This is a genomic window from Glycomyces tritici, from assembly GCF_030403505.1.
Genome location: NZ_JAUEMJ010000002.1, coordinates 764731 through 878410 on the forward strand (window position 1 = coordinate 764731; position 113680 = coordinate 878410).

At 70.1% G+C, this 113680-nt stretch carries 107 protein-coding genes and 1 pseudogene (2 of these 108 running past the window's edge); 39 read left to right on the top strand and 69 right to left on the bottom strand.

Annotated features, from left to right (window positions below; all coding sequences use genetic code 11):
* Positions 1-242 carry the 5' portion of a D-aminoacyl-tRNA deacylase gene (gene dtd / locus QWI33_RS08750; protein WP_289956857.1) on the bottom strand. 181 nt of this gene lie to the left of the window's left edge, so the window shows 242 of its 423 coding nt (coding positions 1-242); the start codon lies at positions 240-242; the stop codon falls past the left edge of the window.
* 41 nt (positions 243-283) lie between these two features.
* Here dtd and QWI33_RS08755 point away from each other — a divergent pair, with 41 nt between their 5' ends.
* The 5 genes from QWI33_RS08755 (at position 284) to QWI33_RS08775 (ending at position 3667) form a co-directional block, all read left to right on the top strand.
* Positions 284-607: a DUF3099 domain-containing protein gene (locus tag QWI33_RS08755; protein WP_289956859.1), complete on the top strand. Its 324-nt coding sequence runs from the start codon at positions 284-286 to the stop codon at positions 605-607.
* A gap of 91 nt (positions 608-698) precedes the next feature.
* Positions 699-980, top strand: a complete 282-nt coding sequence (locus tag QWI33_RS08760; protein ID WP_289956860.1) for a DUF3039 domain-containing protein — start codon at positions 699-701, stop codon at positions 978-980.
* 70 nt (positions 981-1050) lie between these two features.
* A complete protein-coding gene (locus QWI33_RS08765; RefSeq protein ID WP_289956862.1) occupies positions 1051-1683 on the top strand; it encodes a trimeric intracellular cation channel family protein in 633 nt (210 codons plus the stop codon).
* Between the two features lie 148 nt (positions 1684-1831).
* Positions 1832-2800 (top strand): sigma-70 family RNA polymerase sigma factor, encoded by a 969-nt coding sequence (locus QWI33_RS08770; protein ID WP_289956865.1) that lies wholly within the window; start codon positions 1832-1834, stop codon positions 2798-2800.
* A 180-nt stretch (positions 2801-2980) separates the two neighbouring features.
* Complete coding sequence (locus QWI33_RS08775) at positions 2981-3667, top strand: metal-dependent transcriptional regulator (RefSeq protein ID WP_289956866.1); 687 nt, start codon at positions 2981-2983, stop codon at positions 3665-3667.
* Positions 3668-3934: 267 nt separating this feature from the next.
* Here QWI33_RS08775 and QWI33_RS08780 read toward each other — a convergent pair whose 3' ends face one another.
* From QWI33_RS08780 to QWI33_RS08790, 3 genes are read right to left on the bottom strand one after another with little or no spacing between them, the layout of a single operon-like run.
* Complete coding sequence (locus QWI33_RS08780) at positions 3935-4549, bottom strand: hypothetical protein (RefSeq protein WP_289956867.1); 615 nt, start codon at positions 4547-4549, stop codon at positions 3935-3937.
* Positions 4546-5373: a sulfurtransferase gene (locus tag QWI33_RS08785; protein ID WP_289956869.1), complete on the bottom strand. Its 828-nt coding sequence runs from the start codon at positions 5371-5373 to the stop codon at positions 4546-4548. Before QWI33_RS08785 ends, QWI33_RS08780 begins: the two co-directional genes overlap by 4 nt.
* Positions 5374-5382: 9 nt before the next feature.
* Positions 5383-5838: a deaminase gene (locus QWI33_RS08790; RefSeq protein WP_289956871.1), complete on the bottom strand. Its 456-nt coding sequence runs from the start codon at positions 5836-5838 to the stop codon at positions 5383-5385.
* 250 nt (positions 5839-6088) lie between these two features.
* Here QWI33_RS08790 and QWI33_RS08795 point away from each other — a divergent pair, with 250 nt between their 5' ends.
* Genes QWI33_RS08795 through QWI33_RS08815 form a run of 5 tightly spaced genes read left to right on the top strand, consistent with a single transcriptional unit; the run spans position 6089 to position 13034 of the window.
* On the top strand, positions 6089-7357 hold the full coding sequence (locus tag QWI33_RS08795) for a GlnX family signal transduction membrane protein (protein WP_289956873.1): 1269 nt from the start codon (positions 6089-6091) through the stop codon (positions 7355-7357).
* The gene (locus tag QWI33_RS08800) at positions 7354-8310 is read left to right on the top strand and encodes a glutamate ABC transporter substrate-binding protein (protein WP_289956875.1); all 957 of its coding nucleotides are present in this window, start codon (positions 7354-7356) and stop codon (positions 8308-8310) included. The genes QWI33_RS08795 and QWI33_RS08800 overlap by 4 nt, the downstream gene beginning before the upstream one ends.
* 9 nt (positions 8311-8319) lie before the next feature.
* The gene (locus QWI33_RS08805) at positions 8320-10755 is read left to right on the top strand and encodes a tetratricopeptide repeat protein (protein ID WP_289956877.1); all 2436 of its coding nucleotides are present in this window, start codon (positions 8320-8322) and stop codon (positions 10753-10755) included.
* A gap of 12 nt (positions 10756-10767) precedes the next feature.
* Complete coding sequence (locus QWI33_RS08810) at positions 10768-11835, top strand: PP2C family protein-serine/threonine phosphatase (RefSeq protein WP_289956879.1); 1068 nt, start codon at positions 10768-10770, stop codon at positions 11833-11835.
* Positions 11832-13034: an FHA domain-containing protein gene (locus QWI33_RS08815; protein WP_289956881.1), complete on the top strand. Its 1203-nt coding sequence runs from the start codon at positions 11832-11834 to the stop codon at positions 13032-13034. The genes QWI33_RS08810 and QWI33_RS08815 overlap by 4 nt, the downstream gene beginning before the upstream one ends.
* A gap of 50 nt (positions 13035-13084) precedes the next feature.
* Here the strand turns inward: QWI33_RS08815 and QWI33_RS08820 are convergent, their stop codons facing one another.
* From QWI33_RS08820 to nrdR, 5 genes are all read right to left on the bottom strand, one after another.
* On the bottom strand, positions 13085-13927 hold the full coding sequence (locus tag QWI33_RS08820; protein ID WP_289956883.1) for an alpha/beta fold hydrolase: 843 nt from the start codon (positions 13925-13927) through the stop codon (positions 13085-13087).
* Positions 13928-14010: 83 nt separating this feature from the next.
* On the bottom strand, positions 14011-14592 hold the full coding sequence (locus tag QWI33_RS08825; protein ID WP_289956885.1) for a TetR/AcrR family transcriptional regulator: 582 nt from the start codon (positions 14590-14592) through the stop codon (positions 14011-14013).
* An 88-nt stretch (positions 14593-14680) separates the two neighbouring features.
* Positions 14681-15937: an Hsp70 family protein gene (locus tag QWI33_RS08830; RefSeq protein WP_289956888.1), complete on the bottom strand. Its 1257-nt coding sequence runs from the start codon at positions 15935-15937 to the stop codon at positions 14681-14683.
* Positions 15938-16117: 180 nt separating this feature from the next.
* Positions 16118-18937, bottom strand: coding sequence for a vitamin B12-dependent ribonucleotide reductase (locus QWI33_RS08835; RefSeq protein WP_289956890.1), 2820 nt, complete (start codon positions 18935-18937; stop codon positions 16118-16120).
* A gap of 73 nt (positions 18938-19010) precedes the next feature.
* Positions 19011-19478, bottom strand: a complete 468-nt coding sequence (gene nrdR, locus QWI33_RS08840; protein WP_289956893.1) for a transcriptional regulator NrdR — start codon at positions 19476-19478, stop codon at positions 19011-19013.
* Positions 19479-19921: 443 nt separating this feature from the next.
* Between nrdR and lexA the strand changes: the two genes are divergently transcribed.
* Entirely contained in the window at positions 19922-20578 is a 657-nt protein-coding gene (gene lexA / locus QWI33_RS08845; protein WP_270110793.1) for a transcriptional repressor LexA, read from the top strand.
* Between the two features lie 82 nt (positions 20579-20660).
* Here the strand turns inward: lexA and QWI33_RS08850 are convergent, their stop codons facing one another.
* Positions 20661-22391, bottom strand: a complete 1731-nt coding sequence (locus QWI33_RS08850; RefSeq protein ID WP_289956897.1) for a hypothetical protein — start codon at positions 22389-22391, stop codon at positions 20661-20663.
* A gap of 71 nt (positions 22392-22462) precedes the next feature.
* The gene (gene hflX / locus QWI33_RS08855) at positions 22463-23863 is read right to left on the bottom strand and encodes a GTPase HflX (RefSeq protein WP_289956898.1); all 1401 of its coding nucleotides are present in this window, start codon (positions 23861-23863) and stop codon (positions 22463-22465) included.
* 297 nt (positions 23864-24160) lie between these two features.
* Here hflX and QWI33_RS08860 point away from each other — a divergent pair, with 297 nt between their 5' ends.
* Positions 24161-25549 (top strand): NAD-dependent malic enzyme, encoded by a 1389-nt coding sequence (locus QWI33_RS08860; protein ID WP_289956899.1) that lies wholly within the window; start codon positions 24161-24163, stop codon positions 25547-25549.
* Positions 25550-25884: 335 nt separating this feature from the next.
* On the opposite strand, the gene dapF is transcribed toward QWI33_RS08860, so the two are convergent.
* On the bottom strand, positions 25885-26667 hold the full coding sequence (gene dapF, locus QWI33_RS08865; protein WP_353895436.1) for a diaminopimelate epimerase: 783 nt from the start codon (positions 26665-26667) through the stop codon (positions 25885-25887).
* A 50-nt stretch (positions 26668-26717) separates the two neighbouring features.
* Here dapF and QWI33_RS08870 point away from each other — a divergent pair, with 50 nt between their 5' ends.
* Complete coding sequence (locus tag QWI33_RS08870) at positions 26718-27878, top strand: nicotinate-nucleotide--dimethylbenzimidazole phosphoribosyltransferase (protein ID WP_289956901.1); 1161 nt, start codon at positions 26718-26720, stop codon at positions 27876-27878.
* A gap of 202 nt (positions 27879-28080) precedes the next feature.
* The gene (locus QWI33_RS08875) at positions 28081-30795 is read left to right on the top strand and encodes a DEAD/DEAH box helicase (RefSeq protein WP_289956902.1); all 2715 of its coding nucleotides are present in this window, start codon (positions 28081-28083) and stop codon (positions 30793-30795) included.
* Here the strand turns inward: QWI33_RS08875 and QWI33_RS08880 are convergent.
* Positions 30789-31049: a hypothetical protein gene (locus QWI33_RS08880; RefSeq protein WP_289956903.1), complete on the bottom strand. Its 261-nt coding sequence runs from the start codon at positions 31047-31049 to the stop codon at positions 30789-30791. The two genes, QWI33_RS08875 and QWI33_RS08880, sit on opposite strands and share 7 nt — an antisense overlap.
* Positions 31036-31704: an HAD family hydrolase gene (locus QWI33_RS08885; protein WP_289956904.1), complete on the bottom strand. Its 669-nt coding sequence runs from the start codon at positions 31702-31704 to the stop codon at positions 31036-31038. The genes QWI33_RS08880 and QWI33_RS08885 overlap by 14 nt, the downstream gene beginning before the upstream one ends.
* A 108-nt stretch (positions 31705-31812) precedes the next feature.
* Here QWI33_RS08885 and QWI33_RS08890 point away from each other — a divergent pair, with 108 nt between their 5' ends.
* Positions 31813-32295, top strand: coding sequence for an NUDIX domain-containing protein (locus tag QWI33_RS08890; protein ID WP_289956905.1), 483 nt, complete (start codon positions 31813-31815; stop codon positions 32293-32295).
* Between the two features lie 47 nt (positions 32296-32342).
* Here the strand turns inward: QWI33_RS08890 and QWI33_RS08895 are convergent, their stop codons facing one another.
* The gene (locus tag QWI33_RS08895; protein WP_289956906.1) at positions 32343-34787 is read right to left on the bottom strand and encodes a glycoside hydrolase family 2 protein; all 2445 of its coding nucleotides are present in this window, start codon (positions 34785-34787) and stop codon (positions 32343-32345) included.
* Between the two features lie 315 nt (positions 34788-35102).
* Here QWI33_RS08895 and QWI33_RS08900 point away from each other — a divergent pair, with 315 nt between their 5' ends.
* Both QWI33_RS08900 and QWI33_RS08905 read left to right on the top strand, forming a co-directional pair.
* Positions 35103-36152, top strand: coding sequence for a LacI family DNA-binding transcriptional regulator (locus tag QWI33_RS08900; RefSeq protein ID WP_289956907.1), 1050 nt, complete (start codon positions 35103-35105; stop codon positions 36150-36152).
* A 147-nt stretch (positions 36153-36299) separates the two neighbouring features.
* Positions 36300-37718 (top strand): cellulase family glycosylhydrolase, encoded by a 1419-nt coding sequence (locus tag QWI33_RS08905; protein WP_289956908.1) that lies wholly within the window; start codon positions 36300-36302, stop codon positions 37716-37718.
* A 75-nt stretch (positions 37719-37793) separates the two neighbouring features.
* Here QWI33_RS08905 and QWI33_RS08910 read toward each other — a convergent pair whose 3' ends face one another.
* A complete protein-coding gene (locus QWI33_RS08910; RefSeq protein ID WP_289956909.1) occupies positions 37794-38012 on the bottom strand; it encodes a hypothetical protein in 219 nt (72 codons plus the stop codon).
* Between the two features lie 215 nt (positions 38013-38227).
* Between QWI33_RS08910 and QWI33_RS08915 the strand changes: the two genes are divergently transcribed.
* Positions 38228-39517 carry a transglutaminase-like domain-containing protein gene (locus QWI33_RS08915; protein ID WP_289956910.1) on the top strand — a complete coding sequence of 430 codons (1290 nt, stop codon included), beginning with the start codon at positions 38228-38230 and terminating at the stop codon, positions 39515-39517.
* Between the two features lie 335 nt (positions 39518-39852).
* On the top strand, positions 39853-41127 hold the full coding sequence (locus QWI33_RS08920) for a vanadium-dependent haloperoxidase (protein WP_289956911.1): 1275 nt from the start codon (positions 39853-39855) through the stop codon (positions 41125-41127).
* Positions 41128-41448: 321 nt separating this feature from the next.
* Here the strand turns inward: QWI33_RS08920 and QWI33_RS08925 are convergent, their stop codons facing one another.
* From QWI33_RS08925 to QWI33_RS08940, 4 genes are all read right to left on the bottom strand, one after another.
* Positions 41449-42237 carry a phosphotransferase enzyme family protein gene (locus tag QWI33_RS08925; RefSeq protein ID WP_289956912.1) on the bottom strand — a complete coding sequence of 263 codons (789 nt, stop codon included), beginning with the start codon at positions 42235-42237 and terminating at the stop codon, positions 41449-41451.
* A gap of 37 nt (positions 42238-42274) precedes the next feature.
* Positions 42275-43411, bottom strand: a complete 1137-nt coding sequence (ftsY, locus tag QWI33_RS08930) for a signal recognition particle-docking protein FtsY (RefSeq protein ID WP_289956913.1) — start codon at positions 43409-43411, stop codon at positions 42275-42277.
* A gap of 81 nt (positions 43412-43492) precedes the next feature.
* Complete coding sequence (gene smc, locus QWI33_RS08935; RefSeq protein WP_289956914.1) at positions 43493-47038, bottom strand: chromosome segregation protein SMC; 3546 nt, start codon at positions 47036-47038, stop codon at positions 43493-43495.
* A gap of 216 nt (positions 47039-47254) precedes the next feature.
* Positions 47255-47443: a hypothetical protein gene (locus QWI33_RS08940; protein WP_270115615.1), complete on the bottom strand. Its 189-nt coding sequence runs from the start codon at positions 47441-47443 to the stop codon at positions 47255-47257.
* Between the two features lie 348 nt (positions 47444-47791).
* On the opposite strand from QWI33_RS08940, the gene QWI33_RS08945 reads away from it, so the two are divergent.
* From QWI33_RS08945 to mutM, 3 genes are all read left to right on the top strand, one after another.
* Positions 47792-48532, top strand: a complete 741-nt coding sequence (locus QWI33_RS08945) for a CAP domain-containing protein (protein WP_289956915.1) — start codon at positions 47792-47794, stop codon at positions 48530-48532.
* A 197-nt stretch (positions 48533-48729) separates the two neighbouring features.
* Positions 48730-49353, top strand: coding sequence for a helix-turn-helix transcriptional regulator (locus QWI33_RS08950; protein WP_289957205.1), 624 nt, complete (start codon positions 48730-48732; stop codon positions 49351-49353).
* A 41-nt stretch (positions 49354-49394) separates the two neighbouring features.
* Entirely contained in the window at positions 49395-50225 is an 831-nt protein-coding gene (mutM, locus tag QWI33_RS08955; protein WP_289956916.1) for a bifunctional DNA-formamidopyrimidine glycosylase/DNA-(apurinic or apyrimidinic site) lyase, read from the top strand.
* 53 nt (positions 50226-50278) lie between these two features.
* Here the strand turns inward: mutM and rnc are convergent, their stop codons facing one another.
* The 9 genes from rnc to QWI33_RS09000 all read right to left on the bottom strand — a co-directional run bounded on the left by rnc (position 50279) and on the right by QWI33_RS09000 (position 58969).
* Positions 50279-50995, bottom strand: coding sequence for a ribonuclease III (rnc, locus tag QWI33_RS08960; protein WP_353895410.1), 717 nt, complete (start codon positions 50993-50995; stop codon positions 50279-50281).
* Positions 50996-51007: 12 nt separating this feature from the next.
* Positions 51008-51181 carry a 50S ribosomal protein L32 gene (gene rpmF / locus QWI33_RS08965; RefSeq protein ID WP_289956918.1) on the bottom strand — a complete coding sequence of 58 codons (174 nt, stop codon included), beginning with the start codon at positions 51179-51181 and terminating at the stop codon, positions 51008-51010.
* A 33-nt stretch (positions 51182-51214) separates the two neighbouring features.
* On the bottom strand, positions 51215-51784 hold the full coding sequence (locus QWI33_RS08970; protein ID WP_289956919.1) for a YceD family protein: 570 nt from the start codon (positions 51782-51784) through the stop codon (positions 51215-51217).
* Positions 51785-52006: 222 nt separating this feature from the next.
* A complete protein-coding gene (locus tag QWI33_RS08975) occupies positions 52007-52519 on the bottom strand; it encodes a hypothetical protein (protein WP_344471293.1) in 513 nt (170 codons plus the stop codon).
* A 63-nt stretch (positions 52520-52582) separates the two neighbouring features.
* A complete protein-coding gene (coaD, locus tag QWI33_RS08980; protein WP_270115622.1) occupies positions 52583-53074 on the bottom strand; it encodes a pantetheine-phosphate adenylyltransferase in 492 nt (163 codons plus the stop codon).
* Positions 53071-53628, bottom strand: coding sequence for a 16S rRNA (guanine(966)-N(2))-methyltransferase RsmD (gene rsmD, locus QWI33_RS08985; protein ID WP_289956920.1), 558 nt, complete (start codon positions 53626-53628; stop codon positions 53071-53073). Before rsmD ends, coaD begins: the two co-directional genes overlap by 4 nt.
* 214 nt (positions 53629-53842) lie before the next feature.
* The gene (gene recG / locus QWI33_RS08990) at positions 53843-56032 is read right to left on the bottom strand and encodes an ATP-dependent DNA helicase RecG (protein WP_289956921.1); all 2190 of its coding nucleotides are present in this window, start codon (positions 56030-56032) and stop codon (positions 53843-53845) included.
* A complete protein-coding gene (locus QWI33_RS08995; protein WP_289956922.1) occupies positions 56029-57654 on the bottom strand; it encodes a DAK2 domain-containing protein in 1626 nt (541 codons plus the stop codon). Before QWI33_RS08995 ends, recG begins: the two co-directional genes overlap by 4 nt.
* A gap of 106 nt (positions 57655-57760) precedes the next feature.
* Positions 57761-58969 carry a hypothetical protein gene (locus QWI33_RS09000; RefSeq protein ID WP_289956923.1) on the bottom strand — a complete coding sequence of 403 codons (1209 nt, stop codon included), beginning with the start codon at positions 58967-58969 and terminating at the stop codon, positions 57761-57763.
* 399 nt (positions 58970-59368) lie between these two features.
* On the opposite strand from QWI33_RS09000, the gene rpmB reads away from it, so the two are divergent.
* Positions 59369-59560, top strand: a complete 192-nt coding sequence (gene rpmB, locus QWI33_RS09005) for a 50S ribosomal protein L28 (RefSeq protein WP_030157716.1) — start codon at positions 59369-59371, stop codon at positions 59558-59560.
* A gap of 369 nt (positions 59561-59929) precedes the next feature.
* Here rpmB and QWI33_RS09010 read toward each other — a convergent pair whose 3' ends face one another.
* A complete protein-coding gene (locus QWI33_RS09010; RefSeq protein WP_289956924.1) occupies positions 59930-60880 on the bottom strand; it encodes a thiamine-phosphate kinase in 951 nt (316 codons plus the stop codon).
* Positions 60881-61025: 145 nt separating this feature from the next.
* Between QWI33_RS09010 and QWI33_RS09015 the strand changes: the two genes are divergently transcribed.
* From QWI33_RS09015 to QWI33_RS09025, 3 genes are read left to right on the top strand one after another with little or no spacing between them, the layout of a single operon-like run.
* The gene (locus QWI33_RS09015) at positions 61026-61259 is read left to right on the top strand and encodes an Lrp/AsnC ligand binding domain-containing protein (protein WP_289956925.1); all 234 of its coding nucleotides are present in this window, start codon (positions 61026-61028) and stop codon (positions 61257-61259) included.
* Positions 61260-61273: 14 nt separating this feature from the next.
* Positions 61274-61813: a DUF3515 family protein gene (locus tag QWI33_RS09020; RefSeq protein WP_289956926.1), complete on the top strand. Its 540-nt coding sequence runs from the start codon at positions 61274-61276 to the stop codon at positions 61811-61813.
* Positions 61804-62403, top strand: a complete 600-nt coding sequence (locus QWI33_RS09025; protein WP_353895411.1) for a DNA-3-methyladenine glycosylase — start codon at positions 61804-61806, stop codon at positions 62401-62403. Before QWI33_RS09020 ends, QWI33_RS09025 begins: the two co-directional genes overlap by 10 nt.
* Before the next feature lie 161 nt (positions 62404-62564).
* Here QWI33_RS09025 and QWI33_RS09030 read toward each other — a convergent pair whose 3' ends face one another.
* Positions 62565-64442 carry a glycosyl hydrolase gene (locus QWI33_RS09030; protein ID WP_289956928.1) on the bottom strand — a complete coding sequence of 626 codons (1878 nt, stop codon included), beginning with the start codon at positions 64440-64442 and terminating at the stop codon, positions 62565-62567.
* 204 nt (positions 64443-64646) lie between these two features.
* Here QWI33_RS09030 and QWI33_RS09035 point away from each other — a divergent pair, with 204 nt between their 5' ends.
* The 6 genes from QWI33_RS09035 to QWI33_RS09060 are packed head-to-tail and all read left to right on the top strand — an operon-like array spanning position 64647 to position 72020.
* The gene (locus QWI33_RS09035) at positions 64647-66311 is read left to right on the top strand and encodes a Wzz/FepE/Etk N-terminal domain-containing protein (protein WP_289956929.1); all 1665 of its coding nucleotides are present in this window, start codon (positions 64647-64649) and stop codon (positions 66309-66311) included.
* Entirely contained in the window at positions 66308-67696 is a 1389-nt protein-coding gene (locus QWI33_RS09040; RefSeq protein ID WP_289956930.1) for a hypothetical protein, read from the top strand. Before QWI33_RS09035 ends, QWI33_RS09040 begins: the two co-directional genes overlap by 4 nt.
* On the top strand, positions 67693-68928 hold the full coding sequence (locus QWI33_RS09045; protein WP_289956931.1) for a hypothetical protein: 1236 nt from the start codon (positions 67693-67695) through the stop codon (positions 68926-68928). The genes QWI33_RS09040 and QWI33_RS09045 overlap by 4 nt, the downstream gene beginning before the upstream one ends.
* Entirely contained in the window at positions 68925-69809 is an 885-nt protein-coding gene (locus tag QWI33_RS09050) for a sulfotransferase family protein (RefSeq protein ID WP_289956932.1), read from the top strand. Before QWI33_RS09045 ends, QWI33_RS09050 begins: the two co-directional genes overlap by 4 nt.
* Positions 69797-71272 (top strand): oligosaccharide flippase family protein, encoded by a 1476-nt coding sequence (locus QWI33_RS09055; RefSeq protein WP_289956933.1) that lies wholly within the window; start codon positions 69797-69799, stop codon positions 71270-71272. Before QWI33_RS09050 ends, QWI33_RS09055 begins: the two co-directional genes overlap by 13 nt.
* Before the next feature lie 16 nt (positions 71273-71288).
* Positions 71289-72020 carry a class I SAM-dependent methyltransferase gene (locus QWI33_RS09060; protein ID WP_289956934.1) on the top strand — a complete coding sequence of 244 codons (732 nt, stop codon included), beginning with the start codon at positions 71289-71291 and terminating at the stop codon, positions 72018-72020.
* Here QWI33_RS09060 and QWI33_RS09065 read toward each other — a convergent pair.
* Positions 72017-72787 carry a WecB/TagA/CpsF family glycosyltransferase gene (locus QWI33_RS09065; RefSeq protein ID WP_289956935.1) on the bottom strand — a complete coding sequence of 257 codons (771 nt, stop codon included), beginning with the start codon at positions 72785-72787 and terminating at the stop codon, positions 72017-72019. The two genes, QWI33_RS09060 and QWI33_RS09065, sit on opposite strands and share 4 nt — an antisense overlap.
* A 245-nt stretch (positions 72788-73032) precedes the next feature.
* On the opposite strand from QWI33_RS09065, the gene QWI33_RS09070 reads away from it, so the two are divergent.
* Positions 73033-74097, top strand: coding sequence for a sulfotransferase (locus tag QWI33_RS09070; RefSeq protein ID WP_289956936.1), 1065 nt, complete (start codon positions 73033-73035; stop codon positions 74095-74097).
* Positions 74094-74999: a glycosyltransferase family 2 protein gene (locus QWI33_RS09075; protein WP_289956937.1), complete on the top strand. Its 906-nt coding sequence runs from the start codon at positions 74094-74096 to the stop codon at positions 74997-74999. The genes QWI33_RS09070 and QWI33_RS09075 overlap by 4 nt, the downstream gene beginning before the upstream one ends.
* A gap of 70 nt (positions 75000-75069) precedes the next feature.
* Here the strand turns inward: QWI33_RS09075 and atpD are convergent, their stop codons facing one another.
* The 20 genes and pseudogenes from atpD to argS all read right to left on the bottom strand — a co-directional run bounded on the left by atpD (position 75070) and on the right by argS (position 95192).
* Positions 75070-76497: a F0F1 ATP synthase subunit beta gene (gene atpD, locus QWI33_RS09080; RefSeq protein ID WP_289956938.1), complete on the bottom strand. Its 1428-nt coding sequence runs from the start codon at positions 76495-76497 to the stop codon at positions 75070-75072.
* Between the two features lie 2 nt (positions 76498-76499).
* Positions 76500-77438, bottom strand: coding sequence for a F0F1 ATP synthase subunit gamma (locus tag QWI33_RS09085; RefSeq protein WP_289956939.1), 939 nt, complete (start codon positions 77436-77438; stop codon positions 76500-76502).
* Between the two features lie 2 nt (positions 77439-77440).
* Positions 77441-79075 carry a F0F1 ATP synthase subunit alpha gene (gene atpA / locus QWI33_RS09090; RefSeq protein ID WP_289956940.1) on the bottom strand — a complete coding sequence of 545 codons (1635 nt, stop codon included), beginning with the start codon at positions 79073-79075 and terminating at the stop codon, positions 77441-77443.
* 34 nt (positions 79076-79109) lie between these two features.
* A complete protein-coding gene (locus tag QWI33_RS09095; RefSeq protein ID WP_289956941.1) occupies positions 79110-79931 on the bottom strand; it encodes a F0F1 ATP synthase subunit delta in 822 nt (273 codons plus the stop codon).
* Positions 79931-80476: a F0F1 ATP synthase subunit B gene (locus tag QWI33_RS09100; RefSeq protein WP_353895437.1), complete on the bottom strand. Its 546-nt coding sequence runs from the start codon at positions 80474-80476 to the stop codon at positions 79931-79933. Before QWI33_RS09100 ends, QWI33_RS09095 begins: the two co-directional genes overlap by 1 nt.
* 15 nt (positions 80477-80491) lie before the next feature.
* Complete coding sequence (locus QWI33_RS09105; protein ID WP_091030826.1) at positions 80492-80698, bottom strand: ATP synthase subunit c family protein; 207 nt, start codon at positions 80696-80698, stop codon at positions 80492-80494.
* Positions 80699-80793: 95 nt separating this feature from the next.
* Positions 80794-81606 (bottom strand): F0F1 ATP synthase subunit A, encoded by an 813-nt coding sequence (atpB, locus tag QWI33_RS09110; RefSeq protein ID WP_289956943.1) that lies wholly within the window; start codon positions 81604-81606, stop codon positions 80794-80796.
* A 34-nt stretch (positions 81607-81640) separates the two neighbouring features.
* Positions 81641-81859 carry an AtpZ/AtpI family protein gene (locus QWI33_RS09115; protein ID WP_289956944.1) on the bottom strand — a complete coding sequence of 73 codons (219 nt, stop codon included), beginning with the start codon at positions 81857-81859 and terminating at the stop codon, positions 81641-81643.
* A 126-nt stretch (positions 81860-81985) separates the two neighbouring features.
* On the bottom strand, positions 81986-82387 hold the full coding sequence (locus QWI33_RS09120) for a Cg1360 family ATP-synthase-associated protein (protein ID WP_289956945.1): 402 nt from the start codon (positions 82385-82387) through the stop codon (positions 81986-81988).
* Positions 82384-82935, bottom strand: coding sequence for an arsenate reductase/protein-tyrosine-phosphatase family protein (locus QWI33_RS09125; protein ID WP_289956946.1), 552 nt, complete (start codon positions 82933-82935; stop codon positions 82384-82386). The genes QWI33_RS09120 and QWI33_RS09125 overlap by 4 nt, the downstream gene beginning before the upstream one ends.
* Positions 82936-83054: 119 nt before the next feature.
* Positions 83055-83690: pseudogene (locus QWI33_RS09130) on the bottom strand (L-threonylcarbamoyladenylate synthase); the annotation flags it as partial.
* 5 nt (positions 83691-83695) lie between these two features.
* Positions 83696-84547 (bottom strand): peptide chain release factor N(5)-glutamine methyltransferase, encoded by an 852-nt coding sequence (gene prmC, locus QWI33_RS09135; protein WP_289956948.1) that lies wholly within the window; start codon positions 84545-84547, stop codon positions 83696-83698.
* Entirely contained in the window at positions 84547-85635 is a 1089-nt protein-coding gene (prfA, locus tag QWI33_RS09140) for a peptide chain release factor 1 (protein ID WP_289956949.1), read from the bottom strand. The genes prmC and prfA overlap by 1 nt, the downstream gene beginning before the upstream one ends.
* A gap of 90 nt (positions 85636-85725) precedes the next feature.
* Positions 85726-85956 carry a 50S ribosomal protein L31 gene (gene rpmE / locus QWI33_RS09145; protein ID WP_205325217.1) on the bottom strand — a complete coding sequence of 77 codons (231 nt, stop codon included), beginning with the start codon at positions 85954-85956 and terminating at the stop codon, positions 85726-85728.
* A 220-nt stretch (positions 85957-86176) separates the two neighbouring features.
* Complete coding sequence (rho, locus tag QWI33_RS09150; protein ID WP_435367563.1) at positions 86177-88198, bottom strand: transcription termination factor Rho; 2022 nt, start codon at positions 88196-88198, stop codon at positions 86177-86179.
* A 573-nt stretch (positions 88199-88771) separates the two neighbouring features.
* Positions 88772-89674 (bottom strand): homoserine kinase, encoded by a 903-nt coding sequence (thrB, locus tag QWI33_RS09155; RefSeq protein ID WP_289956951.1) that lies wholly within the window; start codon positions 89672-89674, stop codon positions 88772-88774.
* Between the two features lie 56 nt (positions 89675-89730).
* The gene (gene thrC / locus QWI33_RS09160) at positions 89731-90786 is read right to left on the bottom strand and encodes a threonine synthase (RefSeq protein WP_353895439.1); all 1056 of its coding nucleotides are present in this window, start codon (positions 90784-90786) and stop codon (positions 89731-89733) included.
* A 36-nt stretch (positions 90787-90822) separates the two neighbouring features.
* The gene (locus QWI33_RS09165) at positions 90823-92100 is read right to left on the bottom strand and encodes a homoserine dehydrogenase (protein ID WP_289956953.1); all 1278 of its coding nucleotides are present in this window, start codon (positions 92098-92100) and stop codon (positions 90823-90825) included.
* Positions 92101-92139: 39 nt separating this feature from the next.
* Positions 92140-93543 carry a diaminopimelate decarboxylase gene (lysA, locus tag QWI33_RS09170; RefSeq protein WP_289956954.1) on the bottom strand — a complete coding sequence of 468 codons (1404 nt, stop codon included), beginning with the start codon at positions 93541-93543 and terminating at the stop codon, positions 92140-92142.
* Positions 93543-95192, bottom strand: coding sequence for an arginine--tRNA ligase (argS, locus tag QWI33_RS09175; protein ID WP_289956955.1), 1650 nt, complete (start codon positions 95190-95192; stop codon positions 93543-93545). The genes lysA and argS overlap by 1 nt, the downstream gene beginning before the upstream one ends.
* A 77-nt stretch (positions 95193-95269) precedes the next feature.
* On the opposite strand from argS, the gene QWI33_RS09180 reads away from it, so the two are divergent.
* From QWI33_RS09180 to QWI33_RS09200, 5 genes are all read left to right on the top strand, one after another.
* Entirely contained in the window at positions 95270-95989 is a 720-nt protein-coding gene (locus QWI33_RS09180; RefSeq protein WP_289956956.1) for a thioredoxin-like domain-containing protein, read from the top strand.
* Positions 95990-96141: 152 nt separating this feature from the next.
* A complete protein-coding gene (locus tag QWI33_RS09185) occupies positions 96142-96987 on the top strand; it encodes a thioredoxin-like domain-containing protein (RefSeq protein WP_289956957.1) in 846 nt (281 codons plus the stop codon).
* A 90-nt stretch (positions 96988-97077) separates the two neighbouring features.
* A complete protein-coding gene (locus QWI33_RS09190) occupies positions 97078-97698 on the top strand; it encodes a DUF305 domain-containing protein (protein WP_289956958.1) in 621 nt (206 codons plus the stop codon).
* Positions 97699-97708: 10 nt separating this feature from the next.
* On the top strand, positions 97709-98467 hold the full coding sequence (locus tag QWI33_RS09195; protein ID WP_289956959.1) for a hypothetical protein: 759 nt from the start codon (positions 97709-97711) through the stop codon (positions 98465-98467).
* A gap of 101 nt (positions 98468-98568) precedes the next feature.
* Positions 98569-98913 carry an MmcQ/YjbR family DNA-binding protein gene (locus QWI33_RS09200; RefSeq protein WP_289956960.1) on the top strand — a complete coding sequence of 115 codons (345 nt, stop codon included), beginning with the start codon at positions 98569-98571 and terminating at the stop codon, positions 98911-98913.
* Positions 98914-98965: 52 nt separating this feature from the next.
* Here QWI33_RS09200 and QWI33_RS09205 read toward each other — a convergent pair whose 3' ends face one another.
* The 17 genes from QWI33_RS09205 to glmU all read right to left on the bottom strand — a co-directional run.
* Positions 98966-99832: a hypothetical protein gene (locus QWI33_RS09205; RefSeq protein ID WP_289956961.1), complete on the bottom strand. Its 867-nt coding sequence runs from the start codon at positions 99830-99832 to the stop codon at positions 98966-98968.
* Positions 99833-99978: 146 nt separating this feature from the next.
* Positions 99979-101277, bottom strand: coding sequence for a sulfate adenylyltransferase subunit 1 (locus QWI33_RS09210; RefSeq protein ID WP_289956962.1), 1299 nt, complete (start codon positions 101275-101277; stop codon positions 99979-99981).
* Positions 101277-102179 (bottom strand): sulfate adenylyltransferase subunit CysD, encoded by a 903-nt coding sequence (cysD, locus tag QWI33_RS09215; RefSeq protein WP_289956963.1) that lies wholly within the window; start codon positions 102177-102179, stop codon positions 101277-101279. Before cysD ends, QWI33_RS09210 begins: the two co-directional genes overlap by 1 nt.
* 75 nt (positions 102180-102254) lie before the next feature.
* On the bottom strand, positions 102255-103079 hold the full coding sequence (locus QWI33_RS09220; RefSeq protein WP_289956964.1) for a 3'(2'),5'-bisphosphate nucleotidase CysQ: 825 nt from the start codon (positions 103077-103079) through the stop codon (positions 102255-102257).
* 88 nt (positions 103080-103167) lie between these two features.
* Positions 103168-103668 (bottom strand): hypothetical protein, encoded by a 501-nt coding sequence (locus tag QWI33_RS09225; protein ID WP_289956965.1) that lies wholly within the window; start codon positions 103666-103668, stop codon positions 103168-103170.
* The gene (locus QWI33_RS09230) at positions 103662-104432 is read right to left on the bottom strand and encodes a hypothetical protein (RefSeq protein WP_289956966.1); all 771 of its coding nucleotides are present in this window, start codon (positions 104430-104432) and stop codon (positions 103662-103664) included. The genes QWI33_RS09225 and QWI33_RS09230 overlap by 7 nt, the downstream gene beginning before the upstream one ends.
* A gap of 17 nt (positions 104433-104449) precedes the next feature.
* A complete protein-coding gene (locus tag QWI33_RS09235; RefSeq protein WP_289956967.1) occupies positions 104450-104818 on the bottom strand; it encodes a hypothetical protein in 369 nt (122 codons plus the stop codon).
* Positions 104819-104820: 2 nt separating this feature from the next.
* Positions 104821-105135, bottom strand: a complete 315-nt coding sequence (locus tag QWI33_RS09240) for a hypothetical protein (protein ID WP_289956968.1) — start codon at positions 105133-105135, stop codon at positions 104821-104823.
* Positions 105125-105472: a hypothetical protein gene (locus QWI33_RS09245; protein WP_289956969.1), complete on the bottom strand. Its 348-nt coding sequence runs from the start codon at positions 105470-105472 to the stop codon at positions 105125-105127. Before QWI33_RS09245 ends, QWI33_RS09240 begins: the two co-directional genes overlap by 11 nt.
* A 260-nt stretch (positions 105473-105732) precedes the next feature.
* Complete coding sequence (locus tag QWI33_RS09250; RefSeq protein ID WP_289956970.1) at positions 105733-107463, bottom strand: cell envelope integrity TolA family protein; 1731 nt, start codon at positions 107461-107463, stop codon at positions 105733-105735.
* Between the two features lie 2 nt (positions 107464-107465).
* A complete protein-coding gene (locus tag QWI33_RS09255) occupies positions 107466-108173 on the bottom strand; it encodes a hypothetical protein (RefSeq protein WP_289956971.1) in 708 nt (235 codons plus the stop codon).
* On the bottom strand, positions 108170-108493 hold the full coding sequence (locus tag QWI33_RS09260; protein WP_289956972.1) for a hypothetical protein: 324 nt from the start codon (positions 108491-108493) through the stop codon (positions 108170-108172). Before QWI33_RS09260 ends, QWI33_RS09255 begins: the two co-directional genes overlap by 4 nt.
* 207 nt (positions 108494-108700) lie before the next feature.
* Positions 108701-110170: a sugar transferase gene (locus QWI33_RS09265; RefSeq protein ID WP_289956973.1), complete on the bottom strand. Its 1470-nt coding sequence runs from the start codon at positions 110168-110170 to the stop codon at positions 108701-108703.
* A gap of 189 nt (positions 110171-110359) precedes the next feature.
* Positions 110360-110950: an aminoacyl-tRNA hydrolase gene (pth, locus tag QWI33_RS09270; RefSeq protein ID WP_289956974.1), complete on the bottom strand. Its 591-nt coding sequence runs from the start codon at positions 110948-110950 to the stop codon at positions 110360-110362.
* A 14-nt stretch (positions 110951-110964) separates the two neighbouring features.
* On the bottom strand, positions 110965-111573 hold the full coding sequence (locus tag QWI33_RS09275) for a 50S ribosomal protein L25/general stress protein Ctc (RefSeq protein WP_289956975.1): 609 nt from the start codon (positions 111571-111573) through the stop codon (positions 110965-110967).
* A 202-nt stretch (positions 111574-111775) separates the two neighbouring features.
* Entirely contained in the window at positions 111776-112759 is a 984-nt protein-coding gene (locus QWI33_RS09280) for a ribose-phosphate diphosphokinase (protein WP_270115694.1), read from the bottom strand.
* A 102-nt stretch (positions 112760-112861) separates the two neighbouring features.
* Positions 112862-113680 carry the 3' portion of a bifunctional UDP-N-acetylglucosamine diphosphorylase/glucosamine-1-phosphate N-acetyltransferase GlmU gene (gene glmU / locus QWI33_RS09285; protein WP_289956976.1) on the bottom strand. The gene runs 621 nt beyond the window's last position, so 819 of the gene's 1440 nt are visible here — the last part of the coding sequence; the start codon falls outside the window, past its right edge; it ends in the stop codon at positions 112862-112864.

Sequence of the window (113680 nt, forward strand, 5' to 3'; positions counted from 1 at the left end):
CGCGTGTCGGCGTAGAGGGTGAACTGGCTGACCAGCAGGATCGGCGCGTCCAGATCGGACGCCGAGAGCTCGTCCCTCATGATCCGCAGGCTCCAGATCTTCTCGGCGATCCACGCGACCTCCGCGGGACCATCCGTGTGGGTGACGCCGACGAGGACGAGGAGGCCCTCGCCGATCGCGCCGACGCTCTCGCCGTCGACGGTGACTTCCGCTTCGCTGACGGTCTGCACGACTGCTTTCATGCCCCAGATCCTGCCGCACCGCCCAGGCGTAGGCTCGAAGGGTGGCAAGGCGTGAGAAGGCGACCAGCATCACCGATGCGGCGATGTCCCTCGAAGAGGAGCGGCGGTACCGGACGATCCGGTACGTCGTGATGATGTCGATCCGGGCGGTGCTGGTGATCGTGCTCGGCATCCTCGTGATGGCCGAAGCGCCGCTGCTGTGGCTCTGGCTGGCGATCGGCGTGGCCGGGATGGCGCTGCTGCCCTGGCTGGCGGTCCTGCTGGCGAACGACCGCCTGGTGCGCAAGCCGGGCATGTTCACGAAGCACCAGCGGCGCGCCGAGACCCTCGAACCGCCCGAGCACCGCATGATCGATTCGGAATAATCGCCCCGGACACCCTCTGCCGAGTTTGCGGGTCGTCGATTCGTAGAGCAAGATTGACGGGATCTTGCGCGCTAATGAGGAGTGAGTTGCAGTGAGCGAACTTCCCACCACCGGTGGCTCCGACGGAGGAGTCGGCGGCTCCGGCTCGACCCTTCTGGAAGAGCAGACGAAGACCAACCCGAACTACGTGTTCGAGGACGGCGACGACGAGCGCTTCTCGCACTACGTGCCGAAGGACAAGCTCATGGCCGCGATGGTCGACGGCATCCCGGTGAAGGCGCTGTGCGGGAAGATGTGGGTGCCCACCCGCGACCCCGACCGCTTCCCGGTCTGCCAGAACTGCAAGGACATCTACGCCAAGATGAAGGGCTGAGGCTGCAGCGCGGCTCTCACCTTTGCGAAGAACCGCGGTGTGACCGGGCCCTGCCTGCTATAACGCACGGGTGGAGCCTAGTGAATTCGACCCGACCGCGCTGATGCTGGTGGCCGAGCTCGTCGGCACCGCGGTCTTCGCCGCCTCCGGCGCGAGCGCCGCGGTCGGCAAGCGGCTGGACCTGTTCGGCGTGGTCGTCATCGGCGTCCTCTGCGCCCTCGGCGGCGGCGCGCTCCGCGACGTGCTCATCGACGCGAAGCCGCTGCTGCTCACCGACTGGCGCTACCCGCTCGTGGCGCTCGTCGCGTCCCTGTTCGTGTTCTGGTTCCACCCGGCGCTCTCGCGCATGCGCACCACGATGCTCGTGCTCGACGCCGCCGGGCTGGCGCTGTTCACCGTGGTCGGGACCCAGAAGGGGCTCGATTTCGGTTTCGCCGTCTACGCGGCTTGCATCGTGGGAGTACTCTCCGGAATCGGCGGGGGCATCCTGCGGGACGTCCTGAGCCAGGAGATCCCGGCGGTGCTCCGCGAGGACTTCTACGCGATGGCCGCGGCGATCGGCGCGGTGATCGTGGCGGTCGGGGCCCGGTGGGAGTCCATGATCGGGCACTGGACGCTCGCGCTGACGGCCATCGCGGTCATCTTCGTTGTACGCCTCGTGGCCATCAGGTATCGCTGGGAAGCACCGAAACCGAAAATCTGATCGTGTCTCCCGGGTTCGTGCCACCCTTCTCCCCGGGGGATCTGAATCGTCGAAATCCGCTGCAAGCTGGTACTCCGAAGCCCGGTGCCCACCGGGTATGGCGCGGATCAACCCACGCGCCGAGGGTCTGCAGCGAAAGGCGAATTCGATGGCACCTGTCGACAGCATCCGCCAGCGTCCGGCGAGGCGACCGGCGCAGCGCGCGACCGAATACTCCGGCGACCCCGTTCGCGCCTATCTGAACGGCATCGGCAAGCACCGGCTGCTCACCGCCTCCGAAGAGGTCGAGTGCGCCAAGGCGATCGAGGCCGGCCTCATGGCCGAGTGCCGCATCAGCGAGGTCACCGACCCCGACTACCGCTCGGACCTTGCCCGCATCGCGGCCGAGGGCCGCGCGGCCAAGCAGCGCATGCTCGAGTCGAACCTGCGCCTCGTGGTCTCCGTCGCCAAGCGCTACTCCGGCGCCGGGCTGAGCCTGCTCGACCTCATCCAGGAGGGCAACCTCGGCCTCATCCGCGCCGTCGAGAAGTTCGACTACCAGAAGGGCTACAAGTTCTCCACGTACGCCACCTGGTGGATCCGGCAGGCGATCAACCGGGCCGTCACCGACCAGTCCCGCACGATCCGCGTCCCCGCGCACACCGTGGACCAGATCAAGCGGATGAACCGGGTCCGCCAGGACCTCATGGTCGAGCTGGGCCGCGAGCCCCGCTACGAGGAGATCGCCGCGGAGCTGGAGGTCACCCCGGGCAAGGTCCTCGAGCTCATGTCCTACGACCGCGAGCCGGTCAGCCTCGACCAGACCGTGGGCGAGGACGACTCGACCGCGCTGGGCGACCTCGTGGCGCACCTGCCCCGCGAGCGCGGCAGCGACGACGCCGTGTCCTACGCGCTCCTGCGCCGCCACATCGCGAACGTGCTGGCCTCGCTGCCCGAGCGGGAACAAACCGTGCTGCGGCTGCGTTTCGGCATTGACGACGGCCGTCAGCGCACCCTCGAAGAGGTCTCCGCGGACTTCGGACTCTCGCGCGAGCGGGTCCGCCAGATCGAGAAGAACGCGCTGCACCGCCTGCGCCAGCCCGACTACGCCGGGCGCCTCGCCGAGTATGTGGCGTGATCGACCTTCACGGCCCGGATCTCCGTGCCGCTTTGGGGTGTGAGCGCCCTGTACGTCCGGATGGCTGATGGGCGGAGCGTCCTTCACGACGTATACCATTGGTGGTGACAGGGGGTCTGGCGGCTACTCGACCCACCCCGCTCGGTGCCCTGCGGGCGGACAAAGTGAAGGAACGAAGCTGTGACCACGGACCTCGTCGACACCACTGAGATGTACCTGCGCACGATCCTCGAACTCGAGGAGGAAGGCGTCCCGGCCCTGCGCGCCCGGATCGCCGAGCGCCTGGAGCAGAGCGGCCCGACGGTCTCGCAGACCGTGGGCCGGATGCAGCGCCACGGCCTGCTCAACGTCAAGAGCGACCGGCACCTGGAGCTCACCGAGGAAGGCCGCCGGCAGGCGGTCGCGGTGATGCGCAAGCACCGGCTCGCCGAGCGCCTCCTGGTCGACGTCATCGGCATGTCCTACGTGGAGGCCCACGACGAGGCCTGCAAGTGGGAGCACGTCATGAGCGACTCGGTGGAGAAGCGCGTGTACGAGCTGCTCGAGCACCCCACCCGCTCGCCGTACGGCAACATGATCCCCGGGCTCAGCGAGCTCGACGCCTCGGCCGTGGCCGAAGGCCGCGAGGTCGACGAGCGCCCGCTGAGCGTCGTGTCCCCCGGTTCCAAGGTGCGCGTGACGCGCCTGTGCGAATCGGCCCAGACCCACCCCGAGCTGCTCGCGTCCCTGCACGAGGCGGGCGTGGACCCCGGCGCCGAGGTCGCGATCGACCGCCTCGACGGCGAGGTCGCGGTGACCTCCGGCACGGACACGATCCGGCTCTCGACCGACGACGCGGCGAAGATCTTCGCCACCCCCGCCGAGTAGTTCACCACCGAGGCGCTTGCGCGCCTTGGAAGTCCACGCTTCCGTGTCTTGACCCCGGTACCTACCGGGGAGTAAGCTCAGCAAAGCGTTGCAAACGTTTCCAATTCATCCCACATCAGGGCTGACCACTGGGGACGCCTGCACCCGAGGACTGCACTCCGCACCTGAGCGCCCTCCTTGCTCCCCCGGCGAGGAGGGCGCTCACTAAGCGGCGCAAAGCGAAGGCCGCCCGGAACACTCCGGGCGGCCTTCGCTGCGTCTGCGGCGCTAGCCGGCTTCGGCGTGCGCGGCGGCGATGCCCTTGGCCAGTTCGGTGAAGCCGCCGACGAGCTCGTTCACGACGGCCGGGTCGGTCTCCACCGGTGTCGTGTAGCGCATCTCGAAGATCGTGCCGCCCTCGTACCAGCCCATCTCCAGGGCCGGGCCCGCGCCCGTGTCCTCGGTGTGGACGATCCAGTAGGCGGCCTCGCCGAGCCCGTCGACCTCCTCGGTGCCGTCGGCGAGCTCCTCCTCGTAGACCTCGACCTTCGCCTCGGTGCCGATGACGAACAGCGTCAGGTCCGGGTAGGCGGCCTCGCCGGTCTGGACGGCGCAGGTGAGCTGGGCCGGCGCCTCCTCGCCCTCGGCGAGCTCGCCGGGCCCGCCCGAGGCGAAGCGGAAGTCCTCGCCGGTCACGGAGTTCAGGGTCGCGGAGTCGATGAGCGGGCAGGCGCCCGCGGCGTCGGCCAGGTCCAGCTCGACCGGCTCGGTCGGGGCTGCGGCCTCGCTCGAGGAGTTCGCGGCGGAACCCTCGGGCTCCTCGCCCGAGGGCGAGCCGTCGTCACTGCAGGCGGCCAGCGCCAAGAGGAACGCGGCGGGGATCGCGATCAGCGCGCGCTTCATCGGGCCTCCTCCTTCGACTCGGCTTGCGAGCCGCCGGTCGGCACCGTTGCGACGGCGCCGCCGCGCGAGACCCAGTCGCTCCAGGAACCGATGTACACCGGGGGCGTGGGCAGGCCCGCGGCGGTGACGGCGAGCGCGGTGCGGGCCGCACCGACGCCGGAGCCGCAGTAGTAGGCCGCTTCCGGGTGGGACGCATAGCGTTCGCGCAGCCGCTCGGTGTCGGCCAGGTCGTCTTCGCCGAGGAAGAGGTTGATCGCGCCGGGCACGTGGCCGGCGACGGGGTCGACCGGTTCCATCTCACCGCGGTAGCGCTCGGGGGCGCGCACGTCGACCAGTTCGCGGGTCTCGGCCCACTCGGCGGCGGCCTCGGCGTCGAGCACCGGGAGGTGCCCGGGGCGGACCGTCACGGTGCCGGGCTTGGGGTCTGCGGTTCGGGTCTCGAGCGGGAGTCCGGCGCCGGTCCAGGCCTTGATGCCGCCCTGGAGGACTTGGACGTCGTCGATCCCGGCCCAGCGGAGGGTCCACCAGGTGCGGGCGGCGGCCATGCCGTCGCCGTCGTCGTAGACGAGGACGTGCGAGTCGTCGTTGATACCGGCTGCGCGCAGGACCGCTTGCAGCGCTTCGGGTTCGGGGAGCGGGTGGCGACCGCCGAGGGTCTCGACGGGGCCGCACACGTCCCGGTCGAGGTCGAGCCGGACCGCGCCGGGCAGGTGCCCTTCGGCGTAGTCGGCGTCCCGCGAGGGTCCTCCGAGCGTCCAGCGGACGTCGAGCCGGACCGATTCGTGCAGTTCAGCGGCCGCTTCGGCGCCGATCAATGGCCTCATGGTCCCAGATTAACGGAGGTGCGCGTTGGGCCGTTCGGCCGCGTCCGCGAATTCGGGCATCACGGCGACAACCACGCCGTTCTCCCGCAAAATCGCGTCGCCGCCGGGCGCGTCGACGAAGTTGAGCGGCTCGCCGAGGGCGTACACGACGCGGGCGACACCGGCGTTGAGGAGCAGGCGGGCGCACGGGTCGGGCCGGGAGGCGCGGTGCCCGCACGGCTCCATCGAGGAATAGGCGGTCGCGCCGCGCGCGGCGTCGCCGGCGTGGCGGAGGGCGACCTCCTCGGCGTGGTCGTTCGGCTCCTCGGCGCGCGAGTAGCCCTCGCCGACGACGCGGCCGTCTGCGATGATCACCGCCCCGACGCTGAAGGCGGTACTGGAGGGCGGGCAGCGTTCGGCCAGCTCGACGGCGCGCGCCATCCAGCGCGCGTCGTCCTCTGTGGATTGCTCTCGGGTGTTCGGCACGGTTTCACCGTACCTTCGCGCGACGCGGACGAGACGCCCCGAGGCGGTAGTCACCGGTCCTTGCCGGAGGCCGATACCATGTGGGAGTCCCCCGACACTCCAGCCACGTCAGACGTGCGCGCGGGAACGATTCCAGAGGCCCGCGGGTCGCCGATCAAGTGAGGTGCAGTAGTTGTCCGTCCAGTCCCCTCCCGCTCCGGCACAGGCGCCCAGCGCACCTGCTGCAACCGGGCAGCGACGGTTCGACCGCGTGCTGGCCGCACTGCGGTTCACGCCCGGGCAGCTGCGCGGTGTGCTCACCGTGGTCGCGGCGCTCATCCTCGGCGCCGGGATCACCGGCATGACCGCGGTCATCGCGAAGTCGGCCGTCATCGAGGAGACCACCAGCCAGTCCGGGCGGCTCTCCGTGGCCGCCCTCTCGCTGTACCAGGCGCTCTCCCAGGCCGATGCGACCGCCGCGTCCTCGTACCTGACGGCGGGCACGCCCTCGGACGAGATGAACGAGACCTACCGCGAGGCGATGCGCGACGCGACCGTGGCACTCGCAACGGCCGCAGGGGAAGTGAAGACCCCCGCTGACACCGCGCTGGTCGCCGAGCTCAATGCGCGCATGCCGGTCTACACCGGGCTGGTGGAGACCGCGCGGACCTTCAACCGCCTCGGCGAGCCCGTCGGCGCGACCTACCAGGAGCAGGCCTCCACGCTCATGCGCGAGGAGATGCTCCCCAAGGCGCACGACCTGCAGGAGAACTCGCTGGGGCAGCTCAACGAGTCGCGCGCGGACGCCGCCGCGTTCCCGTGGGCCGCCGCGGTGCTGGCCGTCGCCGCGCTCGGCACGCTCGTGTGGGCCCAGATGTGGCTCTCGCGCAAGACCAACCGCGTGTTCAACCTCGGGCTCGTCGGCAGCACCGTGCTGCTCGTCGGTTTCGCGGGCTGGCTCGCGATGGCCTCGCTGGCGTCCGCGAGCCACACCAACCGGTCCCATGAGGACGGTTCGGCGCCGCTCGAGCTGCTGGCCGAAGCCGAGATCACCGCCCAGCAGGCGCGCGCCGAGGAGTCGCTCGTGCTCATCGCCCGCGGTGAGGACCAGGCCGCCGCGGACCGCTTCGAGGAGCACTTCAAGGCCCTCACCGACCCGGGCGCGCTGCTCGACCGGCTCGACGAGGCGTTCGCCGGGGACGCCGAGCTCTCCGCGAACATCGACACCGCCCGCGAGGCCGCCGAGACCTGGCGGGCCGGGCACGACGAGGTCGTCAAGCTCGCCCAGGGCGGCCAGTACACCGAGGCGGTCGCGCTCGTCGTCGGCGAGAGCGACACCAGCCTGTGGACGTCCTTCACGACCCTCAACGACGCGTTGACCGAAGCGACCGACGTCAGCGCCGAACGCTTCGCCGCGGCCACCAACGACGCCCAGCGGTCCCTCTCGGGCGCCGCGGCCGGGCTCGCGGCCCTGGCGCTCGGCGCGCTCATCAGCGCCGCGGTCGGCATCCAGCTTCGAGTGGCGGAGTACTACGCATGATTCGACACCACCTCAGGCTCGCGGCCGCCGCCGCGGCCTGCCTCGTCCTCGCCGCCTGCTCGCAGCCGGCCGACATGGGGCCGCCGCAGGTCGACGTCCCCACGCCGCTGCCCTCGGGGATCGACTTCTCCCCCGAGATCGAGACCAAGCCGGTCGACGACAGCTGCACGCCGCTCGCGTCCTACAACCCCGGGACCACCACCGTCGAGCAGGCCGTGGCCGACCTCGACAACCAGGACCAGATCACCATCGGCGTCAGCCAGTCCACGAACCTCATGGGCTACATCGAGCCCGAGACGAACACCCCGGCCGGCTTCGACATCGACATCGCCACCGCGATCGCCCACTCGATCCTCGGCCCCGACGCGACCATCCGCTGGGTCCCGATGACCTCCGGGGAGCGCGAAGAGGCCGTCAACACCGACCGGGTCGACATGGTCGTGCGGACCATGACCATGAACTGCGACCGCTGGGCCAACGTGGAGTTCTCCGCCGAGTACTTCCACGCCGGGCAGCGCCTCCTCGTGCCGACGGCCTCGGGCATCACGGGCCTCGCCGACCTCGCCGACGACCACCTCGTGTGCACCGGCGCCGGCTCGACCTCCGTGCGGACCATCGCCGAACAGTCCGCGGCCCAGGCCGTCACCGTGCCGGACTTCAACGACTGCCTGGTCCTGCTCCAGCAGGGCACCGTGGACGCCATCACCAGCGACGACACGATCCTCGCGGGCATGGCGGCCCAGGACCCGACCCTCGAGGTCGTGGGCGACGCGTTCTCGCAGGAGCCCTACGGGATCGCCTTCCAGAAGGGCAACACCGACCTCGCCCGCTACGTCAACGGCGCCCTCGCCCAGATCATCGCGAACGGCACCTGGCAGACCGCTTACAACAAGTGGCTCGAAGGACCGCTGGGCGTCCCGGGCGTCCCGCCGACCCCCCAGTACCGGGATTAAGGGAGCGCCATGAGCGACCAGCAGCCGCCTCCAGAGCACACGCAGCGGTACCTCCCGGGCGCGTACCAGCCCGAAGGCGAGGCCACCGACACCGTCAGCATCCGCAAGCGGCTCAACACGCCGCCCGCGGTGCCGCCGCAGCCGGGCTTCGCGCCCGCCCCCCTCGGCCCGCCCGGGACCAACGCGGTCCCGCCGCAGCACATGGCCGCGCCGCTCGCCCCGAGCTCGGCGCCGCCGATGCACTCCCCGGTCGCGCCCCCGGTCTCGCCGCCGCTGCCGCAGCCCGGGACGCAGGGCATCGCGCCCGCCGGCGTCGTCCAGTCGCCGCCCCCGGCCCCCTACCGGGCCCCGGCCGCGCCGCTGCCGCAGCCGATCACCGGCCCCGTCACGCGCTCCACGACCACCAGCGCCCGCCAGCGCGGCGGCCTGTCCGACATGCCGCCCGTGCCGCCCCGCGACCCCGCCGAGGCGGTCATGGAGCACCCGCAGGTGCCCGAGCACAAGCGGTTCTGCTCCTCGTGCGGCAAGCCCGTGGGCCGGCCCCAGGCCGGGCGCGCGGGCCGCGTCGAGGGCTACTGCGCGCACTGCCGCACCCGGTACTGGTTCACGCCCGCGCTCAGCCCCGGCGACGTGCTCTCCGAGCGGTACGAGGTGCTCGGCGCGATCGCCCACGGCGGGCTCGGCTGGATCTACCTCGCCAACGACAAGAACTTCGCGGACGACCTGACGCAGCGCTGGGTCGTCATCAAGGGCCTCATCAACACCTCCGACGAGGACGCGATCGAGGCCGCGATCAACGAGCGGCGCTTCCTCGTCGGCATCGACCACCCCAACGTGGTCGACATCCACGACTTCGTGACCGCCGCCGACCCGCGCTCGGGCCAGCTCCAGTCGTACATCGTCATGGAGTACCTGGCCGGGAAGTCGCTGCGGGACATCAGGGACGCGGTCGACGAGAACGGCGAGCGCAAGCCGCTCCCGCTGGAGCAGGTGCTCACCTACACCGCCGAGCTGCTGCCCGCGTTCAGCTACCTGCACGACCGGGGCCTGCTGTTCTGCGACTTCAAGCCGGACAACATGATCCACGTCGAGACCTGGCTCAAGCTCATCGACCTCGGCGCGGTGCGCCACGTCGAGGACATGGAGTCGGCGATCTACGGCACGCCCGGGTACTCGGTGCCGAACGACGAGATCCTCTCCGTGGGGCCCTCGGTGACCTCGGACCTGTACACGATCGGCCGCTCGATGGCCGTGCTCGCCTTGGATTTCAAGGGCTTCACGAGCACGTACCGCGACAAGCTGCCCCCGGCCGCCGAAGCGCCCGTGTTCAACGAGTTCGGGTCGTTCCACCGGCTGCTGCTGCGCGCCACGAACGCCGAGCCGCGCTCGCGGTTCCAGGACGCCGACGAGATGCGCACCCAGGTGCGCGGCGTGCTGCACGAGGTGCAGTCGGTGCAGAAGGGCGAGCCGCGGTTCGAGCCTTCGACGCTGTTCAGCGGCGAGCAGGCCGTGTTCGGCGAGCCCGACGTGGAGTACGACATCCACGCGGTGGGCGATCCGTTCGACGTGGCGCACGCGCTGCCCACGCCGATGGTCGACCTCGCCGACCCGATGGCCGCGTTCATGGCGACGCTCCAGGCCACCGACGCCGCGGGCATCCTCGCCGAGCTCAACGCCGCACCCGTGCAGAGCCCGGAGGTGCAGCTGCGGCGCGTGCGCACGCTCGTCAACGCCGGGGACCTGCACCAGGCCAACGCGGCGCTCGACCAGTTCGCGCAGCGCGAGGGCAACACCTGGCAGGTCACGTGGCTGCGCGGCACGATCTCGCTGCTCGCGGCCGACTTCCACACGGCCGCAGCGCATTTCGACGCCGTCTACTCGCACCTCCCCGGAGAGCTGGCCCCGCGGCTGGCGCTGGCGGCGTGCGCGGAGATGGCGGGCCGGCGGGACCTGGCCCTGCCGCACTACACGCGGATCTGGACCTGCGACCACCGGTTCGTCTCGGCCGCGTACGGCCGGGCGCGCCTGCTCGACCTCGAGGGCAACTCGACGGAGGCGATCTCGACGCTGCACCAGGTCCCGAAGACCTCGTCGCAGTACGGGATCGCGCAGACCGCGGCGATCCAGACCGCGCTGCACTCGCGCACGTCGCCGCCGTCGCTGCTGGACCTGCACCATATGGCCGGGCGGCTCGACGAGCTGAAGCTCGAGCCGCGGCGTCGGCACCTCGTGTCGACCCGCATCCTCCACCTGGCGCTGGACACGGTGCTGCGCACCGGTCCCGCGCACGAGCCGCGCGTGTTCGGCGCGCAGCCGGAGGAGCGCGAGCTGCGCCTGGCGCTGGAGCGGACGTACCGTGACCTCGCCCACGCCTGCACCCGCAGGGAGGACCAGGTGTACTACTTCGACCTGGCGAACGCCCACCGCCCCCGCACGATGCTGTAGCGAAGGAGCCCTATGCAGCCCTCACCCACTTTGGGCGCCGCGAAGCGTTGCACCGCTTGCGGTCTCCCCGCCGACATCGGTCGCTACTGCGAGGATTGCGGTGGCGACCTGGAGGAGTTCGCGGTCCCGGCCGAGGAGGTCCCCTGGCGGTCCTCCATCGCCGTCGAGGAGAACACCGACCACCCCGGCGGCTCCGACGACCACATCTCGTTCGTGCTGCCCGGGATCGGCGCCGCGACCGACGTGGGCCACCGGCACCACTACAACCAGGACTCGATCGCGATCGCGGTCGCCGACGACGGGCGCAAGATCGCGGTCGTCTGCGACGGCGTCTCGGGCGCATCGGACTCCGAGCGCGCGTCACTCGCAGGAGTGGAAGCGGCGGTGACGGAGATCCGCGCGGCCCTCGGCGAGGGCCTCACCGCGGAGGACGCGTCGCGCCGCGGCGTGGGCGCGGCCCACTCCGCGGTGGCCGCGGTCGGGAAGCAGTACCCGAACTCGCCGCCGTCCTCCACGTACGTCTCGGCCGTGGTCGAGGGGAACCAGGCGATCCTGTGCTGGGTGGGCGATTCGCGAGCGTACTGGGCCGGGGAGAAGGAGGCGAGGTGCCTCACAGTGGACGACACGATCCAGGCCCGCCTGGAGTACCAGGGGGTCGACCCGGCGGACGAGCGGTACAAGAACCCGTACGCCAAAGCCCTGCTCGCGTGGCTCGGGGCGGACGCGCCGAGCCTCAATCCGAACCTCCTCCGGGTGGATCTGGGCGGGGGCCATGTCGTAGTGTGCAGCGATGGTCTGTCGCGCTATTTCAATGACGATCACGACCTTCTGCCACTGCCGGACGGCAGCGTTGGCGACAAGGCGGTAGCGTTGACACGACAAGCGCTCGCCAACGGCGGGCACGACAACATCAGTGTCGCGGTGGTGGAACTCGAATCCCCCGGTTCGGTCCAGGCCGACGGTCATGCGCAGGAGCATGCCGGCCAGGACGCCTCGAACCAGGGCGACGGGTCCGCCGCGCCTCCTGGTGTCGTCAGCGAGGCCGAGTACACCCAAATGCTTGGAGGGGGACGACCTTGACCTACCAGCCGACCTACGGCGGTGCCCCACAGCCGGGCGGGTACCAGTGCGCCTGCGGGGCCTTCCCGCAAGCCCAGTTCTGCGAGCAGTGCGGAACGCCCAACCCGGCGTGGCAGCAAGGCCAGCCCCCGCAGTCGCCGGCCTTCGGCCAGGGCTACGCCCCGAACGACCCGTACGGCCAGCCGCAGCAGCAGGACCCTTACGGTCAGCAGCCCGGCTACGGGCAGCAGGACCCGTACGGCCAGCCGCAGCAGCAGGACCCCTACGGGCAACCCCAGCAGGGCTACGGCCAGCAGGACCCCTACGGGCAGCCCTCGCAGCCGCAGGACCCTTACGCCCAGCCGCAGCAGGGCTACGGGCAGCAGGACCCCTACGGCCAGCAGCAGCCCCAGCAGGGGTACGGCCAGGACCCGTACGGCCAGCAGTCCCAGCCGCAGCAGGACCCTTACGGGCAGCCGCAGCAGGGCTACGGGCAGCAGGACCCGTACGGCCAGCCGCAGCAGCAGGACCCCTACGGTCAGCAGCCCGGCTACGGCCAGCAGGACCCGTACGGCCAGCCCCAGCAGCAGGACCCCTACGGGCAACCGCAGCAGGGCTACGGCCAGGACCCTTACGCGCAGCAGGCGTACGGCGCCGCGCCGACCTCGGCCCCGCCCGGACCGCCTCCGGGCGTCCCGGCCGCGCCGTTCGGCGCCCCGACCTCCGCGCCGCCCGCGACGGCGACCGGCGGGTTCTCCATGCCGGACGCGCAGCCGAGCGACCTCGCCTCGAACTACGCCCCGCCCGGCCAGGCGGCCACCCGCTGGGGTGTCGCCGTCACCGCCGACCAGGGCTACTTCAACAAGGTCGCGGCCTCGGACGGGGCCTCGCAGCTGCAGTACCCGTCGTTCGCGAAGCCGCGCCGCTTCCCGCTCGACAAGCCGGACCTGACGATCGGCCGCTACAGCGCCAAGCGCGGCGTCACCCCGGACATCGACCTGTCCGGCGACGTGGCCGACCCGGGTGTGAGCGCGCAGCACGCGAAGCTGTTCTCCAAGCCCGACGGCTCCTGGACGATCATGGACGTCGGCTCCTCGAACGGCACGTTCCTCAACGGCTCCGACGAGCCGCTGGCGCCGAACGTGGAGTTCCCGGTGACCGACGGGACCTACATCAACATCGGCGCGTGGACGCGCCTGACGGTGCACTACGAGGGTTAAGACGCAACGGAGAAGGCCGGGTCCGATGGACCCGGCCTTCTTCGTGTCGCCTACTCCCCCTTGGGGCTGCGCCCCTTCAAGAAGTTCCTCACCCGGGAGCTGACCGCCGGGTTCATCAGGACCTTGCGGTGGCCCAGGCCCGTGGTCGCCATGAGCTCGGCGTTCGGCCACGCGTCCGCGAGGGCCTTGCCGTGGCGGAACGGGTTGGGCCGGTCGCCCTGGTCGTGCACGATGAGCACCGGGGCGTCGAGTTCGACGCCGCGCAGCGAGAAGTCGTCGAGCTTCACGCCCGACTTGGCCTCACCGAGCGGTACGAGCCGCTCGAAGATGCGGGGGCCGACGGGCACGATCGCGCCGATGGTGTCGTGGAAGCCCTCCTGGCCGCCGATGAACGGCGCGAGCATCGCGAACCGCACCGCGGCGGTGTCGACGCCGCTCTGGAGCAGCCCGTGCACCGAGCTGAGCGCGCCCATCGAGTGGGCCACGACGCCGTAGGGCGTGCCGAACTTCTCCAGGACCACGTTCATGGCCTCGATGAGGTGCAGGCCGTTCGCGTGCCGGTCGCCCCACGGCCCGGCCCCGGCGTTGCCGTGGCTCGGCGCGTCGAAGGCGACGACGCGGAAGCCGGAGGCCACCAGGTTCGCCGCGATGAACTTGAAGTCGCCGGTGGAGCCGCCCCAGCCGTGCGCGAGGTAGACGAGGGGGCCCTCGCCCCAGTCGTAGCCCCACAGGTTGGTGCCGAGGCATTCGAGCTCGAACACGTGCGCACCGGCGGGGGCCTCGCCGCGCAGGCGCTTCTCCGGGCCGGCGGGGAGCCGGAACCACAGCTCGCACAGGACCTTCGCGGCCCGCGCGGGAGCGACGCGCTCGGCGGCGGCGAAACCGGAGCGCACGTACCAAGGAGCACGAACGGTCGTGCTTTTCTTTTTCACCACGGGGGTCGGGGCAGTGGACGCCATGAGTCGGGCCTTCCTGGTTAACTCTGGAGACTGTCGATCAGTCGGTTGAACGCCGTCCACGCGCGGTCGGCGGCGTCAGGATAGGACAGGATGCGGCTCATCCAGTTGTAGGACAACAGGATGCCGAACACCTCCTGTGCCACCTGGAAGACGTCGGTGTCTTCGGGGAACTCGCCCTGGGCGACCGCCGTGGCGGCGATCCGGGCGAGGGACTCGAGCAGTTCGCGCTGCTCCGAGGCCATGAAGTCGTGCAGCGGCCCCGGCAGGTCGTCGAACTCCGCCGCGGCCGCCAGGAACAGGCAGCCGCCCGGATGCGAGTACCACTGCATCCAGTACTCGACGATGGCCTGCAGGCGGGTGATCCCCCGCGGCTTCGCGAGCGCGGGCCGGATCACCTCGTCGATGAACTGCTCGCCGTTGCGCTCCATACAGGCCAGCTGGAGCGCCTCCTTCGACTTGAAGTGGGCGTACAGGCCCGATTTCGACATGTCCGCCGCCGCGGCCAGCGAGCCGATGGTCAGCCCGGAGAGCCCCGAGTAGCGGGCCATCCGGACCGCTTCGTCGAGGATCGACTGCCTCGTCATCTCGCCTTTGCGCACGACCTAAAAATAGCACGATCGTGCTGGAAATTCTACGGCGAGCGCTAGGGGGTGTTCGAGCAGTCCCGGCGGGCTGCTCGAACGCTCCTTAGACGTCGCACTCGCTCGCCTCGCCGGAATACGAGAACGTCACCGCGACCTGCTCGGACAGCGCCTGCGTCGTACCGGGCTCGGGCGACTGCCCGATGATCTCGCAGTCCTCGTGCGACCAGTCGAAGACGCCGCGCTCCTCCCCCGACTGCGCCACGCCCGCGAAGCCCGCCTCCTCGACGGCCTGGGCGGCCTCGGCGGTCGACAGGCCCATCACGTCCGGCACGGAGCCGGTCGGCGCGCGCTCGGTCGTCGGCTGGGACTCCTCGGTCGGGTCCTCCTCCGCGCCCTGGCTCTGGGGATCCTGCACGGCGCCCCCTGGAGTCGGCGACTCCGACGGGCTCGGGCTGGCCTCCGCTGACGGCGTCTCGCTCGCCTCAGGGGAGGCGGTCGTACTCGACTCGGAAGTCGTTGCGGCGGCATCGCTCTCATCGGCGGCGACATCGTCTTCAGCGGTGTCGCCGTCCCCGAGCTGGGACCCGAACGCGGCGCCGGCGCCCACGACGACCAGCAGCGCGGCGGCCACCACGACCGCGCGGCCCTGGCCGCGGCGGCGCTTCGGGGGCTCCTGCTCATCGACGAACGGCAGCTCGCGGGTCGCCACGGGCGCGGCCTCGGCGGCGAGGACCTTCGCGTTCGGGGCGGCGAGCACCGGTTCGAGGCCGAGTCGGCGGCGCAGTGTCACGGCCGCGAGCGGCGTGCGGGCCGCGCCGCCCGCCATGAGCAGGCCCGCGAGCTCGGCGGGGTGCACGCCCGCCTCGGCGAGGGTCTCCTCCATGACGTCGGCGGTGGTCCCGACCAGCTCCTCGACGCGCGATTCGAACTCCTCGCGCGTCAGCGGCATCTTGATGTCCGCCGCGGGCAGCGTGATGACGGTGAAGTCCTGCTTGGACAACTGCTCGCGCGCCTGCGTGATCTTCTCCAGCAGCAGGGCGCGCAGCTGCCGGTCGGCCGGTTCGGCCGGGTCGGCGATGCGGGACCAGAGGCGGACGCCGGCGTCGGGGTGGCGGCCCGAGAGGTAGGCCAGGATCAGGCCGTCGAACTCGGCGCCGCCGATCGGCTCGGTGCGCTCGGCGACGACGACGAAACTGCTCTCGATGCGGCGGACGACGGCGGCGTGGAACGAGGAACGGCCGAGGCGGTAGACCGCGAAGGCGGCGCCGGAGGCGAGGGGTGCTCCGGTCGAACTGCTGAGACTTGCCGCGGCGGCCCCGGGGTCGATCCGGACCGATGCGGCCGGGGGGACGTTCTGCATAGCGCCGAGTCTAGGACCGTCGTATCGAACGACTTCGACCCGTCTTGATCTGTTTTGAGGCACTTACGCTGCGCAATCGAAAATATCGGCGCTCGCCCGAGCGCGCGGTCGCGCTCCGGCGGAGGACGGCGAAGCGGGGCCGGGAGTCGAACTCCCGGCCCCGCTTCGCTGCAATGACCCTTAGCTGCAGCCGCTCGTGGCGCCGCAGCCTTCGCAGGCGTAGCAGGAGCCGGCCGGGCGCATCTTCGTGCCGCAGTTCATGCACAGCGGCGCGTCGGCGCTGCGGGCCTGGGCCGAGTTGAGGATGTCCTGGCGGGACTTCTTCGTCTCGATCTGCACCCGCTCGGTGACGGCCTCTTCGATCGGCGCCGAGGCGCGCAGCTCCTCGAAGTCGACCTCGTGGACCTTGGAGGGGTCCTCGCCGTTGACCTCGGCGGTGCGCTCGGCGGTCGTCAGGATGCCGAGCGCCGCGCGGTCCTCGTACGGCAGGTAGTCCAGCGCCAGGCGCCGGAAGATGTAGTCCACCAGCGAGGAGGCCATGCGGATGTCCGGGTCGTCGGTCATGCCGGCGGGCTCGAAGCGCATGTTGGTGAACTTCTCGACGTACTTCTCGAGCGGCACGCCGTACTGCAGCGCGATCGAGATCGACACCGACAGCGCGTCCATGACGCCGGCGAGGGTCGAGCCCTGCTTCGACATCTTGAGGAAGACCTCGCCGAGGCCGTCGTCCGGGTAGGACGAGGAGGTCATGTACCCCTCGGCCCCGCCCACGCTGAACGAGATCGTCTGGGACGGGCGCTTCTTCGGCAGCTTGCGGCGGACCGGCCCGTGGGCGGCGACCGTCTCGACGACCTTCTCCACCGCTTCCTCGACGGCCTTGTCGATCTCCTTCTTCTTCGCGGAGAGCGGCTGGCCGACCTTGCAGTTGTCGCGGTAGACCGCGAGGGCCTTGAGGCCGAGCTTCCAGCCCTGGAAGTAGACCTCTTCGATGTCCTCGACGGTGGCCGTCTCGGGCAGGTTGACGGTCTTGGAGACCGACCCGCTCAGGAACGGCTGCACGGCGGCCATCATGTGGACGTGGCCCATCGGCGAGATGGACCGCTCGCCCATGGCGCAGTCGAAGACGGAGTAGTGCTCCTCGGCCAGGTGCGGGGCGTCGACCACGTAGCCGTGCTCGGCGATGTAGGCGACGATCGCCTCGCGCTGCTCCTCGGTGTAGCCGAGGTTGGCGAGCGCGCGGGGCACGGTCTGGTTGACGATCTCCATGGAGCCGCCGCCGACGAGCTTCTTGTGCTTGACGAGCGCCAGGTCGGGCTCGATGCCCGTGGTGTCGCAGTCCATCATGAACGAGATGGTGCCGGTCGGCGCGAGGACCGAGGCCTGCGCGTTGCGCCAGCCGTTGACGGCGCCGATCTCGTTGCCCTTGGCCCACTCGGCCTTCGCGGCGTCCAGGACGGTGGCGTCCACGTCGCCGAACGTGCGGACCTCGTCCGCGGCGGCGGCGTGCTTGTGCATGACCCGCTGGTGCGGCTCGGCGTTGAGCGCGTAGCCCGCGTAAGGGCCGACGACCCCGGCGAGCTCGGCGGAGCGACGGTAGGAGACGCCGGTCATCAGCGAGGTGATGGCGGCGGCGAGCGCCCGGCCGTCCTCGGAGTCGTAGGCGTGGCCCGAGGCCATGAGCAGCGCGCCAAGGTTCGAGTAGCCGATGCCGAGCTGGCGGAAGTCGCGGGTGGTCTGCCCGATCTTCTCGGTCGGGAAGTCCGCGAAGGAGATCGAGATCTCCATGGCGGTGATGACGAACTCCACGGTCTTGACGAACCGCTCGACGTCGAACGAGCCGTCCTCGCCGAGGAACTTCATGAGGTTCAGGCTCGCGAGGTTGCACGAGGAGTCGTCGAGGCTCATGTACTCCGAGCACGGGTTGGACGCGTAGATCCGGTCCGTGTTGGCGTTCGTGTGCCAGTCGTTGATGATGTCGTCGTACTGGATGCCCGGGTCGGCGCACGCCCAGGCGGCCTGGGCCATCTTGCGGAACACCTCGCGGGCGTCGCGGCGGGCGATCTCCTTGCCGTCGAGGCGGCCCTTGAGGGCGTAGTCGGTGCCCTGCTCGACGGCCTCCATGAACTCGTCCGTGACGCGGACGGAGTTGTTGGCGTTCTGGTACTGGACCGAGAACATGTCGTCGCCGCCGAGGTCCATGTCGAAGCCGGCGTCGCGCAGGGCGCGGATCTTGTCCTCTTCGCGGGACTTGGTCTCGATGAAGTCCTCGATGTCGGGGTGGTCGACGTCGAGGATGACCATCTTGGCGGCCCGGCGGGTCGCGCCGCCGGACTTGATGGTGCCGGCGGAGGCGTCGGCGCCGCGCATGAAGCTGATCGGGCCGGAGGCGTTGCCGCCGGAGGAGAGCAGCTCGGCGGAGGCGCGGATCTTGGAGAGGTTGACCCCGGCGCCGGAGCCGCCCTTGAAGATCATCCCCTCTTCCTTGTACCAGTCGAGGATCGACTCCATGGTGTCGTCGACACTGAGGATGAAGCACGCCGAGACCTGCTGCGGCGCAGCGGTGCCCACGTTGAACCAGACGGGCGAGTTGAAGCTGAAGTACTGGTGGAGCAGGAGCCAGGTGAGCTCGTCGGCGAAGATCTGGGCGTCTTCGGCGGTGGCGAAGTAGCCGTGCTTCTCGCCGGCGGCGTGGTAGGCCTGCACGACGCGGTCGATGACCTGCTTGAGGCTGCGCTCGCGCTGCGGGGTGCCGACGGCGCCGCGGAAGTACTTCGAGGTGACGATCTGGGTGGCGTTGATGCTCCAGAACTCGGGGAACTCGACGCCGCGCTGCTCGAAGTTGATCGAGCCGTCGCGCCAGTTGGTCATGACGACGTCGCGGGACTCCCACTGGACTTCGTCGTACGGGTGCACTCCCGGCGTCGTGAAGACGCGCTCGACCTTGAGTCCCTCGGTCTTCGGCTTCGTCGCGGTCGCTGTGGCTTTCGTGGTCTTCGGCATGTTCCTCGCCCCTGTCTGCTCATGCCTGGTCATGGGAATCGGATGGGTGTTCGTGCTGAGGGGTGCGGCCGCGTCAGGCGGTGGTGCCCCGGGCGGCGTGCTCTTCGCGCAGCTGCGCGATGGCGGCCTCGAAGTCCTCGAGGGATTCGAAGTCCTGGTAGACGCTGGCGAAGCGGAGGTAGGCGACCTCGTCGAGCCGGCGCAGCGGCTTGAGGATCGCCAGGCCCACTTCGTGGGCGGGCACCTCGGCCACGCCCTTCGAGCGGATCTCGTCTTCGACGGCCTGGGCCAGCTTCGCCACGTCGTCGGCGTCGACCGGCCGGCCCTGGCAGGCCTTGAGGACGCCGGAGGCGACCTTCCCGCGGCTGAACGGCTCGGTCGCGCCGCTGCGTTTGACGACGGCGAGGATGGACTCCTCGACGGTGGTGAAGCGCTTCTCGCACTGCTGGCAGACCCGGCGGCGGCGGATGATCTTCCCGTCCTCGGCCTCGCGGGAATCGACTACGCGGCTGTCGGGATGGCGACAGTACGGGCAACGCATCGCTAGTCTCCTTCTTGAGCCATCGTCTCGCCGGCCTCAGCGGCATCCGCAAGTCGTGGATCGGTACGTCCCGGCAGGCTGTCGGGGGTTCCGTCGCGCCAGTGCCGTGCCGGGTGCCGCGCTGGGAGGGACAGTCTGCCCCTCGCCGCTTCGGTAGGTGCGGAAACCCCAACACCTAGTGAGAGACGATACAACAAACCACAAGATCTTGTGTCAAGGATAGCGCAGATGCACTGCCGGACGACGGCGGAGTTCGGGGGCGGGCTCCAGTGAACCAGCGGTCGGCGGGCTATCGTTCACCCGTACGGGTGAACCTGGGCCAAAACACACTCAGAGCAGCGCGGCGACACGCCGGTGTCGCACGAATGTTTGACTTGACACAGCACCTGAGTTACATTGTCGGAATCAGACATACCGTCCCATTTGTCTAACGGGAGCCTTCTGTGGCTAGCGAGACCACAACAGCCCGACCGAAAACGCGCAAGCTCACGCGTCGGCAGCAGCAAGTCCTCGAGTACATCGAGGAGTTCATCAACAACAAGGGGTACCCGCCCAGCGTCCGCGAGATCGGCGCAGAAGTGGGGCTCGCCTCGGCCTCGTCGGTGGCCTACCAGATGAAGCAGCTCGAACGGAAGGGCTACCTCAACCGCCTGGCCGGCCGGCCGCGCGCGGTCGGGGTCCGCCAGTCCACCCCGGGCGGCGTCCAGACCTGCTCGCAGCACCCCCGGCCGCGGTACGTGCCGATGGTCGGCGAGATCGCCGCCGGGCAGCCGATCCTGGCCGAGGAGCGCGACTACGACGTCATGCCCCTGCCGGCCGAGTTCGTCGGCGAAGGCGTGCACTTTCTCCTGCGCGTCAAGGGCGACTCGATGGTCGAAGCGGCCATCACCGACGGCGACTGGGTGGTCGTGCGCCAGCAGCCCGACGCCCTGAACGGCGAGATCGTGGCCGCCATGATCGACGGCGAGGCCACGGTCAAGACTTGGAAGCGCAAGAACGGCAAGCCGTGGCTGCTCCCCGCGAACTCCCTGTACGACCCGATCGACGCCTCAGAGGCGGAGATCCTCGGCCGCGTCGTGGCCGTCCTCCGGAAGATCTAGCTCCGCGGCCTGCGGGCCGCGGCGGTACCGCTGCGCTCGGGAGCAGTGCATCACGCGCTGCTCCGGGCGCCGCAGCGCGCCCTCAGCGGCCCCGGCCGTACGTCGTGCCGCTCTCAGGCGGGCCCCAGAAGCCGTCCTCCGGCTCCGGGGTCCGTTCGTCGTTTCCGGCCCCGTAGACGCTTCCCTGCGGGGCGCCGTAGGCGTTCCCCTGTCGAGGGGGCGGTGCGGCGGGGCGGGCCCCGTACACGTTCCCTGAGGGCTCGGGACGGGCCCCGAAGCTCTGGCCCGGGCCCGCGTTGTCGTAGACGCTGCCCTGACCGCCGCGCTCGAACGCGCCGTACTGCGGCTCCTCGCGGGCGGCGGCGCCGTACACGGCGCCCTGCCCGGCGGGCGGCGTCGCGGGGCGGGCCCCGTAGACGTTCCCCGAAGGCTCCGGGCGCGAACCGCCGTAGACCGAGCCGGTCGGCTCGGGCCGGGCCGGGCTCGCCCCGTAGACGTTGTCCGACCGGGCCGGACTCGCCCCGTACACGTTCCCCGAAGGCTCCGGGCGGGCGCCGCCGTAGACGCCGCCGCGGGCGATCTGGCCGAGGTCCGGGTCGGGCTGACCGGCGTCGAGGCCGAGGTCCACCGGGTCGTCGTCGAACGCGGCGCCGCGGTCCTTGCCGAAGCCCGACTCCTCGCGGGCGAAGCCCAGCTCGGCGTCGTCGTCCTCGTCGCCGTCGTCGCCGTTCTGCTTGCGGTACTTGCGGATGATGATGATGCCGAAGACCATCGTGGCCATGCCGAGGATCGCGATGGCGGCCAGGATCTTCACGATGGTGCCCACACCGAGGTCGAGGATGCGGTCGACCATGCTCGGCCCCTCCTCCGCGCCGCCGCCCGCGGCGTTCTCGCTCGCGGCCGGCTCCTCGGCGGCCGGCGCGGCCGGCGTGAAGCGGTGGATCACCGCAGGGGACGCGTCGTCGCCGGTCTGCACGATGGTGAGGAAGTTGCCCTCGGAGTCGTACGCGATGTCGGTGCCGCCGCCGCCTTCGGCCTCGCCGAGCGGGGTCGCCCGCGGCTCGGCGGCGGTCATGGAGGCGACCGGGTCGCCGTCGGCGACGTCCCACTCGTAAGCGGTGTCGCTGGTGCGCAGCACGACCTTCGAAGCGTCGGCGTTGAGCGCCGCGCCGGTCACCGCGCCCGCGCCGTCAGGGAGCGTGACGGTGCCCGCGAGTTCCAGCGGCGTGTTCTCCTCCTGGCCGGGACCGTCCGATTTGTACAGTTCGGCCGTGCCCTCGGTGGAGGGGATGAACACCGGGGTGCGGTCGGGAAGCAGGAAGTACGCCTCGGCGTCCTTCATGCCGTCGGGGTAGACGTACCGGGTCATCGTGAAGTCGCTCGCGTCGTCGACCGCGACCTGCGTCAGCGAGATGCTCTCGCGGTCGCCCGTGTCGCCGATGTCGGCGATCCACAGGAAGCCCTTGTCGGGTTCGATCGCGATGTCCTGCGGGTCCTTCGGCAGCCACTCCACCGCGAGGCTCCCGGCCTCGGTGTCGCGCACCGCGCAGTCGGAGCCGACCCGGCGGATCGTCAGGATGTCGTCGGTCTGGCCCTCGACATCGGGCAGGACCCACCAGCCGTCGCCGTCCGAGGCCTCCACGAGACCGGTGGCTGCGGCGACGCGCGGGTCGTGGATCTCGCACACCACTTCCCCGCCGCCCTCTTCCTGGGCGTAGACGGGGGGCGCGGCCGTGACCAGGACAGCCGCTCCGGCTGCCCCGGCGACGATCCGCGCAGGCAGGGCCCCTCGGCCCACACGGCGCTCTCGCATCAGGCAAGTGTTCCAGAACACGGGGTGTACCGGCCAGGCCCCCCGAGAGACATGTTCAGGACCACTGCGATTCAGTCGGTTTCCAGGACGAACGCTCGCAATTCACCGGCCAGCGCGTCGTCCACCCGGGCCGTGATGACCGAGCCGTCGCCGCGGTGCTCGGTCGAGAGGACCTCGCCGCGCGAGCGCATGCGCGAGACGAGGTCGCCTCGCACGTACGGGATGCAGACGGTGAGGGTCGTGTGCGGCTGCGGGAGCGCCTGCTCGATGGCGGCGCGGAGCTTGTCGATGCCTTCGCCGGAGTGGGCGGAGACGAAGACCGCGTCGGGCCAGTCGGAGCGCAGCTGCAGCACGTCGTCGGGCGCGATCAGGTCGAGCTTGTTGACGACCACCAGTTCCGGGACCTCTTCGGCGCCGACCTCGGCGAGCACCACGCGGACCGCTTCGGCCTGGCCGAGCGGGTCGGGGTGCGAACCGTCGATCACGTGGACGATGAGGTCCGCCTCGGCGACCTCCTCCAAGGTGGAGCGGAACGCCTCGATGAGCTGGTGGGGCAGGTGCCGCACGAACCCGACCGTGTCGGTGACGGTGTACTCGCGGCCCTCGGCGGTGCGCGAGCGCCGCGTCGAGGTGTCGAGCGTGGCGAACAGCGCGTCCTGGACGAGGATGCCCGCGCCGGTGAGGGCGTTGAGCAGGCTCGACTTGCCCGCGTTGGTGTAGCCGGCGATGGCGACGCCGGGCACCCGGTTGCGGGTGCGGGAGTCGCGCTTGGTCTCGCGGGTGACGGTGAGCTTCGCGAGTTCGCGGCGGAGCTTGGCGACCTTGGCGCGGATGCGCCGGCGGTCGGTCTCCAGCTTCGTCTCACCGGGGCCGCGGAGGCCGACGCCGCCGTTCGAGCCGCCCTGGCGGCTCATGGCGTCGCCCCAGCCGCGCAGGCGCGGCAGGAGGTACTGGAGCTGCGCGAGCTCGACCTGGGCCTTGCCCTCGGCGCTCTTCGCGTGCTGGGCGAAGATGTCGAGGATCAGGGCGGTGCGGTCGATGACCTTGACGTTGATGGCCTTCTCGAGCGCGATCAGCTGGCCGGGGGAGAGCTCGCCGTCGGCGATCACCGTGTCGGCCCCGAGGGCTTCCACGGCTTCCTTGACCTCGCGGACCTTGCCGGAACCGATGAAGGTGCCGGCGTCCGGCTTCGACCGGCGCTGGATGAGGCCTTCGACGACCTCGGAGCCGGCGGTCTCGGCGAGCTGCGCGAGCTCCGCCAGGGAGTTCTCGGCGTCGTCGATCGTGCCTTCGGTCCACACGCCGACCAGGACGACGCGCTCGAGGCGCAGACGGCGGTATTCGGCGTCGGTGACGTCTTCGAGTTCGGTCGAGGCGAGGCCGGCGACGCGTCGCAGCGCTTGACGTGCTTCCAGGTCCAGTTCGCCCGTTGAGGGGGCGGCGCTGGACGGGAAGTCTTCTTGGGAGTTCATGTGCTCTTCGTGCATCACCACAAGCTTGACACGAGCGTGTGACAGCGGCGAGCGAATATCGCGCACAGCGTAGTCGGCGACACCAGGGACGGCCCGAAACCCGCGGGGACGGGTGCGAAGTGGCGGGCCCGATGCCGGGCGCAGGGCTGAGGCGGTCTTGCGCGCGGCAGTGGCATCATTCAAGGCATCCGCCTCTGCAGATTCTCCGCCCGCGAGCAGCCTCGACGGCGTTCGCGGGCATCGAGCGAGCATCGCCGAGGGGCGCGTCCACGACGAAGTGCACACCTAAGGAGCGGCATGACTGCAGCCCGTCTTCCCAGCGCCGGGTTCTCCATCACGGTCCGGCTGGCCCTCTCGGCCGACCCGGGCGCGGCGGGACGCCTCGCCACGGTCGTGGGGCAGGCCGGTGCGATCGTCACCGCGCTCGACGTGGTCGCCTCCGACAACAAGCGCATGACCGTCGACCTCACGTGCGACACCTCCGACGCCGCGCACGCCGAGCAGGTCACGAACATCCTCGAGGCCATGCCGGACTTCGACGTGAAGAAGGTCTCCGACCGGACCTTCCTCGTCCACCTCGGCGGCAAGATCGAGGTCACCCCCAAAGTGCCGCTGCGCAACCGCGACGACCTGTCGATGGCGTACACGCCCGGCGTCGCCCGCGTGTGCATGGCGATCGCCGAGAACCCCGACGACGCACGGCGCCTCACCATCAAGCGCAACACGGTCGCGGTCGTGACCGACGGCTCCGCGGTGCTCGGCCTGGGCAACATCGGGCCCGCCGCCGCGATGCCGGTCATGGAGGGCAAGGCGGCGCTGTTCAAGAAGTTCGGCGACGTGGACGCGTGGCCGGTGTGCCTGGACACGCAGGACACCGACGAGATCGTGAACATCGTGGCGGCGCTCGCGCCCACATACGGCGGCATCAACCTCGAGGACATCGCCGCGCCGCGCTGCTTCGAGATCGAGGCGCGGCTGCGCGAGCGGCTCGACATCCCGGTGTTCCACGACGACCAGCACGGCACCGCGATCGTGGTGCTCGCGGCGCTCACGAACGCGCTGCGCGTGGTGGGCAAGGAGTTCGCGGACGTGCGCGCGACCATCGTGGGCTGCGGCGCGGCCGGGACGGCGATCATGCGGCTGCTGGAGAAGGCCGGGATCGGCGACATCATCCCGGTCGACCGCGACGGGGCGCTGCACAGCGGCATGGAGACCGACAACGAGACCTGGAAGTGGCTGGGCACGCACTTCAACAAGGGCGACTACTCGGGCGACCTCTCGGGGGCGGTCGAGGGCTCGGACGTGTTCATCGGGGTGAGCGCGCCGAACATCCTCAAGGGCTCCGACGTGGCGAAGATGGCGAAGGACCCGATCGTGTTCGCGCTGGCGAACCCGGACCCGGAGATCAGCCCGACCGAGGCGGCGCGGTACGCGGCGATCGTGGCGACCGGGCGGTCGGACCAGCCGAACCAGATCAACAACGTGCTGGCGTTCCCGGGCGTGTTCCGGGGGCTGCTGGACGCGCAGGCGCGCGACTGGAACGACGACGCGGCGCTGGCGGCGGCGAAGGCGATCGCGGACTGCGTGGGCGCGGAGAAGGTGAACGCGACGTACATCGTGCCGAGCGTGTTCGACCCGAACGTGGCTCCGGCGGTCGCGGCGGCGGTCAAGCAGGCGATGCGCTGAGGCGCAGTGCCCCGCGCTCGTTCGGCGCCGCGAATGCGCTGCGCTGAGACACTCGCTGCTCGGCGCCGCGAATGCGCTGGCACTCGCCGCCTGGCGCTCGCTCGGCGACGTGAACGCGATGCGGTAAGGCGCGCCGCCCGCTCGTCGACGCCGAGAATGTGACGCGATTAACGCCCCGGGAACCGCTGGTTCCCGGGGTTTTCTGTCGGACCCGCGCGCGACGATGGTGCCCTCGGTCCCCTCTTGGGTGGGTGGGGGTTTGTGGATGGCCTATTGCCGACGCGCCTCACATTCACGTTCGCGGACGCGAGATCCAGAACGCGTTTCCGCAGGCGCTAGATGCGGAAGGTGCCTTCGGCGACGATCACCGCAGGGCCTGTGAGGTAGAGCGTCTCGTCGGTGACGGTGATCGTGAGCGTCCCACCGGGAACATCCACTTTGCACACACCGGTGGCCTGGCCCGCGTGGCGCAGCGCCACCGCGCCGACCGCGCACGCGCCCGTGCCGCACGAGGCCGTCTCGCCCACACCGCGCTCGTGGACGCGCATCCGCACATGCGGGGCCGTGCCGGTCACGAACTCCACGTTCACGCCCTGCGGGAACACGCCCGCGTCGTAGCGCGGCTGGTGGAAGAGCTCCAGCGCCTCGAGCTCCGAGTCGTCGCCGAGGTGGCACACCAGGTGCGGGTTCCCCATCGACACGGACTGCCCGGGCCAGGTGAACCCCTCCACGGAAGCCTGCGAAGTCGGGCCGAACTCGGCCGCGCCCATGTCGACCCGCAGCTCATCGCCTTCGACGCGCACGGTCTTGATCCCGGCCCGCGTCGCCACGGGAACCTCCGGGCCCTCCGCGAGCCCCTGCTCCAGCAGGTACCGCACGAACACGCGCACCCCGTTGCCGCACATCTCGGCGATCGAGCCGTCGGCGTTCCGGTAGTCCATGAACCACGCCGCCGCCGGGTCCTCCGAGGGCGCGACGCGCAGCAGCCCGTCGCCGCCGATCCCGAACCGGCGGTCGCACAACAGCGCCACCTGGGCGTCCTTCAGCGGCAGCGCGTCCTGGAGGTCCGGCACGATCACGAAGTCGTTCCCGGTGCCGTGTCCCTTGGCGAAGTCGATGGTGGTCACTTGGCAATTGTGCCCCACGGCTCCCGCGCTAGGCTTCTGCCGTGACTGAGACGACCGATGCAGGGCCCCTCGCCGACCTGAAAGCGAAGTTCCCCAACGGGGTGTGGACCACCCGCGCCAACGCGCGGCTCCAGGACGCCCTCATCGAAGGCGCCGGGCTCGGCCGCCTCCAGCCCGCCGTCGGGTGGGCCGCGCGCATGCAGGCCACCGAGGCGCCCGTGCCGTTCACCTCGCCCCAGATGCTCCTGTTCGCGGGCGAGTACCCGGACGGCTGGGCCGCCGGCGACTACGCGCCCGTCGAAGAGCAGGCCGAAGCCCTGGAGCAGGGCGAAGGCCCCCTCGCCGAGCAGGCCTCCCGCGCCGGGCTCCCCTTCACCGTCGTCCGCACCCCCGCGAGCGAGGGCGTCGAGGGCCCGCTCCTGGACGAGACCGAGCTGAACGAGGTCCTGCGGCTCGGCCGCGAGGCCGCCGACCGCGCGATCGACGCCGGCGCGGACATCCTCCTCATCGCCGGGCTCGGCGCGGGCGCCGCGACCGCCTCGGTCGCCGTCTGCTCCTTCATCGCCAAGGACGACATCACCACCTACCAGCCGCAGCTGCGCGCCCCCGGCGGCGCGGTCCACGACGCCGCCTGGATGGGCCGCATCGCCGCCCTGCGCGACCACCTCGCGTTCAACCGCGGCTTCAAGCGCAGCCCCGAAGCGCTCATCACCCGCCTCGGCGGCGCCCAGCTCGGCGCGATGGCCGCGGCGATCTTCACCGCCGCGACCCGCTCCACCGCGATCCTCATCGACGGACCGGCCGCCATGGCCGCCATGATGATCGCCCGCGACTTCGGCCTCGCCGCCCCCAAGTGGTGCTACGCGCCGAACCGCTCCACCCACCCGGTCGTCGTCAAACTCGCCAAGCAGGGCGGCCTCGCCGACGACCTCGGCTTCGAACTCGACCTCCCCGAGGCCGCCGCACTCCCCCTCGGCTGGGACCTCCTCCAGACGGGACTGCGGATCTCGCAGGCGCTCCCGATGCCCGCCAAGGAGGAACCCGAGCCCGAGCCGGAGCCGGAGACCGCGGCCGCTGAGCCGATCCCCGAACCCGAGGCGGCCATCGTCGAGCCGCCGGTGATCGAGGAGACCGGAGCCGCGACCGACCCGACGGAGCTGGCCGAGGCCGAAGCGGCCGAGGAGAAGCCCACCGGGGCATGACGCACGCGGCCCCTCGGGCGCTCAGCGAGGCGACCCGCCGGGCGATCGCGGCACCGCCGCGATCCGCCCTGGCCGGCTCCTATACCGCGGGCGACCTGGCGGCACTCGCCGCCACAGTCCGCCAACGGCCCGAGCCTTCGGCGACTGACATTCGACCGCGTGACCAGTGGGAATGGGTGAGCGGCCAGTAGACTCGGCCCGCATGAGCACCGCCCGGCTCCTCCTCGCCCTCGCCGACCTCGCCCCGCAGCCCACGCAAGAGCGGCTGCAGCGCGACCACCTCGGCGACCAGTGCGCCTGGGGCGACCTCGGGACCGTACGCGACGGCGCCGAACTGGCCAAGTACGACGAGCTCCACCGCGACGAGCGACTGCTGCGCCAAGGCTGGGGCATCGTCATGGGCCGCACCCAGATCGACGGCAAGACGCGCCGCGTCCAGCTCCCCCTCGTCAGCCGCCCCGTCAGGCTCCAGACCGACCCGAAGCGACCGTTCCAGCAGCTCGTGGTCCCCGCCGGCGACATCGAAGTCCACAACGGACTCGAAGGCACCGAGCTCGGCCTCAGACTCGAAGCCGTCTTCGGCCCCACCGGCGCCGAGGAACCGGAGCCCGACACCGCCTGGCTGGCCGAGGCCGCCGCCGCGGCCGGGTTCGACGCCGAAGCCGTCCAACGCGTCCCGACGCAATCCGAACGCGACCGCCTGGTCGTCGTACCGCGAGCCGTCGTCTACATCGCCCCCGAGGTCAACCCCTCATCGCTGGCGACCGGCCTGCGCGACTGGGCGAAGCGGCCGGGCATCGAGCAGACCGCATTCGCCGCGATGCACGACCCGGTCGACGCCGAACCCGAGGCCGACCCGCGCCCGCCCCAGTGCCCGCTGCCGCTCAGCGGCGAGCAGACCGCGGCCGTCGTCCAGGCCCGCACCGCCCCGGTCACCGTCATCGCGGGCGCGCCCGGCTGCGGCAAGAGCCACACCCTCGCCGCGATCGCCCTGGACGCCATCGCGAACGGGCAGTCCGTGCTCATCGCCGCCCAGTCCGTGCACGCCGCCGACGTCCTCGCCGAACTCCTCGACCGCCACCCCGGCCCGCTGCCCGTCCACTTCGGCGACTCCGAGCGCCGCGACCGGTTCCTGACCAGGCTCGGCACCGGAACCGCGAAGGGCCACAAACGCCGCGAGGTCGAACGGCAGCAGGAGGCCGCCGCCGAAGCGGCCGAGTACGCCGCCCGCGTCGAAGCGGAGATCGCGACCTGGCTCGACCTCGAATCCCGGCGCGGACGCGTGCAGGACCTGCCGCTGTTCCTCCTCGACGACTTCCCCGGGCTCCGCGACGCCGACCTCGACGAGGCCGAACGCCTCCTCGCCCGCTCCCGCCGCGACGACGGCTGGTGGCAGCGCCTGCGGGCCCGCCTCGCCGCCAAGCGCCTGCGGCGCATCGCGGGCGCCGACGGCACCACCACCGCCATCGCCCGCGCCCTCAAGGCCGCACGCGACCAGCGCGACGCCGCCCGCCTCGCCGCAGCCGGAGGGCTGCGCCTCGCACCGCTCTGGAGCAGTCTCGAAACCGCGGATGCCGAAGCGGCCCAGGCAATCGGACGTTCGCTGCACCTCGAGACCGGCTCCGCCGACCGCCGCAACGCGGCCGCGCGCAAGGCGCTGGCCGAGCTCGGCACCGCGCTGCGCAGCGGCGGCCGCCCGCAGCGCCGGGAGCGGCTCGCGAGCGTCGACGTCGCGGCCCTGCTGCGGGCCATGCCGCTGTGGATCGGCACGGTGGCCGATGTCGAGGACGTGCTCCCGGCCCGCGCCGGCATGTTCGACCTGGTGATCCTCGACGAGGCCTCCCACATCAACCAGCTCCGCGCCGCACCGGTCCTCGCGCGCGCCCGCCGCGCGGTCGTCGCGGGCGATCCCCGGCAGCTGCGGTTCGTCTCCTTCGCCAGCGCTGCGAAGACCGCTGACGTCCTTGCGAAGCACGGCATCGCCGATCGCCTGGGGCAGTTGGACATCGGCAAGGTGAGCGCCTACGACCTGGCGTGCGGGGCCGGGCCCGTGGTCGAGCTGACCGAGCACCACCGCAGCGTGCCGCACCTCATCGGGTTCTCGGCCGCGAAGTTCTACCACGGCCGGGTCGAACCGATCACCACGCATCCGCGCAACCACGAGTCGGACGCCATCTCGGTGCACCGCGTCGCGGCGCAGTCCTCTCAGGAGGGTGTGGTCGAGGCGGAGGTGTCGCGCGCGCTCGAGCTGCTCGCCGAACTCGTCGATGCGGGCGCGACCGGCCTGGCCGTGATCTCGCCGTTCCGGGCGCAGGCCGAGGCGATCGAGGCGGGGATCCTCAAGCGCTTCGACCTGGAGACGATTCGCCGCCACCGCATGCGGGCCGGCACCGTGCACGCGTTCCAGGGCAGTGAGGCGGAGACGGTGGTCGTCGCTCTCGGCGTGGCCGAAGGAGACGCGGCGGGCCGCCGCCGGTTCGCGGCCGGCCCGAACCTGTTCAACGTGATGGTCACGAGGGCGCGCGCGCACCTGCACGTGGTCACCGCGGTCGGTGATCCGGACGGCCTGATCGGCGAGTTCCTGCGGTACGCGGACCAGGCGCCGCGTTCACCGGGGAACGGTGACGCGGTCGGGAAGTGGACGGCGCGGCTCGCCGACGCGCTGGAGGGCGCGGAAGTGCCGGTGCGCCAGGCGTATCCGGTCGGACATTGGACGCTGGACCTGGTGGTGGGCGATGCCGAAGAGGCGATCGGCGTGGTCGCCGAGGTCCACCCGGAAGGGCCGAGCGCGCACGTCGCCCGGCACCGGGCGCTGCGGCGGGCGGGCTGGCGGATCGAAGAGGCCTTCCCGTCGGCGTACGGCGACGACCCGTCAATGGCCGCAATCGACCTGCTGGCCGAGCTGCGGGGTCACTGAGGAGCGGTGCCGTTGTCCTGCTTGCGGATCTGGCCCCAGGAGATCACGAGCTGCATGCCGAGCAGGTTGATGATCACCGCGACGCCGTAGATCAGCGCCGCTCCGGCGACGCCGGTGAGCGCCAGCCCGAAACCGCCGAGAACGGCGGCGAGGATGGCGGCGACCACCATGACGATGGCGAGGAGCGTCAGCCAGCCGGAGACGTTCTCGGCCCGCTTGAGCGCTTTTTCGACTTGTCCGTCAAATTCGTTCATCGGTCGAGCGTAGTGAGTTCGCGGCGTGTTCGAGGGCCTCGGCCGCGGAATCGGCGGTGTGGGTCGGGGTGTACCCGGTCTGCGACCATTCACGGCCGAGGTGCAGCCAGACGCTGCGCAGGCCCAGGAGGTGCGCGCCGAGGATGTCGGCGTCGTCGCGGTCGCCGATCATCCAGGCGCCGTTGAGGGTCGCGCCGACGGCATCGGCCGCCGCGTGAAAGATGCCCGCCTCGGGTTTTCTCGATCCCACGCCTTCGCTGACCACGGTGGCGTCGACGAGCCGGTCGAGCCCGGAGGCCTTGACCTTGCCGGTCTGCTGCGGCACGGCCCCATTGGTGACGATCACGACCTGGTGCCCGGCGGCGCGGACCGCTTGCAGCGCCGCGATAGTGGGTTCGGTGACCCGGGCGTGCTCGCGGGCCCCGCGCCGCAGGAAGTCGATGACCGCGTCCTCCTCGAGCCCGATCGGGTACCGCTCGATGATCGCCTGCGCGACAGTGGATCGCGAGGCGTACCCGGAGGCGTCGACCCCCATCACCCAGTCGACGTCCGCGGCCGGAAGCCCATGGGCGGCCAAGAACTCGGCCACCCCGAGCCGAAAGGCCCCGTCACGGTCGATGAGCGTGTTGTCCAGGTCGATCATCAGGAGCGTCATGCGCAGGATGCTACGGACCGCACCACCCCCGAGCAAACGCGTTCCCGCCACGCAGGCCGCGCCGCCTATGCGTCGCATGGCGGTCGCCGCCTCGATAGGGTCGAAGGCATGCCGCCCAGGGAACAGACGCCGCCGGACGAGTGGCTCGCGGGCCGTCCGAGGTTTCTCGCCGCCGCCGGTGCCCTGTTCACCGATGCCGAGGGCCGTGTGCTGGTGGTGAAGCCGCACTACCGCGACCACTGGCTCTTCGTCGGCGGCCAGCTCGATGAGGGCGAGACCCCTGAGCAGGCGTGCCGGCGCGAGGTCAAGGAGGAGATCGGCCTCGATGCGGCGCTCGGCGGGCTGCTGGTGGTCGACTGGACGCAGCCGACCCGCGACCGGCCGCTCCCGCTGGTCGTCTTCATCTTCGACGGCGGCACCGTCGACCCCGCCCGGATTCGCCTGGACCGCGACGAACTCGACGAGTTCCGCTTCGTCTCCGTCGCGGCGTCCCTCGGACTCCTGTCCGCGAACGGACGGCGCCGCATGCCGGTCGCGCTCGACGCCAAGCGGACCGGCACCACCCGCTACCTGTCGGCCGGCGCAGAGTGATCCCGGCGCGCGGGCGGCCGGTTCAAGCTGCCCGCGCGCCGGGGCTTTCAGTCGTTGATCGCCCGCAGGACCGGCTTGCCGGTCAGCGCCCGCTGCAGTTCGGGTGAGGCGGCGATCTTCTCGCTGCGCACGGTGAACACCACGTGCTCGCCCGGAACGAGGGTGATGAGCGCCTTGTCCACCACCGCGTCCGGGTCGAGGCGGTCGGCGAACAGGCACAGGTCCCGGAGCACGCTCTCGGCGTGCACCGTGACCGAGACGCCGCCCTCGACGGGCGCGACCTCGGTGGCGAACCGGGCCTTCGGCCAGTCCATGTCCTTGTCCTCCTTGGTGAACCAGGTCGCGCGCGGGAATTCCTCGCGGCCGGTCAGGAGGAACTCGCCGTCTCGTGGGACCGCGCCGGGTTCGAGTTCGAGCACGGCCGTGTCGCGCGGGTCGATCTCCATCTGCACGAGCGCCCGGCCGATGATGCGGCCCTCGGCGTTGCACTTCCAGAACCCGATCACGCCCTCCCAGACCTCGGCGGAATCGTTGACCACCACCATGTTCAGGCCGTCGCCGTCGGGCTGGAAGGTCACGAGGCGGTCGGCGAAGACGTCGCGCAGCGCGTACCAGAGCGGCTTGAGCCGCTCCTCGCCGTCGATCGCGGCCCACGAGGTGACGGGCCAGCAGTCGTTGAGCTGCCACACGATCGCGCCTGAGCAGTAGGGCTGGAGCGAGCGGAAGTACTCGATGCCCAGGCGCATCGCGCGGGCCTGGTTGACCTGCGTGAAGTACAGCCAGTCGTCGAAGTCGCGCACGGGCGGCAGGTGGGCGTCGAGCCCGGCTTGGAGCTTGTCCTGGCCGCCTTCGGCCTTCTGGTGCCACAGCATGGCGGGGCTGTCGGCGGTGAGCGGGTCGTCGTGGACCATGCGCCGCACGGTGGCCCACGTGGGCGGGGCCTGGTAGCCGAACTCGGCCACGAAGCGGGGCTTCCAGTCGCGGTAGTGGACGTAGTCGCGCTTGTTCCACACGTCCCAGATGTGGACGGAGGCGTGGGCCTGCTCGTTCGGGTGCAGTTCGCGCGTGCCGGAGTAGGGGCTGCCGGGCCAGTACGGCCGGGTGCCATCCACTTCGGATACGAGTTTGGGGAGCAGGTCGTGGTAGTAGCCCGCGCCCCAGGTGCGGTCGCCGAGGTCGCCCTGCCAGTCCCAGTCGTGCCAGCCCCAGAGGTTCTCGTTGTTGCCGGTCCAGGTCACCAGGCTCGGGTGCGGGGCGAGGCGGGCGAGGTTGTCGCGGGCCTCGGCCTCCACTTCGGACCAGAACGGTTCCTCTTCGGGGTAGGCGGCGCAGGCGAACAGGAAGTCCTGGCCCACGAGGAGGCCGAGCCGGTCGCAGATCCGGTAGAAGTCCTCGGACTCGTAGACCCCGCCGCCCCACACGCGGATGTAGTTGACGCCGGCTTCGACCGCCTGGCGCAGGCGGCGTTCGATGCGGGCGGGGTCGATGCGGCCGAACAGGGCCTCGTCGGGGATCCAGTTGACGCCCTTGATCCAGACGGTCTCGCCGTTGACCTCGAGGCGGTACGGGCGGCCGTCCGCGTCGGGCTCGGTGTCGAGTTCGACGGCGCGGAACCCGATCGGGCGCTCCCACTCGTCGAGCACGGTGCCCGCGGAGCGCACGGTGACCTTGGCGTCGTACAGCTCCAGGTCGCCGTGGCCGAGCGGGCGCCACAGTTCAGGGTTCTCGACCTCGAGCCGCACGGTCGCACTGCCGGCTCCGGCCGCCACCCGCACTGCGGTTTCGGCGACCACTGCACCGTCCTGGCGGGCGACGGTGCAGGCGAGGTCGATGTCCGCGCCGGCGGCCCGCTGGAGGCGGACATCGAGTTCGACGATGCCGGAACCGTCCTCAAGGGAGACCCGTGGCACGACCGCGTCGATGCGCGCGGTCTTCCAGCATTCCAGCCGCACCGGCCGCCAGATCCCGGCCCCGGCGAGGTTCGGGCCCCAGTCCCAGCCGAAGTTGCAGGCGGCCTTGCGGATGAAGTTGCCGGGCTCGGGGTAGGCGTTCGGGCGGTCGCCGAGCCGGTCGCGCTGGGCCTCGGCGTACGCGTACGGCGCGGTGAAGTGCACCTCGAGTTCGTTGGCGCCCTCGCGGATCACCTCGCGCACGTCGAAGCGGTAGCGGCGGTGCATGTTCGCGGTCTCGCCGACGACGGTGCCGTTGAGGCTGACCCGGGCGACCGTGTCGAGCCCGTCGAAGGCCAGCTCGATCCCGTCCCAGTCGCCTGCGTCATGGGTGAAGGCGGTCCGGTAGGTCCAGTCGCGGCGGCCGACCCAGGCCAGCTCGCGCTCGGCCTCGTCCACGTACGGGTCGCCGACGAGGCCGGCGGCCAGCAGGTCGGAGACCACTTCGCCGGGCACCGAGGCCGGGATCGCCTCGACGGCCACCGGGGCCCCGGGGTCGCCGGTGACGGTCCAGCCTTCGTGCAGGGTTCGCTTGGCGCTCAAAGAGACTCCTATGCCTTGGGTAGCGAGCGGTGGAGAACACCACTGTCGGCAGCGTAGCCAGCGGCGGCTCGTGCGGCGACGCGCCCGTCGGCCCGGCGGCGGCACGAGGCCCGCGCCACAGTATCGCTTAACCGGATAAGTAGCGTCAACCCCCAGCCCGAACGCCGCCTTGACCGAACCGCCGCCGAATTGAGACCATGCTTCCTGAGCCGTCCGATCCCCTCGGCTGAACCGGTTCGCTCACATCGTGCGCTACAGTCTGGAAACCGGCGCTCGACGCAAGTCCGTGCCCAGTGCCACTCGAGAGGACCACCGATGACCAGGCGAGTCACCATCGCCGACATCGCCGCCGCGGCGGGCGTGTCGAAGGGCGCGGTCTCCTACGCCCTCAACGGGAGGCCCGGCGTCTCGGAGACCACTCGCACCAAGATCCTCGCCATCGCCGCCGAGATGGGCTTCGTCCCCAACCGCGCCGCCCGCTCCCTCTCCGTCTCCTCCGCGCAGGCCGTGGGCATCGCCCTGCGCCGCTCCGCGCGCACCATCGGCATCGAGCCCTACTTCATGGAGCTCATCAGCGGCATCGAAGCCACCCTCTCGGCCGGGTCCTTCGGCCTCACCCTCCAGATCGTGGGCACGGTCGAGGAGGAGCTGGAGGTCTACCGGCGCTGGTGGGCCGAGCGCCGCGTCGACGGCGTGTTCCTGTGCGACGTCGGCACCAGCGACCAGCGGCTCGACTTCATCGCCGACCTGGGGCTGCCCGCGGTCGCCGTCGGCGGCCCGATCGAGGGCGCGCGGTTCCCCGCGGTCTGGCACGACGACGCCGAGCCCAGCCGCGACATCCTCGAGTACCTGTACGCCCTCGGACACCGGCGCGTCGCCCGCATCGCGGGCATCCCCGGCCTGCTGCACACCGCGATCCGCGACAAGGCCTACGACGACACCGCCGCCGACCTCGCCTTCGAGTCCGTCACCACCATCCACAGCGACTACACGGGCGAGCAGGGCGCGCAGATCACGCGGCGGCTGCTCTCGTCCGCCAAGCGCCCCACCGCGATCGTCTACGACAACGACGTGATGGCGGTGGCCGGCCTCGGCGTCGCCCACGAGCTCGGGCTCGAGATCCCCGAGCAGCTGTCCCTCGTGGCCTGGGACGACTCGCAGCTGTGCCGCCTCACCCACCCGGCGCTCACCTCGCTGACCCGGGACATCCCGGCCTACGGCGCCAAGTGCGCCGAGGTCCTCATGTCCCTCATCGGCGCCGCCACCGAGACCGCCCTGCAGACCACCGAGACGCGAACTTTCTCGGTTCAGTGCAAGCCCGCGCAGCTCTCCCCGCGCGGCTCCACGGGCCCGGCCCAGAACTGATCCGCCAGCGCGGCGATCACCGCAGTTCCGGCCTGTAATCAGGCCAATTCGACGGCACGTCTTGAACCCCATCGATATTTATGGTTCTCTATGTTGAGGTGAGATTAACCGATTCATCTCACGCCCGAACCTACAGATGGGATCGACATGGATACCGGCACCCCCGACGCCGTCCCCTCGCGGCGCCGCCAGTCGCGCCGCCGCATGCGCAAGTGGCTCATGGCCACTGCCACCGCCCTCGCCGTCGTCTTCGCGGGCGTCTGGCAGCTCCTCCCCGCGAGCGCGCAGCAGTCCGGCGGCTTCTCCGTCGACGGCACGCAGCTCATCGACGCCAACGGCAACCCGTTCATCATGCGCGGCACTTCGCACGCCGACGTCTGGTACCAGGGCGAGTTCGCCAGCTACGGCGAGATCAGCGATCTGGGCGCCAACACCGTCCGCGTCGTCCTCGGCTCCGGCCAGCGCGGCTGGGGCACCTCCTCGGCCTCCCGCGTCGCGGACATCATCGCCGAATGCAAGGCCCAGCAGCTCATCTGCGTGCTCGAGGTCCACGACACCACCGGTTACGGCGAGCAGTCCGGGGCGGCGACACTCGACCAGGCCGTGGACTACTGGCAGAGCATCCAGAGCGTCCTGGAGGGCGAGGAGGAGTACGTCCTCATCAACATCGGGAACGAGCCGTGGGGCAACCAGAACACCTCGGGCTGGCTGAACGCCACGAAGTCCGCGATCCAGCAGATGCGAGCCGCCGGGTTCGACCACACGCTGGTCGTGGACGCGCCGAACTGGGGTCAGGACTGGGAGAAGCGGATGCTGAACGGGGCCCCTGAGGTCGCGGCGGCGGACAGCCAGGGGAACACGGTGTTCTCGGTGCACATGTACGAGGTGTACACCTCGGCGCAGTCCGTGATCGACTACTTCGAGGCGTTCGAGCAGATGAACCTGCCGCTCATCGTCGGCGAGTTCGGCAACATCCACGGCGGGCAGAACGTCGCGTGGCAGACCATCCAGAGCGAGGCCCAGGCGCGCGGGATCGGCTGGCTCGCGTGGTCCTACTCGGGCAACGGCAGCGGCGTCGAGCACCTCGACCAGGTCACGAGCTTCAACCCGAGCCAGCTGACCGCCTGGGGCCAGGGCGTCTTCAACGGCGCGAACGGCATCGGGAACACCGCCGAGCGCGCGAGCGTCTTCGGCGACGACCCGGACCCGACCACGACCACCCCGACCTCGAGCCCGACCGAGGAGCCGACCACCGGCGGGCCGACCGAGGGCGACTGCACCGCGAAGATCACGGTGGGCAGCTCGTGGGGTTCGGGCTGGCAGGGGAATGTGAGCGTCACGGCGTCGCAGGGCGCGGTGGACGGCTGGCGGCTCACCTGGACGTGGGCCGGGGCCACCCGGATCACGAGCAGCTGGAACGCGGACCTGACGGCCTCGGGTGCGAACGTGACCGCGGAGGACGTGGGCTGGAACGCCGCGGTGGCGAGCGGCCAGACCCGCGAGGTGTTCGGCTTCATCGCGTCCAGTCCCACCGGTACGCCGACGGTGACCTGCGAAGCGATCTGATGAGGATATGAGGAACGGGCGGCGGACCCGATGGTCCGCCGCCCGTTTCGCGTGTGCGCCCGTTCCCGTCCGGTGCTAGCCGTTCTTGGTCGGGAGCTGGAACTTGCCGGGTCCGCCCTTCGGCATCTGCGAGCGGACGCCGCCCTTCTTGTTGCCGATGGGCTGGTGGCCGGTCTTCTCGGCCTTCTTGCCGCGGGCGAGCGCACGGCGCTGCTCGCGGTTCAAGGGCTCCTCGGCGGTGTCTTCGGTTGCTTCTTCTGCGGCTTCTTGGGCCTTGGGAGCTTCGGCGGTCATACGCTTCCCCTTTTCGGGTAGAGAGTGAAGAGACGTGAGCGCGAAACGGAGTCAGACTCTACGTCTCGAGAACTGGCACTCAGTCGTATTGGCGGCCTCATCGCAGGAGGCGGCCGAATCTCTTCTAAAAGATCATGCGGCCCACTCTAGCGGAGGCGCGGACGCGGCACAACAACGTTTGCGAGCGGCGTCCGGGTGACTCTACCCTCATACGCATGACCCAGCCCCGTCAGCGCAGCGCGCCGGCCGACCGCCCGTACGGCCGGCGCGGACCGCAGCCCGCGCCCAGTCCGGCGAAGCTCGCGCGCGTGCGCACCGTCGCGCAGGACGCCATGCGCGGCGCCCGCTGGTGGACGCTCCTGGACCTCGAGCGGATCCTGCGCGGCGACACCGAGTTCTGGCGCGACCTCTGGGCGCCGTCGCTCGCCATCGCCGCCCACAAGGTCGGCCTCAAGAACGCCCGGTCGCGGCTCGACGAGGCCATCGACGCGGGGTTCCACCAGACGGACCTGTTCGAGCCCGAGCTCTCGGCGGCGTTCGGCGCGGACCCGGACTGGGGGGCGGTGCTGGAGCGCGCCCGCGCGAACGTGCCCCGGCCGGCGCTGCGGCTGACGGCGTGGCCCGAGCCGGGTCCGGCCGCGCCCCTGCGCCTGGACCGCGCTGAGGCCCACCGGGAACCGCAGCTGCTGCCGCGCCTGCCGCGGCCCGGTGAGGGGGCCTGGGAGACGGCGAAGGCGCTGCTGGGGTGGACGGCGGGGCTGTGGCGGCACGCGAACGCGCGCATCAACGCCGGTGATGCGCTGGACGTGCTCGAGCAGGTCGCCAACGGCGCCCGCTACTCGTGCGTGGAGTACTCGATCGTGCTCGCGCAGGGCCTGAACGCGCTCCGCGTCCCGGCCCGCCGGGTGTGGCTGCGGCGCGGCGACTACCACGACGGCGTGGGCCAGGGGCACGCCGTGGCCGAGGCCTGGATCGACGACCTCGACCAGTGGGTGCTGCTCGACGGCCAGCACGGCGCGTACTGGGCCGACGAGAACGGGAAGCCGCTGGGCCTGCCCGAGCTCCAGGCGCGCGAGCGGGCGGCCCGGCCGGTGCACGTGGGACCGCGCGCGCCGATGAAGGACCCGGAGCTGTGGGCGGCGTACTTCGCGCACGCCTCGGTCACCGGGATCGCTTGGGAGCCCGAGGGTTTCGTGCCTGTGTTCCAGGACGGCCAGGTCCTCGCGACCGAGCGGCTCGTACGCGACAGCGCCGACGCGTACCCGCGCCTCTCCGACCTCGCGATCGGCGTGACCGCGCTCGGCGGCGCACCTGCGGTGGAGCTGAAGCCGGTGCACCCGTATGCGATCGGCGGCTCGTGGAACGGCGAGGTCATCGCTGCGCAAGGGCGGCAGCGGTTCGCGCGGGCCCTCGACCGCGAGCCGGGCGAGCACCGCGCGGCCTTGGCCGCCGTGACCCGCTACGGCCCCTTGGCGTCCCGCGAACTGCGCTGGACCGCGGCCTGACTGCCCGATCCTCGCGACCCCGGGGATCGGCCGATCTTAATCCTAGTATTCCCATGGGATTACTGCTATGATCGTTGCATGCAGTCCGCCAATGCTTTCGCACAGCGGCGCGAGGTCGACCAGATGCGCGTCGCCAGCGCCCTCTGTCGCTGACCCTCCCCGTCGCCCCGGATGCCCCGCTTGCAGCGGCACACCGGGCCGACTCCTTCCTGAGCCGCCCCGGCTTTCCCGCGCCGCCGCCAACCTCTGTAGACCGTTCCTTCGGCCCGACCGCGCCCCGCCGTCCGGCCTCCCGTTCCTCCTGCCTTCATTCACCCTGCACTGCAAGGAGCATCATGTCCTCCACCCACCGCACCTCGGTCTCACGCCGCACGATCCTCGCCGCCGCACCGGTGGCCGCCGCCGGCGCGGCCATCGGCACCGCCGCACCGGCCTCGGCCGGACACTCCCCGTCGGCGGTCGTACTGCGCTGGTTCGACACGACCAACGAAACCGTCACCGCAGCGCCCGCTCCGACCCAGGTCACCAACAGCAGGACCTGGGCGATCGCGTGGCTCGCCGCCGCCCGGGCCGTCCGGCGGGTGCCGCACGGCCTCAACGCCTCCCGCTACCGCGAGGCCGCGCTCGCCTCGGCCGTGCACCGCGCACTGGTCGCCCTCGTGCCGGCGCGGGCCACCGAGCTCGACGCGGCGCTCGCCGACGCGCTCGCCGCCGTCCCCGAGGGGAGCGCGAAGCGCCGGGGCTCCGCGGCGGGCGTCGCACAGGCCGATTCGCTCCTGGCCGATCGCGAGGGCGACGGACTCGACCCCGCGTCGGTCAACGTCGCCTGGACGCCGCCCGCCGCCGCGCCCGGGGTCTGGCAGCCGACGCCTCCGGCGCACGGCCCCGGCCTCCAGGCGGGCACGCGCCATGCGGTGCCGTTCGCGCTCGACAGCGGCGACCAGTTCCGGCTGCCCGCGCCGCCCGCACTCGGCTCGGCCGCCTACCGGGCCGACATCGAAGAGGTCTACGCGTACGGGGCCCTGAACAGCACCGTGCGCACCCAGGAGCAGACCGACACCGCGCAGTTCTGGCTCGGCAGCTCGTTCACCCTCTACAACCCCGTGCTCCGCGCCGCGCTCGAGCACCACACCGGGCCGCTGCGCGACCAGGTGGCGCTCGTGGCGCTCTTCCACGTCGCTTCCGTGGACACGCAGATCGCCACTTCGGACTCGAAGTACGCGCACCTGCTGTGGCGTCCGGTCACCGCGATCGCCGGGCCGGTCGAGGACGGCGACCCGGCCACGGTGCAGGACCCGAACTGGGCGCCGCTGCACACGACTCCGTCGCACCCGGACTATCCGAGCGGCCACAACACCTACTCCGGTTCGGCCGAGGAGGTGCTCACGCAGCTGGTGGGCGACGGCCCCGGCGCGCCCTTCACCATCCCCAGCCCGTCAGCGCCCGGCGTCACGCGGACGTACACGACCTGGCATCCCCTGACGACCGAGAACGTCGACGCCCGGGTCTGGTCGGGCATCCATTCGCGCACGGCGGACCTGGCGGGCGTCGAGTTGAGCCGCACGGTCGCAGCGCACGTGCTGAGCAGGACGGACGACCTGCTCACTTAGGACCTCGGGGTCGAGGAGGCGGGCGCTCCGGCGGCATGCGCGATGCCGCCGGGGCGCCCGCATGCCCTAGACATTGACATTTGCCTATCTATTGACAGGCAAACGCTCGCACGGTAGGTTTGCTTCACTTCCCTCATAACCATCGAGAAGCCGCAACCTGGCGGCGCCTCCCGGCACTGCGACCGGCGGACCGTTCCGACCGGACTGGGAGCGCTCCACTCGTGCGGTTCGCGATGCCCGCTCCCAGGTGTCGCGGCAACGGCGAAGACCCCCGGCTCCCGGCTCGTCGGCGGGTCTTCGTCGCAGAGGATCAGAACGCGGCTAGCGCAGCGCCTCGTCGAGGATGTACCGCTCGGCGTCCAGCAGCCGCAGGTCCCGCGCCGGCCGGCGCAGGTGCCCCTTCTCCACGATCCGCTCGAACGCCGGATCGCCCGCCTGGGCCATCCGCCGGATGCCCTCGATGTGGTCCACGATGCGCTTGCGGATCACCTTGATGAACCGCTGGCGGTCCCGGTCCGAGAGCCCGTACGCGTCCGCGAACATCCGCAGCCGCCGCGCCCGGTCCGGCTTCTTCCAGCCCAGCGTGATCGAGTCCCGGTCGGTGAAGATCGGCACCCAGGTCCAGGCCGCGTACGCGACGTCGTAGATCCGCGCGCCCGGACTCGCCAGGTCGAAGTCGATGAGCGAGAGCGTCCCGTCCGGGCGCCAGACCACGTTGTGCGGGGCGGCGTCGTGGTGGCAGATGACCTCGGTGTCCGGCGGCGGCGGCCCGAAGGACCGCCACGTCGCGCCCTGCGGCGGCCGGAAGCCGTACTGCGCGTCGTGGAACATCCGCAGCATCTTCGCGACCGCGCTCATGGCCTCGTCGGTCGTCCAGTGCGGCGCCAGCGGGTACTTGCCCGGCTCGCCCTCGACGAACGAGAGCACCTCCCGGGCGTGCTCGTCGATGCCGAGCACCCGCGGCGCGCCCGTGAAGCCGGCGCCGTCGAGGTGCCGCAGGAGCGCGTGCACAGCGGGAGTCCAGGGTCCCGTGTTCCGGCGGACCGTGTCCCCCAGCCGGACGACCGTGCTCGTGTTGCCGCCGATCAGCGGAATCTCGTCTTGGCTCACCGGTCCCCGCAGTGCCTGCCGAATTCGTTAAGGGGTGTCAGGACTCGGCGCCGTCGACAATCGCATCGACGAACGCTCCGACTTCGAACGGGGCCAGGTCGTCCGGCCCCTCCCCGAGTCCGACCAGCTTAACCGGTACCCCCAACTGGCGCTGAACCGCGATCACGATCCCGCCCTTCGCGGAGCCGTCGAGTTTGGTGAGCACGATGCCCGTGACATCGCAGACCTCGCCGAAGACCTTCGCCTGCTGCAGGCCGTTCTGCCCGGTCGTCGCGTCGAGCACCAGCAGCGTCTCCGCGACCGGGCCCTGCTTCTCGACGACCCGCTTGACCTTCCCCAGCTCGTCCATCAGCCCGGCCTTGTTCTGGAGGCGCCCGGCGGTGTCGATCAGGACCACGTCGGCGCCCTGCTCGGCCCCGGCCTTCACCGCGTCGAACGCGACCGAAGCGGGGTCGGCCCCCTCACCGCGACGCACCACCTTCGCGCCCACGCGCGAACCCCAGGTCTCCAGCTGCTCGGCGGCGGCGGCGCGGAACGTGTCCGCCGCGCCCATGAGCACCGTCTTGTCCTCCGCGATGAGCACGCGGGCCACCCGGCCGCAGGTCGTGGTCTTGCCCGAGCCGTTCACCCCGACCATCATGATCACGGCCGGCCCCTCGCCCGAAGGCGGGACGGTGGCGATCGAGCGGTCGAGCTCCGGTTCGAGGACGGCGGTCAGCTCGGCCTTCAGCAGGCGGCGCAGCTCCTCAGGGCTGCGGGTGCCCAGGACCTTCACCCGCTCGCGCAGGCTCTCGACCACGGCGGTCGTGTCGGCCATGCCCACGTCCGCGCTCAGCAGGGTCTCCTCGACCTCGTCCCACACGTCGTCGTCGAGCTTGTCGCTCGCCAGGAGCGCCAGCAGGCCCTTCCCGAGCGCGTTGTTGGAACGGGCCAGACGCGAACGCAGCCGCACCAGGCGGCCTTCAACGGGCTCGGGCGTCTCGATGCCCGGAGCCGCCGGCTTCGGCGCCTCGGCCTGCGGCGCCGGCTCAGCCTGCTTCGGGGCCTCGACCTGCGGCTCCTCGGCCGGCGCCTCGACCGCCTTCGAGCGGGAAGCGCGCACACCGAACACGATGCCGACGAGTGCGGCGACCACGACGACGGCCGCGACCACCCAGATCCACAGGTTGTCCACAGGAAAGTCCTCCACCAGAGCTTCAGTCGCACGGAGGCGACCGGGCAGCCGCACTCGTGCAACCACTGTACTGGGGGGCGGTCAGTCCTCTTCGCGGGAGAACTTCTGGCTGATGACCTGCGTGACACCCGCGCGCATCGTCACGCCGTACAGCGCGTCGCCGATCTCCATCGTGCGCTTCTGGTGCGTGATGATGAGCAGCTGCGAGTTCTCCTGCAACCGCCGCAGCAGGTCCAGCAGGCGGCCGAGGTTCACGTCGTCGAGCGCCGCCTCCACCTCGTCCATCAGGTAGAACGGGCTGGGGCGGGCGCGGAAGATCGCGACCAGGAGCGCCAGCGCGGTCAGGGACCGCTCGCCGCCGGAGAGCAGCGAGAGCCGCTTGACCTTCTTGCCGGGCGGGCGCGCCTCGACCTCGACGCCGGTGTGCAGCATGTCCTCGGGGTCGGTGAGCAGGATGCGGCCCTCACCGCCGGGGAAGACCGTCTGGAAGACGTTCTCGAACTCGCGGGCGGTGTCCGCGAAGGCCTCGGCGAAGACCTGCTGGATGCGGTCGTCCACCTCCTTCACCACGGTGGTGAGGTCGGCGCGGGTCTTCTTGACGTCCTCGAGCTGCTCGTTGAGGAACTTGTAGCGCTCCTCGAGCGCCGCGAACTCCTCGAGCGCGAGCGGGTTGACCTTGCCGAGGAGCTTGAGCTCCCGCTCCCCGCGCGCGGCGCGCTTCTCCATGGTGGGGCGGTCGAACTCGTAGGGCTCGGGTTCGGGCCCGCCTTTCTCGAGCGCCGCGGCGACCTCTTCGGCACTGGGCGGCACGAGCTGATCGGGGCCGTACTCGGCCAAAAGCGTCTCGATGTCGACGCCGAACTCCGCCCCGGCCTTCTCCTCGAGCTGCTCGATGCGCAGCCGCTGCTCGGCGCGGGCGACCTCGTCGCGGTGCGCGGCGGAGGTGATGCGCTCGAGTTCGGCCGCAGTGGCACCGGCGCGGTTGCGGAGATCGGCCAGGGCGGCTTCGCGGCGGGTCTGCTCGGCGCCGACGCGGTCGCGTTCGATCGCCGCGGCCTCAAGGGAGTCGGTGATCGCGACGCCGGCGTTCTCGGCGGCCTCGGCCACGAGCGCGGCGACCTTCGCGCCGCGGGCGCGGGCCGCGCGGCGGGCTTCGGCCCGGGCGCGCGCGGCGCGCTCGGACTGGGCCTGGCGGGCGAGGGCGTCGGCGCGTCCGGCGAGCGCGGACGCGCGCTCCTCGGCGGTGCGGACGGAGAGCCGGGTCTCCATCTCGTTCTGGCGGGCGGCGTCGAGCGCGCGGGAGAGGACGTCGCGCTCGTCGGTGGAGGGCTCCTCGATCGCCGGCAGCGACTCCAGCTCCTCAAGGCGCGCTTCGAGGTCGGTGAGCCCGGCGGTGTCGGTCTCACGGGCGGCCTGGGCGCGGTCCTTCGTCTGCTGGAGGCGGGCGACCTCGGCCTCGGCGCTGCGGGCGGCCGCGCCGAGTTCGGCGAGGCGGCGGGCGACGACGCTGTGCGCGGCCTCGGCCTGGCGCTGGGCGGTGCGCACCGCCTCGGCGGCCGCCTCGGCCTCGGCGTGGGCCTCGCGGGCGGCCTCGAACTGCTCGCGCAGCTGGGCGGCGAGGGACTCCGAGGCGAGCTTGCGGTCGCGGGCCTCGTCGACGGCGGCCTGGATCTCGATATAGGACTGGGCCTTCGCGGAGCCGCCGAACGCGGTCGCCGCACCGAGCACATCGCCCGCACGGGTGACGGCGGTGAGCTGCGGGTGGGCGTCCACGATGGCGCGGGCGGCGTCGAGGTCGTCGGCGACGCACATCCCGGCGAGCACGGCGCGGACCGTGGAGGCGAGTTCGGCCGGGGCCTTGACGGTGTCGGCGACGGCCTTGAGGCCTTCGGGAACGGCCACATGCGACTGCGCACCGGCCACCAGGAAACCTGCCTGCCCGCCGTCCTCGTCGCGGAGGAACTTGAGCGCTTCGGCGGCGCTGGCGGGGTCGGCCACGGCGATGGCGTCGGCGAGGCGGCCGAGGGCGGCGGCGAGCACGGGCTCGTAGCCGGGTTCGACGGTGAGGAGTGCGGCGACGGACCCGAGGACGCCCGGAACGGCGTCGGCGCGGGCGAGGAGCGCGGCGGCGCCGTCCTTGCGGCGCAGGCCCACGGCGAGGGCTTCCTCGCGGGCGGCCCACTGGGAGGCTTCGCGGTCGGCTTCGCGCTCGGCGGCCTGGAGGCGGTCGGCTTCGGCCTTGGCGGCGGCCACGCGGGCCTTCGCTTCGGCGACGGCCTCGTCGAACTCGGTGTTCGACTCGACCGCTTCGTTCTCGGCCTCGGCTTCGGCGTGCGCCTCAGCGGCGGCTTCGGCGCGTTCGCGGGCTTCGGCGAGCGCGATGTTCGCCCGTTCGAGTTCTTCGGCCGCGGCGGCGGTGCGGGTCTGGAGGGAGTCGACGCGGCCCCGGAGGGTGGCGAGGGCTTCGCGGCGCTCGGCGGCGGCCTTCACGGCGGTGACGATGCGCTGCTCGGCCTCCGAGAGCGCGGCCTCGGTCTCCTCGCGGGCCTCCACTGCGGAGGAGAGCCGCTCGGAGTCCTCCGCGATGGACTCGCGCAGCTCGATCTCCTGCTCGCGGATGCGCTCGGCCTCGGTCTCGAGGACCTCGGGGTCGCGTCCGGCGCGGTCGTCGCCGGCGTCCTCGGAGAGGTAGCGGCGGCGCTCGGCGGCGAGCTGGGCGGTCGAGCGCAGGCGCTCGGCGACGGCCTGGAGGCGGTACCAGGTCTCCTGGAGGCGGGCCAGGCGCGGCTTGTCGGCGGCGTGCGCGGCCTCGACCTCGCCCACCTGGGCGTTGAGGCGCTCGTGCTCCTCGGCGAGGACGTCCTTGCGCTCCTTGAGGGCCTCTTCGTCGGCGAGGTCTTTGGCGATGTTGCCGCGCAGCGACGTGAGGTCGTCGGCGAGGAGGCGCAGGCGGGCCTCGCGCAGGTCCATCTGGATGGTCTGGGCGCGGCGGGCGAGTTCGGCCTGGCGCCCGAGCGGCTTGAGCTGGCGGCGCAGCTCCCCGGTGAGGTCGGCGAGGCGGTCGAGGTTGCCCTGCATGCCCTCGAGCTTGCGGAGCGCCTTCTCCTTGCGCTTGCGGTGCTTGAGGACGCCGGCGGCCTCCTCGATGAAGGCGCGGCGGTCCTCGGGGCGGGCGTGCAGATAGGAGTCGAGCTTGCCCTGGCCGACGAGGACGTGCATCTCGCGGCCGATGCCGGCGTCGGAGAGGAGGTCCTGCACGTCGAGGAGGCGGCAGCGGTCGCCGTTGATCTCGTACTCGCCTTCGCCGGAGCGGTACATGCGGCGGGTGATCGAGACTTCGGAGTAGTCGATGGGGATGGCGCCGTCGGAGTTGTCGATGGTGAGCGTGACCTCGGCGCGGCCGAGGGCGGGGCGGCCGGTGGTGCCCGCGAAGATGACGTCCTCCATCTTGCCGCCGCGCAGGGACTTCGCGCCCTGCTCGCCGAGGACCCAGGCGATGGCGTCGACGACATTGGACTTCCCGGAGCCGTTCGGGCCCACGACGCAGGTGATCCCCGGTTCGAAACGCAGGGTCGTGGCCGAGGCGAAGGACTTGAAGCCCTTCAGCGTGAGGCTCTTCAGGTACAACGGTCGCTCCGGGCTGGTGTGCGTCGCTTCGGGTGCGGGACCGTCCCAGCCTACAAGGCCGCCATCGAGGAGAGGGGTATATCAAAGGCCCCAAAGGGGACGAACTGGGGGGAGGTGGCGGGGCTTTCCAGGGCGGCCGGGCCCGCAGGGGCGGACATAGCAATGCGCGCCGGCTGTATCAGCAGGCGCGCCGGTGTTTCGTTGTCGCGAGACGACTTAAGTCAACGCGGGCTCGTGCAGCCGCATCAACTCCTCGACATGATCGTGCTCGATCTCGTCCTCCCGGGCCCGGAGCTCGGCGAGCTCGGACTCGAGGTTGCGTACTCGCGCGCGTAGCTGGACCACTTCTTCGAGCAGGCGCTTGTTGGGAGCCTGGCCGATGTGGCCGTAGAGGGCTTTCGCCATGGTTTCTCCTTGCGATCACGTCGACTGGTGGCGTTGGCGTACGCACCATGAAAACGTCGCATTTGCTGAGTGAATTTTTTTAGCCGCTGGGGCCGATTGCCCCTAGCCGGACCAGTGGAGCACGGCTCGTGAACACTGGCCGTCTCCTGACATCATCCGCCTGATCGACGGTTCTCGTCAAGCTTTGCACATGCTTTGCCCACTGGATTCGACGGGGGTCACACTCGAGGGGGTGGCTCACGTCTGGAACGGGGCGATCTGCTTAGTGCATGGGGCGCGGAAACCTGGTAGGGTCCCGGAAAATCCGAACGATTCACACGTAACCCCACGTGACGAGGCCCTACCCCCATGCGAAGACTCCAGGGCGGACGCCACCGCGACCGCGCCGAGCACCGCCGCCGGATGCTCCTGCTGATTCCGGCGCTCTTCGGGCTCACGGCCGCCGCGACCTCACTGTGGGCGCTCGGATCGCCACTCGACGGCCTCGCCGCCTCCGGCGACGCCCCCACCACCGCCCAGGTCGAGACCACCCTCCCGGAGGAATCCCCCTCCCCCGAGGCCGAGGTGCTCGACGCCCCCGGCGAAGCGGGCATGCGCACGCAGGAGGCCGAGGAAGTCCCCACGACCGAGACGCCCGAGGAGACCACCGAGGCGCCGACCCAGGCGGACGACGAGGACGCCGGCGGCGACGAGGACCAGGGCGGATCCGGCGAGTACGCCGACACCGAAGCTGCCGTGGCCGACCTCGTCGACGCCGAGCGCGCCGAAGCCGGCTGCGGCGCCCTCGAACGCGACACCCGCCTCGACGCCGCCGCGCGCCTCCACGCCGAGGACATGGCCGTCAACGACTACTTCGACCACACCTCGCAGGACGGCCGCGGCCCCACTGAACGCGCCGCCGAGCAGGGCTACGAAGGCGGCGTCGGCGAGAACATCGCCGCGGGCTACCCCGACGCCGCGGCCGTCATGGAGGGGTGGATGAACTCCGAAGGGCACCGCGCCAACATCCTCAACTGCGGCTACAGCGTGATCGGCATCGGCATCGCCGACCGCGACGGCACCCTCTACTGGGTCCAGAACTTCGGCTGACAGGACCCCGTTCGGAGCACCGATCAGGCCCAGCATTATCGCAGGTGAACCACGCTGGAACCTCTTACTGTCGTCCATCCGACTCAAGCCTGGACTGAATGATTACCAACAGTCATGCTGGGATGGCCGCCCGCTGAGGCGCGCATCTGGGGAGGCGACCAAAAAACCTGAAGGACGAGGTGCCAACCGTGCGTGTCATGCTGTACGACCCGAATCAGGTCTTCTCCGCCAGCATTCGACCCCTGCTCCACCGACGCGGTGACATCCCAGTCGAAGCCAGGACCGCGAAAGCGCTCGTGGCGGCGGATGCGCAGATCGACTGCTGCCTTGTCGCACTCGAAGCGGTCTCCCGCAACCGGGTGCTGACCGACTGCAAGCGACCGCTGTTCCTCATCACCGACCGCGACGACGGCTCGGTGCTCCGCAAAGCCGTCTCGGTCTCGGCCGCCGGCATAGCCAATACGCACATCTTGCCCGGTGATCTGCTCCAAGCCATCGACCGCGGACTCCTCAGCCCGCCCTACTACGATCCGCAGCTGCTGCGCGCGGCCCTCCAGCCGGCCCCGCTCCTCGGCGAGCACGACGCACTCGAACTCGCACACCACCTGACCCCGAGAGAGGACGACGTGCTGCGCCGCATCGTGCGCGGCGAACCGACCGCCCAGATGGCCACCCAGATGGGCGTCTCCGTCTCCACCGTCCGCTCCCACGTCCAGAACGTCCTCGGCAAGCTCGGCGTGAACTCGCGCCTCGCGGCCATCGCCTTCGCCATCAACTACGGCCTGGACACCGTCAGGGAGCAGCATCCGCAGCTCAGCTGAGCCGCGGCGGCGATGCCCGGCGCAGGGCTCATACTTGAGGGGTGCCAGAGCTTCCCGAAGTAGAGACCGTCCGCCGCGGGGTCGACGAGGCCTTCCGCGGCGGACACATCCGCGCCGTCGAGGTGTACAACCCCCGGACCGTGCGCCGCCACGCCACCGGCATCGCCGACTTCCAGCTGAGCCTCACGGGCCTCCAGGTCACCGGCAGCGGGCGGCGCGGCAAGTTCATGTGGCTGACCCTCGACGACGGCCGGGCGCTCGTGTGCCACCTGGGCATGAGCGGCCAGCTGCACGTCGTCACCGACGGACGCGCGGCGCACAAGCACCTGCGCGGCCGGATCGGGTTCGCCGACCGGCGCGAGCTGTGGTTCATCGACCAGCGCACCTTCGGGTACTGGGACCTCGCGGAACTCGACGGCGCGGTGCCGAAGACCATGGCGCACATCGCCCCGGACGTGTTCGAGGCCGAGTTCGACGCCGGCGCGGCCGCGGAGCGGCTGCTGCGGCGCCGCATCGAAGTGAAGAAGGCCCTGCTCGACCAGACCTGGATCAGCGGGGTCGGGAACATCTACGCCGACGAGGCGCTGTGGCGCGCGCGGCTGCGCGGCCGGCGCAGCGGCGACTCGCTCTCCAAGCGCAAGGCCGTCGAGCTGCTCGGGCATGTGAAGGACGTGCTCACCGAGTCGCTCGCGGTCGGCGGCACCTCGTTCGACGAGCTGTACGTGGACGCCCGCGGCGAGGCCGGGTACTTCGCCCGCGAACTCGCGGTCTACGGCCGCGCGGGCCAGCCGTGCAAGCGCTGCGGCACCCCGATCGAACGCGAGGTCATCGGCGACAGGTCCGCCCACTACTGCCCGAAGTGCCAGCGCTGAAGACGCGAAGGGCGGCACCGGAGCAATCCGGTGCCGCCCTCGCAAGCGTCTGCTTACCGCTGCTTCACGCCGAGGCGTTCGGACAGCATCTGCCAAGCGAGCTTGGCGGCGATCTGCTCGGCGTCCTTCTTGGAACCGCCGGAGCCCTCGCCGAACTCCTCGCCGGCCACGACCGCCCACGCCGTGAACTGCTTCGCGTGGTCGGGACCGGACTCCGTGATCCGGTACTCGGGCACACCGAGCCCCGAATCGGCCGTCAGCTCCTGCAGGCTCGTCTTCCAGTCCAGGGCGGCGCCCTGGCCGGCAGCGGCCTCCATGAGCGGGTCGAAGAACCGGTGCACCACGACCTTGGCGGTCTCCACCCCGTACTGCAGGTAGACGGCGCCCAGCAGCGCCTCCACCGCATCGGCGAGGATCGAGTTCTTGCCGCGTCCGCCCGAGCTCTCCTCGCCCTTGCCGAGCAGGAGGTGCGGGCCGATGCCGCCCGCGCCCATGCGGCGCGCCACCCCGGCCAGCGCCTTCATGTTCACCACCGACGCGCGCAGGCGCGCGAGCTGCCCTTCGGGCAGGTCGGGGTGCTCCTGGTAGAGCGCGGTGGTGACCACCAGGCTGAGCACGGAGTCCCCGAGGAACTCCAGGCGCTCATTGGTGGGCAGTCCGCCGTGCTCGTAGGCGTATGACCGGTGCGTCAGGGCGAGACGCAGCAGTTCGGGGTCGATCGCTCGAACCCCGAACACCGCTTCGAAATGTTGTACTGCCTTGTCGCCCATGCGTGGGAGGACTTAGGCCTCGAGGACCTGACGGCCCCTGTACGTGCCGCAGACCTCACAGACCTGGTGGCCGCGCTTCTTGGCGTGGCACTGCTGGCACTCGATCAACTGGATCGGGGCAGCTTTCCACTGCGACCGACGGTGTCGGGTGTTGCTGCGCGACATACGACGCTTCGGAACAGCCACTTCAGAACTCCATACCTATACGCTTACGCTGTGCTATTTCGATTCGCCGTCATTGTCGGCGAGTCGAAGCTTCTCCAAGCCCGCCCAACGGGGGTCCACGGTCTCGTGAACGTGGTCGTCGGGCAGTTCATCCCAGGGAACGCCGCACTCGGCGCACATTCCCGGGCAGTCAGGTCGGCACAGCGGGGTGACTGGCATCGCCAGCACCAGCGCGTCCCGGACCGCGGGCTCCAGATCGAGCAGGTCCCCCTCGAGCCGCATGATCTCATCGGCTTCGGTGGTCGCTTCGGTGACGGAGCCCTGATAAGCGTACAGCTCCTGCACCTGGACGCTGAGAGCGTCCTGCACCGGTGCGAGGCACCTCGCACACTCGCCTTCCGCGACCGCCTCGACCCGGCCGGTGGCGAGCACGCCTTCGCTGACGCCGGTGAGGTGGATGTCGAGGTCGAGGACCGCGCCCTTGGGGACCGCGTACACCGTTTCGAGGCCGTAGGCCTCGGGTGCGGGGATCTCGCGCGCGACGTGCATCGTCGTGCCCGCGCCGCGCAGTTCCGCGGTGTCGAACACCAGCGGCGCGGCGGGATCCAGAGCGGTCTTCGTCATGGGTGTACTGCGGTCCTTCGATAGGGAGGTGCGCCTCGATCGAGGCCGACCGGTAATGCTACATCAACGGCGGAACCGGCCCCAACCCAGGTAGCGGGCACGATGCGGCGCGCTGAGAGGGTGTGAGCGAGCCGACACGGCGGGGCCCGCCCGGTGCCGCCGGGCGGGGGCCCGAAGGGGTGGTTCGCGAAGTCCGGCGGCCGGCGGGCTGCGCGAACGCCCCTAGAGCTGCGGCAGCGGTTTCTCTTCTTCGACCGGTTCCTGCTGCGAGGGCGCGAAGCTGCCGATCTCCCGGAGGGTGTGCATCTTGTCGCGGCCGCGCTCCACGCCCGAGAGGGCGCGGTGCAGGAACTGCTCGAAGTTGGCGAGCGTCGTGTCGACGTACTCGTCGACCTCGTCGCGCAGGCGCTGCGCCTCGCCGCGGGCCTCCGCGATGATGCGGTTGCCCTCGTGCTCGGCGGAGACGGTGATCTCGTGGCGGGAGACGAGCCTCGCGTGCTCGGTCTCGCCCTCGGTGATGATCCGCTCGGCCTCGCGCTCGCCGGCGTCGATGATCTTGTCGCGCTCCTGGAGCATGGCCTCGGCGCGCCGCAGGTCGCCGGGGAGTTCGTTCTGGAGCTCTTCGAGCATGGCGATCATCTCGGCCCGGTCAACTTTGCAGGCCCTTGACATGGGCACGGCCTTGGCCTGCTCCACGTAGGCGATGATCTCTTCGATCCGGTCGAGCGCACCCACCGATTTGCTCCCGTCGATGTCAGTCATGGGGACATTGTCCCGGATGAGGGTGGAATAAGGAGGCTATTCCTGGCGCAAACGCTCGATCAGTCGCGATTGGACGAATTCCGGCACATAGGGCGAGATGTCGCCGCCCCATTTCACCACGTCCTTGACCATCGAGGAGGACAGGAAGGAGTACAGGGGGTTGGTCGGAATGAACACCGTCTCGATCCCCCTCAATCCGTAGTTCATCTGAGCCATCTGTAGTTCGTAGTCGAAGTCGGAGGCCGCGCGGACGCCTCTCACGAGCACTCCGGCGCCGTGCTCCTTGCAGAAGTCGACGACCAGGCCCTGGAAGGACGCGATGCGCACATTGGGGATGTCCGCGGTGGTCTCGCGGAGGAGTTCCACTCGTTCCTCGACGCTGAACAGCGCGTTCTTGGAAGCGTTGTGGAAGACCGCGACCCACACTTCATCGTACAGCTGGGCGGCGCGTCCGAAGATGTCGAGATGACCGTAGGTCACCGGATCGAATGAACCGGAGCAGGCGGCGATTCGGGCTTCAGGCTTCACAGGGCGTGACCGTAGCAAAGGGCCGTGCTGCCGTAGCGCCGGACGCGGTCTTCTGCGATCTTCTCCGGCCACGGGACGGAGGCCTCCTTGCCGCCGCGTTCGACCACCACGTCGGCGTCGTCCGCGAGCCAGCCGTTCGCGACCAGCGCCTCGAGCACTTCGGCGATGGCGGCGTCCGTGAGGGCGTAGGGCGGGTCGGCGAAGACGATGTCGAACGGCTCGGCGGGGCCGTTCTGGAGGGCCTTCTCGACAGGGGCGCAGATCACGTCCGCGCCGGTGACGCCGAGGTCGGCGATGTTGCGGCGCAGGAGTTTCGCGGTGAGCGCGTGCGACTCGACGAAGAGCGCCGAGTCGGCGCCGCGCGAGAGCGCTTCGAGGCCGACGGCGCCGGACCCGGCGTAGAGGTCGGCGAAGCGCAGTCCGTCGAGGTCGCCGCCGGGGGCGAGCGAGTTGAACAGCGCTTCGCGGACGCGGTCGGAGGTGGGCCGGGTGCGGTCCCCCGGAGGCGTGGCGAGGCGGCGCCCTTTGAGGCTGCCGGCGATGATCCTAGTCATTTGCCACAACAATAATCCGGCGCGGCGCGAGCCGCAGCCTGCCGGTGGGCGGCCAGGAACGAAGACTTCTCACGCCTGGGGAAATGCCGGACCCGTGCGGGACGGTCATCGCATTGCCTCGGTTGGTCGGAGGCGGATGCGGGTGGGAAGGGGCATGCCCTACGCCACGAGCGCAGCGAGGTCAGCCGGCCCGCCCCGGCTTCCCGCTCCCCCGTCAGCCCTTCTCCAGGAACTCGCCGCGGTCGGAAGCGAGGTCGTCCACGAGGTGGGCCAGGCCGGGCTCGCCCTTGAGCTCCGGGTCGGCGCCGATGAGCGCGGTCGCCTCGGCGCGGGCCGCCTCGATGATGTCCGCGTCCTTCAAGAGGGACAGGAGCTTCACATGCGATTTCACGCCCGACTGGGCCGCGCCGAGCACGTCGCCTTCGCGGCGCTGCTCCAGGTCGAGCTCGGCCAGCGCGAACCCGTCGGTGGTGGAGGCGACGGCGTCGAGGCGTTCGCGCGACGAGGAGCCCTCGGGGGCTTCGCTCACGAGCAGGCACAGGCCGGGGTGGGCGCCGCGGCCGACGCGGCCGCGCAGCTGGTGGAGCTGGGAGATGCCGAAGCGCTCGGCGTCGAGGACGACCATGGCGGTGGCGTTGGGGACGTTGACGCCCACTTCGATGACGGTGGTCGCGACGAGCACGTCGAGGTCGCCGGCGGCGTAGGCGCGCATGACGCGGTCCTTCTCGTCGGTGTCGAGGCGGCCGTGGAGGAGGCCGAGGCGCAGGCCGCTGAGGGGCCCGCCGCGCAGCTGCTCGATGACGTCCACCACGGCGAGCGGCGGGCGCTTGTCGCCGGCCCCGTTGTCTTCGGCGTCTTCGCCTCCGACGCGCGGGCAGACGACGTAGGCCTGGCGTCCGGCGGCGACCTCTTCGCGGACGCGGTTCCAGGTGCGGGTCATCCAGCGCTGGTCGGTGTAGGGCACCACATGGGTGGCGATGGGGGTGCGGCCGGCCGGGAGCTCGGTGAGGCGGCTGGTCTCGAGGTCGCCGTAGACGGTCATGGCGACGGTGCGCGGGATCGGGGTGGCGGTCATGACGAGCGTGTGCGGGGGCCGGTCGGCCTTGGCGCGCAGGGCGTCGCGCTGCTCGACGCCGAAGCGGTGCTGCTCGTCGACGACGACGAAGCCGAGGTCGGCGAAGTCGACGCCGTCGTAGAGGAGCGCGTGGGTGCCGATGACGATCCCGGCGGTGTTGGTCTTGACCTCGTCGAGCACGGTGCGGCGCTGCGCGGCGGTGGCGGAGCCGGTGAGGAGCGCGACGCGGGTGGCTTCGGGCGGGGCGCCGAGTTCGCCGCCTCGGGCGAGGTCGCCGAGCATCTCGACGATGGACCGGTGGTGCTGGGCCGCAAGGACTTCGGTGGGGGCGAGGAGCGCGGCCTGGCCGCCGTGGGCGACGACCTGGAGCATGGCGCGGAGTGCGACGAGGGTCTTGCCGGAGCCGACGTCGCCTTGGAGGAGCCGGTGCATGGGGTGGTCTCCGGCGAGTTCGGCGGCGATCTCCTCGCCGACCTGCCGCTGGCCTTCGGTGAGGGTGAACGGGAGTCGGGCGTCGAAGGCCTCGGGGAGCGCGCCGCCGCGGGCGTACGCGGTGGCGGTCTCGCCTGCGGCCGCGGCCTTGCGGCGCACGAGCACGGCCTGCATGACCAGGGCCTCTTGCCATTTGAGGCGCTTCTTGGCCGCGCCGAGGGCCTCATGGGAGTCGGGGCGGTGGATCTGGCGCAGGGCGGTGCCGTAGCCGAGGAGGCTCAGGCGTTCGCGCAATGAGCGCGGGAGCGGGTCCGGCGGCGCCGGGACCATGTCGAGGACCGTGTGGATGGCCTTGGCGATGTTCCAGGTCGGGATCTCGGCGGTGGCCGGGTAGACGGGGATGAGGGTCCCGGCGAACTCCTCGATCGCGCTCGAGGGGTCGGCGGCGTCTTCGGCGAGGAGCTGGTACTGCGGGGAGTTCAGCTGGAGGCGCCCGCGGAACTGGGCGACCTTGCCGGCGAACAGGCCCCAGCGCCCGGCGACGAGCTCCTTCGCGCGCCAGGCCTGGTTGAAGAACGTGAGGGTGAGCGAGCGGCCGGCCTCGTCGGCGACGATCACTTCGAGGAGGTCGCGGGGCTTGCCGCCCGGGCGCGAGCCGCGGCCGCGTCCTTTGGGGACGAAGGACTTCTGCACGGCGGCGCGCACCTGCGCGGTGACCGTGACGTCCTCGCCGATCTGGAGCGCGCCGAGGTCGGTGCGCTCGCCCCGCTGGGCGTAGCGGAACGGGTAGTGCCCGAGGAGGTCCCCCACGGTGTCGAGGCCCAGCCCTTCGCTGAGGGCCTCCACGGTCTTCTTGCCCAGGACCTCGCGCAGCCGGGTGTCCAGCCCAATGGTCATTCGGCTCCTAGCAGCAGCAGCGGTGCATCGTCTCCGGCGGGCAGCTGCTGGATCTCCACCAGCGGCCACGCCTCACGGACATGATCGCTCAAGGCTGTGACAATCCCGGCGTTCGAACCGGCGCCGGGCAGGACGGTGAGGAGTTCGGCGCCGTCGGCGCAGAGGCGGTCGGCGAGGTCGCGGGCGGCTTCGTCCGCGGTGTCGAAGACGCCGGTGTCCGCTTCGCCGATGACGACGGCGACGCCTTCGGCCTCGGAGCGGAGCTCGCCGGTGCGGCAGGCCCGGATGGCCTCGGCCATGGCGGTGACGTCCTCGTCGAACTCCCGCTCGGGGTCGTGGACGGCGACGGCGGCGACGGCCTGCACGACGGTGATCGTGCGCAGGACGGTGGCCCGGCGGCCGGCGCTGCGGGCGGCTTCGACGGCCTGGTGGGCGGCGCGCGCGGTCTCGGGGCTGTCGGCGAGCACGACGACGCTCGCGGCGCCGTCGGCGAGCGCTGCGGCGAGTTCGGTGCCGACCGTGGCGCTGGTCGCCGTGCGGCAGCCTTCGGCCGCGAGGAACTCGCGCATGCGCGCGGCGGCGGTGACCACCACGAGGGATCGCGCGGGCGCCTCGGACGCCGGGGCCGGGCGGCGTGCGGGCGCGGCGTGCATGCGGGCGCTCGCGTGGGCGCCGAGCGTGTCGTCGAATCGGGTCACCGAGATGCGGTGCACGCGGCCGCGCTCGATCCCGGCCTCGATGGCCGCACCGATGTCGTTGACGTGCACGTGGACGTTGAACGTGGTGACGTCCTTGGCGGCGCGCGAGCCGATGATGACCACCGAGTCGCCGAGGGCCGTGAGGCGGTGGCGCAGGTCGGCGGCGGCCGCGGCGTTCGCTTCGAGGAGGTACTGGACCTCGTAGCCGTAGACCTCCGAGCCGGTCTCGCGCGGGACCTCCTCGACCTCGGAGACGGCGCGCACGCGGTGGCGTTCGAGGAGGTCGAGCGCGCCGGTCGAGACCGAGCCGGTGAGCGTCTCCACGAGCGCCTCGAGGATCACGGTGAGGGCCAGGCCCCCGGCGTCCACGACACCGGCGCGGGCGAGCGCGGGCAGCTGCCCGGGGGTGGCGGCGACGGCTTCGGCGGCGGCCTCGGCTGCGGCGCGGGCGGCCGAGACGAGCCCGAACGGGGCGGCCTTCCCGGCGGCCGACGCCGCGGCCTCGGCGACGGTGAGGATGGTGCCGGCGGTCGGGACGGCGACGGCCGCGGTGGCGGCGTCGGTCGCCGAGCGCAGTCCGGTGGCGAAGCCCTTCGCGTCGATCTCGTCGCTGTTCCAGACGTCCGCGAGCCCGCGGAGCATCTGCGCGAGGATCACGCCGGAGTTGCCGCGGGCCGAGAGCAGCGCGCGCCCGGCGGCCTCGTCGAGGAGCGGTTCGAGCCGGAGCCCGGGCGTGCCGCCCTGGAAGGCGGCCTGGAGGGTCGCGACCATGTTCGTCGCGGTGTCGGAGTCGGCGACGGGGAACACGTTGAGTTCGTCGACGCCGCGCCGGTGGCGGGTCAACGTGTCGATGCCGCGCGCGGCCCACTCGCGCATGATGTCGGCGTCGAGGACCTGGCGTCCGGTTTCAGGGATTTCCACCACGGGCTCAGAGGATACGCCCTCACAGCGGCCGGGAGGGGGTTCGGACCATGGAAAAAGAACCGGCCCGCGCGCTTTCGCGTGCGGGCCGGTCGATGCCTTGCGTGGCCTACGAGCCGAAGCTGAGGCTGCCTCGGGCCGCCTCCAGGGCTTCGACCTGGTCGGCGGTGGCCGACCCGACGAATCCCGCGTAGCCGTCGGCGTTCTCGATGACCGCGGTCATGACGGTCATGTCGCCGACGGTGAAGGTGCTGAAGTAGGCCGAACGGGCGTCGACCCGGAACTGCGTGGCCTGCGCGCCTTCGGCGGTGCCGCCGGCCCAGGTCGCCGCCAGGTTCTGCAGGTTGGTGCTGAGGTCGGCGATCGCGATGTCCGGGCCGGCGCCGATCGCGGCCGGGTCGAGCGCGCCGAAGAACACCGTGGGGCCGGAGCCGCCCAGGACGAGGCCGGTGGGGGTGGTGAACCCGCCGGGCGGGTTCGCCGCCTCGGTGGAGCCCTCTGCGGCGAGGATGCTCAGGCCGGAGGCCTCGTCGGCGACCACGGTCGCGGCGGGCGCCTCAGGCTCGGCGCTCGCCGTGGTCTCGATGGTGCCGGTGTCGTCGCCCTTGTCCTCGAGCGGGTTGAAGAGGATGAAGCCGCCGGCGCCGAGGGCCAGCGCGATCACGACGATCACGACGACGATGAGCCACATCGGGCCCTTGCCGCCCTTCTTCTTGCGCTGGATGGTGTCAGGGGCGCCCCACGGCTGGGCGCCGCCGCCGGAGACCGGCACGAGCTGGCCGCCCTGCGGGCCGAACTGGCCGCCGCCGAACGGCGGCTGGCCGCCGGTGCCCATCGGGGCCGAGACGGGCATGCCGGAGACCGGCATCCCCGAAGCGGGGATCGAGGAGACGGGGGGCATGCCGGAGACCGGCATGCCCGAGACGGGCATGCCGCCGGACGGGCCGAACGGGTCCGAGACGCCGGGGGGCGGCGGGGACGCCTGGAACTGCTGGTGCGGCGACATGTAGGCCTGCGGGGGCTGTTGCTGCTGCTGGGGGGGCATGCCCTGGAAGGCCTGCTGCTGCGGCGCGTCGAACGGGGAGACCGGGACGCCTGGAGGCGGCCCGAACTGCTGCGGCGCGGGCTGGCCGGGGCCGCCGACGTACTTGACGGTCCCGTCCTCTTCGACCGGGCCCTGCCGGCCCGACTGCGCCAGGCGCTGACTCTCCGGCGACCACGGCTCCTCCTGGGGAGGCTGCTCGTTCGGGCGGTACACCGGGGGTTGCTGCTGCGGCGGCTGCCAGCCGTCGGCAGGCTGCTGCGGGGTGTGGCTCATGTTCGACTCACCAAAGAAGATATGGGCATCGGCACATCATGTGTATGCGGCCAGCCTACGGGATCTGAACCCATCCTAGAGTCACCAACGGTAGCCGACCGCGGCAGCCGCCACAGCGCAGCGCCGCCGCGGAACGTCCTGGGAGGACCGACGAATCTGCGCGATCCGGACCGATGTCTGCTTGCGGCACATCGGGTCTTTCGATTGCGGCGCAGGTGTTCCACCCGGGAGGGACCGGACCCGTCCCCGGGTCAGCCCGGCTTCCGGGGGCCCGCCTCCGGCGGCTGTGGCGCAGGTCCCGCCACCTGGATGGTCGGCGGTCCGCCGGGTCCGTTAGAATTACCGGGTTGCCCGCCGTCGGGGTGGGCCGAATGAACGTCAATGCAGGAGTTTTGGATTATGTCGAGCGTGTGTGAAGTCTGCGCGAAGCGCCCCGGCTTCGGCAACAACGTCCCGTGGTCCCACAAGAAGACCCGTCGTCGTTGGAACCCGAACCTGCAGACCATCCGCATCGCGACTGGCTCCGGCGACAACAAGCGCCGCGCCAAGGTCTGCACTTCGTGCATCAAGGCCGGCAAGGTCACCCGCTAGGGGCTGACGCCGCGAAAGACTTACGCCGTCGGGGCTCTGCCCCGGCGGCGCTTTGTCGTACCCGGAGCAGGTTCGCAAGGTGATCCCGCCGACGAACGGCGCGAAACCGGCAGGTTCTTGCCGTACCCGGAGTGGAGGGTCGACGCACTTGCCCACCCCGGGTGGGCAAGCAGGCATAGGCACGCGCGCTCAGGCCGGCTGGCCAGGCGAACGTTCCCGAACCGGCCCCGCCCGGCTGCGCCACCACGGCCTCCCCGCATACGGCCGCAGATCATCTCCGCGCCATGGAACGCAGCTGCTCAAGTCGGCCGCGCCGTCCCCGGCGCGGCCGCTCGAACCGATGCCCGAGCGGCCTGCTCCCCCGTTGCTCTATTCCTTGGTGAAGTGGTCCCAGCCGGTCGGGCCGGTCCAGCGGTGGCCGTCGACCGTGACTCCGGCGCCTTCGGCGACCGCGCCGATGCGGCGCCAGCCTTCGGGGAGGAGCACGTCGGGCGGGAAGACCGCCGCCAGCGCGTGGTCCTCGCCGCCGGTGAGGAGCCAGCCGCGGGCGTCGGCGCCCAGGGCTTCGGCGGCGTTGCGCATTGGTTCGGGCACAGGCAGGGCCTCGGTGTCGACGTCGATGGCGACGCCTGAGTCGTCGGCGATGTGCCCGACGTCGGCGAGGAGGCCGTCCGAGACGTCGATCATGGCGCGCACGCCCATGAGGGCGGCGTCACGTCCGGCCGCGTACGGCGGCTGCGGCCTGCGGTAGGCGCCCACGAGCGCTCCCGGGGAGCGGAAGCCGCGCGAGAGCACGTTGAGCCCGCCGGCGGCCCAGCCGATCCGTCCCGCCAGTGCGAGCACGTCGCCCGGCCTGGCGCCGCCGCGCGTGACCGGTTCGCGGCCTTCGAGGTCGCCGAGGGCGGTCACGGTGACGGTGAGGAGCTCGCCGCGGGTGGTGTCGCCGCCGACGACGGCCGCGCCGACGGCGGCGGCTTCCGCCGCGAGGCCGGAGGCGAGGCCTTCGAGCCATTCGGCGGGCAGGTCCTGCGGGGCGGCGACGGCGACGAGGAGCGCGGTGGGGCGGGCGCCCATGGCGGCGATGTCGGCGAGGTTGGCGGCGGCGGCCTTGTGGCCGACGTCGGCGGCGGAGCACCAGTCGCGGCGGAAGTGGTTGCCTTCGACGAGCATGTCGGTGCAGGCGACCACGCGCCCGTCGGGGGCGGTGACGACCGCGGCGTCGTCGCCGGGGCCGAGCACGACGGCGGGGGTGGTGGCGAAATGGCGGGTGAAGCGCTCGATGAGTCGGAACTCGCCGACCTCGGCGACGGTCTCGCTCACGTGAGGATCATTTCTCGGGCGTTTGTTGGTCGGTGCAGCACTGGGTAATCTTCGCTCAAAGGCGATCGCGAAGCGGTCAGGCCCACCCGTGTCGGGTTCGGCCCCACGATCCCTTTCTGCCCGTCTCCCTGAGGAGGCCTGTCGCATGGTGCAGGCGTACATCTTGGTCCAGACCGAGGTCGGCATGGCCGACCGGGTGTCCGCGGACGTGTCGGCGATCGAGGGCGTGGTCCGGGTGGACATCGTCACCGGCCCGTACGACGTGGTGGCGCTCACCGAGGCCGCCTCCGCGGACCATCTGCGGACGCTGGTGGTGAGTAGAGTCCAGCGGGTGGCGGGCATTACCCGCACATTGACCTGTTCGATTCTCACTGCCTGAGGAGCGGGGTCCTGGTGGGTTCCGAGAAGAAGTCGCGACTTCCGGCGATCGTGGCGACCGCTGTCGCGGTGCCGGTCGCGGTGGTCGCGGGCGTGCTGGTGTTCAACGCGATCGCGCCGAAGGCCGAGCCGGTGCACGAGGACCTCTCGCCGGTGTCGGTCGAGGTCCCCGCATTGAGCGAGGACGACGCCGTGGTGTGCCTGGCGCTCACGGCGACCGCGCCGGAGTCGGCGGGCGGCCTGCAGGCGCGCCCGGTCGAGGGCGGTGCGGGCGCGGCGGAGTCGGTCATGGCGTACGGCGATCCGGCGGTGGTGGCGACCTGCGGGGTCGAACCGGTCGCGGTGGAGGACACGGCGCTGGTCTACAAGCTCAACGGGGTCTGCTGGTACTCGGACGAGGCGGGCCTGGAGTGGACGTCGCTCGACCGGCAGGTGCCGGTGGGCGTGAGCGTCCCGGAGACGCACGAGCAGCCGGTCGACGTGCTCAACGACCTGTCGACCGTGATCGCGGAGAAGGTCCCGGCGGCCGCCGAGGCGCCGACAGGATGCGCGTGAGCGCTGCGCTCGAGCGCTCGTTCTTCGAGCGTGATTCAGTGCGGGTGGCCCCGGATCTCCTGGGCTGCACGGTGACCGCGAACGGCGTCACGGTCCGGCTGACGGAGGTCGAGGCGTACCGCGAGGACGATCCGGCCTCGCATTCCTTTCGCGGGCAGACGAAGCGGACCGCCGTGATGTTCGGCCCGCCCGGGTTCCTGTACGTCTACTTCACCTATGGCATGCACTACTGCGCGAACCTGGTGTGCGGTCCCGACGGTTCGGGGGCCGCGGTGCTGCTGCGCGCCGGCGAGGTCGTGGCCGGGCTCGACGCGGCGCGCGAGCGGCGCGGCGCGAAGGTGCCGGACCGGGACCTCGCGCGCGGCCCGGCGCGGCTGGCGCAGGCGCTGGGCTGGGACCGCGAGGACGACGGCCGCGACATGGTCGGCGCGGTGCGCCGAGGCGGCGGCGCGGCGGCGGTGGCCGCCGGGCCGCGGACCGGCATCACGAAGGCGGCCGACACCGACTGGCGGTTCTGGATTCCCGGCGACCGGTTCGTGTCCCCGTACAAGCGCCACCCGAAGGCCCCGCCGGCGCCGGTCGCCGACTGAGTCCAGGGCGGCACCGCTGCCTGTGCGGAGCGCGTCTGCGCCTGCGCACCTGCCTACCCGCCCAGGGTGGGCAGATCTACAGCCCACGTTCCCGGCCCCGGGTACGACGATCCGGCCGGTTCCCCGGCCGGATCATGGCGACTGTCACGTTACGTGGCTGCTTACTCGAGCTTGACGTCGAAGTACGGCGAGCGCATCAGCTCCCGGTACGCCTCGAGGGTGTCCTCCTCCAGGTGCACCTCCGAGTTCCTGCCTTCGGCGTTCGGCGATTCGAAGTAGACGATCGCCTTCAGCCGCGGATAGTGCGCCATCTGGTAGCGGGCCGCCTCGAAGACGGTCTTCTGGTGCCCCGGGTACTCGTCCACGTGGAAGACGCCCCATTCGGCGAGCATCATCGGCTTGTCGGGGTGCTCGCGCGCGATCCAGTGGTAGAAGCCGGGCCAGGCGCCCTCGCCCTTGGTCTGGTCGACGATCTCGCCGAAGTCCGAGTGCCCGTCGTCCTTGAGGGACTGGCCGTAGCCCGAGACGCCGATCCAGTCGACCACGTCCGCGCCCGGGTACAGGTCCCCGTGCCAAGGCTTCTCGACCCACTTCAGGTAGCCCATGTAGTTCATGACGGTCACGAGGTTGTCCACCCCCGCCCCGCGCAGCCGCTCGACGACGTAGCGGAACATGTCCGCGTAGTCCGACGGCTCCATATGGGAGCCTGCGGTCGGGTCGACGTCGTTCTCCGGCTCGTGGTGGACGGTGAAGAAGAACGGCTTGTGGAAATTGGCCTTCAAGTGCTCGGCGAGCCTGTCGAGATAGGCGTCGGTCTCCGGGTCGCCCGCGGCGATCGCGCCCCATTCGGCCATCTGCGGCTTCCAGTTGATGAACAGGGTCCGCGGGTGCTGCGGGTCCTCGGTGAGCGCGATCTGCTCCGGAGTCGGGAACAACCGTGCGGCACCGCGCTCATAGGCGTGGTAGATCTGCTGGTCGTGCTCCACTCTGGATTCGAATTCGAGGTGCGCCTGCTCCTTGTCCCGCGACGTGTGCGCGGCGGGGGCAACGCCGACGAGGGCGCCGCAGCTCGGGATGAGCTTCGCTCCTGTCGTGCAGGTGGAGAGGTGGTCCTCGACCTGGCCGGATTCGGGCTGCGTCGGCGGCCCCTGCGGCGTGGTCGGGTCGGCGGCCGGGAGCGCCGGGTCGGCCGACGGGTCCACCGACGGCACCGGGTCCGTCGCAGGCGCCGGACTCGTGGACGCGGACGGCGCGGGATCGGTCGACGCGGGCGCGTCCGGCGAGGCCGCGTCCGCTGTGGCGGTCGGGTCCTGCGTGGGCGACGGGCTCGGGACGGTCGGTCCGGTCGGGTAGGGCAGCGGGGCGGGCATGGTCGGCGGGACCGGGCGCACCGGCGGCACCGCCGAGATGGTGCGCAGATTCGGTCCCGAACCGTACTCGGCGCCTTCGAGTTCGAGGTACGCGTTGCGGTCGGGACTGGTGACGGCGAAGGCGTAGCGGCCGGGCGCGCTGATGGCGCCGCTGACGTCGAAGACCACTTCGGTGGCGTCCGCGTCGATCTCGACCGAGTCCCACACCGCGCCGTACGGCGGGGCGGTAGCGGCCGTGAGCGAGCACAGGCAGCTCACCGGGCGCACCGAGGCGACCTCGACGGTCATGCCCTCGCTGTCGGGCGGCACAGCGACGGGCAGTCGCAGCTCGGCGGTGTGGTCGGGCCGGACCGTGGACTCGTCGAGGGCGAACTGCAGGTGGGTGACGGCGATGCCGAGGTCGGCCGAGGTGCCGACGGGCAGTACCGCGGGCGACTGCGGCGCGGGGCCGGCGACCTGCGTGGCGACGAAGGACGCGGCGAGCGGGGCGTGGTCGAAGGTGCCGTTGCCGTCCTGCCAGGCCTCGTCGACGTCCACGCCCGGGCGATCTCCGCCGGACCCGACGCCGTAGCCGACCACGAAGCCCGCCAACACCAGCGGCAGCACCGCCAGGACGGTCACGATGCCGCGGCCCGCCCGGAGGCTCTGGCGCTTGTCGGTATCGCTCATCGTCCACCTTCTTCCGTCCAATGTGACCTGCACTCAAATGCTGCGAATCATCATATTAGCGAACAAATTGGTTTTTACTAGTCTGCTCTCGCAAACACAACCCCCGCCCCGCGGGCGGCACGCCCCGAAGCCGCCCGGCCGTCACCTCAGGGCCGCGTCGCTCGTTACTCAATCGAGATCCCTATAACGAGAAAGGCCTTCGCGTTGAGGACCCCTGCCGCCCGCACGCTCGCCGATTACGGCGTCATCGTCCGCCGCTCCTGGTGGCTCATCATCGGAACGGTGGCCGCGGCTCTGGCCGCCGGGCTCGCCTACACCTCGATGAGCGAGGAGGTCTACGAGTCCACCTCCGCGATCCTGGTGCTGCCCACCGCGAGCGACACCGCCGTCGCGGGCGCCCGCACCGCCGGGCAGGTCAACCTCGACACCGAGGCCCAGCTCGTCAAATCCACCGAGGTCGCCGTGGCCGCCGCCGAAGCGCTCGGCGCCGACGACCCGGACGACCTCGTCTCCCGAGTGTCGGTCACCGTGCCGCCCAACACCGCCGTGCTCGAGATCGCCTTCCGCGCCGAGGACCCCGAGGCCGCCCAGGCCGGGGCCATCGCGTTCAGCGAGGCGTACCTCGAACACCGCCGCTCCGGGGCCACCGCCTCGCTCGACAGCGCGATCGCCGCCGCCACGGTCGGCCTCGACGCGGTCAACGCCGACATCGCCGCCGCCGAGGACGAACTGTCCGGGATGGACTCCGACGCCAACGGCCGGGCCGGGCTCGAATCCGACCTCGACGGGCTGCGCCAGCAGGCCGAGGAGATCGAGGCCGAGATCGCCGCCATCGACGCCCAGCAGGGCGCGATCACGCCCGGCCGCGTCATCAACAAGGCCTCCGTGCCCGGAGCGCCCGTGAGCCCGAACGCGATGTTCAACCTCGCCGCCGCGCTCGGCCTCGGCCTCCCGCTCGGCCTCGTCCTCGCGTGGGCCCGCCACCGCCTGGCCCGCAAGGTCGCCTACCCGACCGACCTGGTCGAGCGGTGCGAACTCGACGTGCTCGCCTCCGTGCCCCCGGGCGTGAAGTTCCAGCGCCGCGAGGTCTTCGGGGCCTACAGCCCCGGCGGCCGGGTCTTCTCCCAGCTCCGCAATGTCGTGTCCTCGCAGCTGACGCACGACCAGCGCGTCATCGTCGTCGCCGGCGTGGCCCCCGGGCCCGCCGCGAGCGTCGTCGCCGCCAACCTCGCCACCGCGATGGCCCGCGCGGGCGACCGCGCCACCGCCGTGGCCGCCAACCCGAGCACCACCGTGGGGCTGCCGGAGCTGTTCGGCACCGACTCGGTGCCCGGCCTCGCCGACGTCTGGTCCGGCCGGGTCGACCTCACCGAGGCCACGCATGCCGCGCCGCGGCAGCCGAGCCTCAACGTGATCGGCCCCGGCGCCGCCGCCAGGGCCGCCGGGCCCACCAGCGAGGCCGCCGCGGAGACCTTCTCGAAGCTCGCCGAAGCCGGTCGCTTCGTGGTCGTCGACGCACCGCCGCTGTCCTGCAGCGCCGACGCGCAGCTGCTCGCCGGGCACGCCGACGCGGTGATCCTCGCCGTCCAGTCCGGGCGCGACTCGATCAGCGAGACCGCCGCCGCCGCACTGGCGATGCGCCAGATCGACACGCCGCTGCTCGGCGCGATCCTGCTGCCGAGCGTCCTCGGGCCGATGAACACGGTGCCGCTGCCGACCGCGCGCCGCGAAGCCGACCTGCGCGAATCGCCGGTCTCCCAGGACGAGACGCCCACGGACTCGCTCGAGCCCGTCGACGAAGAGGAGGCGACCACGCAGGTGATGCCGGCCGTGCCCTCCTCCGCTGTTCCTGCAGCCGAGCCCCGATGACGCTCCTCGCGGCCGCCCGCTCCGCCGGGCGCGTCCGGATCGACCCCGCCGCGCGGGGCGAGCGCGAAGGCGCCTCGCTCACGTGGCTGCTGGCCGGGTTCCCGCTGTGGTGGGCGCTCGGCATGGGCGTCCTCGTGATCCCGTTCGTCGCCGCGGTCGCGGTGGTGAAGCTGGTGCGGCGCCGGTCGATCTGCGTGCCTCCCGCGTTCGGGTGGTGGCTGTTGTTCCTCCTCGCGGTCACGCTGAGCCTCGCGAACCTCGGCGTCGACCCCCCGGGCACGGTGCCCGAGACCTGGTTCTCGAGCCTGCCCGGGGCGACGTTCCGGCTCGGCTTCTACTGCTGCTGCACCCTCATCGCCCTGTGGGCGTACAACCTCGTAGTTGAGGGGAAGCTCAAGCGCGACAAGCTGATCCGGCTGCTCGGATGGCTGTTCGCGGTCACGGTGGCCGGCGGGTTCCTCGGGACCTTCTTCGGGTCCTTCGAGTACACCTCGCCGGTGGAGGCGCTGCTGCCGAAGGCCGTGGCGAAGGACGGGTTCGTCCAGTCGCTGGTGCACCCGGCGGCCGCGCAGACCATGGACTTCCTCGGCTACGAGACGCCGCGCCCGTCCGCGCCGTGGGGCTACACCAACACGTGGGGCAACAACTTCGCGATCACCGCGGTCTGGTTCCTCATCGCCGCGTTCTGCACGCCGCTCAAGACGCGATGGCGGGTCGCGGCCGTCGCATTGCTGTGCGCCTCCCTCGTGCCCGCCGTGTACTCGATGAACCGGGGCCTGTGGCTCGGCCTCGCCGCCATCGCGGTGTTCGCGGCGCTGCGGCTGCTCCTCTCCGGCAGGCCAGGCGGGATGCTCGCCCTGGCCGGGGCCGGCTGCGCCGCGGTCCTGCTCGTGGTCCTGACGCCGCTGGGGACGGTGGTGCAGACCCGGCTCGACAACGGGCACTCCGACGAGGGCCGGGCGTTCTCCTCCGAACGCGCCACGGAGCTCGTGATCGAGCACTCCCCCGTGATCGGCTTCGGCACGACCCGCAAGACCCTCGGCTCGGGCGAGTCGATCGCCGTGGGCCCCACCCCCGAGTGCCCCCGCTGCGGCGGGCGCACCCTCGGCGGGAACGGCCAGCTCTGGCAGGTCATGTTCGCCCACGGCATCCTCGGCACCGTCACCTACCTCGGGTTCGCGCTCGCGGTCCTGTGGCGGTTCCGGCACGACCACACCGCGGTCGGCATCGCCGGGAGCGCCGTCGTCGGCTTCTCGCTGATCACGATGTTCTACTACAACGCCCTCGTCACCCCCCTCCTGTTCACCCTGCTCAGTTACGTCCTCCTCGCCGCGGGCCGCCCGCCCGGGGTGTCACACCACGGCCCAGAGACGGAGAACCGATGAGCCGAGCCCTGAAGACCGCCGACGATCTGCGCAGGCGCGCGACCTACCTGGCGGAGGTGGTCGACCAGCTGTACCCCGGTGCCGCGCAAGGCGACGCACCGCGGCCCTACATCGTGGTGCCCAACCGCCGCAAGCCGCGCGTGCTCATCCCGGCCTCCGACCGCAAGGTCGCCGCTGCCGCGCTGACCCGGTACGCCCGGCCCGCCGCGCGCGGCGCGCGCCTCAAACGCGACGCCGCCGTGTGGGCCCTGCGCCTGGGCCTGGACCGGATGCTGCTGCCGCACCGCATCAAAGTGGGCGGCGCCGAAGGCATCGACGACCACCTCGCCTCGGTGCTCGGCCACGAGGTTCACCTCAGCATCCACATCGGACCGGCGCGGGCGAACCGCAAGCCGGTGCTGCAGATCCTCGACGGCGAGGCGAAGACGGTCGCGTTCGCGAAGCTCGGCGTCAACCCGCTCACCCGCGAGCTCGTGGAGGCCGAGGCGAACGCGACCCGGCGCCTCAGCGAGTTCTGCGACCTCAAGCTGCTGCGCGTGCCGCAGCTGCTGCACTCGGGGAACTGGAACGGCCACAACCTGATGGTGGCCTCCGCGCTCCCGTCCTGGGACGCCCCGGCCGACCTCGGGCCCTCCCGCCGCACCGCCGCCATGCGCGAACTCGCCGACGCCTGCGGCACCGTCCGCTCGCCGCTCGGCGAATCCGACTACGCCGCACGGCTGCGCACGCGCCTCAAGGACCTCGCCGAACGCGGCGAGACCGACGCCGACACGCTCCAGACCGCCGGGGAGACCCTGCTCGACCGGTACGCGGGGACCGAGCTGACCTTCGGCGCGTGGCACGGCGACTGGTCCCCGTGGAACACCCGCGAGACCGAGACGCTCGTGTACCTGTGGGACCTCGAGCGCTTCGAGACCGGCGTCCCCTACGGCTTCGACGCCGTGCACTACCGGCTCCAGGACCACATCGTCACCCAAGGGGCCGACCCGACCACGGCCGTGCTCGGCCTCGTCGCCGACGCCCCCGCCGTCCTGGCGCCCATGGGCATCGCGCCCACCGAGGCCGAGCCGATCGCGCTGCTGTACCTCGTGGACCTCGCCGCCCGGTACATGGGCGACCAGGCCGAGCGCGCCGGCGCGGCCCTCGGGGCCCTCGGCCGGTGGCTCCTGCCCACGCTGCTGCGCCACATCGCCCGCCAGCGCACCGCATCGGAGACAGGGGGCCAGTCATGAGCCAGCGATCGCTCGGCGAGCGCATCCCGAGCCAACTGAAGGCCGTCGTCGGGCACTCCTCCCGCACGTTCGGGCGGCTGACGGCGTCCTCGCGCATCCTGCCGGGCCTGCTGATCTGCGGCGGCCAGCGCTGCGGCACCACGTCCCTGTACCGGGCCCTGGCCCAGCACCCGGCGATCCTGAAGCCGGTGTTCCACAAGGGCGTGCACTACTTCGACACCGGCTACGACAAGGGCATGGCCTGGTACCGGGGGCACTTCCCGACGCAGGCGGCCTCGCGGCGGATCGCCGACCACACCGGGCTCGCCCCGATCGGGTTCGAGTCGAGCCCGTACTACCTGTACCACCCGCTGGCCGCGGAGCGGTTCGCGCGGGACCTCCCGGGAGTCAAGGTGATCGTGCTCGTGCGCGACCCGGTGGAGCGGGCGTGGTCGCACCACGCGCACGAGGTGGCGCGCGGGTTCGAGCCGATCGCGGACTTCGAGGAGGCCGTGGCGGCCGAGGACGCCCGGCTCGACGGCAAGGAGGAGCGGCTCAGGGCCGACCCTTCGCTGTACGACTTCGACCACCAGCACCACGCGTACACGGCGCGGGGGCGGTACACGGACTACCTTGAGCCGCTTGCCGAGCACGTGGGCCGCGACAAGGTCCTGGTAGTCGACTCGGGCGAGTTCTTCTCCCGGCCGGAGGACGCGTTCGAGCGCGTGCTGCGGTTCCTGGGGCTGCCGTGGCTCGGGGAGTTCGCCTTCGCGCGGCACAACGCGCGCGGGCGTCCCTCCCCGATGTCGGCGGCGCTGCGGGAGCAGTTGACGGCGCATTACGGGCCCTATGACGAGCGGCTCGCGGACTGGCTGGGAGGCGTGCCGAGTTGGCGGCGCTGACCTCCGGCGCGGTCGCCGAGGCGGAGTCCGAGGAGCGCAGCAGGGCGGAGCTGCGCGGGACCGCGCGCGGCGGGCTCGTGAACCTCGTCGGCGCCGCGGTCTCCGGGCTGGGCGGCCTGGCCGTGACCTGGCTGGCGGCAGTGGCGCTCTCGCCCGCCGAGGCGGGCGCGTTCTTCGCGGCAACGTCGGTGTTCCTGCTCGCGGGCGCTATCGCGCGGGTGGGCACGCCCACCGGGCTCGTGTACTGGGTGGCGCGCCTGCACCAGAACGGGCGCAGCGCGGCGGTCGGCTCGGTCCTGAAGCTCGGCCTGTGGCCCGCGGCGATCGTGTCGATGGCGACGGCGTTCGGGCTGCTGCTGGCCGCGCCCATGTTCGACAGCCCGGACCTGGTGCGGCTGATCGCGGTGTTCCTGCCCGCGTCGGTCGCGATGGAGGCACTGCTGGCGGCGACGCGCGGATACCGGCTGATGGGGCCCTCGGTCGTCATCGACAAGCTCGGCCGCACGGTGGCGCAACTGGTGGGGCTCGCGGCGATCGCCTTGGCGGGCACGGCCTCGCCCTTCACGATCACGTTCGCGTGGGTGCTGCCGTACCTGCCCGCCGCGGTCGCGGCGGGCTGGTACCTGCTGCGGCGCCACCGCAGGACGCGGCCGGAGCAGGGGTTCCCCGACCGGGTCTCGGCCCGGGCGTTCTGGGGGTTCACGGCGCCGCGCGCCGCCGCGGGCGTGGCCCACCTGGGGCTGCAGCGGCTCGACATCATCATGGTGGCGGCCCTGGCCGGGCTCGGCCCGGCCGCGGTGTACACGGTGGCGACGCGGTTCGTGATCGTCGGGCAGATGGCCTCGGGCGCGGTCGGCCAGTCGGTGCAGCCGCGCGCGGCGGCGGCGATGGCCGCCGGGAAGCCGGCGTCGGCGCGGTCGCTGTACCAGGAGTCGACGGCGTGGATCGTGTCGCTCACCTGGCCGGTGTACCTCGGGGTGGGGCTGCTGGCCGACTGGTACCTGCGGCTGTTCGGCGCCGAGTACGTCGGCGGCGACGCGCGCCTGGTCGTGTGGGTCCTGGTGCCGGCGATGATGATCGGCTCGGCGTGCGGGGTGGTCGACTCGATGCTGGCGATGGCCGGGAAGACCTCGTGGCAGCTCATCGACGTCTCGATCGCGCTCCTGGTCAACGTGGGGTTGAACCTCGCGCTGATCCCATCCATGGGGGTCGTCGGCGCGGCGATCGCGTGGGCGGCGGCGGTTCTGGTCAATAATTTGGTTCCACTCGCGCAACTGTGGCGCACGTTCGGCCTGCATCCGTTCGGGGCGTTGACGAGGCGGGCGCTGTTCGCGGCCGGCCTCGGGTTCGGGGTCCTGCCGCTGGCGGTCGCGCCGCTCGGCCCGCTTTGGACTGCGGCTGCGCTCGCGGCCGCGGGCCTTGCGTGGGCGGTGGCGCTCCTGCGCTACCGCACCAGGATCTGAACTTGAAGGGGACTTCGTGGCCAGCAATTACACCGAGGTGTTCCAGGACCCGGGCGCGGTGGACAAGTATGCCGAGCGGACGTACGCGCCGGGGACGTTCTCGTCGATCGTCTCCGGCCGCCAGGCCGGGTGGCTGCGCGGTTTCGTTCCCAACGCGTTCGCGACCCGGCCCGTCCACCACGACTTCGCGTGCGGCACGGGCCGCGTCTCGCGGATGCTCGCGGGGATGGTCGCGGTCTCGCACGGCTACGACACCTCGGAGGCGATGCTGCAGAAGGGCCGCGAGCTGGGCACGCCCGGGTACGCGCACCTGGTGCGGCCGGGGCTGGCGATGCCCGCGGTCGAGCCGGGCCGCCCGGCGCTGGTGACGGCGTTCCGGTTCGTCCTCAATGTGGACCTGCACCTGCGGGACCAGCTGATGGACTTCGCGGCGGCGGCGCTGCCGGACGCGGACGCGGGGCTGCTGCTGGTGGAGAACCACGGCAACGCGTCGTCGCTGCGGCACCTGCGCAAGACCTTCGGGCGGCTGGACGCGAGCACATGGTTCCAGGAGCTCTCGCACTCGGAGATGCGGGACCTGTTCGCGCGCCACGGCTTCGAGTTGGTCGGCATGCAGGGCTTCACGCTGTTCACACAGGGCTGCTACCGCGCGCCGTGGGGCTGGGCCTCGAAGGCCGCCGACGCCGCGCTGGCGTCGCCGATGTCGAAGTGGGCCACCGACATCGTGTACATCGCCCGGCGCCGCTAGTCCCGAGCGCTCGCACGGCGTTCCCGGCAGGCCTCCACGAGCAGGCGCACGGCTTCGGGGACGTCGTCCTTGAGGTAGCGGCGGGCGAGGCGGCGGGGTTCGGAGAGCATCCGGAAGAGCCATTCGGTGCCGGTGCGCTGCATCCACTTGGGGGCGCGGCGGCGGTAGCCGGCGATGAAGTCGATGCTCGCGCCGCAGCCGAGGAACCAGGCGTTGGGGGCGGCGGCGCGCAGCCGCACCGTCACGTGCTCCTGCTTGGGGAAGCCGAGGCCGACGTAGACGAGGTCGGGGGCGGCGGACTCGACGCGTTCGACGAGGGCGCGCCACTGCGAGTCGTCGCGGTCGAAGCCCATGGGCGGGCACCAGGCGCCGACGACCTTCAGCCCCGGGTAGCGGGCTTCGAGGAGGTCCGCGGCGCGCTCGGTCGGGCGCGCGGTGCCGTCCGGAGTCCCGCCCAGCAGGGCGATGCGCAGTCCGCGCGCGGCGGCCGCCTCGGAGAGGGACCACACGAGGTCCGAGCCCGCGACGCGGGCCGGCAGCGGATTCCCGGCCACTCTGGAGGCCCACACGAGGGGCGCGCCGTCGGCGACCACGAGGTCCGAGGCCGCGATGATCGCGCGCAGCTCGCGGCTGCGGCGGGCGGCGGCGACGATGTCGACGTTGGGGGTGACGATCTGGCCGCCCCGCCCCGCTTCGAGCGCGTCGAGCACGCGCGCCACCGCCTCGGCTTCGGTGACCGGGTCGATGCCGATGCCGCCCAGGGACACCCGCGGCGCGGGTCCTGCGTGCGGTCGAGGGGAAGGCGCGGCGCTGACATGGTCTGCGCACGAAGGGCCCAAACGCTCCATGCGATCAGACGTTAGAGGTCCGCGTGCGATTTTCCGGGAATTTTGGCCACAGGGCGTGTCCCCCACCCCACCCCGGGTCGTTATACGAATCATCAAGGGGCATCTGCAGGTTTCCGAGCCCGGCTCGGAACGCGGCCCCGGAGGCAATCAGGTGGAGCAGCAGGGTGAGCGAGGGTTCAGTGAGCGTGAAGATCGCCGACACGGCCGAGCAGTCCGAGAACCGCGTCAAAGTGGTCTTCATCGGAGGACTCGGACGCAGCGGCACGACGCTCCTCGAACGCCTGCTCGGACAGCTCCCCGGCGTCGTCCCCCTCGGCGAGATCACCCACCTGTGGGAGCGGGACCTGATCGGCAACGAGATGTGCGCCTGCGGCGCCACCTTCTCGCACTGCGAGTTCTGGCAGCGGATCGGGCAGCGGGCCTTCGGCTCCTGGGAGCAGGTCGACGTCGAACGCCTCAACGCCCTGAAGGCCACTGTAGACCGCACCCGGCACATCCCGACGCTCGCGGCGAAGCGCCTCGCGCCCGCGCAGCACCAGCTCGTCACCGAGTACGCCGAGTACTTCGAGAAGATCTACACCGCCGCCGCGAAGGACACGCGCGCGCAGGTCGTGGTCGACTCCTCCAAGCACGCGTCGCTCGCGTACTGCCTGCGCTGGTCGCCGAAGATCGACCTCCGGGTGCTGCACGTCGTGCGCGACTCGCGGGGGGTCGCCTACTCGTGGACCAAGAAGATCAACCGCCCCGAGTCCCCCACGGGCGACCAGATGACCCGCTACTCCCCCGCGAAGGCCGCGATGCTGTGGAACGCGCAGAACGCCGCGTTCAGCCTCCTCGCGCGCCGCGGCGTCCCGGTGCGGCGGGTCCGCTACGAGCGGATCATCCAGCGCCCGCGCAAGGTGATCGCGTCACTGGGCCGGTTCTGCGGCCTCGACCTCACCGAGCAGGACTACAAGTTCATCGGCGACGGCTGGGCCGATCTGGGCCCGAGCCACTCGGCGGCCGGCAACCCGATGCGGTTCACCGTGGGGCGCATCCCGATCTACCCGGACGAGGCCTGGACCGCGGACCTGCCCGAGAGCACCCGCCGCATGGTCTCCACCCTGACCCGGCCCCTCCTGGGCCGCTACGGCTACCTCGACGACGAGGAGGCCTCTGTGGACGAACCCGATCTGGAAGCCCGCCTCGACGCCTGCGAAGACGTCAATGTGCAGAAGGAGCGCGTGTGACCGACTGGCCTTCGGTGGGTGTCGTCATCCCCACCCACAACCGCCCAGAGCAGGTGCGGGCGGCGCTGCAATCGGTGCTGACCCAGTTCTACCCCGGTGACATCGAAGTGGTCGTGGTCTTCGACCGCGCCAAAGTGGACGAAGCGCTCGCGGCCGACGGCGACCGGCCGGTGCGCGTGGTCAAGAACGAGCGCACCCCCGGCCTCGCCGGGGCCCGCAACACCGGGATCACCGCGCTGGAGACCGACCTCGTGGCGTTCCTCGACGACGACGACGAGTGGCTGCCCGGCAAGCTCACCGCGCAGGTGACCGCGCTCGGCACCGAGGCCGAGCTCTGCACCACCGCGATCGAGGTGGACTACCGCGGCCGCCGGAACTCCCGGCTCGCGCAGAGGACCATGGTGCGCCACGGCGACCTGCTCCGCTCGCGCATGATGATGCTCCACTCCTCCACGTTCCTGTTCCGGCGCTCGGCGCTGCTGGGCGGGCTCGGCCTGGTCGCGGAGGACGCGCCGGGGAGCCAGAACGAGGACTGGGACATGCTGCTGCGCGCCTCGCGGCGGCGGCCCATCGCGCACGTCGACGTCCCGTACGCGCTCGTCAACTGGGCCGGCTCGCACTTCGAGACCCGCTGGGACACCAAGATCTCCTCGCTGCGGTGGATCCTCGACCGCCACCCCGAGATCCACGGCAGCCCCGAGGGCGCCGCCCGCGTCTACGGCCAGATCGCCTGCTGGCACGCCGCCACCGGCGACCGCAAGGAGGCCCTGCGCTGGGCCGTCCGGGCGACGAAGGCGAACCCGGGCGAGCCCCGCGCCGCCGTCGCGGCAGCGGCCGCCGCCGGCATCGTCGGCGTCCCGGCCGTGATGGCCGCACTGCACCGCCGCGGCCGCGGCATCTGAGACGGCAAAAAGAAAGCGGCCCCGGAACCTCTCGGTTCCGGGGCCGCCTCGTCAAGCGCTGCGATCAGGGCTAGCCCTTCTTGCGGAGCTCCTCTTCGTTCTTGTGCAGGTCCTCGAGGCCACCGCACATGAAGAACGCCTGCTCGGGGAAGTGGTCGTACTCACCCTCGGCGATCTTCTTGAAGGCCTCGACGGTCTCCTTGACGGGGACGAACGAGCCCTCGACACCGGTGAACTGCTTCGCCGCGAACGTGTTCTGCGACAGGAAGCGCTCGATGCGGCGCGCGCGGCCCACGACGAGACGGTCCTCTTCCGAGAGCTCGTCCATACCGAGGATCGCGATGATGTCCTGCAGCTCGTTGTACTTCTGCAGGATCTGCTTCACCTGGGAGGCGACCGCGTAGTGCTCGGCACCCACGACCTCGGGCTCCAGAATGCGGGAGTTCGAGGCGAGCGGGTCGATCGCCGGGTAGATGCCCTTGTCGGAGATCTTCCGCTCGAGGTTCGTCGTCGCGTCCAAGTGCGTGAACGCGGTGAACGGCGCCGGGTCGGTGTAGTCGTCCGCGGGGACGTACACGGCCTGCATCGAGGTGATGGCCTTGCCGCGCAGCGAGGTGATGCGCTCTTGGAGCTCACCCATCTCGTCCGCCAGGGTCGGCTGGTAACCCACGGCCGAGGGCATGCGGCCCAGCAGCGCGGAGGTCTCCGAACCGGCCTGCGTGAAGCGGAAGATGTTGTCGATGAAGAGCAGCACCTCCTGGTTCTTCACGTCGCGGAAGTACTCGGCCATCGTCAGGGCCGACAGGGCGACGCGAAGACGCACCCCCGGCGGCTCGTCCATCTGGCCGTAGACCAGCGAGGTCTTCGGGAGGACGCCGGCCTCGGCCATTTCGGCGATGAGGTCGTTGCCCTCACGGGTGCGCTCGCCGACACCGGCGAACACCGAGGAACCACCGAAGTTCTGGGCGACACGGATGATCATCTCCTGGATGAGCACCGTCTTGCCCACGCCGGCGCCGCCGAACAGGCCGATCTTGCCGCCCTTGACGTACGGGGCGAGCAGGTCGATGGCCTTGATGCCGGTCTCCAGCATCTCGGTCTTCGGCTCCAGCTGCGCGAACGCCGGGGCGTGGCGGTGGATCTCCCAGTAGTCGTCGGCCACCAGCTCCTCGCCCTCGGCGAGGTTCAGGCATTCGCCGAGCACGTTGAAGACCTTGCCCTTGATGCCGTCGCCGACCGGGACCTTGATCTGGCCGCCGGTGTCGCGGACCTCGGTACCGCGGACCAGGCCGTCGGTCGGGGCCATGCAGATGCCGCGGATCTGGTTGTCGCCCAGGTGCTGGGCCACTTCCAGGGTCAGGGTCTTGTTGTGCTCGCCGTAGACGACGTCAACGTGGAGTGCGTTGAAGATCGCCGGGATGGCGTTTCGAGGGAACTCGACGTCGACGACCGGCCCGATGACCCGTACGACGCGCCCCACTCCTTGAGTGTCAGTCATCGTTACTCTCTTCCTGCGGCGGAAAGGGCCGAAGCCCCGCCCACGATTTCGCTGATCTCCTGCGTGATCGCCGCCTGCCGCGCCGCGTTCGCGCTCCGCCGCAGGGTCTTGATCATTTCATCGGCATTGTCCGTAGCGGCCTTCATGGCCCGGCGCTTCGCCGCCAACTCGCTCGCCGCCGCGTCGATCAACGCCGCGTAGATGCGGGTCGTCAAGTACTTCGGCAGCAGTGAGTCGAGCAGCGCCTCCGGGTTCGGCTCGAACTCGTAGTCCGGGAGCAGCACGTGCTCGTCGAGCTCGTGCTCCTCCACCTCTTCGACCTCGAGCGGAGCCAGCTGCCGAGGTTCAGGGGTCTGCGTGAGCAGCGAGACGAACCTGGTGTGCACGATGTGCAGCTCGTCCACTCCGAGGATACCGTCCGCTCCCGCGTCGTCACCCTCGTCGTCGGCGCCGGACATGAACGCCGCAAGCAGCGTCCTGGTGATCTCCTGCGCGTCCGAGACCTTCGGCTGCTGCGAGAACCCGGTCCAGGACTGTTCGATCTTCCTGGAACGGAACCGGTAGTAGTCGACGCCCTTGCGACCCACGACGTACAGGATCGGCTGCTTGCCTTCCTCTGCCAGACGCGAGATCAGCTGCTCGGCGGTGCGGATGGCGTTGGCGTTGTAGCCGCCGCACATCCCCTTGTCCGCCGTGAGCACGAGCACGCCCGTACGCCTGACCGCCTTGCGCGGCTGCAGCAGCGGGTGATTGATCGACGCGTTCGACGCCAAGGAGGTCATCACGCTGGTCATGGCGCGGGAGTACGGCAGCGACGCCGCCACCCGATCCTGAGCCTTGGCGATGCGGCTGGTCGCGACCAGCTCCTGCGCCTTGGTGATCTTCCGGATGGACTGGGTCGACTTCAGCCGCTTCCGCAAACTACGAAGCTGCGCTGACATGGCTAACCCCTCTTGACGCGCTTGACGGTCTCGACGTCCACGTCGCCCTCGAGGGCGTCTTCAGCGGTGTCGGTCACGTGCAGGTCGTCGGCGGTGGCCTTGAACATCTTCTTGAACTTGGCCGCGGCGCGCTTGAGGGTGTCCTCGATGTCGCCGGTGACCTTGTCCTTGCCCGCGGTGAGCTGGGCGACGACGTCCTTGTGGTTGGCGCGCATGTAGGTGAGGAACTCGCTCTCGAAACGGCGCACCTCCCCGACCGGGATGTCGTCGAGCTCGCCGGCGGTGCCGGCCCAGATCGAGATGGTCTCCTCGCCCATGGGGAGCGGCTCGGCCACACCCTGCTTGAGGAGCTCGACCATGCGCAGGCCGCGGTCCAGCTGCGCGCGGGACGCGGCGTCCAGGTCGGACGCGAAGGCCGCGAAGGCCTCCAGGTCGCGGTACTGGGCCAGGTCCAGACGGAGCGAACCGGCGACCGAGCGCATGCCCTTGGTCTGCGCGGCGCCACCGACACGGGAGACGGACGTACCGACGTTGATCGCCGGACGCACACCCGAGTTGAACAGGCCCTCTTCGAGGTAGACCTGGCCGTCGGTGATCGAGATGACGTTGGTCGGGATGAACTGCGAGATGTCGCCGGCCTTGGTCTCGATGATCGGCAGACCCGTCATCGAACCCGCGCCCAGCTCGTCGGAGAGCTTCGCGCAACGCTCGAGGAGACGCGAGTGCAGGTAGAAGACGTCACCGGGGAAGGCCTCGCGGCCCGGGGGACGACGCAGCAGCAGCGACACGGTGCGGTACGCCTCGGCCTGCTTCGACAGGTCGTCGAAGACGATGAGGACGTGCTTGCCGCCGTACATCCAGTGCTGGCCGATGGCCGAACCGGTGTAGGGCGCCAGGTACTTCAGACCCGCGGGCTCGTCGGCGTTCGCCGCGACGATGGTGGTGTACTCCATCGCGCCGTGCGCCTCGAGCATGCCCTTGATGCCGGCGACGGTGGAGCCCTTCTGGCCGACCGCGACGTAGATGCAGCGCAGCTGCTTGTCGGGGTCGCCGGACTCCCAGTTGGCGCGCTGGTTGATGATCGTGTCGATCGCGACCTGCGTCTTGCCGGTCTTGCGGTCGCCGATGATCAGCTGGCGCTGGCCGCGCCCGATGGGGGTCATCGAGTCGATGGCCTTGATGCCGGTCTCGACGGGCTCGAACACCGACTGGCGGCTGACGACGTTGGGGGCCTGGGCCTCCAGCTCGCGCTCGCCCTCGGCCTCGATCTCGCCGAGGTCGTCGATGGGGTTGCCCAGGGCGTCGACGACGCGGCCCAGGAACTTGTCGCCCACCGGCACGGAGAGGACCTTGCCGGTGCGCTTGACCGACTGGCCCTCGCCGACCTTGACCGGGTCGCCCAGGAGGACGGCGCCGATCTCGCGGACGTCGAGGTTCAGGGCCAGGCCCATCACGCCGCCCTCGAACTCCAGGAGCTCGTTGGCCATGACGGAGGGCAGGCCCTCGACGACGGCGATGCCGTCGCCGGCGGAGGTGACGGTACCGACCTCTTCGCGGGTGATCTCCGGCCGGTAAGACGAGACGTACGCGTCGAGCGCGTTACGGATCTCGTCAGAGGAGATGGTCAATTCAGCCATCTGAACGTTTACCTTTCTGTTGTTACCGGCTGGATCAGCGTCCGGCCAAGGCTTGGCGGGCTTCGTCGAGGCGGCGCGAGACGGAACCGTCCCACAGCTCCGAGCCGACTTGCACCCGGATGCCCCCGACGATCGCGGGGTCGACCGTGACCTTGAGCGCCACAGGGCGCCCGTAGACCAGGGTGAGCTTGGCGGCGAGCTGACGCTCCCCCGCCTCGTCGAGCGGCCTCGCCACGGTCACGTAGGCCACGGTCTCGTCGTGGGCCGCAGCGGCGGCTTCGACGAGGTGGGCCAACGAGGCGTGGAAACTGCGGCCGCCGATGCCGAAGCACGAGGCGGACGCCAGCTTCACCGTCACCGGCTCGGCCTTGCCCGCGAGCAGCTGCTCGACGAGCGAGGCCCGGCCCTTCGGGTCGGAACCCGAAGCGCCCAGGACCGAGGCCAGTTCGGCGTCGCCGTCGACGAGCTGCCCGAAGCGGAACAGCTCGTCTTCGACGTTCGCCAGGCTGCCGTCCTTGGTCGCGGCGAGCAGCAGCGCCGACAGGGCGAGCTGCTCGGTGCCGTCGACCAGTTCGGACGGGGCGCCCCAGCGGCCGCGCACGAGCGAGGCCACCACGTCAGCGGCGGTCTCGCCCACTTGGCCCGCGATGAGCCCGCGGACCAGGCCCTCCCGGTCGTCCGCCGTGCGGGCGGGGTCGGACAGGGCGCGACGCAGCCGAGGCTGGTCGACGAGGAACCTCGTCACTCCCAGCAGCTGATCGCCGCACTCGGTGAGCTGCTCGGCCGAGGCGCTGGGGGCGGCTGCCTCCAGCACGGCCCGGCCGGCCTCGATGCTTTCGCGTCCAGTCGTCGACATCAGCGCGCTCCGCTCGTCTCGGCCGTGTCGTCGGCGATCTGGGACAGGAACTGGTCCACAGTCGCCGTCGTGTCGGCATCGCCGGCGAGGCGCTGGCCGATGATCTTCCCGGCCAGGTCAACGGCCAGGTTGCCGACCTCGCTGCGCAGCTCGCGGACGAGCTGCTGGCGAGAGGCCTCGATCTGCGCGTGGCCGGCCGCGATGACGCGGTTGGCCTCTTCGCGGGCGGAGACGAGGATCTCCTCCTTGGCCGCCACGGCGTCGGCACGAGCCTCGTCGCGAATCGCGGCGGCCTCTTCCTGCGCAGTGGCGAGCTTGCGACGGTATTCCTCGAGCGTCTGGTTGGCCTCTTCTTGAGCCCGCTCAGCCCGCTCGATGCCGCCTTCGATCGCGTCCACTCGTGCCTCGAAGGTCTTCTCCATACGAGGGAAGACGAACTTCATGAGCACGAAGCACAGCAGACCGAAGGCGATGGCTCCGACGAGCATCTCTTGCCAGATCGGGAAGAGGATGCCCGCTCCACCTTCTTCGGCGGCGTGAATCATCATCGCTCCGGTTGTTTAGGAAAGGGCGAAGGCGAGGACCAGGCCGAACAGGGCCAGAACCTCGACGAGGGCGAAGCCCATGAACAGCATCGGGCGGGTGATGCCGGCCGACTCGGGCTGGCGCGCGGTGGCGGTGATCCACGCGGCGAAGATCAGGGCAACACCGATACCGGGGCCGATCGCAGCGAGGCCGTAACCGACGACGTTGAGAGTGCCTTCCATGGCGTTTTTCTCCTAGGTGTCAGCGTGGCGTGTCCGTCACGCGCACGATGTTCTTCAATTGCGAAATCTGAATGAGGGGTAGACGTGCGTGGGAGCTAGTGCTCGTCCGCGAGAGACCCCTGGATGTACATGCCCGTCAGCAGCGTGAACACGTACGCCTGAAGCAGGATGACGATGAGCTCGAAGAGCGTCATGCCGATGCCCATGGCGAACGAGAAGACCGACAGGCCCTGGATGAAGACGTTCGAGGAGTTGAGCATCTCGAACCCGCCGAGGATGAACACCAGCAGGATGAGGTGGCCGGCGAACATGTTCGCGAAGAGCCGCAGGGCCAGGGTGACCGGGCGCAGGATGATGTTCTGCAGGAACTCGATCGGGATCAGCAACGGGTAGATGAAGGCCGGGGCGCCCGGGGGCACGCAGGTCATCTTGAGGAACTTGCCGAGGCCGTGCTGCTTGATGCCCACGAACATGTAGATGCCCCAGGAGAGCACCGCGAGCATCGCGGGGAAGGCGATGTGCGACATCGGGGAGATCTGGATACCGGGCACGATCGCCCAGAAGTTCATGAGGAGGATGAAGATGAACAGCGTCGCGAGGTACGGGGCGAAGCGCACGCCGTCCTTCTTGCCCATGAGGTCGATGGCGACGGTGTTCCGGATGAAGCCGTAGGCCGATTCGGCCATCCACTGCTTCTTGGTGGGAACGATCTGCGGTTTGCGGTAGGCCCACAGGAAGAAGGCGATAAGGATCGCAACGGTCGCCCAGACCACGAAGGTGATCGTGGTGAACATGTGAGCGAGGGCGGTCCCAGTGAGCCCGGAGAACCAGTCGGCAAAGTCAAAGCTGTGGATACCGGGCGGGAAGTGGGAGTCCCCTTCGGCCAGCACGATGGCTGAGTCGGTCACGCGAGCCACGCCTCTCAGTCAGTGTCGGTCAAATCTACGGCGACATCTGCTTGATGAGCAGGTACATTCCTGCCCCAGCACCGACTAGCATCCCTACCAGGAGCCCGACTTTGGGCAGTTCGAGCCACAGGTCGACCAGATACCCGAGACCACCCCAGAAGATGATCCCGGACAGCAGATATCCCAGAGCACGCCAGCCCATATCCGAACCGTCCGGCTGGGGCTTGCGATCGGGGGGTTCCATGTCGGCCATGTCGAGCTGAACTCTAACAGCTACTACACAGGAACTGCCCAGCGGGTTCGCTGAGATGAGCGCCATCTGTGCGGGGTTGTCAACCCCTACGAAACACCGCGTGTCGCGAGGGGCGTCAAGATTTCGTCAAGAATGCTGGTCGAGCTCGATGTAGGGAATTTTCGCCTTGTAGGCCCACGCGACCTGGGTGGCGAGCCACGCGACGGCCCCGCCGACCACACCGAAGGCGAGCGGCAGCAGCGCGTCAGGCACGAGGTTCTTGACGATCGAGAAGATCGTCAGTACGAGCGCGAGCTTGATCGAGTACGTGATCAAGGCCATAGGCAGAGTGAGACGCAGGTCTATTTGCTCGGCGAAGGCGACGGCCCACACCGAACCCGCGAATCCCAAGGCGGCCAAGGCAACTCCGGCAGCGGCAGCCCATGCGCCGGTCCCGCCGGAGGTGAGGCCGCCGATCACGGCGGCGACGACCGCCGCGATCCCCGCGACGATGAAACACGGTTTGAGGAAACCCCTGGCGGTCTTCATGAGCGTGGCTCCAAAGCAGCCGCGACCGGCCGCAGCGCGGCCTCGAGCTGGTCGGCGATCTGGGCGTACACGGCCTGGCGCATCCCCCACGGGTCGGCCAGGTCGATCTCGTCGTAGTCGCCGCGGCGCGCATCGGCCGCGTCGACGAGGGCCTTGCCGCGAACGGCGGTGTCGCCGTCAGGCAGCGAGCCGGCGAGGTCGGCGGCCATCGGCCCGAACGAGCGGACGAGGAAGGCCTTGGCCGACGCTTCGGGGAACCGCTCGCCGATGTACTCCAGGTGCCCGATCGTGGCGACGAGGATGAGGTCCGAGGCCTCGACGTGCTCGCGCAGGAGGTGCCGGGCGCGGTGCCCCTCGGGGTCGAAGCCGCGCGACTCGAGCTCGGTCATCGCGTTGCCCTGCATGTTCTCGCCCTCGTGGAAGGCCGAGATGCCCGCGCCGTGGTTGAGCACGTCCTCGCCGGTGAGCCCGGCGAGGATGCGCTCGGACATGGGCGACCGGCAGATGTTGCCGGTGCACACGTGCAGCACGGTGAACGGCGAGGTCACGCCGACGCCTCGTCGGCCTTCGGCTCGGCGGTCTCGTCGGCTTCCGCTTCCGCCGTGTCGGTGTCGTCCGCTTCGGGCTCGTCGTCCTCGGGGCCCTGGCCGGGGCCGTAGCCGTCGCGGTCGAGGGTGTCGGGCACGATCTTGCGGATCTGCTCGAGGCTCAGCGCGCCCAGGCGCAGGATCTGCGGCGGGTGGGCCACGCAGTCGATGATGGTCGACGGCTGGTTGTCCTCGCTCGGGCCGGCCTCCAGGTACACGGAGACGTCGGAGCCGAGCTGGGCCTTCGCGTCGGCGGCGGTGTCGGCCGGGGGCTGGCCGGTCTTGTTCGCCGAGGAGACGGCCATCGGGCCGGTCTCCTTGAGCAGTTCCAGCGCGAGCGGGTGCAGCGGCATGCGCACCGCGACCGTACCGTCCGTGTCACCGAGGTCCCAGGTCAGGGACGGGGTGTACGGCACGACGATGGTGAGCGGGCCGGGCCAGAACGCCTCGATGAGCTCCTTGGCGGAGTCGGGGATGTCAGAGGCGATGCCGTCGAGGGCCCGCTTCGAGCCGATGAGGACCGGTGGCGCCATGTCGCGCCCGCGGCCCTTCGCGGCCAGCAGCGCCTGGACCGCCGTGGGATTGAACGCGTCGCAGCCGATGCCGTAGACGGTGTCGGTGGGGATGACGACGAGCCGACCGCCGGTCACGGCCCTGGCGGCCGACTTCAGCCCGGTCGCGCGGTCCTTGATCTTCCTGCAATTGAACAGCCTCACGGCGACTAGCCTAGCCTTCCCGTCGCGAACCGCGGGCGGCCCGCCAGGTCGTCGTGGTCCTCGGTCTCGGTGAACCCGCTGACGCCCAGGATCTCGGGGGCGACGGCACCATGCGTGTCGTCGTGCTCGAAGCCGAACCAGCCCCCGGGCTTGAGCCAGCTCGCGGCCCGCATGGCCAGCGGCTGGATCACGGCGAGCCCCGCTTCGGCGGCGTAGACGGCGCCGTGCGGGTCGAACTTCACCTCGGGCGCGACCTCCATCTCGAAGGGCACGTACGGCGGGTTCGCGGTGACGAGGTCCACGGCCCCGTCGAGTTCGTTCAACGTGGCGGCGGCGGTCGCGTCGGCCAGGACCGGGGTCGCGCCGGTGCCGTCGAGGTTCGATTCGAGCCATTCGAACGCGTCGGGGTCGGCTTCGATCGCCCACACGGTCGCGTCGGGGCGTTCGGTCGCGATCGCATAGGCGATCGCTCCGGAACCGGAGCATGCGTCGATCACGGTCCCGCCCTGCGGAAGGTGCTCGAGCGCCCAGTCCACGAGCAGTTCCGTCTCGGGCCTGGGCACGAAGACGCCGGGCCCGACCGCGAGTTCGCCGTAGCGGAACGCGGCCGAACCGGTCAGGTGCTGGAGCGGCTCGCGGGAGGCGCGCCGTTCCAGGAGCGCGTCGAACTCGGCGAGCTGGAGCGCGGTCGGCGCGCCGGCGATGAGCAGACGCGTCCGCGTCAGCCCGGAGACGTGGGCGGCCAGCAGCTCGGCGTCGTTCCGTGGGGAATGCACGCCGGCCGCTTCGAGCCGCTTCGCCGCCGCGGCGACGGCCTGCGGCCAGGTCGCCTGCGCTTCGGGAAGCTCAGCAGCCATCACTCGTCGGTGCCGCGCGCCATGCGCTCGGCCCGGTCGGCGGCGGCGAGGGCGTCGAGGACCTCGTCGAGCGCGCCGTCCATGACCTGGTCGAGGTTGTAGGCGGTGAAGCCGACGCGGTGGTCGGTGAGCCGGTTCTGCGGGAAGTTGTACGTGCGGATGCGCTCGGAGCGGTCCGCGGTGCGCACCTGCAGGAGCCGGGCGGCGCCGGCGGCCGCGGCGGCCTCCTCCTGCTGCTTCGCGAGGAGGCGGGCGCGCAGTACCTTGATCGCCGCTTCCTTGTTCTGGAGCTGGCTCTTCTCGTTCTGGCTGGTCACGACGACGCCGGTGGGTTCGTGCGTGAGGCGCACGGCCGAGTCGGTGGTGTTGACGGACTGGCCGCCCGGACCGGAGGACCGGTAGACGTCGACGCGCACGTCGTTCATGTTGAGCTCGAAGTCGACCTCTTCGGCCTCGGGCATGACGGTGACCGCCGCCGCGGAGGTGTGGACGCGGCCCTGCGACTCGGTCACGGGCACGCGCTGCACGCGGTGCACGCCGCCCTCGAACTTCATGCGCGACCACACGCCGTTGCCGCCCTCGGGCGTGCCCTTGGTGCGCACGGCGATCGAGGAGTCCTTGATGCCGCCGAGGTCGGTGGGCACCATTTCCAGGGTCTCGACGGTCCAGCCCATGCGCTCGAAGAAGCGCAGGTACATGCGCATGAGGTCCCCGGCGAACAGGCCGGACTCCTCGCCGCCCGCGCCGGCCTTGATCTCGATGATCACGTCCTTCGCGTCGTCGGGGTCGCGCGGGACCAGCAGCTCGGCGAGCTTCGACTCGAGCTCGGGGATCCGCTTGCGGATGCCCTCGGCCTCATCCGCGAAGTCCGAGTCCTCCTTCGCGAGCTCTTCGGCGGTCTCGAGGTCGTCCTTGGCCGCCGCGATGTCCGCAGCGGTCTTCGCGATCGGGGAGAGTTCCGCGTAGCGGCGTCCGACCCGCCGGGCCTGGGCCTGGTCGGCGTGCAGGGCGGGGTCGCCCATCTGGACTTCCAGGTCGCGGAACTCGGCGAGGAGCGATTCCAGGCGGTTGTCGGCAGCGGTCGTCATTGCGGATCCTTCGAATGAGCCTTGCGAGCAGTCAGGTGATACGAAAAACGCAGCGCCCGCGTCAATCGACACGAGCGCTGCGCGGCAAAGCTACTTACCGGCCTGAGCCTTCTCCTGGGTCTTGGCGTAGCGGGCCTTGAACTTGGCCACGCGACCGCCGGTGTCGAGGATGCGCTGCTTACCGGTGTAGAACGGGTGGCACTTGTTGCAGGTCGCAGCCTGGATCTTGCCACTGGCCACCGTCGACCGGGTGGTGAAGGCGTTCCCGCAGGAACAGGTCACCTCGGTGACGACGTACTGAGGGTGGATCCCGTCTTTCATGACTTCCCTTTCTCTGGGTCGCCGGGTCGGCCGCTGCGCCGCTGGATTACTCGCGAGCGTCGCAATCTGCCGTGAACCGGAACCGCATCGTGCCCGTGTAAGGGCGCTACTGGACTTTTGGCGGGCTCGCAAGCTCGCCCTTGCTGCGCGACCTGCGCACCAACATTCAATGATAAGGCGTGAGGCCGCTCTCAACGAGGGCGGCCTCACGCCTCACGGACTACTCGCCGGGCGTGTTCTTGACGATCTGCATCAGGAACTCGGCGTTCGTCTGCGTCTTCTTCAACCGGTCGATCAGCAGGTCGATCGCCTGCTGCGGGTCCAGCGAAGACAGGACCCGACGGAGCTTCAGCATCACTGCCTGCTCCTCGGCGCTCATCATGAGCTCGTCCTTGCGGGTGCTCGACTGGTGCACGTCGATCGCCGGGTAGGTGCGCTTCTCGGCGATCTTGCGGTCCAGCTTGAGCTCGGCGTTGCCGGTGCCCTTGAACTCCTCGAAGATCACCGTGTCGCCCATGGAGCCGGTCTCGACCAGCGCCGTGCCGATGATGGTCAGCGACCCGCCGTGCTCGATGTTGCGCGCCGCGCCGAGGAACCGCTTCGGCGGGTACAGCGCCGTCGAGTCGATGCCACCGGAGAGGATGCGCCCCGAAGCGGGCGACGAGTTGTTGTACGCGCGGCCCAGGCGGGTGATCGAGTCGAGCAGCACGACCACGTCGTGGCCGAGTTCGACCAGGCGCTTGGCGCGCTCGATCGCCAGCTCGGCGACGGTGGTGTGGTCCGACGGCGGGCGGTCGAAGGTCGAGGCGATGACCTCGCCCTTCACCGAACGCTGCATGTCGGTGACCTCTTCGGGCCGCTCGTCCGCGAGGACCACCATGAGGTGGCACTCGGGGTTGTTCGTGGTGATCGCGTTGGCGATCGCCTGCAGCACCATCGTCTTGCCGGCCTTCGGCGGGGAGACGATGAGGGCGCGCTGGCCCTTGCCGATCGGGGCCACGAGGTCGATGACCCTCGTGGTGATCGCGTTCGGCTCGGTCTCCAGACGCAGGCGCTCCTGCGGGTACAGCGGCGTGAGCTTGTAGAACTCGTCGCGCTTCGTCGCGTCCTGCGGGCTCATGCCGTTGACGGTGTCGAGGCGGACCAGCGGGTTGTACTTCTCGCGGCGCTGCTGCTGCTTGCCACCCTGGCCGTTCGGCTCCTCGGTGCCGCCGCGGCTGGGCTTGACGGCGCCGGTGATGGCGTCGCCGCGGCGCAGGCGGTGCTTGCGGACCTGGGACATCGAGACGTAGACGTCGTCAGGGCCGGCGAGGTAGCCGGTGGTGCGGATGAACGCGTAGTTGTCGAGGATGTCGAGGATCCCCGCGACGGGCACGAGCTGCTCGTCGTTCTGGACGCCGCCGCTCACGCGGTCGCGCTCGGGAGCCTCGTCGCGGCCGCCGCGCTGGCGGCGGTCGGAGCGGTCGCGGCGCTTGCGGCGGCGGTTGTCGCCGTCGCCGTCGCGCGGGCCGCGGTCGTCGTAACCGTCGTCCTCGTTGCGGCGCTCGCGGGTCTCGGTGCGCGTGTCGGACTGCTCGGCGCGCTCAGAACGCTCAGTGCGCTCGGCACGCTCCGGGCGCTCGTCGCGGCGGCCGTTCTCGCGGTTGCCGTTGTCGCGACCGTTCTCGCGGCCGCCTTCGCGGCTGAGCTCACGACCGCCTTCGCGGTTGTCGCGCCCGTTCTCACGGGAGCGGCGACGACGCTGCGGTCGGTCCTCATCGGACTCGATGGTCGCGACTGCCGACTGGCCTTCGGACTCAACGGTTTCGGTCTGACGCTCTTCACGGCGGCGCGGCTGCGGCGGACCGGCCGGGCGGGTCGCCCGGCGGGCGGCGGTGCCGCCCTTGGCCTCTGCACCCTCGGAGCCGTTGTCGGCGGGCGCGGCGTCGACTGTGGTCGACGGGGCCTCGGCGATGGGCGTTTGGTCAGAGTCAGGCACTGGCGGGGCCTCCTTTTCCGCGCTGGCACCGCCGGGCTGCGAGCCCGCATCCTGCCGTTCCTGGATGGCGGCGATCAGCTCGCTCTTGCGCATCCGGCCAACGCCGGTGATGCCGAGCGATTGCGCCATCTGCTGGAGCTCGGGCATCAGCATAGAGGCCAGACCGGTTCCTGCCCGACGGCGCTTCTTGGTCTCCGGAATCTCTTCCGCAGCCGAAGCCTCATCGCTCATCCGGTCCGACGTCGTGCCGGTGGTGTCGCTCAATGGATTCCTTCCCTGGCGGAACTTCGAAGTGGATTCGAGGAGTTTCCGCGTCTTTCAAATAGCCGCAATGCCGATGTTCTGGTCTGCGTCCCGCCATCGCTTCGGCCGCTTCTGGTCACCATGTGACCTCGGCGGTTGGAAGACGACGGTTGACACTGGGTGCAACACCCCTGGGCTGTCCGCTGAGCAGACGGTCCTGATCGTGGTGAGGCAGCCTCTGGGCCTGCGACTGGACAGCTTGCGATGAATGATCGTGCACGGTGAGACACGTGATTGCGATCTCCGCTGATTGCGATCCTCGCCTTTGCGATCCGATCCGGGCGGAGGCCCGGCGCCACAAGCGGACAGCGACTGTTCCTTGGTCGAAACCGTGCCATGCCACGCTGGAGCTATGCAAAGTCACAAATCCATGGTTGAGGGTGATGACCCAAACAAGAGATCAGGCGTGCGCTGGATGCGCCGCAGCTGTTGTGACCACAAGCATAAGCAAGGCTTCGAGCAGTCACGACACCGGGTGGTCGTCTAACTGGAATGGTAGCGCACTCTTCCCATTCACAACAACGGACCCGAGGATCACTCGTTCGGGGAGGTCGCGACCTGCACGGCCCCGTCTGCGACGTCCAGGCGCAAGGCCTCGAAGCCCGATGGGACCTCGGGAACGCGCGCGTCGTCGATCGCAAGGGCGAGCACGGTCGGACCCGCACCGGAAATCGCGGCTGCGATTCCGGCGGAACGCAATGCTCGCAACAAATGGGTGCTTTCCGGCATTCCCTTGGCCCGGTACGACTGGTGGAGCCGGTCGTCCGTCGCCTCGAAAAGGCGCGACGGGTGGTGCGTGATCGCGGCGGCGAGCAGCGCGGAGCGGGAGAGGTTGAACACCGCGTCGGCGTGCGGAACCTTCTCGGGCAGGGCCGCGCGAGCGACCGAGGTCAGGCCCTTGGACTGCGGCACGAACGCCCACGGGTGGACGCGCGGCGACGGGTCGAGGCCGATGGCCTTGGCACCGTCCTCTGTGGTGTAGGCGATGGTGAAGCCGCCGAGGAGGCACGGGGCGACGTTGTCCGGGTGGCCCTCGATCTCGCTGGCGAGGACGAGTTTCTGCGAGCGCGTGAGCCCGGCGCCGGCGAGCGCGTCGGCGAGCATGATGCCCGCGACGATCGCCGCCGACGAGGAGCCGAGTCCGCGCGCGTGCGGAATCCTGTTGCGGCACTTGATCTTCAGGCCCGGGGCCGAGAGACCGAGGTGCTTGAAGGTGCGCAGCATCGTGGCGGCCACGAGGTGGCGTTCGTCGAGGGCCACGGTGCCCTCGCCTTCGCCCTGGACCTCGACCATGACGGCGGTGCCGCTCGTGGCCTCGGCGGTGACCTCGTCGCAGAGGTCGAGGGCCAGGCCCAGCGAGTCGAAACCGGGGCCGAGGTTGGCTGAGGTGGCCGGGACGCGGACGGTCGCCCGCGGGCCGGTCTGGAAGGCCTCCAACTACAGGCCCGCCCGTCGCCCGACGCCACCGGAACCGGTGGTCGCTTCGTTCCCCATCACAGCCCCAATGCAGTGGCGGTCTTGACCACGTCGACCGGGACGGTCTGCGGCTGCGGCGCGGTGGAGACGGCCCAGTCGGGGTCCTTGAGGCCGTTGCCGGTGACGGTGCAGACGATCGTCTGTCCCTTCTCGACCCAACCGGCTTCGGCCTGCTTGAGCAGGCCGGCGACCGACGCGGCCGAGGCGAGTTCGACGAAGACGCCCTCGGAGCGGGCCAGCAGCATGTACGCGGCGTGGATCTCGCGGTCGGTGGCGGCGATGATGTCGCCGTTCGACTCCTTCTTGGCGTCGAGCGCCTTCGTCCACGAGGCCGGGTTGCCGATGCGGATCGCGGTGGCGATGGTCTGCGGGTGCTCGACCACGTGGCCGTCGACGATCGGGGCGGAGCCGGCGGCCTGGACGCCGAGCATCCGGGGCAGCTTCGTCGCGTTGCCCGCGGCGTGGTCCTCGTTGTAGCCCATCCAGTAGGCGGTGATGTTGCCCGCGTTGCCCACCGGGAGGCAGTGGATGTCCGGGGCGTCGCCGAGGACCTGCACGACCTCGTACGCGGCGGTCTTCTGCCCGAGGATGCGGTTGAAGTTGATGTGGTTGACGAGCGTCACCGGGTAGTCCTGGGCGAGCTTGTCGGCCATGGTGAGGCAGTCGTCGAAGTTGCCGTCGACCTGGAGGAGCTTCGCGCCGTGCACGAGGGCCTGGGCGAGCTTGCCGAGTGCGATCTTCCCGGCCGGGACGAGCACCGCGCAGGTGATCCCGGCGCGAGCGGCGTACGCCGCCGCCGAGGCGGAGGTGTTGCCGGTGGAGGCGCAGATGACGGCCTTCGAGCCGTCCTCGACGGCCTTCGAGACCGCGAGCGTCATGCCGCGGTCCTTGAAGGAGCCGGTCGGGTTGAGGCCTTCGACCTTGAGGTAGACGTCGCAGCCGGTCTTCGCGGAGAGGACCGGGGCGGGCAGCAGGGGCGTGCCGCCCTCTTGCAGGGTGACGACGGGGGTGGCGTCGGTGACCGGGAGCCGGTCGCGGAATTCCTCGATGAGGCCGCGCCACCCCGGGCGCATGGCTCCTGCGCCGCTTTCAAGACTGGACATGGCGTCCTATTCTCCTTCGACGCGCATGACCGAGGCGACATTGTGCACCGAGGTCAGTTGCGACAGTTCCTCTACGGTGTCCGACAACTGCTTGTCGGCCGCCGTGTGGGTGACGACCACGAGCCGGGCCTCATCGCCCTGGCCGGATTGATGGACGGTGGCGAGGCTGACGCCGTGGTGGGCGAAGGTGGCCGCCACGCGCGCGAGCACGCCGGGCTCGTCGACCACGTCGAGGCTGACGTGGTACCTGGTGCGGGCCTCGCCGATGGGTTTCACCGGGAGGTCCTGGTAGGCGGCCTCGGGCGGGAAGGCGGTGATCCCGCCGCGCTTGTTGCGCGCCACGGCCACGATATCGCCGAGCACCGCCGAAGCGGTCTCGGTGCCGCCCGCTCCCGCTCCGTAGAACATGAGGCGGCCGGCGGACTCGGCTTCGACGAACACCGCGTTGTAGGCGCCGTTGACGTTCGCGAGCGGGTGGGTCGTCGGGATCATCGCCGGGTGGACGCGCACGGACACGCCGTCGGCCTCACGAGTGGCGATGCAGAGGGGCTTCACGACGCGGCCCTGCGCGGCGGCCGACGCGATGTCGGCGGCCGAGACGTCCCGGATGCCCTCGCGGTAGACCTCGCCCAGGTCGATGTGGGTGTGGAACGCGAGCGAGGCGATGAGCGCGGCCTTCGCGGCGGCGTCGTAGTTGTCGACGTCCGCGGTCGGGTCCGCCTCGGCGTACCCCAGCTCGGTGGCCTCGCCGAGGGCCTCCTCGAAGGCGGCGCCGGTCTGCGACATCTGGCTGAGGATGTAGTTCGTGGTGCCGTTGACGATGCCGAGCACCCGGTTGATCGTGTCGCCGTGCAGCGACTCGCGCAGCGGGCGCATCAGCGGGATCGCGGCGGCCGCGGCGGCCTCGTAGTAGAGGTCCGCGCCGCCCGCCTTCGCGGCGGCCGACAGGGCCGGTCCGTCCTCGGCGAGCAGGGCCTTGTTCGCGGTCACGACCGACTTGCCCTCGGCCAGCGCGGTGGTGATCCAGGTGCGGGCGGGCTCGATGCCGCCGGCGACCTCGACGACGATGTCCACGTCCGGGCGCTTGACCAGGCCGAGCGCGTCGGTGGTGAAGAGCTCCTTCTCCACGGGCAGGTGCGAGCGGTCGCGGTCGAGGCGGCGGACCGCGATCCCGACGATCTCGACCGGCTCGCCCACTCGGGACGCCAGCTCCTCCCCGCGCGTTCGCATGAGGCGCACGACTTCACTGCCGACGTTGCCGCATCCGAGTAGCGCGAGTTTCATCGCTGGTGTTCCTCTTCCTAGTGGTGTGGAGCCGCGTGTCTAGCCGACGTCGAGCCGGAGCAGGTCGTCGACGGTCTCACGCGCCAGGATCACACGTGCCTCGCCGCCCCGGACGGCGACGACCGGCGGGCGGGGCACGTGGTTGTAGTTCGAGCCCATGGAGCGGCAGTAGGCGCCGGTTCCGGGGACGGCGATCAGGTCGCCCGGCTCGATGTCGGCCGGGAGGAACTCATCTTTAACAACAATGTCGCCCGCTTCGCAATGCTTTCCCACTACTCGGGCCAGCGCGGGCGTCGCGTCCGAGGAACGTGAGGCGAGCGTCGCCGAATAGGTGGCGTCGTAGAGGGCGGTGCGGATGTTGTCGCTGATGCCGCCGTCGACCGAGACGTAGAGGCGCGCGGCGGCGCCGGAGAGGGTGACGGGCTTGACGGTGCCGACCTCGTAGAGAGTGAACATCGTGGGGCCGATGAGGCTGCGCCCGGGCTCGATGGAGAGGCGCGGGAGCTCGATGCCGGCGGCCGTGCACTCCTCGGCGACGATCTTGCGCAGGGACGCGGCGATGTCGCCGGGCGGCTGCGGGTCGTCCTGGCTGGTGTAGGCCATGCCGAAGCCGCCGCCGAGGTCCATCTCGGGGATGCGGACGCCGAAGTCGGTCTGGAGCCTCCCGTGGAGGCGGGCGACGCGGGCGGCCGAGATCTCGAACGCGGCCGTGTCGAAGATCTGCGAGCCGATGTGCGAGTGGAGGCCGAGGAGTTCGAGGTGCTCGGCTTCGATGACGCGGCGGGCGGCCTCGTAGGCGGCGCCTCCGGCGAGGGAGAAGCCGAACTTCTGGTCCTCGTGGGCGGTGGCGATGAACTCGTGCGTGTGGGCTTCGACGCCGACGTTGACGCGGACCATCACGTTCGGGCGCTTGCCGAGCCGGGCTGCGATGGCCTCGATGCGCTCGATCTCGGTGAAGGAGTCGGCGACGATGCGCCCGACGCCGATCTCGACGGCCTGGGTCAGTTCGGCGCGGGACTTGTTGTTGCCGTGGAGTCCGAGGCGGGCCGGGTCGAGCCCGGCGGCCAGCGCCACGGCGAGTTCGCCCGCGGTGCAGACGTCGACGAAGAGGCCTTCCTCGGCGGCGGCGCGCAGCACGGCCTTGGAGCAGAAGGCCTTGGAGGCGTAGAAGACGTCGGCGCCTTTGAAGGCCTCGGTCCAGGCGCGGCAGCGGGCGCGGAAGTCGTCTTCGTCGAAGACGTACGCGGGCGTGCCGAACTCGGCCGCGAGCTCCTCGACGGAGAGGCCGCCGATGTGGAGGACGCCGTCGTCGGCGCGTTCGACGTTCTGGGACCACAGCTGCGGGAGGAGCGTGTTGACGTCCTCGGGCACGCCGAGCCAGCCCGGGCGCAGCGCGGAGTAGTCGAAGTCGCCGTGCAGTGCGCCGGCTTCGTGGGTGCGCATTACATCCGCTCCGGGGCCGAGACGCCGAGCAGTCCGAGCGCGTTGGCGAGGACGACGCGGGTGGCGTCGACGACCCAGAGGCGCGCCTGGTTGACCGGGGTGGTCTCCTCGTCCGGGAAGGGCAGGACGCGGCAGTCGTGCTGGAAGCGGTGATAGGCGGCGGCCAGCTCTTCGGCGTACCGGGCGACGCGGTGCGGCTCGCGCAGGTCGGCGGCGGTGGCGACGACGGCCGGGAACTCGGCGAGGGCCTTGAGCAGGTCCGATTCGCGCGGGTGGGTGAGCAGGGCGGCGTCGTAGGACTCGCCCTTCTCGACGCCGCGCTCGGCGGCGTTGCGGAGCACGCCGGAGACGCGGGCGTGCGCGTACTGGACGTAGTAGACCGGGTTGTCGCTGCTGTGCTTGGTCCACAGGTCGATGTCGAGGTCGATCGAGGAGTCGGCGGAGTAGCGCGCCAGTGCGTAGCGGGCGGCGTCGACGCCGACGGCCTCGACGACGTCGTTGAGGGTGATCATGTTCCCGGCCCGCTTGGACAGGCGGACGGGCTTGCCGTCGCGCAGCAGGTTCACCAGTTGGCCGATGAGGATTTCCAGTGTGCCGGGCTCGTCGCCGAAGGCCTGGCTGATGGCCTGCATCCGGCCCACGTAGCCGTGGTGGTCGGCGCCGAGCATGAGCACGAGCTTGTCGAAGCCGCGCTCGCGCTTGTCGAGGTAGTAGGCGCAGTCCGCGGCGAAGTAGGTCCAGCCGCCGCGCGAGTTCTTGACGACGCGGTCCTTGTCGTCGCCGAAGGTGGTGGTGCGCAGCCAGATCGCGCCGTCGGCCTCGAAGATGTGGCCCTGCTTCTGGAGCCGCTCCACGGCGGCGTCGAGCTCGCCCTTGTCGTGGAGGTCCTTCTCGTTGAAGAACACGTCGAAGTGGGTGCCGAATGCCGCCAGGTCGGACTTGATCTCGGCGAACATCAGGTCGACGCCGTCCTTGCGGAACAGCTCCCGGGGGTCCTCGGCATCGAGGATGTCCGGGCGGTTCTTGACCACCTCGGCGGCGATCTCGTCGATGTAGGCGCCGCCGTAGCCGTTCTCCGGGGTCTCCTCGCCTTTGGCGCTGGCGAGCAGCGAGGCGCTGAAGTTGTCGATCTGGCTGCCGGCGTCGTTGAAGTAGTACTCGGCGGTGACCTTCGCGCCGGAGGCGCGCATGACACGGGCGAGGGCGTCGCCGACGGCGGCCCAGCGGACGGCGCCGATGTGGATGGGCCCCGTGGGGTTCGCGGAGACGAACTCGAGGTTGACCTGCTGGCCGGCCATGGAGGCGTTGTCGCCGTAGGAGGGTCCGGCGGCGACGATCTTCCCGGCGATCTCGCCTGCGGCGGCGGCGTCCAGGGTGATGTTGAGGAAGCCGGGTCCGGCGATGTCGACCTTGGCGACGCCGTCGACCGCGGCGAGCAGCTCGGCGATCTTCTCGGCGAGCGCGCGCGGGTTCGTGCCGGCCTTCTTGGCGGTCTGGAGCGCGATGTTGGAGGCGTAGTCGCCGTGCTTGGGGTCCCTGGGTCGCTCTACGGCCGTCTGGGTGGGCAGTACGGCGTCGTCGAGGGCCAAGGCCTCGAACGCGGCGCGCGTAGCGGACAGCACTTTCTCTGCGAGCGTCTCAGGAGTCACCCGGTAATCGTAGACGCCGCCCTTCGGCGCCCGCGAGTGATAAACCCCCTTGTGGGCTGCACCGGTAGGTTGCTTCTGTGCAACCTCGACGGAAGGCCTCGAACATGCGCCCGCTTCGCAACCGCTGGACCGCTCTCGCCACCGCTCTCGCGCTCAGCGCGCTCGCCGGATGCTCCGCCGAAGGCGGCGGGAGCGCCGGGGACGGCTCGTCCGCGGCCGACCCGGCGTCCGCCGCCCCGGCCGAGGTGGCGGGGGTGGAGAGCTTCTACGGCGAGTACGGCGACTACGTCACCGTGATGGCCGCGATCCAGGACGGGAAGACGACCGCCGAGGAGCTCGAGTACCCGTTCGTGGTGCAGCAGGAGCACGTGGACTCGCTGGGGACCTGGGACGGGAAGAACCCGGTGTACGACCTCACCCCGCCTGCGGGCGGGAACCACCTGTCGGTCTGGCAGACGTGCAACGGCTCGGTGTACGACGGGCCCATCGTCGACGGGAACGGGGTGCACTCGATGGAGCACGGCGCGGTGTGGCTCACCTACGACCCCGAGCTGGTCGACCAGGCCGCGGTCGACGCGCTGGCGCTGCTGATCGGCGCCCGCGACTACAGCCTGATGAGCCCGTACCCGGGTCAGGGGGTCGCGGTGTCGATGCAGTCGTGGGGGAACCGGTACCAGACCGAGGACCCGTCCGATCCGAAGATCGGCGAGTACCTCGACACGTACGTGCTGAACGAGCGGTTCAACCCGGAGCCGAACGCAACGTGCTCGGGGGGTGTGACGACCACCGCGTCGTAGGCGGGTCGCCTTATGTCGGTTTCAGGGCGCGCTCTAAGGGAGTGCCCTGGACCGACCAGGTAAGGTGGCGTACGCGAGTGGACTTCACACCGGGCCTCCCCGGCTCCGCTCCGGCTCATCCCGACCTCGACGAATAAGGCTCTCCCCGAGATATGGCATCGAAGAAGCAGACCGCCAGCAAGGGCTCCGGCAAGAGCACCGGCAAAGGCGCAGTCGTTGAAAAAGGCCCTGCCGGCAGGAAAGACGCCGGCAAGGGCGACAGCAAGGGCGGCCTGAGCAAGTCCTCGGCGCCCGCCTCCCGGAAGGGCCGCGCCGTCCAGGTCAAGCAGCCGAAGCCGTGGGGCCTGATCTTCACGTTCGCGGGCGTCGGCGTCGTCGCGCTCGGCCTGATCGGCGCCGCCGTGTACGTGGTCTGGGACCGCAGCCAGCCGCCGGAGGGCGTCACCGACTTCTACGGCGAGTACGCGAACTACTCCGAGATCACCGAGGCCCTCCAGGACGGCGACGTCAAGGAGGAGGACCTCGAGAACCCCTGGGTCGTCCAGCAGACCCACATCGACGGCGAAGACCCGATGGCGGTCCCCGAGTACTCGATCACCCCGCCCGCGGGCGGCGACCACCTCTCGCAGTGGCAGAACTGCACCGGGTCGGTCTACGACGCGCCGATCATGGACGGCAACGCCGTCCACTCCCTCGAGCACGGCGCGGTCTGGCTCACCTACGACCCGGCGCTCGTCGACGGCGACGGCATCGACCAGCTCGCGACCAAGGTCGAGAGCCGCGACTTCTCCCTCATGAGCCCGTACCCGGAGCAGGGCGTGGCGGTGTCGGTGCAGGCCTGGGGCGTGCAGTACCAGACCGACGACATCAACGACCCCAAGATCGACGAGTTCATGGACTTCTACATCCAGAACGCCGACAACGCGGCCGAGCCGGGCGCCCAGTGCGCCAACGGCCTGACCACGACCACTGCCGACCAGCAGATGCCCACCGGCTGACAGCCGCGAACCTTTCGGGGCGACGCTCGTTAGGCAAGTAGGACAACGGGCGCTCCCCGAGGGGGAGCGCCCGCCGAGAGAGGACGACGAATGAGCCGCTTGTGGCGCAGGCCCGCAGTGCTGGTCGCGATCACCGCAGTGCTCATGCTCGCCGCGGGCCTCGCGGTCGGCTGGGTGGCGGGCACGTCCGCTCCCGGCAACGACTCCGTCGAGGCCGGGTTCGCGCGCGACATGCAGACGCACCACCAGCAGGCCGTCGAGATGGCCATGTACGAGTGGCAGAACGGCTCGGACCCGGCGATGACCACGGTCGCCTACGACATCGCCACCACCCAGAGCACCGAGATCGGCATGTACCGCACGTGGCTGCGCGACTGGGGCGTCCAGCTCTCCAGCGGCGAGCCGATGGCGTGGGCCGGCGACGAGCACGCGCATGACACCGAGGAGAACGGCGGGCTCATGCCCGGCATGGCCACCGACGAGCAGATGGCCGAGTTCAGGACCCTCACCGGCGCCGAAGCCGACGTCATGTTCGCCGACCTCATGATCGCCCACCACATCGGCGGCGTCGACATGGCCAAGGCCGCGCTCGAGCGCACCGACAACGAGCTCGTCGCGACCGCGGCCCGGCGCACCGTGAGCCAGCAGCAGGCCGAGATCGAGAACCTCGAGAACCACCGCGACAACATCCTGAACGCCGTCGAAGAGTAGGGACGCCGCTGTGAGCCAGGACCAGTGGGGACCTCGATACGGCGACCCGACGCATCCGACCACGGGGGAACTCCCCCGGGTCGGCGACGGCCGCACGGACGAGCAGCGCACGATCCAGGTCGACACCGTCGCCGAAGCGCCGCCCCGCCAGGAGTCGCGCTCGCGGTACCGCTACAGCTGGGAATCCTCCGAAACGAGCGACGCCGAACCGGCCGGCGGCTTCTCCGAACCGGGCCACGGGTTCTCCGAACCCCGCTACGCCGCTTCGGAACAGCACCAGGGCTTCTCCCAGCCCCGCAGCGAGGCCGCGGCGCCCTCCGAGCCCGGCTTCACCAACTGGTCGGTCCCCCGCGTCGGCCGCGAGAGCTCGGCCTCCGGCCTCACCGGCGAGCACTCCCGCCCCAGCCTCAGCGGCTACCGCCCGGGCGACACCGCCCAGTTCGCGCGCGTCGGCGACGGCGTCCGCGGCTCCGTCGGGCCCGTCTCGGTCCAGATCGACCACGTCAGGGTCGACAACGGGGTCAACGGCGACACGCAGCTGCTCGACACCACGAACTTCAAGCGCCCGCAGGAGACCGAGATCGCGCCCGCCGAGCAGGCGCCGCAACCGGAACCCGGGACCGGCTCCATGCCCGCCATGCGCCACCAGATCGGCCCCGACTGGACGCAGACGCCCCTGCGCCTCCTCGCCGCGGCCGTCGTCGCCACCGCCGTCCTCGGCGCCTCCGCCGCCAGCCTCATCACGATCGGCAACTGGATCAACCCCTGACCGCCGACGTATCGGTGCACCGTCGTATCCCGGCGCCCTGTCGTTCATGGCTGAACTGTCGTACCCGTGCGCGAGAATCGTGGGTGACGAGAGGAGTCCGGATGCCGACCTGGGACGACGTAGTGGCCATCGCGAACCGCCTGCCCGAAGTCGAGGTGACCACGAGCTGGCAGACCCCCTCACTGAAGGTCAAGGGCAAGTTCTTCGCGCGACTGCGCACCGAGGCCGAAGGCGGCCTCGCCATCGTCTGCGACCCCGGCGAAAAGGCCGCGCTCCTCGCCTCCGCCGACCCTGCCTTCTACACCACGCCCCACTACGACGGCTACGCCATGATCCTCATCCACCTCGACCGCATCGACGAGCAGCGCCTCACCGAGATGATCGAGGACGCCTGGCTCCTCAAGGCCCCCGTGCGCGTCCGCAAAGCCTACGAAGCCGGGAAATGACGAAGGCCCGGCCGCTGGTGCGGCCGGGCCTTTCGAAGTCAGCGGTGCACGCTCAGTCGAAGATCTCCTCGACCCGGTCCACCGTCACCGCTCGGATGAACCAGCGGTCGAGCTCTTCCTCGTCCGAGACGCCCTCGATACGGGCGAGCGCCGACGCGGAGACTTCGATGCCACGGGCGTCGAGCACCTTGAGGAGTGCGCCGATCTGCCCGAGCCGTCGGCCGCGCTGCTCACCCTTGAGTTCCAGCTTCCCAGCCGGGCTCTGAAGGTAGTCCTGGTACGTCATGCTCATGTATGCCTCCAGTACGCTGTACGCCTCGTCTGAGAGCAGTTGCATCGCCCATCCAGCATACTGCTGGCGGTCCGACTCGGATAGCTCGTTGAGCCTCCGGCCGAGTTTGTGGGCGACCTGCTCGGCCTGTGGTCCCCCGCAAGCCGCTTTGAGAATAAGTATCTCTACCGCCTCTTTGGGGCTCTGGTCCGCCGCAGCTTCCAGGAGATCCTCCGGGTTGATGACATCCGGCAGCAGGGTGAACCCGGGCGGTCCGATCTCGATCGCCCGGCGCGCCCAGTCCGCCGTCGCCGCATCGGTGCAGACCGCCAGCAGCCGCACCGGGCATTTGAGACGGGCGCGGAGGATCGTCATGTACATCGGCCAGCTGTAGCGCTTCCGGTTGTCCTGGCCGCGTTGAATCTCGATGATGACCGCGAAGACGGGCACCCCCGCCTCATCGCGGAATACGGCTGCGTTGTCGCAGTTGAGTTCGAGGGGGTCGTTGTTGGTGAGCGCCTCCGATTCGGGCAATGCGCTGGCATAAGCGGGGAACGCGGCGCCGAGCGACTTGACGAGCAGTTCGGCCGCGAGTTCCGGGCGCACTTGGAACAAGCGGATGGGGACCTCATGCGAATGGGTGACCATGGCATGAAACGGTATTGGAGCTCAGCACGCGATTCGCATTTCGACACCCCGACACGAATCCGCACCAGCATGACGCCTGACACTCAGGCGGACAACGAGTTCGAGCCCGGACGCTTGCGCGTCCGGGCCCGAATCCTTTGCAGTGCCTAGACGATGATGCCGGCGCCCACGGTGCGGTTGTCGGCTTCGTCGATGATGATGAACCCGCCGGTGGCCCTGTTACGGCGGTAGTCGTCGCACAGGAGCGGCTTGGTCGTGCGCAGGGTGACGCGGCCGATCTCGTTGAGCTTCAGCTCGGTCGCGCTCTCGTCCCGGTGCAGGGTGTTGATGTCGAGCTGGTACTGCACGTCCTTGACGATCGCCCGCACGTCCGAAGTGGTGTGCTTGACGGCGTACTTGCCGCGCAGCTTCAGCGGCCGCGCCTCGTCCATCCAGCAGACCATCGCTTCGATGTCCTGCGAGACGCGCGCCTGGTTGCCGGGGCGGCAGAGCATGTCGCCGCGGGAGACGTCCAGCTCGTCCTCGAGGCGCACGGTGACGCTCAAGGGCGGGAAGGCCTCTTCGAGCGGGCCGTCGGCGGTCTCGATCGACGCGATGCGCGAGGTGAAGCCGCTGGGCAGCACCATGACCTCGTCGCCGGGCTTCATGACGCCGGAGGCGACCTGGCCCGCGTAGCCCCGGAAGTCGTGGTTGTCGCTGGAGTGCGGCCGGATCACGTGCTGGACCGGGAAGCGCACGTCCACGAGGTTGCGGTCCGACGCGATGTGGACCTTCTCCAGGTGGTGGAGCAGGCTCGGGCCGTTGAACCACGGCATGTGCTCGGAGCGGTTGACCACGTTGTCGCCCTTGAGGGCCGACACGGGGATCACGGTGAGGTCGGGGACCTCGAGCTTGGTCGCGAACGCGGAGAACTCGTTCTCGATCCGCTTGAACACGGCCTCGTCGTAGTCCACGAGGTCCATCTTGTTGACGCACAGGACCATGTGCGGCACGCGCAGCAGCGAGCACAGGAACGCATGGCGGCGGGACTGCTCCACGAGGCCCTTGCGGGCGTCGACCAGGATCAGCGCGAGGTCGGCGGTCGAGGCGCCGGTGACCATGTTCCGCGTGTACTGGATGTGGCCGGGCGTGTCCGCGATGATGAACTTGCGCTCGGGCGTGGAGAAGTACCGGTACGCGACGTCGATCGTGATGCCCTGCTCGCGTTCCGAGCGGAGCCCGTCCGTGAGCAGTGCCAGGTCGGTGTACTCGTCACCGCGACCGGCGCTGACGGCCTCGACGGCGTCCCACTGGTCGTCGAAGAGCGCCTTCGAATCGAACAGGAGGCGGCCGATGAGCGTCGACTTGCCGTCGTCCACCGAACCGGCCGTGGCGAAGCGCAGCAGCTCGTGCGTGTCCTCGCGGGAGAACGTGCTCTCCTCGCGGGGCGGCATGGTGTCCGTCATTAGAAGTAGCCTTCCCGTTTCCGGTCTTCCATCGCGGCCTCGGAGGTCTTGTCGTCACCGCGGGTCGCGCCGCGCTCGGTGATGCGGGTGACCTCGACTTCGGCGATGATCTCGTCGATCGTGGTCGCGTCAGAGCGCACGCCGGCGGTCAGGTTCGCGTCGCCGACCGTGCGGTAGCGGACCTTCTCGAAGAAGGTCTCCTCGCCCTCGCGCGGGCGGATGAACTCGTTGACGGCGTAGAGCATGCCGCCGCGGTCCACGACCTCGCGCTCGGCGGAGAAGTACACCTCGGGAAGCGGGATGTCCTCGGAGCCGATGTAGCGCCACACGTCCAGTTCTGTCCAGTTCGACAACGGGAACACGCGGATCTGCTCGCCCGGGTGGACCCGGCCGTTGTACAGGTTCCACAGCTCGGGGCGCTGGTTCTTGGGGTCCCACTGGCCGAAGTCGTCGCGGAAGGAGAACACGCGCTCCTTGGCGCGGGCCTTCTCCTCGTCGCGGCGGGCGCCGCCGAAGAGAGCGTCGAACTGGTACTTCTCGGCCGCTTCCAGGAGCACGGGGGTCTGGATGCGGTTGCGGGTGCCGTCCGGCGGCTCGGTGACCATGCCGCGGTCGATCGCGTCCTGGACCGAGGCGACGATGAGCTGGACGCCGGCCTCGGCGACGCGGCGGTCGCGGTAATCGATGACCTCAGCGAAGTTCTGGCCGGTGTCGACGTGCATGACCGGGAACGGGATCGGCGCCGGCGCGAAGGCCTTCTGCGCCAAGTGCAGCATGACGATGGAGTCCTTGCCGCCGGAGAAGAGCAGCACGGGCCGCTGACAGGTGGCCGCGACTTCACGGAAGATGAAGATCGCCTCGGCCTCCAGCGCGGCGATGTGGCTGATGCGGTAGTCGCTCACCGGCGCAATGCTCCTCTCGGCAGGCCCCGTTCGGGGGTGTTCGGTCGTCGTCGGATCCGGTCGGGGACCGGGTGGTCAGTTCGTCCCGCGGATGGCCTCGAGCGCGGGCCCGGCCAGGTCGGGGCGGCAGACCAGCAGGTCCGGCAGGTACGGGTCGGGATTGTTGTACTGCAGCGGGGCGCCGTCGATCCGCGTCGCGTGCCAGCCGGAGGCGAGGGCCACTCCTACGGGAGCGGCGGAGTCCCATTCGAACTGCCCGCCGGCGTGCACATAGGCGTCAACTGTACCGGCGACCACGGCCATGACCTTGGCACCGGCGGAGCCCATCGGCACGAGTTCAGCGCCGAGTGCGGCGGCGACCGCTTCGGCCTCGGCCGGTGGTCTGGTGCGCGACACGGCGATACGCGGCTTGCCCTCGCGGGGCGCGGGCACCGCGTAGACCTTGTCGGTGCGCAACGTCACATCCTGTGCCGGGAGCGCTACGGCGGAAGCGGTCAGGCCGAGGCCCCGCTGCCAGAGCGCGACATGCACGGCCCAGTCGTCGCGGCCTTCCTCGGAGTACTCACGCGTCCCATCCAGTGGATCGATGATCCAAACCCGGTCCGCCCCGAGCCGCTCGGTGCCGATGCGGCCCGTCTCGCCCTTGCCCTCCTCGGAGAGCACGGCGTCATTGGGCCGCTCGGCGGCGACGCGACTGAGCAGGAAGTCGTTGGCCTGCTGGTCCCCGGCGGCTTTGAGCGCCTTGGGGTCGGCGAACCCGATGACTGCCCTGAGCTTGACCAGCAGCTCCCCCGCACCGGTCGCAAGCTCGGCCGCGAACGCGACATCAGCAGCGGAAGCGGCCTCGGGCGTAGCGGTGGGAACTCCGGTCACCGAAGCGGAGTCGGGGGCGTCATGCATGCCGGCCAGTCTACGCTGCAGCCCAACTCCGCCCAAATATTGGGCCACCCAATCCCGACATCCGGAAACCCCTCGCGTTTTCGTGCCATCAGATGCCAGGCCACTGACCCGGCCTAAGCTCTGATAACGATGCCGAATCGAGATCGAGCTTGATCGCATGGTGAACAAAGTCGAATTGCGAAGAATTGACCTCAGTTCGATTGATTAGGGTTTGCTCTCGCCCATTGCGATGGAGATACTTGATCCGACCACGAGCCGCAACCAGCCTGCCTCCATCCGCGTCTCGCGGCCAGCTTCGCTCAGCCCCAAACATACGTGTCGTGATGAGCTTCTTCTCCGCAGGATCGTAACGCGCCACGGGGACAGAGAACACGTATCTTGCATACACGATCAGTACGCCCGCTGGAATCGTCAATGCGAGACATATCATCGCCGGTGGCCCAGCCAAGAACTCCGGATCGGAAATTAGCACGCCGATTGAAGCTGCAAGACCGGTCAGAACTGCGATCGCGCCAATGAGCACCGGCATCTTCCGACCCCAAACCTCCATAATTTCCTGACTTTCCGGTTCGTCAGGATTTTCTACCATTCGGCCGCCTTCAGCTCTTCAACATTCTCGCTTTCCAGCATGACGCTTTCCGAGATCGCCGAATTGACGGAGTCAATGATCTCCTCTGCAACCTCCGCCGTCTTGGAGAGCGTGAATTCAACTAGCGCGGAAATTCCAAGCATTGCGGCGATAATAAGCGCCACGATGACATTCACTCCAGGAAGGGCCGCAACAATACCCATAAGACCAGCAGCACCCGTCAGGGCCATCATCAGGATATTGTGAAATTCGCTGGCACCTACCAGCATCTTTCCTTCGTCAATCTTCTCTCTGAGGTCTTCGAGGTCTCCGATAATCGAGTCGTATGCGTCTTGAAGCTTTGTTGCGAGGGTATCCGCGAGACCTATGAAGGAAAGAGCTTGGGCCTCGGTTTTCGCTTTCACATCCTCCAGGTAGAGGTCAAGTCCTCGGTGACCTCCTCCTCCGGCGATGTAATCCTCGAACGCATCTGCATCACCCCCGATCCAACTGTTGGTTAGAAGATCGGTAAAGGCGCCATCTTTTAGACTGGCGCAGACCTCTTGGGCCCTGTGATGAATTCTGGCTGCATTATTGCGGATCTCATCGACTTCCACAAACGACAGCACCTGGAGCATATGGCTGGGCATAATGTCGCCCCCATAACCCGAGCTTTCGGCGAAATCATCAAGAAGTTGGATGGTTTCTGAAAACTCGCCACCTTCCTTGACAAGGTCCTTGAAGGGGTTGTAAAACGGCCCATACTCAGACGCGATTTCGGCCATGATGTGCTCCTTGACTCCTACTCAGGGTCGCTGGCATTGTTGAACTCAAAAGACGCTGATTCCTGGTCCTGAAGCCATCGCGCTACGAAATCCCGGAGGTCTGTGGCGATGCCTGTGAGCTCTTGGTGGATGCGGAGAGCTTCGTGGTTACGGTTGTCGTAGACCATGTGGATACTGGCCTCCACGTCGGCGCACCAGGGGGCAATCATGCTCCCAAACCATTCAGGGTTAAGGCGGAGCTGTTGGTCGAGTCCGTCTGCGGCTTGGAGACCCGACGGAGCAGTTTCGAGGAGTTGTCCGTCGTAGATCGCAACCTCAGCTGCCCGCTGCTCGATCTTGTCGGCGTAGGCAGCGACATCATCAGGTTCGATTTCGGTGGTAGCCACGGCTATTGCTCTCTTCCTGGCGCGATGGCGCTGAAGAATTCGGTGGCGCTTCCGGCAGCTTCCTGCAGCTGCTGCGCGTGGAGCTGGACTGCGCGGTTGTAAGTCTCGATCAGGATCATCTTCACCTCGTATTCCTCGAACGAGTAAGTGCGGCCACGTTCAATGCTGATCTCTGGCCTACCCATGATGTCCAGCTTGACCGAGATCATGCCATCATCGCTGGTCAACTCGGTGCTGCTGAGGACTTGGAGCTGCTCACGGTTGCGGCTCAGGCGTTCGGCAGCCCGCCTGGCTCGTTCAATGAAGTCACTGGACACCGTCGGCTCCAACAGGGGTGGTCGGGAAAGGAAGGGACTTGACAGCGATCGTGCGGGCTCTGGTTTGAAGGGCTGCCGCCGTGGCGCTGACGCTCGCCGCTACCTTGTCCCAGGCATCCTCATAGTGGTCGGTGTGCAACGGCGGCAGCATGATGTCGGACATTTCGCCGAGGAGATTCATGGTCACAGTGGTTCCAAAGGCCTGATCTCGGGCTTGGATACGATAGGCGCTCAGCTCCTGCGCGATTGAGTCGGCGTCAACTGTTCCAAGGAGGAGCCGAGTCTTGAGACTGGCGATGATTGATTCATCGTTGCCTTCGTCGAGGTGGTCGATCACGTTGGCGATGCTCCGTGTTTTGCTGATGGTCGCGAGAGGATCTAGGGTTTCCGCCGGCTTATGAGTCGAATCGGACACCTTGGATACATGCGTCCCGAATTTTGGGATCCTCTGGAGGGGAAGGGCTGAGGCCATGCCCGCCCAGCGTGCGTTTGCGACGGAGCTGGGCGGCCACGAGATCATTTGGCGGGTTTGGGAATTGTCGCGGCGGCCGGGCCTAGTGGGTCCGGCCGCCGCTGTTTACCGTTCGTCGCTTGGGGTTAGGCGAGGGGGTCGTCCTCGTCGTTGAAGCGGGCGAGACCCCAGACGTCTTCGTCTTCGGTGAGCCAGGTGCCGGTGTTGGCTTCCTCGTCTTCACCGAGGCCGCCGGCGCCGCGGCCGCCGCCCATCATGCCTCCAGCACCGGCCTTGGCGCCCGCACCGGCTCCGGCGGTCTTGCCGAAGAGCCCTTGGCCCTTGCCAACGCCGCCTGCACCGGCGCCGCGTCCCGCGCCGCCTGCTCCGGTCATGCCCGTCATACTGCCCGCGCCGCCCGCGGCCGGGCCGAAGAGTCCCGAGCCCGGGCCGAGGCCGCCGCCACCAGCGCCGCCCATACCGCCGCCGCCGGTGCCGAGGCCCGGGCCGGTCAGCGTGCCGGCGCCCGAACCGAGGCCGCCGCCCGAGGCGAGACCACCGGAGACGTCGTCATCGCTGCCGCCGTTGGACTCCCACGGGTTCAGCCCGCCAGTAGATCCGCCGGGATTGGAACCGCCGGTGAGGTTGCCGCCCGGGCCGAAGGTGCTCGTGTTGCTTGGGGAGTTCAGACCGCTAGTGCCGGAGCTGGACAGATCGGTGTTGAAGTTCCCGCCGGAGGGCGGGGAGTACGCGGCGCTGTCGAGGTCGCCCGCAGACTCGCGGAACGTGGTGTCCCTGGAGGTCTCGACGGTCGGGGCGAAGCTGGAGGCTGACGATTCGGCATCGGTCCACCGGGCAACGACGGTCTCGTTCTGCTCGGTAGCGCGGGCCTGGTAATCCTGGTCGGCCGCTTCGTAGTCCTGGGCGGCACGGTTATTGGCGTCTTCGGTGGCCAGGCGTTCGGCCTCGGCCCTGAGCGCGGACTCCTGCTCAGCAGTCAACTTCACGTCCTCGGTGGAGTCAGCGGGCTTGGCTGCTTCAGACGCCTGCAGCTGCTCGGCCTTCAAACGCGTGTAGTGGTATTCGGTCTGGTCGGTCATGTACTGGTTCAGCTCGCCGGTGTACTCGCTGTCGAACCCACCCAGTTCCATGGCCTTTTCGGTGTCTCCGTCGCCGAACATGCACCCCTCGGCGACCTCGCAGTCTCCGGGCTTGAACGGCGCACGCACATGCACCTTCGGGTTGGAGAACAGGCCGCCCTTGTCCTCGACCCAGTACTGCGGAGCGGGGTAAGGCAGCTCGCCAGAGCCCGCGCCTTGAAGAGCGTAGAGTTCGTCGGCCTTCTGGTTCAACAGGCCGACCATTCCGGTCGCATCGGTCCCGATGTCTGTCGCAATCTGCTCGCAGTTGGCGAAGACGATCTCCATCTGCTCAGCGAAAGCATCGAAGTCGTCGCCCTGCCAGCCGTTGGCGAGATCGGCGAGTTTCGACTCCAAGATCTTCGAAACGGCGGATTCGTCGTTGACCGAAAACTCCAGCTGAAACCGAGACCAGTAGTCGGCAAGCTCGCGGAGCGCGTAGTTGTTTGGGTTTTCAGGCCGGATATCGGAAACCAGGGACTGCACTTCTTCCGCGGAAGGCGCTGCGGTGCCCTGTGCGACGCACTTGAGGCTCTGGACCTGGTCGGCGACCGGGATCGCCGAGACCAACTTGACCCATGCCTCTTCGGCGGGGTTCTCCCGGTTCTCGCAGTCGCCGTTCGAGCACGGCGCGCCGTTGAGAAATGAGGTATTGGCGGAGGCCTGTGATTCCGACGTCGCCGACCAGCTGTCCATGGACTGGTAGGACTCGGTCCCGAACTGGATGTTGTCGCCCATGACTACTGGACCTCCGCAATCTTGTCGTTGACGGCCTGGTTGACCTCAGGCAAGTAGGTGTCGATGAACCACTGGTTGAGTTCGTCATCGGTGAATTGGAGCGCGGGCTCACCAGTGGCACCAAGGCCATAGTCAGCGCTGTGATAGAGGACGATCTGGAAGACCCATTGCCCGTCACGGGCAATGATCTCGACATGGGGATTGTCAGCTCCCTCAATCCAAGAGTGCATGACCCCCTCATCCCAGGGGTCGCCGATCTCGGAGCTGGTCGTGTCTTGCCCACCCGCAGCGTTTGACTCTGCAGCGCCGGCGCGGTCTGCATAGGCGGTGCTCGCCTGGTCTTCATCCTCAGCAGGGATGATGCTGACCTTGATTTCTCCATCCATGCCGAGACCTTCATAGCTGCCCAGATAGATGAGATTTCCGCATCCGATGGCGTCGGGGGACCAAGTGGTGTCGTATTCGCGGGTCGCAGGGGCACCGCCCGCTGAGGTGAGACTTCCGTAGCCCTCGATGCCCATGAACTCAGTGATGGGCTGGAGGTTGTCCAGCACCTCGCAGGCGTCCCAGGTCTTCATGGCGGCGAAGACCGGATCTTCACCGCCGTCTCCGGTGCCGTCGTTGTTGCCACCTGCGTCTTCGGAGCACGCGGCAAGGGCGAGCAGAAGCGCGGCTGCTGCGGTGGCGGTCTTGGCAACGGCGAGTCTCATGCGGTGCCCTCGGTGTCGGAGCCGGACAGGTTGATCTCGGTGATGTTGAGTTCCTCGGCGTCGGTGTGCAGGCCAAGGGATTCGTTGATCGTCACGATCGCGCCGTACAGGTCGGCGCGGAGCTTCTGCAGGTTGTTCCAGGTCTCCTCGTGCGCACCCGCGTACTGCGTGCGGGCGTCGGCCGACGAGTCGAGCAGGCCGAAACCCGGCTCGTAGCCCAATTCGTTGCCGGGCATCAACTTCTGAGTCATCTCGGTGACGAAGTTGAGACGGGCGACCAGCTCATCTCGGAACGCTTCGAGGTATTCAGGATCGAGCACGCGCTGAGCCACGGCGGGGACCTCCGGGGTGTATCGGGCGAAACATCTGCAAAACCGTCTTGATTTTAACGGTTCGCTGCAACTCCGTGTGATCGCGGTGTTCGGCGGGCGAGATGGAGCCGGGCTGAGGCGTTGCGCGGGTTGGGGAGTGGACAACGGAGCGCCTCGCCTGGTCATCGACCGGGCGAGGCGCTGACTAGCCCCGTTTCAGTATGCGCCTTGCGGGCGCAGGATGGCGGTCACGGTGCGCAGCAGGATGACGAAGTCGAGCGAGAGGTTCCAGTGCTCGACGTAGCGGAGGTCGAGGCGCACCGCCTCTTCCCAAGGGAGGTCGGAGCGGCCGGATACCTGCCAGAGGCCGGTCATGCCGGGCTTGACGGCGAGGCGCCGGCGCATGTCGCTCTCATACGCGGCGACCTCGATCGCAAGGGGCGGGCGGGGCCCGACGAGGCTCATGTCGCCGCGGAGGACGTTGACGAGTTGGGGGAACTCGTCGATGGAGAAGCGGCGCAGGTACTTGCCGACGGCGGTGATGCGGGGGTCGTCCTTCATCTTGAAGAGGACGCCGTCGCCTTCGTTGAGGTGCGCGATGTCCGCGAGGCGCCGTTCGGCGTCCAGGTGCATGGTGCGGAACTTCCAGATGGTGAACGGCTGGCCGTCCTTGCCGATGCGCTCCTGCTTGAACAGGGCCGGGCCGGGCGAGGTGCAGCGGATGAGGAATGCGGCGCTGAGGAGGAGCGGCGAGAGCGCGAGCAGCAGCATGGCGGCGCCGATGCGGTCCACGGCGTCCTTGGCGAGGCGGCGGACCCCGGTGAGGCGGGCGTGGTCCAGGTGGAGCATGGGCAGGCCGTCGACGGGGCGGACGGTGGTGCGGTCGCCGGCGACGTCGACGAGGGCGGAGGCGACGATGAGGTCGACTTCGCTGCGTTCGAGCTTCCAGGCGAGGCGACGCAGGGCCTGGCCGTCGATTTCGGGGCAGCCCAGGACGATGACGGTGTCGGCGCGTTCGGCGGCGACGGCTTCGGCGATGCGGTCGAAGCTGCCGCGGACGCGGGTGTCGAAGTCCAGCAGCGCACCTCGGGGCTTCTCGGTGGGCAGGCACGCGGCCACGACCTTGAGGCCGTGGTAGTGCTCGCGGCGGAGCTGGACGATGAGGGCGGCGACGGAGGACTCGTGGCCGACCAGGACGACGCGCTTCATGCAGCGTCCGTCGCGGCGCATGTGGTGGAGCCATTTGCGCCAGCCGAAGCGGGCGATGATGGAACCGGCTGCGGCGGTGGGGATCGCGATGAGGACGAAGACGCGGGAGGTCGGCAGCTCGAGCCCGTAGGAGACGATGGCGACGGCGGCGGTGAGGGCCACGGCGGCGTGCACGATCCGCTGGTACTCCTCGGTGCCGACGAACAGGTACCGCTTCTCGAAGGCGCGGGAGAGGCCGAGGACCGCGATCCATACCGCGGGCATGGCGATCAGGGCGAGGGCGTAGATGCGGGTGCCGTCGTTGAGGTGGCCGAAGCGGGCGTAAAAGGCCAGGGCCGCGCCGATGACGCCGGCGGCTATGTCGGAGCCGATGATGCCCGCGAAGTACTTGCGCTGCCAGGCAGGCGGTCCTCCGTAGGGCCGGGTCGCCTGGGGTCCTATGGAATAGACGCGTCCCTTTGCGGGGAGGTCATGCACGCCTTCGAAAGCCGTCGAGTCCGCAACCACTGTCATGACCGGTTAACGACCGAGGAGACGTTGAGTGACGGGATTATCACCCTGCGGAGTACATGAGATTTAGTCCACTTTGGATGGACGAGACCGCAACGGAAACGGGGCTGAATCGTTGGTGCGACTACGCGTCCGTGCGTTGCTGGACTTCAGGTCCTACGTCGGCGGTGCGTTGAACGCGTTCTGCGCCAGCACGAAGCCCTTTTCGATGATCGCCTCGACCGCATCGGCTGCGAGCTCGATGTTCAGGTCCACTTCGGGGCGTTCGGCCTTCGCGAAGTCCTTGAGGACGTAGTCGGCCGCGTCCTGGCGCCCGGGCGGGCGGCCGATGCCGAACCGCACGCGGGCGTAGTCCTTGGTGCCCAGCACCTTCGTGAGGGAGCGCAGGCCGTTGTGGCCGCCTTCGCCGCCGCCGCGCTTGAGGCGCAGCTCGCCGAAGGGGACGTCGAGCTCGTCGTGGACGGCGATCACGGACTCGGGCGGGATCCCGTAGTACTGGGCGATCGGCCCGGCGGCCTCGCCCGAGAGGTTCATGTACGTCTGGGGCTTGACGAGTATGACGCGAGGCCCGCCTACCCCCAGGCGGGCCTCGCAGACTTCGGCGCGGTACTTGCGGACCGCGGCGAAACGGCCGCCGGCGCGCCGGGCGAGCGCGTCGACGACCATGAAACCGACATTGTGGCGGTTCGCGGCGTACTTCGGCCCGGGGTTGCCCAGGCCGACCACGAGCGTCGGGGTGTCGGTCATGCAGATCTCGGTGTTTACTCGGCGGCGGCGGCCGGAGCGGCTTCGCCCTCGGCGGCCTCGTCCTCGTCGGCGGCTTCGCCGCGCGGCTCGCTCACGGAGGCGAGCACCAGGTCGCCGTCGGAGAGGATGACGATGCCCTCGGGGACCTCGACCTCGCGCACGTAGCGCTGCGAGCCGATGGCCAGGCCTTCGATGGAGACCTCGATCGACTCGGGGATGTGGGTCGCCTCGGCCTCGACGGTCAGGGTGTTGAGGTCGTGCACGACCAGGCCGCCCTTCTCCGCCTCGCCGACGAAGTGGACCGGGATGTCGGTGGTGATGGTCTCGCCGCGGCGGACGATCAGGAGGTCGGCGTGGACGATGTCGTCACGCAGCGGGTCGCGCTGGATGTCCTTGGGGATCACCAGCTCGCGGGTACCGTCAGTGACCTCGATGGCGATGAGCTGGTTGGCGCCGCCCTTGCGGATGGCGGCGGCGAGCTCAAGCGAGGGAAGGGAAATGTGGAGCGGCTTCTCGCCGTGGCCGTAGACCACCGCGGGAACCTTTCCAGCCCGGCGCGTACGGCGGGCACCGCCCTTCCCGAAGTCAGTGCGAGGCTCGGCGCTGATACGAACTTCGGACACGGAAATACTCCCCTGTTTTTTAGCAACATTTCATGCGGCGCTCGACGCTCACGTCGGCATTCAGAAGGGCACACGAGCCCTGAAAAAGACCTACGCCTTTGCGTCGATTACGGCGCCCTCTGGAGGACACCCTCGCCGTCGGCAACCCCACCAGAGTACTACGCGCATCAGATCAGGCTTGACACGGGCGTCGATGTGTGACTTACGAGAGACCGCCGAAGAGGGTGGTGACGGAGCCGTCGTTGAAGACCTCCCAGATGGCCTTCGCGACGAGCGGCGCGATGGAGAGGGTGGTGATCTTCTCCAGGTCCTGGGCTTCCTTGGGGAGCGGGAGGGTATTGGTGACGATGACTTCGCTGACCGGGGCCTTGGCGAGGCGCTCGACGGCGGGGCCGGACATGATCGCGTGCGTGGAGGCGATGACGATGTCCTCGACGCCGGACTCCTTGAGCATCTCGGCCGCGGAGCAGATGGTGCCGGCGGTGTCGATCATGTCGTCGATGAGGAGGCAGGTGCGGCCTTCGACGTCGCCGACGACCTTGTGCGCGACGACCTGGTTGGGCTTGAGCGGGTCGCGGGTCTTGTGCACGAACGCGATCGGGCAGCCGCCGAGGCGGTCGGACCAGCGCTCGGCGAGGCGCACGCGGCCGGTGTCGGGCGAGACGACGGCCATCTGGCGGTCGGCGTACTTCTCCTCGACGTAGCGCGCGAGCGTGCCCATGGCGAAGAGGTGGTCGACGGGGCCGTCGAAGAAGCCCTGGATCTGGGCGGTGTGGAGGTCCACGGTGAGGATGCGGTCGGCGCCGGCGGTCTTGAGCAGGTCGGCCATGAGGCGCGCGGAGATGGGCTCGCGGCCGCGGTGCTTCTTGTCCTGGCGCGCGTACGGGTAGAACGGCAGCACGACGGTGATCCGCTTGGCCGAACCGCGCTTGAGCGCGTCGATCATGATGAGGGTCTCCATGACCCACTCGTTGATCGGCGCGGGCATGGACTGCACGACGAAGGCGTCGCAGCCGCGGACGGACTCCTGGTAGCGCACGAAGAGCTCGCCGTTGGCGAAGGAGTAGGCGCTCATCGGGGTCGGCGCGACCCCGAGGTGCTTGCCGATCTCCTCAGCCAGCTCCGGGTAGGCACGCCCGGAGAACAACATGAGCATCTTGGAGTTGACAGCGGACATGCTCGCCATGACGTGGGCTCCCCCAGTAGGTCGTCTCACCTGAACCTCGACGGTTCCAGTGTCCCCTGCCCGACGCTGGAGCGCGAGGGGACCGGGGGGTTTAGTGTCCCGTCACGCTTCCGACACTCCCGCCTCACCCTTCGCACGGCGCGCTGCTTTGTCGGAGACGGTGCCGGGGCGCTTCTTGGCGACCCAGTCGGGGAGCACGGCCTGGCGGGCGCGGGCGACGCCGAGGTCGCCGGGGGCGACGTCCTTGACGATGGTGGAGCCGGCGGCGATGTACGCGCCGTCGCCGACGCTGACGGGGGCGACGAGCACCGAGTCGCAGCCGATGAACGCGCCTTCGCCGATCTCGGTGTGGTGCTTCCGCGCGCCGTCGTAGTTGGCGACGATGACGCCGCAGCCGATGTTGGCGTCGGCGCCGATGGTGGCGTCGCCGAGGTAGGCGAGGTGCGCGGCCTTGGCGCCGGGGCCGATCTCGGCGTTCTTGGTCTCCACGAACGCGCCGATCTTGGAGTTCTCGGCGAGCTTGGAGGCCTGGCGCAGGTGGGCGAACGGGCCGACGTGGGCGCCTTCGCCGATGTGGGACTGGTCGGCGTGGCTGCGCACGACGACGGCACCGGAGCCGACGATCGTGTCGGTGAGCGTCGTGTCGGGGCCGATCTCGGCGCCGGAGTCGACGGCCGTGGCGCCCTTGAGCTGCACGCCCGGGTGGATGAGCACGTCGGGGGCGACCTTGGCGGTGGCGTCGATCCAGGTGGTCTCGGGGTCTTCGAGGGTGACGCCGGACTTCATCAGGTCGTTGTTGATGCGGCGCTGCATGATGCGGCGCAACCCGGCGAGCTGGGCCCGGTCGTTGCAGGCGAGGACCTCGGTCGGGTCGTCGACGACGACGGCGCCGATGGCGTGCCCGGCTTCGCGGGCGAGTTC

What these genes read in the sequence shown, in the direction of transcription:
- QWI33_RS09220 (WP_289956964.1), bottom strand. Translation starts at nt 103,079, where the DNA reads ATGCATGACGCCCCCGACTCCGCTTCGGTGACCGGAGTTCCCACCGCT.
- QWI33_RS09200 (WP_289956960.1), top strand. Translation starts at nt 98,569, where the DNA reads ATGCCGACCTGGGACGACGTAGTGGCCATCGCGAACCGCCTGCCCGAA.
- QWI33_RS08970 (WP_289956919.1), bottom strand. Translation starts at nt 51,784, where the DNA reads ATGACGAAGACCGCTCTGGATCCCGCCGCGCCGCTGGTGTTCGACACC.
- QWI33_RS08950 (WP_289957205.1), top strand. Translation starts at nt 48,730, where the DNA reads ATGCTGTACGACCCGAATCAGGTCTTCTCCGCCAGCATTCGACCCCTG.
- prfA (WP_289956949.1), bottom strand. Translation starts at nt 85,635, where the DNA reads ATGACGACCGCTGCCGACAACCGCCTGGAATCGCTCCTCGCCGAGTTC.
- atpA (WP_289956940.1), bottom strand. Translation starts at nt 79,075, where the DNA reads ATGGCTGAATTGACCATCTCCTCTGACGAGATCCGTAACGCGCTCGAC.
- rnc (WP_353895410.1), bottom strand. Translation starts at nt 50,995, where the DNA reads ATGGGCGACAAGGCAGTACAACATTTCGAAGCGGTGTTCGGGGTTCGA.
- QWI33_RS09115 (WP_289956944.1), bottom strand. Translation starts at nt 81,859, where the DNA reads ATGGCCGACATGGAACCCCCCGATCGCAAGCCCCAGCCGGACGGTTCG.
- QWI33_RS09030 (WP_289956928.1), bottom strand. Translation starts at nt 64,442, where the DNA reads ATGAGCGATACCGACAAGCGCCAGAGCCTCCGGGCGGGCCGCGGCATC.
- thrC (WP_353895439.1), bottom strand. Translation starts at nt 90,786, where the DNA reads ATGCGCCCGGGGTGGCGCGGCCTCATCGAGGAATTCCGCGACCGGCTC.
- QWI33_RS08940 (WP_270115615.1), bottom strand. Translation starts at nt 47,443, where the DNA reads ATGGCGAAAGCCCTCTACGGCCACATCGGCCAGGCTCCCAACAAGCGC.
- QWI33_RS09105 (WP_091030826.1), bottom strand. Translation starts at nt 80,698, where the DNA reads ATGGAAGGCACTCTCAACGTCGTCGGTTACGGCCTCGCTGCGATCGGC.
- recG (WP_289956921.1), bottom strand. Translation starts at nt 56,032, where the DNA reads ATGACCATTGGGCTGGACACCCGGCTGCGCGAGGTCCTGGGCAAGAAG.
- QWI33_RS08905 (WP_289956908.1), top strand. Translation starts at nt 36,300, where the DNA reads ATGGATACCGGCACCCCCGACGCCGTCCCCTCGCGGCGCCGCCAGTCG.
- pth (WP_289956974.1), bottom strand. Translation starts at nt 110,950, where the DNA reads ATGACCGACACCCCGACGCTCGTGGTCGGCCTGGGCAACCCCGGGCCG.
- QWI33_RS08890 (WP_289956905.1), top strand. Translation starts at nt 31,813, where the DNA reads ATGCCGCCCAGGGAACAGACGCCGCCGGACGAGTGGCTCGCGGGCCGT.
- QWI33_RS08780 (WP_289956867.1), bottom strand. Translation starts at nt 4,549, where the DNA reads ATGAAGCGCGCGCTGATCGCGATCCCCGCCGCGTTCCTCTTGGCGCTG.
- QWI33_RS09015 (WP_289956925.1), top strand. Translation starts at nt 61,026, where the DNA reads ATGGTGCAGGCGTACATCTTGGTCCAGACCGAGGTCGGCATGGCCGAC.
- QWI33_RS09100 (WP_353895437.1), bottom strand. Translation starts at nt 80,476, where the DNA reads ATGATTCACGCCGCCGAAGAAGGTGGAGCGGGCATCCTCTTCCCGATC.
- QWI33_RS08830 (WP_289956888.1), bottom strand. Translation starts at nt 15,937, where the DNA reads ATGCAGAACGTCCCCCCGGCCGCATCGGTCCGGATCGACCCCGGGGCC.
- rpmB (WP_030157716.1), top strand. Translation starts at nt 59,369, where the DNA reads ATGTCGAGCGTGTGTGAAGTCTGCGCGAAGCGCCCCGGCTTCGGCAAC.
- QWI33_RS08785 (WP_289956869.1), bottom strand. Translation starts at nt 5,373, where the DNA reads ATGAGGCCATTGATCGGCGCCGAAGCGGCCGCTGAACTGCACGAATCG.
- QWI33_RS08945 (WP_289956915.1), top strand. Translation starts at nt 47,792, where the DNA reads ATGCGAAGACTCCAGGGCGGACGCCACCGCGACCGCGCCGAGCACCGC.
- QWI33_RS08880 (WP_289956903.1), bottom strand. Translation starts at nt 31,049, where the DNA reads ATGAACGAATTTGACGGACAAGTCGAAAAAGCGCTCAAGCGGGCCGAG.
- QWI33_RS08805 (WP_289956877.1), top strand. Translation starts at nt 8,320, where the DNA reads ATGAGCGACCAGCAGCCGCCTCCAGAGCACACGCAGCGGTACCTCCCG.
- QWI33_RS09250 (WP_289956970.1), bottom strand. Translation starts at nt 107,463, where the DNA reads ATGGGCGACAACATCCAGTTCGGGACCGAGTCCTACCAGTCCATGGAC.
- QWI33_RS08920 (WP_289956911.1), top strand. Translation starts at nt 39,853, where the DNA reads ATGTCCTCCACCCACCGCACCTCGGTCTCACGCCGCACGATCCTCGCC.
- QWI33_RS08810 (WP_289956879.1), top strand. Translation starts at nt 10,768, where the DNA reads ATGCAGCCCTCACCCACTTTGGGCGCCGCGAAGCGTTGCACCGCTTGC.
- QWI33_RS09225 (WP_289956965.1), bottom strand. Translation starts at nt 103,668, where the DNA reads ATGGTAGAAAATCCTGACGAACCGGAAAGTCAGGAAATTATGGAGGTT.
- QWI33_RS09205 (WP_289956961.1), bottom strand. Translation starts at nt 99,832, where the DNA reads ATGGTCACCCATTCGCATGAGGTCCCCATCCGCTTGTTCCAAGTGCGC.
- QWI33_RS09280 (WP_270115694.1), bottom strand. Translation starts at nt 112,759, where the DNA reads ATGGCGAGCATGTCCGCTGTCAACTCCAAGATGCTCATGTTGTTCTCC.
- QWI33_RS08900 (WP_289956907.1), top strand. Translation starts at nt 35,103, where the DNA reads ATGACCAGGCGAGTCACCATCGCCGACATCGCCGCCGCGGCGGGCGTG.
- QWI33_RS08910 (WP_289956909.1), bottom strand. Translation starts at nt 38,012, where the DNA reads ATGACCGCCGAAGCTCCCAAGGCCCAAGAAGCCGCAGAAGAAGCAACC.
- atpD (WP_289956938.1), bottom strand. Translation starts at nt 76,497, where the DNA reads ATGACTGACACTCAAGGAGTGGGGCGCGTCGTACGGGTCATCGGGCCG.
- QWI33_RS09085 (WP_289956939.1), bottom strand. Translation starts at nt 77,438, where the DNA reads ATGTCAGCGCAGCTTCGTAGTTTGCGGAAGCGGCTGAAGTCGACCCAG.
- QWI33_RS08850 (WP_289956897.1), bottom strand. Translation starts at nt 22,391, where the DNA reads ATGCGAGAGCGCCGTGTGGGCCGAGGGGCCCTGCCTGCGCGGATCGTC.
- QWI33_RS08860 (WP_289956899.1), top strand. Translation starts at nt 24,161, where the DNA reads ATGACTGCAGCCCGTCTTCCCAGCGCCGGGTTCTCCATCACGGTCCGG.
- QWI33_RS08835 (WP_289956890.1), bottom strand. Translation starts at nt 18,937, where the DNA reads ATGCCGAAGACCACGAAAGCCACAGCGACCGCGACGAAGCCGAAGACC.
- QWI33_RS08800 (WP_289956875.1), top strand. Translation starts at nt 7,354, where the DNA reads ATGATTCGACACCACCTCAGGCTCGCGGCCGCCGCCGCGGCCTGCCTC.
- QWI33_RS09185 (WP_289956957.1), top strand. Translation starts at nt 96,142, where the DNA reads ATGGCATCGAAGAAGCAGACCGCCAGCAAGGGCTCCGGCAAGAGCACC.
- QWI33_RS08770 (WP_289956865.1), top strand. Translation starts at nt 1,832, where the DNA reads ATGGCACCTGTCGACAGCATCCGCCAGCGTCCGGCGAGGCGACCGGCG.
- QWI33_RS09000 (WP_289956923.1), bottom strand. Translation starts at nt 58,969, where the DNA reads ATGAGCCACACCCCGCAGCAGCCTGCCGACGGCTGGCAGCCGCCGCAG.
- rsmD (WP_289956920.1), bottom strand. Translation starts at nt 53,628, where the DNA reads ATGACTAGGATCATCGCCGGCAGCCTCAAAGGGCGCCGCCTCGCCACG.
- QWI33_RS08875 (WP_289956902.1), top strand. Translation starts at nt 28,081, where the DNA reads ATGAGCACCGCCCGGCTCCTCCTCGCCCTCGCCGACCTCGCCCCGCAG.
- hflX (WP_289956898.1), bottom strand. Translation starts at nt 23,863, where the DNA reads ATGAACTCCCAAGAAGACTTCCCGTCCAGCGCCGCCCCCTCAACGGGC.
- QWI33_RS09165 (WP_289956953.1), bottom strand. Translation starts at nt 92,100, where the DNA reads ATGAAACTCGCGCTACTCGGATGCGGCAACGTCGGCAGTGAAGTCGTG.
- lysA (WP_289956954.1), bottom strand. Translation starts at nt 93,543, where the DNA reads ATGCGCACCCACGAAGCCGGCGCACTGCACGGCGACTTCGACTACTCC.
- QWI33_RS09045 (WP_289956931.1), top strand. Translation starts at nt 67,693, where the DNA reads ATGAGCCGAGCCCTGAAGACCGCCGACGATCTGCGCAGGCGCGCGACC.
- QWI33_RS09190 (WP_289956958.1), top strand. Translation starts at nt 97,078, where the DNA reads ATGAGCCGCTTGTGGCGCAGGCCCGCAGTGCTGGTCGCGATCACCGCA.
- rpmE (WP_205325217.1), bottom strand. Translation starts at nt 85,956, where the DNA reads ATGAAAGACGGGATCCACCCTCAGTACGTCGTCACCGAGGTGACCTGT.
- QWI33_RS09025 (WP_353895411.1), top strand. Translation starts at nt 61,804, where the DNA reads ATGCGCGTGAGCGCTGCGCTCGAGCGCTCGTTCTTCGAGCGTGATTCA.
- QWI33_RS09095 (WP_289956941.1), bottom strand. Translation starts at nt 79,931, where the DNA reads ATGTCGACGACTGGACGCGAAAGCATCGAGGCCGGCCGGGCCGTGCTG.
- QWI33_RS09230 (WP_289956966.1), bottom strand. Translation starts at nt 104,432, where the DNA reads ATGGCCGAAATCGCGTCTGAGTATGGGCCGTTTTACAACCCCTTCAAG.
- nrdR (WP_289956893.1), bottom strand. Translation starts at nt 19,478, where the DNA reads ATGCGTTGCCCGTACTGTCGCCATCCCGACAGCCGCGTAGTCGATTCC.
- QWI33_RS08915 (WP_289956910.1), top strand. Translation starts at nt 38,228, where the DNA reads ATGACCCAGCCCCGTCAGCGCAGCGCGCCGGCCGACCGCCCGTACGGC.
- QWI33_RS09210 (WP_289956962.1), bottom strand. Translation starts at nt 101,277, where the DNA reads ATGACGGACACCATGCCGCCCCGCGAGGAGAGCACGTTCTCCCGCGAG.
- QWI33_RS09040 (WP_289956930.1), top strand. Translation starts at nt 66,308, where the DNA reads ATGACGCTCCTCGCGGCCGCCCGCTCCGCCGGGCGCGTCCGGATCGAC.
- QWI33_RS09255 (WP_289956971.1), bottom strand. Translation starts at nt 108,173, where the DNA reads ATGAGACTCGCCGTTGCCAAGACCGCCACCGCAGCAGCCGCGCTTCTG.
- QWI33_RS09050 (WP_289956932.1), top strand. Translation starts at nt 68,925, where the DNA reads ATGAGCCAGCGATCGCTCGGCGAGCGCATCCCGAGCCAACTGAAGGCC.
- QWI33_RS08885 (WP_289956904.1), bottom strand. Translation starts at nt 31,704, where the DNA reads ATGACGCTCCTGATGATCGACCTGGACAACACGCTCATCGACCGTGAC.
- QWI33_RS09120 (WP_289956945.1), bottom strand. Translation starts at nt 82,387, where the DNA reads ATGAAGACCGCCAGGGGTTTCCTCAAACCGTGTTTCATCGTCGCGGGG.
- prmC (WP_289956948.1), bottom strand. Translation starts at nt 84,547, where the DNA reads ATGGCTGCTGAGCTTCCCGAAGCGCAGGCGACCTGGCCGCAGGCCGTC.